This window comes from Streptomyces sp. NPDC002754, from assembly GCF_053592315.1.
This window is the reverse complement of record NZ_JBSFVM010000004.1, coordinates 282,150-396,735: the sequence shown is the minus strand read 5'-3', so window position 1 is coordinate 396,735 and position 114,586 is coordinate 282,150. Positions and strand designations below refer to the sequence as shown.

At 71.0% G+C, this 114,586-nt stretch carries 103 protein-coding genes and 1 riboswitch (1 of these 104 running past the window's edge); of the genes, 64 read left to right on the top strand and 39 right to left on the bottom strand.

The window, feature by feature from the left end; translation table 11 throughout:
- Both ACWD2L_RS13925 and ACWD2L_RS13920 read right to left on the bottom strand, forming a co-directional pair.
- Positions 1-1,402, bottom strand: partial view of an anthranilate synthase family protein gene (locus ACWD2L_RS13925; protein WP_351338803.1) — the 5' portion only. The gene continues 476 nt to the left of window position 1, outside the view; only the first 1,402 of its 1,878 coding nucleotides appear in the window; the start codon lies at positions 1,400-1,402; its stop codon lies off the left edge, out of view.
- A gap of 122 nt (positions 1,403-1,524) precedes the next feature.
- Positions 1,525-1,584, bottom strand: coding sequence for a trp operon leader peptide (locus ACWD2L_RS13920; RefSeq protein WP_351338815.1), 60 nt, complete (start codon positions 1,582-1,584; stop codon positions 1,525-1,527).
- 109 nt (positions 1,585-1,693) lie between these two features.
- On the opposite strand from ACWD2L_RS13920, the gene ACWD2L_RS13915 reads away from it, so the two are divergent.
- Together ACWD2L_RS13915 and ACWD2L_RS13910 are read left to right on the top strand one after the other, a co-directional pair.
- Complete coding sequence (locus ACWD2L_RS13915; RefSeq protein WP_351338801.1) at positions 1,694-3,046, top strand: class II 3-deoxy-7-phosphoheptulonate synthase; 1,353 nt, start codon at positions 1,694-1,696, stop codon at positions 3,044-3,046.
- 158 nt (positions 3,047-3,204) lie between these two features.
- Positions 3,205-3,453 carry a (2Fe-2S)-binding protein gene (locus ACWD2L_RS13910; RefSeq protein WP_351338798.1) on the top strand — a complete coding sequence of 83 codons (249 nt, stop codon included), beginning with the start codon at positions 3,205-3,207 and terminating at the stop codon, positions 3,451-3,453.
- A gap of 11 nt (positions 3,454-3,464) precedes the next feature.
- On the opposite strand, the gene bfr is transcribed toward ACWD2L_RS13910, so the two are convergent.
- Positions 3,465-3,944 (bottom strand): bacterioferritin, encoded by a 480-nt coding sequence (gene bfr / locus ACWD2L_RS13905; RefSeq protein ID WP_351338795.1) that lies wholly within the window; start codon positions 3,942-3,944, stop codon positions 3,465-3,467.
- Positions 3,945-4,120: 176 nt separating this feature from the next.
- Here bfr and ACWD2L_RS13900 point away from each other — a divergent pair, with 176 nt between their 5' ends.
- Positions 4,121-4,753, top strand: a complete 633-nt coding sequence (locus ACWD2L_RS13900) for a sulfite oxidase-like oxidoreductase (protein ID WP_266720524.1) — start codon at positions 4,121-4,123, stop codon at positions 4,751-4,753.
- Positions 4,754-4,777: 24 nt separating this feature from the next.
- Here ACWD2L_RS13900 and ACWD2L_RS13895 read toward each other — a convergent pair whose 3' ends face one another.
- The 6 genes from ACWD2L_RS13895 to thiO all read right to left on the bottom strand — a co-directional run bounded on the left by ACWD2L_RS13895 (position 4,778) and on the right by thiO (position 10,746).
- Positions 4,778-5,284 carry a DUF4396 domain-containing protein gene (locus ACWD2L_RS13895; protein WP_351338814.1) on the bottom strand — a complete coding sequence of 169 codons (507 nt, stop codon included), beginning with the start codon at positions 5,282-5,284 and terminating at the stop codon, positions 4,778-4,780.
- Between the two features lie 77 nt (positions 5,285-5,361).
- Positions 5,362-6,213, bottom strand: a complete 852-nt coding sequence (locus ACWD2L_RS13890) for a deoxyribonuclease IV (RefSeq protein WP_351338812.1) — start codon at positions 6,211-6,213, stop codon at positions 5,362-5,364.
- A gap of 219 nt (positions 6,214-6,432) precedes the next feature.
- A complete protein-coding gene (gene pknB, locus ACWD2L_RS13885) occupies positions 6,433-8,394 on the bottom strand; it encodes a Stk1 family PASTA domain-containing Ser/Thr kinase (RefSeq protein ID WP_351338792.1) in 1,962 nt (653 codons plus the stop codon).
- 171 nt (positions 8,395-8,565) lie between these two features.
- Positions 8,566-9,363: a thiazole synthase gene (locus ACWD2L_RS13880; protein ID WP_351338789.1), complete on the bottom strand. Its 798-nt coding sequence runs from the start codon at positions 9,361-9,363 to the stop codon at positions 8,566-8,568.
- 7 nt (positions 9,364-9,370) lie between these two features.
- On the bottom strand, positions 9,371-9,571 hold the full coding sequence (thiS, locus tag ACWD2L_RS13875; protein WP_351338786.1) for a sulfur carrier protein ThiS: 201 nt from the start codon (positions 9,569-9,571) through the stop codon (positions 9,371-9,373).
- Positions 9,568-10,746, bottom strand: a complete 1,179-nt coding sequence (gene thiO / locus ACWD2L_RS13870; RefSeq protein WP_351338783.1) for a glycine oxidase ThiO — start codon at positions 10,744-10,746, stop codon at positions 9,568-9,570. The genes thiS and thiO overlap by 4 nt, the downstream gene beginning before the upstream one ends.
- 15 nt (positions 10,747-10,761) lie before the next feature.
- Positions 10,762-10,875: riboswitch (TPP riboswitch) on the bottom strand.
- A 53-nt stretch (positions 10,876-10,928) separates the two neighbouring features.
- On the opposite strand from thiO, the gene ACWD2L_RS13865 reads away from it, so the two are divergent.
- The 6 genes from ACWD2L_RS13865 (at position 10,929) to ACWD2L_RS13840 (ending at position 15,786) form a co-directional block, all read left to right on the top strand.
- Positions 10,929-11,270 carry a hypothetical protein gene (locus ACWD2L_RS13865; RefSeq protein ID WP_351338780.1) on the top strand — a complete coding sequence of 114 codons (342 nt, stop codon included), beginning with the start codon at positions 10,929-10,931 and terminating at the stop codon, positions 11,268-11,270.
- Positions 11,271-11,356: 86 nt separating this feature from the next.
- Positions 11,357-12,589, top strand: a complete 1,233-nt coding sequence (locus ACWD2L_RS13860) for an NAD(P)/FAD-dependent oxidoreductase (protein ID WP_451189588.1) — start codon at positions 11,357-11,359, stop codon at positions 12,587-12,589.
- Between the two features lie 116 nt (positions 12,590-12,705).
- Positions 12,706-13,071, top strand: a complete 366-nt coding sequence (locus ACWD2L_RS13855; protein WP_351338777.1) for an Rv2175c family DNA-binding protein — start codon at positions 12,706-12,708, stop codon at positions 13,069-13,071.
- 78 nt (positions 13,072-13,149) lie between these two features.
- Entirely contained in the window at positions 13,150-13,797 is a 648-nt protein-coding gene (thiE, locus tag ACWD2L_RS13850) for a thiamine phosphate synthase (protein WP_351338774.1), read from the top strand.
- Positions 13,798-13,902: 105 nt separating this feature from the next.
- On the top strand, positions 13,903-14,823 hold the full coding sequence (gene metF / locus ACWD2L_RS13845) for a methylenetetrahydrofolate reductase [NAD(P)H] (RefSeq protein WP_351338772.1): 921 nt from the start codon (positions 13,903-13,905) through the stop codon (positions 14,821-14,823).
- A gap of 45 nt (positions 14,824-14,868) precedes the next feature.
- A complete protein-coding gene (locus ACWD2L_RS13840; protein WP_351338769.1) occupies positions 14,869-15,786 on the top strand; it encodes a hypothetical protein in 918 nt (305 codons plus the stop codon).
- Positions 15,787-15,826: 40 nt separating this feature from the next.
- Here ACWD2L_RS13840 and ACWD2L_RS13835 read toward each other — a convergent pair whose 3' ends face one another.
- From ACWD2L_RS13835 to ACWD2L_RS13820, 4 genes are all read right to left on the bottom strand, one after another.
- On the bottom strand, positions 15,827-17,323 hold the full coding sequence (locus ACWD2L_RS13835) for a phytoene desaturase family protein (RefSeq protein ID WP_351338766.1): 1,497 nt from the start codon (positions 17,321-17,323) through the stop codon (positions 15,827-15,829).
- Between the two features lie 497 nt (positions 17,324-17,820).
- Complete coding sequence (locus tag ACWD2L_RS13830; protein ID WP_351338763.1) at positions 17,821-18,447, bottom strand: TetR/AcrR family transcriptional regulator; 627 nt, start codon at positions 18,445-18,447, stop codon at positions 17,821-17,823.
- A gap of 35 nt (positions 18,448-18,482) precedes the next feature.
- Entirely contained in the window at positions 18,483-20,567 is a 2,085-nt protein-coding gene (locus ACWD2L_RS13825) for a YhgE/Pip domain-containing protein (RefSeq protein WP_351338760.1), read from the bottom strand.
- On the bottom strand, positions 20,539-21,360 hold the full coding sequence (locus tag ACWD2L_RS13820; protein WP_351338758.1) for an ATP-binding cassette domain-containing protein: 822 nt from the start codon (positions 21,358-21,360) through the stop codon (positions 20,539-20,541). The genes ACWD2L_RS13825 and ACWD2L_RS13820 overlap by 29 nt, the downstream gene beginning before the upstream one ends.
- A 162-nt stretch (positions 21,361-21,522) precedes the next feature.
- Here ACWD2L_RS13820 and ACWD2L_RS13815 point away from each other — a divergent pair, with 162 nt between their 5' ends.
- From ACWD2L_RS13815 to ACWD2L_RS13805, 3 genes are all read left to right on the top strand, one after another.
- Positions 21,523-22,083: an SAV_6107 family HEPN domain-containing protein gene (locus tag ACWD2L_RS13815; protein ID WP_451189581.1), complete on the top strand. Its 561-nt coding sequence runs from the start codon at positions 21,523-21,525 to the stop codon at positions 22,081-22,083.
- A gap of 117 nt (positions 22,084-22,200) precedes the next feature.
- Positions 22,201-23,004: a class I SAM-dependent methyltransferase gene (locus ACWD2L_RS13810; protein ID WP_351338753.1), complete on the top strand. Its 804-nt coding sequence runs from the start codon at positions 22,201-22,203 to the stop codon at positions 23,002-23,004.
- 283 nt (positions 23,005-23,287) lie between these two features.
- Positions 23,288-23,710 carry a DUF3040 domain-containing protein gene (locus ACWD2L_RS13805; protein ID WP_351338750.1) on the top strand — a complete coding sequence of 141 codons (423 nt, stop codon included), beginning with the start codon at positions 23,288-23,290 and terminating at the stop codon, positions 23,708-23,710.
- A 98-nt stretch (positions 23,711-23,808) separates the two neighbouring features.
- On the opposite strand, the gene ACWD2L_RS13800 is transcribed toward ACWD2L_RS13805, so the two are convergent.
- From ACWD2L_RS13800 to ACWD2L_RS13785, 4 genes are all read right to left on the bottom strand, one after another.
- Positions 23,809-26,214: a transglutaminase TgpA family protein gene (locus tag ACWD2L_RS13800; protein WP_351338748.1), complete on the bottom strand. Its 2,406-nt coding sequence runs from the start codon at positions 26,212-26,214 to the stop codon at positions 23,809-23,811.
- Complete coding sequence (locus tag ACWD2L_RS13795) at positions 26,211-27,632, bottom strand: DUF58 domain-containing protein (protein WP_351338745.1); 1,422 nt, start codon at positions 27,630-27,632, stop codon at positions 26,211-26,213. The genes ACWD2L_RS13800 and ACWD2L_RS13795 overlap by 4 nt, the downstream gene beginning before the upstream one ends.
- A complete protein-coding gene (locus ACWD2L_RS13790) occupies positions 27,632-28,675 on the bottom strand; it encodes an AAA family ATPase (RefSeq protein WP_351338743.1) in 1,044 nt (347 codons plus the stop codon). The genes ACWD2L_RS13795 and ACWD2L_RS13790 overlap by 1 nt, the downstream gene beginning before the upstream one ends.
- Positions 28,676-28,899: 224 nt before the next feature.
- Entirely contained in the window at positions 28,900-29,517 is a 618-nt protein-coding gene (locus ACWD2L_RS13785) for a beta-class carbonic anhydrase (protein WP_351338740.1), read from the bottom strand.
- Between the two features lie 383 nt (positions 29,518-29,900).
- Here ACWD2L_RS13785 and rsmH point away from each other — a divergent pair, with 383 nt between their 5' ends.
- From rsmH to ACWD2L_RS13705, 16 genes are all read left to right on the top strand, one after another.
- Positions 29,901-30,905: a 16S rRNA (cytosine(1402)-N(4))-methyltransferase RsmH gene (gene rsmH, locus ACWD2L_RS13780; protein ID WP_351338737.1), complete on the top strand. Its 1,005-nt coding sequence runs from the start codon at positions 29,901-29,903 to the stop codon at positions 30,903-30,905.
- A gap of 36 nt (positions 30,906-30,941) precedes the next feature.
- Positions 30,942-31,514: a septum formation initiator family protein gene (locus ACWD2L_RS13775; RefSeq protein WP_351338734.1), complete on the top strand. Its 573-nt coding sequence runs from the start codon at positions 30,942-30,944 to the stop codon at positions 31,512-31,514.
- Between the two features lie 4 nt (positions 31,515-31,518).
- The gene (locus ACWD2L_RS13770) at positions 31,519-33,543 is read left to right on the top strand and encodes a peptidoglycan D,D-transpeptidase FtsI family protein (protein ID WP_351338731.1); all 2,025 of its coding nucleotides are present in this window, start codon (positions 31,519-31,521) and stop codon (positions 33,541-33,543) included.
- Between the two features lie 130 nt (positions 33,544-33,673).
- Positions 33,674-35,221, top strand: a complete 1,548-nt coding sequence (locus ACWD2L_RS13765; protein WP_351338728.1) for a UDP-N-acetylmuramoyl-L-alanyl-D-glutamate--2,6-diaminopimelate ligase — start codon at positions 33,674-33,676, stop codon at positions 35,219-35,221.
- A gap of 4 nt (positions 35,222-35,225) precedes the next feature.
- Positions 35,226-36,626 (top strand): UDP-N-acetylmuramoyl-tripeptide--D-alanyl-D-alanine ligase, encoded by a 1,401-nt coding sequence (locus tag ACWD2L_RS13760; RefSeq protein WP_351338726.1) that lies wholly within the window; start codon positions 35,226-35,228, stop codon positions 36,624-36,626.
- The gene (gene mraY, locus ACWD2L_RS13755; RefSeq protein ID WP_351338723.1) at positions 36,626-37,699 is read left to right on the top strand and encodes a phospho-N-acetylmuramoyl-pentapeptide-transferase; all 1,074 of its coding nucleotides are present in this window, start codon (positions 36,626-36,628) and stop codon (positions 37,697-37,699) included. Before ACWD2L_RS13760 ends, mraY begins: the two co-directional genes overlap by 1 nt.
- Complete coding sequence (gene murD, locus ACWD2L_RS13750; protein ID WP_351338721.1) at positions 37,681-39,123, top strand: UDP-N-acetylmuramoyl-L-alanine--D-glutamate ligase; 1,443 nt, start codon at positions 37,681-37,683, stop codon at positions 39,121-39,123. Before mraY ends, murD begins: the two co-directional genes overlap by 19 nt.
- 87 nt (positions 39,124-39,210) lie before the next feature.
- Positions 39,211-40,542, top strand: coding sequence for a putative lipid II flippase FtsW (gene ftsW / locus ACWD2L_RS13745; protein WP_351338718.1), 1,332 nt, complete (start codon positions 39,211-39,213; stop codon positions 40,540-40,542).
- Between the two features lie 6 nt (positions 40,543-40,548).
- On the top strand, positions 40,549-41,637 hold the full coding sequence (gene murG, locus ACWD2L_RS13740; RefSeq protein ID WP_351338715.1) for an undecaprenyldiphospho-muramoylpentapeptide beta-N-acetylglucosaminyltransferase: 1,089 nt from the start codon (positions 40,549-40,551) through the stop codon (positions 41,635-41,637).
- A gap of 28 nt (positions 41,638-41,665) precedes the next feature.
- Entirely contained in the window at positions 41,666-42,469 is an 804-nt protein-coding gene (locus ACWD2L_RS13735; protein ID WP_351338712.1) for a cell division protein FtsQ/DivIB, read from the top strand.
- Positions 42,470-42,767: 298 nt separating this feature from the next.
- On the top strand, positions 42,768-44,000 hold the full coding sequence (gene ftsZ / locus ACWD2L_RS13730; RefSeq protein ID WP_351338710.1) for a cell division protein FtsZ: 1,233 nt from the start codon (positions 42,768-42,770) through the stop codon (positions 43,998-44,000).
- 57 nt (positions 44,001-44,057) lie between these two features.
- Complete coding sequence (gene pgeF / locus ACWD2L_RS13725) at positions 44,058-44,798, top strand: peptidoglycan editing factor PgeF (RefSeq protein WP_451189572.1); 741 nt, start codon at positions 44,058-44,060, stop codon at positions 44,796-44,798.
- 6 nt (positions 44,799-44,804) lie between these two features.
- On the top strand, positions 44,805-45,542 hold the full coding sequence (locus ACWD2L_RS13720; protein WP_351338704.1) for a YggS family pyridoxal phosphate-dependent enzyme: 738 nt from the start codon (positions 44,805-44,807) through the stop codon (positions 45,540-45,542).
- A 126-nt stretch (positions 45,543-45,668) separates the two neighbouring features.
- Positions 45,669-46,313 carry a cell division protein SepF gene (locus ACWD2L_RS13715; protein WP_351338701.1) on the top strand — a complete coding sequence of 215 codons (645 nt, stop codon included), beginning with the start codon at positions 45,669-45,671 and terminating at the stop codon, positions 46,311-46,313.
- Positions 46,314-46,386: 73 nt separating this feature from the next.
- Positions 46,387-46,668 (top strand): YggT family protein, encoded by a 282-nt coding sequence (locus ACWD2L_RS13710; protein ID WP_351338698.1) that lies wholly within the window; start codon positions 46,387-46,389, stop codon positions 46,666-46,668.
- 55 nt (positions 46,669-46,723) lie between these two features.
- On the top strand, positions 46,724-47,896 hold the full coding sequence (locus ACWD2L_RS13705) for a DivIVA domain-containing protein (RefSeq protein ID WP_451189569.1): 1,173 nt from the start codon (positions 46,724-46,726) through the stop codon (positions 47,894-47,896).
- Between the two features lie 387 nt (positions 47,897-48,283).
- Here ACWD2L_RS13705 and ileS read toward each other — a convergent pair whose 3' ends face one another.
- Positions 48,284-51,430 carry an isoleucine--tRNA ligase gene (gene ileS / locus ACWD2L_RS13700; protein WP_351335267.1) on the bottom strand — a complete coding sequence of 1,049 codons (3,147 nt, stop codon included), beginning with the start codon at positions 51,428-51,430 and terminating at the stop codon, positions 48,284-48,286.
- Between the two features lie 626 nt (positions 51,431-52,056).
- Between ileS and ACWD2L_RS13695 the strand changes: the two genes are divergently transcribed.
- The 6 genes from ACWD2L_RS13695 to ACWD2L_RS13670 all read left to right on the top strand — a co-directional run bounded on the left by ACWD2L_RS13695 (position 52,057) and on the right by ACWD2L_RS13670 (position 58,076).
- Positions 52,057-53,367 (top strand): TraR/DksA C4-type zinc finger protein, encoded by a 1,311-nt coding sequence (locus tag ACWD2L_RS13695; protein ID WP_351335264.1) that lies wholly within the window; start codon positions 52,057-52,059, stop codon positions 53,365-53,367.
- Between the two features lie 115 nt (positions 53,368-53,482).
- Complete coding sequence (lspA, locus tag ACWD2L_RS13690; protein ID WP_351335263.1) at positions 53,483-54,076, top strand: signal peptidase II; 594 nt, start codon at positions 53,483-53,485, stop codon at positions 54,074-54,076.
- 81 nt (positions 54,077-54,157) lie between these two features.
- Complete coding sequence (locus ACWD2L_RS13685) at positions 54,158-55,099, top strand: RluA family pseudouridine synthase (RefSeq protein ID WP_351335261.1); 942 nt, start codon at positions 54,158-54,160, stop codon at positions 55,097-55,099.
- A complete protein-coding gene (locus ACWD2L_RS13680) occupies positions 55,096-55,590 on the top strand; it encodes a GNAT family N-acetyltransferase (protein WP_351335259.1) in 495 nt (164 codons plus the stop codon). The genes ACWD2L_RS13685 and ACWD2L_RS13680 overlap by 4 nt, the downstream gene beginning before the upstream one ends.
- A gap of 111 nt (positions 55,591-55,701) precedes the next feature.
- Positions 55,702-57,288 (top strand): Na+/H+ antiporter, encoded by a 1,587-nt coding sequence (locus tag ACWD2L_RS13675; protein WP_351335256.1) that lies wholly within the window; start codon positions 55,702-55,704, stop codon positions 57,286-57,288.
- A 41-nt stretch (positions 57,289-57,329) separates the two neighbouring features.
- Complete coding sequence (locus ACWD2L_RS13670; RefSeq protein ID WP_351335254.1) at positions 57,330-58,076, top strand: SDR family NAD(P)-dependent oxidoreductase; 747 nt, start codon at positions 57,330-57,332, stop codon at positions 58,074-58,076.
- 11 nt (positions 58,077-58,087) lie between these two features.
- Here ACWD2L_RS13670 and ACWD2L_RS13665 read toward each other — a convergent pair whose 3' ends face one another.
- Positions 58,088-59,194: a mechanosensitive ion channel family protein gene (locus ACWD2L_RS13665; RefSeq protein WP_351335251.1), complete on the bottom strand. Its 1,107-nt coding sequence runs from the start codon at positions 59,192-59,194 to the stop codon at positions 58,088-58,090.
- 62 nt (positions 59,195-59,256) lie between these two features.
- Here ACWD2L_RS13665 and ACWD2L_RS13660 point away from each other — a divergent pair, with 62 nt between their 5' ends.
- Complete coding sequence (locus tag ACWD2L_RS13660) at positions 59,257-59,826, top strand: dienelactone hydrolase family protein (protein ID WP_351335248.1); 570 nt, start codon at positions 59,257-59,259, stop codon at positions 59,824-59,826.
- Between the two features lie 3 nt (positions 59,827-59,829).
- Here the strand turns inward: ACWD2L_RS13660 and ACWD2L_RS13655 are convergent, their stop codons facing one another.
- The 3 genes from ACWD2L_RS13655 to ACWD2L_RS13645 all read right to left on the bottom strand — a co-directional run bounded on the left by ACWD2L_RS13655 (position 59,830) and on the right by ACWD2L_RS13645 (position 62,812).
- Positions 59,830-60,681, bottom strand: coding sequence for a thioredoxin domain-containing protein (locus ACWD2L_RS13655; protein WP_351335245.1), 852 nt, complete (start codon positions 60,679-60,681; stop codon positions 59,830-59,832).
- Positions 60,682-60,750: 69 nt separating this feature from the next.
- Positions 60,751-61,431: a hypothetical protein gene (locus ACWD2L_RS13650; RefSeq protein WP_351335243.1), complete on the bottom strand. Its 681-nt coding sequence runs from the start codon at positions 61,429-61,431 to the stop codon at positions 60,751-60,753.
- Between the two features lie 55 nt (positions 61,432-61,486).
- A complete protein-coding gene (locus tag ACWD2L_RS13645) occupies positions 61,487-62,812 on the bottom strand; it encodes a DUF2252 domain-containing protein (RefSeq protein ID WP_351335240.1) in 1,326 nt (441 codons plus the stop codon).
- 238 nt (positions 62,813-63,050) lie between these two features.
- On the opposite strand from ACWD2L_RS13645, the gene dnaE reads away from it, so the two are divergent.
- Positions 63,051-66,590: a DNA polymerase III subunit alpha gene (dnaE, locus tag ACWD2L_RS13640; protein ID WP_351335237.1), complete on the top strand. Its 3,540-nt coding sequence runs from the start codon at positions 63,051-63,053 to the stop codon at positions 66,588-66,590.
- An 81-nt stretch (positions 66,591-66,671) separates the two neighbouring features.
- Here dnaE and ACWD2L_RS13635 read toward each other — a convergent pair whose 3' ends face one another.
- Positions 66,672-66,848, bottom strand: a complete 177-nt coding sequence (locus ACWD2L_RS13635; RefSeq protein WP_351335234.1) for a hypothetical protein — start codon at positions 66,846-66,848, stop codon at positions 66,672-66,674.
- Positions 66,849-67,127: 279 nt separating this feature from the next.
- Between ACWD2L_RS13635 and ACWD2L_RS13630 the strand changes: the two genes are divergently transcribed.
- The 4 genes from ACWD2L_RS13630 (at position 67,128) to ACWD2L_RS13615 (ending at position 71,207) form a co-directional block, all read left to right on the top strand.
- A complete protein-coding gene (locus tag ACWD2L_RS13630) occupies positions 67,128-68,384 on the top strand; it encodes an NYN domain-containing protein (protein ID WP_351335232.1) in 1,257 nt (418 codons plus the stop codon).
- Between the two features lie 242 nt (positions 68,385-68,626).
- Complete coding sequence (locus ACWD2L_RS13625) at positions 68,627-69,607, top strand: ABC transporter ATP-binding protein (protein WP_351335279.1); 981 nt, start codon at positions 68,627-68,629, stop codon at positions 69,605-69,607.
- A complete protein-coding gene (locus ACWD2L_RS13620; protein WP_351335229.1) occupies positions 69,604-70,440 on the top strand; it encodes an ABC transporter permease in 837 nt (278 codons plus the stop codon). The genes ACWD2L_RS13625 and ACWD2L_RS13620 overlap by 4 nt, the downstream gene beginning before the upstream one ends.
- 77 nt (positions 70,441-70,517) lie before the next feature.
- A complete protein-coding gene (locus ACWD2L_RS13615) occupies positions 70,518-71,207 on the top strand; it encodes a DUF2567 domain-containing protein (protein ID WP_351335227.1) in 690 nt (229 codons plus the stop codon).
- A 140-nt stretch (positions 71,208-71,347) separates the two neighbouring features.
- Here the strand turns inward: ACWD2L_RS13615 and ybaK are convergent, their stop codons facing one another.
- The 4 genes from ybaK to ACWD2L_RS13595 form a co-directional block, all read right to left on the bottom strand.
- Positions 71,348-71,851 carry a Cys-tRNA(Pro) deacylase gene (gene ybaK / locus ACWD2L_RS13610; RefSeq protein WP_351335225.1) on the bottom strand — a complete coding sequence of 168 codons (504 nt, stop codon included), beginning with the start codon at positions 71,849-71,851 and terminating at the stop codon, positions 71,348-71,350.
- Positions 71,852-71,883: 32 nt separating this feature from the next.
- Positions 71,884-72,669, bottom strand: coding sequence for an LON peptidase substrate-binding domain-containing protein (locus tag ACWD2L_RS13605; protein WP_351335222.1), 786 nt, complete (start codon positions 72,667-72,669; stop codon positions 71,884-71,886).
- Between the two features lie 5 nt (positions 72,670-72,674).
- On the bottom strand, positions 72,675-73,652 hold the full coding sequence (locus ACWD2L_RS13600) for a hypothetical protein (RefSeq protein ID WP_451189617.1): 978 nt from the start codon (positions 73,650-73,652) through the stop codon (positions 72,675-72,677).
- Between the two features lie 312 nt (positions 73,653-73,964).
- Entirely contained in the window at positions 73,965-75,548 is a 1,584-nt protein-coding gene (locus tag ACWD2L_RS13595; RefSeq protein WP_351335218.1) for an oxidoreductase, read from the bottom strand.
- Between the two features lie 153 nt (positions 75,549-75,701).
- Here ACWD2L_RS13595 and hisD point away from each other — a divergent pair, with 153 nt between their 5' ends.
- The 10 genes from hisD to ACWD2L_RS13545 all read left to right on the top strand — a co-directional run bounded on the left by hisD (position 75,702) and on the right by ACWD2L_RS13545 (position 85,807).
- On the top strand, positions 75,702-77,027 hold the full coding sequence (gene hisD, locus ACWD2L_RS13590; protein ID WP_351335216.1) for a histidinol dehydrogenase: 1,326 nt from the start codon (positions 75,702-75,704) through the stop codon (positions 77,025-77,027).
- Between the two features lie 8 nt (positions 77,028-77,035).
- Positions 77,036-78,154, top strand: a complete 1,119-nt coding sequence (locus tag ACWD2L_RS13585) for a histidinol-phosphate transaminase (protein WP_451189614.1) — start codon at positions 77,036-77,038, stop codon at positions 78,152-78,154.
- Positions 78,151-78,750 carry an imidazoleglycerol-phosphate dehydratase HisB gene (gene hisB, locus ACWD2L_RS13580; protein ID WP_351335212.1) on the top strand — a complete coding sequence of 200 codons (600 nt, stop codon included), beginning with the start codon at positions 78,151-78,153 and terminating at the stop codon, positions 78,748-78,750. The genes ACWD2L_RS13585 and hisB overlap by 4 nt, the downstream gene beginning before the upstream one ends.
- The gene (locus ACWD2L_RS13575) at positions 78,747-78,911 is read left to right on the top strand and encodes a hypothetical protein (RefSeq protein ID WP_351335210.1); all 165 of its coding nucleotides are present in this window, start codon (positions 78,747-78,749) and stop codon (positions 78,909-78,911) included. The genes hisB and ACWD2L_RS13575 overlap by 4 nt, the downstream gene beginning before the upstream one ends.
- Complete coding sequence (gene hisH, locus ACWD2L_RS13570) at positions 78,911-79,558, top strand: imidazole glycerol phosphate synthase subunit HisH (RefSeq protein WP_351335207.1); 648 nt, start codon at positions 78,911-78,913, stop codon at positions 79,556-79,558. Before ACWD2L_RS13575 ends, hisH begins: the two co-directional genes overlap by 1 nt.
- Complete coding sequence (gene priA / locus ACWD2L_RS13565) at positions 79,555-80,307, top strand: bifunctional 1-(5-phosphoribosyl)-5-((5-phosphoribosylamino)methylideneamino)imidazole-4-carboxamide isomerase/phosphoribosylanthranilate isomerase PriA (RefSeq protein ID WP_351335204.1); 753 nt, start codon at positions 79,555-79,557, stop codon at positions 80,305-80,307. The genes hisH and priA overlap by 4 nt, the downstream gene beginning before the upstream one ends.
- Positions 80,304-81,059 carry an imidazole glycerol phosphate synthase subunit HisF gene (gene hisF / locus ACWD2L_RS13560; protein ID WP_351335202.1) on the top strand — a complete coding sequence of 252 codons (756 nt, stop codon included), beginning with the start codon at positions 80,304-80,306 and terminating at the stop codon, positions 81,057-81,059. Before priA ends, hisF begins: the two co-directional genes overlap by 4 nt.
- 188 nt (positions 81,060-81,247) lie before the next feature.
- Positions 81,248-82,132, top strand: a complete 885-nt coding sequence (gene bdeA / locus ACWD2L_RS13555) for a bis(hydroxyethyl) terephthalate hydrolase (RefSeq protein WP_451189555.1) — start codon at positions 81,248-81,250, stop codon at positions 82,130-82,132.
- Between the two features lie 101 nt (positions 82,133-82,233).
- Positions 82,234-84,354, top strand: a complete 2,121-nt coding sequence (locus ACWD2L_RS13550; RefSeq protein WP_351335199.1) for a helix-turn-helix transcriptional regulator — start codon at positions 82,234-82,236, stop codon at positions 84,352-84,354.
- A 187-nt stretch (positions 84,355-84,541) separates the two neighbouring features.
- Positions 84,542-85,807, top strand: a complete 1,266-nt coding sequence (locus ACWD2L_RS13545) for a PucR family transcriptional regulator (protein ID WP_351335196.1) — start codon at positions 84,542-84,544, stop codon at positions 85,805-85,807.
- Here the strand turns inward: ACWD2L_RS13545 and ACWD2L_RS13540 are convergent.
- On the bottom strand, positions 85,779-86,414 hold the full coding sequence (locus ACWD2L_RS13540) for a TIGR03085 family metal-binding protein (RefSeq protein WP_351335193.1): 636 nt from the start codon (positions 86,412-86,414) through the stop codon (positions 85,779-85,781). The genes ACWD2L_RS13545 and ACWD2L_RS13540 overlap by 29 nt on opposite strands.
- Positions 86,415-86,485: 71 nt before the next feature.
- On the opposite strand from ACWD2L_RS13540, the gene hisI reads away from it, so the two are divergent.
- Positions 86,486-86,863, top strand: a complete 378-nt coding sequence (gene hisI, locus ACWD2L_RS13535; RefSeq protein WP_351335190.1) for a phosphoribosyl-AMP cyclohydrolase — start codon at positions 86,486-86,488, stop codon at positions 86,861-86,863.
- On the opposite strand, the gene ACWD2L_RS13530 is transcribed toward hisI, so the two are convergent.
- Entirely contained in the window at positions 86,844-87,350 is a 507-nt protein-coding gene (locus ACWD2L_RS13530) for a hypothetical protein (protein WP_351335187.1), read from the bottom strand. The genes hisI and ACWD2L_RS13530 overlap by 20 nt on opposite strands.
- Positions 87,351-87,428: 78 nt before the next feature.
- On the opposite strand from ACWD2L_RS13530, the gene ACWD2L_RS13525 reads away from it, so the two are divergent.
- The 10 genes from ACWD2L_RS13525 to lgt all read left to right on the top strand — a co-directional run bounded on the left by ACWD2L_RS13525 (position 87,429) and on the right by lgt (position 95,728).
- Positions 87,429-88,901, top strand: coding sequence for an anthranilate synthase component I (locus tag ACWD2L_RS13525; RefSeq protein WP_351335185.1), 1,473 nt, complete (start codon positions 87,429-87,431; stop codon positions 88,899-88,901).
- Between the two features lie 71 nt (positions 88,902-88,972).
- Positions 88,973-89,629: a TIGR02234 family membrane protein gene (locus tag ACWD2L_RS13520; RefSeq protein ID WP_351335182.1), complete on the top strand. Its 657-nt coding sequence runs from the start codon at positions 88,973-88,975 to the stop codon at positions 89,627-89,629.
- A 129-nt stretch (positions 89,630-89,758) separates the two neighbouring features.
- Positions 89,759-90,010, top strand: coding sequence for an HGxxPAAW family protein (locus ACWD2L_RS13515; RefSeq protein ID WP_351335179.1), 252 nt, complete (start codon positions 89,759-89,761; stop codon positions 90,008-90,010).
- Between the two features lie 109 nt (positions 90,011-90,119).
- Positions 90,120-90,578 (top strand): DUF2752 domain-containing protein, encoded by a 459-nt coding sequence (locus tag ACWD2L_RS13510; protein ID WP_451189550.1) that lies wholly within the window; start codon positions 90,120-90,122, stop codon positions 90,576-90,578.
- A 125-nt stretch (positions 90,579-90,703) separates the two neighbouring features.
- Positions 90,704-91,510, top strand: a complete 807-nt coding sequence (trpC, locus tag ACWD2L_RS13505) for an indole-3-glycerol phosphate synthase TrpC (protein ID WP_351335176.1) — start codon at positions 90,704-90,706, stop codon at positions 91,508-91,510.
- Positions 91,511-91,520: 10 nt separating this feature from the next.
- Positions 91,521-91,700: a tryptophan biosynthesis modulator TrpM gene (trpM, locus tag ACWD2L_RS13500; protein WP_426904125.1), complete on the top strand. Its 180-nt coding sequence runs from the start codon at positions 91,521-91,523 to the stop codon at positions 91,698-91,700.
- Positions 91,701-91,766: 66 nt separating this feature from the next.
- Complete coding sequence (gene trpB / locus ACWD2L_RS13495) at positions 91,767-93,053, top strand: tryptophan synthase subunit beta (protein ID WP_351335174.1); 1,287 nt, start codon at positions 91,767-91,769, stop codon at positions 93,051-93,053.
- Positions 93,050-93,880, top strand: coding sequence for a tryptophan synthase subunit alpha (gene trpA, locus ACWD2L_RS13490; protein ID WP_351335171.1), 831 nt, complete (start codon positions 93,050-93,052; stop codon positions 93,878-93,880). The genes trpB and trpA overlap by 4 nt, the downstream gene beginning before the upstream one ends.
- Positions 93,881-93,975: 95 nt before the next feature.
- On the top strand, positions 93,976-94,752 hold the full coding sequence (locus ACWD2L_RS13485; RefSeq protein ID WP_351335168.1) for a thioredoxin domain-containing protein: 777 nt from the start codon (positions 93,976-93,978) through the stop codon (positions 94,750-94,752).
- Positions 94,753-94,825: 73 nt separating this feature from the next.
- Entirely contained in the window at positions 94,826-95,728 is a 903-nt protein-coding gene (gene lgt, locus ACWD2L_RS13480; RefSeq protein ID WP_451189546.1) for a prolipoprotein diacylglyceryl transferase, read from the top strand.
- 86 nt (positions 95,729-95,814) lie between these two features.
- On the opposite strand, the gene ACWD2L_RS13475 is transcribed toward lgt, so the two are convergent.
- From ACWD2L_RS13475 to ACWD2L_RS13430, 10 genes are read right to left on the bottom strand one after another with little or no spacing between them, the layout of a single operon-like run.
- Positions 95,815-96,663, bottom strand: coding sequence for an HpcH/HpaI aldolase/citrate lyase family protein (locus tag ACWD2L_RS13475; protein ID WP_351335166.1), 849 nt, complete (start codon positions 96,661-96,663; stop codon positions 95,815-95,817).
- Positions 96,660-97,871, bottom strand: coding sequence for a CaiB/BaiF CoA transferase family protein (locus ACWD2L_RS13470; protein ID WP_351335164.1), 1,212 nt, complete (start codon positions 97,869-97,871; stop codon positions 96,660-96,662). Before ACWD2L_RS13470 ends, ACWD2L_RS13475 begins: the two co-directional genes overlap by 4 nt.
- The gene (locus tag ACWD2L_RS13465) at positions 97,868-99,394 is read right to left on the bottom strand and encodes an ADP-ribosylglycohydrolase family protein (protein ID WP_351335161.1); all 1,527 of its coding nucleotides are present in this window, start codon (positions 99,392-99,394) and stop codon (positions 97,868-97,870) included. Before ACWD2L_RS13465 ends, ACWD2L_RS13470 begins: the two co-directional genes overlap by 4 nt.
- Positions 99,394-100,542 (bottom strand): ADP-ribosylglycohydrolase family protein, encoded by a 1,149-nt coding sequence (locus ACWD2L_RS13460; protein ID WP_351335158.1) that lies wholly within the window; start codon positions 100,540-100,542, stop codon positions 99,394-99,396. The genes ACWD2L_RS13465 and ACWD2L_RS13460 overlap by 1 nt, the downstream gene beginning before the upstream one ends.
- A complete protein-coding gene (locus tag ACWD2L_RS13455; protein ID WP_351335156.1) occupies positions 100,539-101,846 on the bottom strand; it encodes an ADP-ribosylglycohydrolase family protein in 1,308 nt (435 codons plus the stop codon). The genes ACWD2L_RS13460 and ACWD2L_RS13455 overlap by 4 nt, the downstream gene beginning before the upstream one ends.
- The gene (locus tag ACWD2L_RS13450; protein ID WP_351335153.1) at positions 101,843-102,943 is read right to left on the bottom strand and encodes an ADP-ribosylglycohydrolase family protein; all 1,101 of its coding nucleotides are present in this window, start codon (positions 102,941-102,943) and stop codon (positions 101,843-101,845) included. Before ACWD2L_RS13450 ends, ACWD2L_RS13455 begins: the two co-directional genes overlap by 4 nt.
- Positions 102,944-103,003: 60 nt before the next feature.
- Positions 103,004-104,320, bottom strand: coding sequence for an ABC transporter substrate-binding protein (locus ACWD2L_RS13445; RefSeq protein WP_351335150.1), 1,317 nt, complete (start codon positions 104,318-104,320; stop codon positions 103,004-103,006).
- Complete coding sequence (locus ACWD2L_RS13440) at positions 104,320-105,168, bottom strand: carbohydrate ABC transporter permease (RefSeq protein ID WP_351335148.1); 849 nt, start codon at positions 105,166-105,168, stop codon at positions 104,320-104,322. The genes ACWD2L_RS13445 and ACWD2L_RS13440 overlap by 1 nt, the downstream gene beginning before the upstream one ends.
- Positions 105,165-106,136: a carbohydrate ABC transporter permease gene (locus ACWD2L_RS13435; protein WP_351335145.1), complete on the bottom strand. Its 972-nt coding sequence runs from the start codon at positions 106,134-106,136 to the stop codon at positions 105,165-105,167. The genes ACWD2L_RS13440 and ACWD2L_RS13435 overlap by 4 nt, the downstream gene beginning before the upstream one ends.
- A gap of 16 nt (positions 106,137-106,152) precedes the next feature.
- The gene (locus ACWD2L_RS13430) at positions 106,153-107,172 is read right to left on the bottom strand and encodes a LacI family DNA-binding transcriptional regulator (protein WP_351335143.1); all 1,020 of its coding nucleotides are present in this window, start codon (positions 107,170-107,172) and stop codon (positions 106,153-106,155) included.
- Between the two features lie 256 nt (positions 107,173-107,428).
- On the opposite strand from ACWD2L_RS13430, the gene ACWD2L_RS13425 reads away from it, so the two are divergent.
- The 3 genes from ACWD2L_RS13425 (at position 107,429) to ACWD2L_RS13415 (ending at position 114,583) form a co-directional block, all read left to right on the top strand.
- Positions 107,429-108,160, top strand: coding sequence for a VIT1/CCC1 transporter family protein (locus tag ACWD2L_RS13425; protein ID WP_351335140.1), 732 nt, complete (start codon positions 107,429-107,431; stop codon positions 108,158-108,160).
- A gap of 359 nt (positions 108,161-108,519) precedes the next feature.
- Positions 108,520-113,127 (top strand): glutamate synthase large subunit, encoded by a 4,608-nt coding sequence (gltB, locus tag ACWD2L_RS13420; RefSeq protein WP_351335138.1) that lies wholly within the window; start codon positions 108,520-108,522, stop codon positions 113,125-113,127.
- Positions 113,120-114,583 (top strand): glutamate synthase subunit beta, encoded by a 1,464-nt coding sequence (locus tag ACWD2L_RS13415; protein WP_351335135.1) that lies wholly within the window; start codon positions 113,120-113,122, stop codon positions 114,581-114,583. The genes gltB and ACWD2L_RS13415 overlap by 8 nt, the downstream gene beginning before the upstream one ends.
- Positions 114,584-114,586 lie beyond the last annotated feature (3 nt).

The following is a 114,586-nucleotide window of genomic DNA, read 5'->3' as shown; positions in this document are numbered from 1 at the left end:
CCGGGCCCTCGTGCGCGAGCACCGCCTCCCGCAGCCCCTCCTCGTCGTAGCGCCGCACCGTCACGTCGAGCCCCGTCGAGCGCAGCACGTGCGCGAGCATCGCGGTGAACGTGTCCTCGCCGTCGACGACGAGCGCGTGACCGGAGAGGTCGCTCTCGCGCTTCTGCATCCGCAGCCAGAACGGCGCCAGGGACGCCCGCCGCCCGTCGAGCGCGGCCCGCACCCGCGGGTCGTCGGCGAGCGGCGCCCGCGCGCCCTCCCCGCGCGGGCGCGCCGGACGCACGCCGAGCGCGGCGAGCACACCGGCGGCCTTGGCGTGCGTCTCCGCGACCTCGCTCGCCGGGTCGGAGCCGCGCACGAGCGTCGCGCCGACCGGGACGCGGAGCCGCCCGGAGGCGTCGATGTCGGCGGTGCGGATCAGGATGGGGGAGTCGAGCGTCTGCGCCCCGCCCGCGTCGCGGCCGACGAGCGCGAGCGCGCCCGCGTAGTAGCCGCGGCCGCCGACCTCATACCGCTCGATGACCCGGCACGCGTTCTGCACGGGCGAGCCGGTGACGGTCGCCGCGAACATCGTCTCCTTGAGGACGTCCCGCACGTCGAGCGTCGACTTGCCGCGCAGCTCGTACTCGGTGTGCGCGAGGTGCGCCATCTCCTTGAGCCGCGGACCGACGACGACACCGCCCATGTCGCCGACGGTGCACATCATCTTGAGCTCCTCGTCGACGACCATCGACAGCTCCTCGATCTCCTTGCCGTCGGCGAGGAAGTCCAGCAGGTGCTCGGGCGTCGGGCCCTCGGCCGGGTAGCGGTACGTGCCGCTGATCGGGTTCATGACGACGGTGCCGCCGGACATCCGCACATGCACCTCGGGGCTCGCGCCCACCAGCGTGCGCTCCCCGGTGTGCACGACGAACGTCCAGTACGCGCCCCGCTCCCCGTCGAGCAGCCGCCGGAACAACGCCAGGGCGTCGGCCCGCGAGAATCCCGCGATCTCACCCTCGTACGTACGGCGGATCACGAAGTTGGCGCCCTCGCCCCGGCCGATCTCCTCGCGCAGCACCCGGCCGACGATGTCCGCGTAACGGTCGTCGTCGACGTCGAAGCCGCCGTCACGGACCCGGACGTCGTGGCGCGGAAGCTGTTCCAGGGCCTCGGCGAGCGGGATCTCGTACGACTCCTCGGGGGTGAGGACCGTGAGCGGGGTGCCGTCGTCGCGGACGTCGAAGCCGCGTTCGCGGATCTGCCGGAAGGGGACGAGCGCGAGCCCTTCGGGGATGTCGGCCAGGCGTTCGTACGCGCCGACCTGGCCGACAAGCACCTCGACCGTGTCGTGCTCGCGGCCGGGGGTGCGGCGGCGCAGCAGGGCGAAGGGGCGGTCGTCGGCGAGCAGTGCGTCCAGCATGAGGAGTGTTCCTTCCAGTGACTTCGTGAGTCGTCGACTTGGGGAGTCGTCAGGGAGGAACAGCCTCTGAAAACACTGAAGGCCGCCCCTCGGGCGGCCTTCGCGGTTTCAGGTACGCGCAGTCAGTGGGCCGCCGGATGTGCGGTCCACCACCAGGTGCGGTGCAGTTGCTGCGCGAACATGAGCGTCACCGTACCCGATGCCCGGGCGGTACGGCTCAGACGTGTCGCGTCCGTCTCAAAAGATGAGCGGGGGAATGGACCGGCGACCCGACCCCGTAGTGTTTACGAGGTGACCGTGAACGCTAAGACCAGCGCCAGCGCTGGCAACACCTGGCGAGACCTGCCCGCGGCGCAGCAGCCCGAGTACCCCGATGCCGAGGCTCTGCGCGATGTGATCGCGGACCTCGAGTCGTATCCGCCGCTCGTCTTCGCCGGCGAGTGCGACCAGCTGCGCGACCGTATGGCCGCCGTCGCCAAGGGAGAGGCGTTCCTGCTCCAGGGCGGCGACTGCGCCGAGGCCTTCGACGCCGTTTCCGCGGACCATATCCGCGCGAAGCTGAAGACGCTGCTCCAGATGAGCGCCGTCCTCACGTACGCGGCCTCCGTGCCGGTCGTGAAGATCGGCCGCATCGCGGGCCAGTACTCCAAGCCGCGCTCCAAGAACACCGAGACCCGCGACGGCGTGACCCTGCCGACCTACCGCGGCGACTCCGTCAACGGCTTCGAGTTCACCGAGGCCGCGCGCGTCCCGGACCCCGAGCGCCTGAAGCAGATGTACAACGCCTCTGCCTCCACGCTCAACCTGGTGCGTGCCTTCACCACCGGTGGCTACGCCGACCTGCGCCAGGTGCACGCCTGGAACCAGGACTTCGTGAAGGCGTCCGCCTCCGGGCAGCGCTACGAGCAGCTGGCCCGCGAGATCGACAACGCGCTGAACTTCATGAAGGCCTGCGGCACCGACCCGGCCGAGTTCAAGGCCGTCGAGTTCTACGCCTCCCACGAGGCGCTGCTCCTCGACTACGAGTCGGCGCTGACCCGCGTGGACTCGCGTACGGGCAACCTGTACGACGTCTCGGCCCACATGGTCTGGATCGGCGAGCGCACGCGTCAGCTCGACCACGCGCACGTCGAGTTCGCCTCGAAGATCCGCAACCCGATCGGGATCAAGCTCGGCCCGACGACGACGGCCGAGGACGCGCTGCAGTACATCGAGCGCCTCGACCCCGACCGCGAGCCCGGCCGGCTGACCTTCATCGTCCGCATGGGCGCCGACAAGGTCCGCGACAAGCTGCCCGAGCTGGTGGAGAAGGTCACGGCGTCCGGTGCGCAGGTCGCCTGGATCACCGACCCGATGCACGGCAACACGTACGAGGCGGCCTCCGGTCACAAGACCCGGCGCTTCGACGACGTGCTCGACGAGGTCAAGGGCTTCTTCGAGGTCCACAAGGCGCTCGGCACGCACCCGGGCGGCATCCACGTCGAGCTCACCGGTGACGATGTCACCGAGTGCGTGGGCGGCGGCGACGAGATCTTCGTCGACGATCTGCACCAGCGCTACGAGACGGCCTGCGACCCGCGCCTGAACCGCAGCCAGTCGCTCGACCTGGCGTTCCTGGTGGCGGAGATGTACCGCGACCAGTGAGCCCGGTTCACTGTAGGTAACGCCGTGGGGCGCGGATCACAAGGATCCGCGCCCCACGGCACTTTTGTGCTTCTGGTCGGCCGGGTAAGGTTAGGTTAGCCTCACCGACCAATCGGGACGGCGTTTGCTATGAGTCCCGACGACAGTCCGACCGGGAGGTGAACCGCGTGTTCGTCTGCAACTGCTTCGGTGTCACCGAGGCGCAGGTCAAGAAGCACGCGGAGGACGGTGCCTGCACTCCCCGCCAGATAGCGTCGGCCTGCAAGGCCGGCACCGACTGCGGCTCCTGCGTCCGCCGGATCCAGGCACTGCTCGGCCGCAGCGCGTGCCCCCGCCGGGACCTCGTGGAACAGGGCGAGACGGCCGCGGCGCTCGAACCGTCGACGGAGTTGCCGAAGGCGGCCTAGCTCTCGGGCTACTAGCTCTCCGGCTGCTCGATGAGCTGCGCGATGTAGAGCGCCTCACCCAGCTTCTCCACCAGTTCAAGCTGCGTGTCCAGGTAGTCGATGTGGTGCTCCTCGTCCTCGAGGATCGACTCAAAAAGGTTCGCGGACGTGATGTCGCCCTTGCCGCGCATCACCTCGATGCCCCGCTTGAGGCGGTCGATCGCCTCGACCTCGATCTGCCGGTCCGCATGGAACATCTCGGTGACCGTCTGGCCGACCCGGACGTGGAAGAGCCGCTGATAGTTCGGCAGGCCGTCCAGGAACAGGATCCGGTCGGTCAGCAGCTCCGCGTGCTTCATCTCGTCGAACGACTCGGAGCGTGTGTACTTCGCGAGCTTCGTCCAGCCGAAGTTGTCCTGCATCTTCGCGTGCAGAAAGTACTGATTGATGGCCGTGAGCTCGGCCGTCAGCTGTTCGTTGAGAAACTCGATGACCTCGGGGTCGCCCTGCATCGCAGAGGCTCCTTCCAAGCGGTTACTGGGCAGGTTTCGCGCATCCTTGCACCGGCACAGGAGTGCGTCCAGTAAGTGCATGCTTAGTAGGAGTTGCCCGAATCGACGTTCGTGGCAGGTCCGGGCGGGGTGGGCGTGGTCACGTCCACTGCTCAAGGTCTGTCAGGATGGAGGGCATGGGTCATCCGGTGGGTCGCGAGTCTGGGGGAGCAGTGCAGCCGGAGCTTCCACCGGGGCAGCGTCTGCAGCGCGGCTGGCCCGTCACGCACTACGGCCCGGTGCCCAAGTTCCGCCCCGAGCGCTGGGAGTTCAGGGTCTTCGGGGCGACCGCCGACGGCGACAAGCACTGCTGGAACCACGAGGAGTTCGCGGCGCTGCCGTACGGGACCGTGGTCGGTGACCTGCACTGCGTCACGAAGTTCAGCATGCTCGCCGCCGAATGGGGCGGCGTCCGCGCCTCCACGATCCTGGAACTCGCCCCTCCCGGGCCCGATGTCACCCATGTGATGGTGTGGGCCGAGTACGGATTCTCGTCCAATCTGCGGCTGTCCGACTTCGCCTCCGAGCGGGCCATCTTCGCCACGCACAAGGACGGCGAACTGCTCACCGCGGAGCACGGTTTCCCGCTGCGTCTCGTGGTGCCCCATCTGTACGCCTGGAAGGGCCCGAAGTGGGTGCGCGGCGTCGAGTACATGACGGCGGACCGGCGCGGTTTCTGGGAGGAGCGCGGGTACCACAACGTGGGCGACCCGTGGCGCGAGCAGCGGTACTCGTACCAGGAGGGGCCCGGCGAAGGGCCCGAGTTCTAGGGGTTCCGGAGCCTTCTGTACTCCTCAGTGGTGGTACTTGTGGACCACCGCGTGGCCCTTGCCGCGGCCGATCATCCAGCGGTTGACCGGGGTCGTGACGACGAAGGCGATCGCCAGTGACACCGCGAGCGCGCCCCAGAAGAGGGCGTCGTCGAGGTGGGCGTCCATCGCGTTCGGCCACAGCGCGATGACGCCGTTGTCGATCAGTTCCATGACCGCGATGGAGAGGGTGTCCGCGGCGAGCGCGACCCGGAACGCCGTCTTGAAGTCGACGCCCGCGCGCAGGACGCCGCGCAAGGTGAGCGAGTAGCCGAAGACGAAGGCGAGCGCGATCGCCAGGATCATCGTCGGTACGTTGCCCCAGCCGAGCGCGGTGCCGATCACCATGCCGAGGACCTCGCCGATGGCGCAGCCGGTGAGGCAGTGCAGGGTGGCCTGCGCGGCCATGGACCAGTTGACCCTGCCGCTGGTGCCGGGTGCGCCATGGTGTTCGTGTTCGTGTTCGTGTCCGGTGTGCGTCTCGTGCCGCATGGTTCCCCCAGTGATCGTGGTGGGTGCTGCCACTGAGGGAACCGTATACCCCCATGGGGTATTCCGTCCGAGGGTTCTCAGCTCCGAAGTTCCTTGAGGCGCGCGACGTCGGCCGCGTGGCCCTCCTTGCCGCCGGGCGTCTCGATGACCAGGGGAACGTTCTCGGTCGCGGGGTGGGTGAGCAGCTCGCGGAACGGCTCCTCGCCGATGTGACCGGAGCCGATGTTCTCGTGCCGGTCCTTGTGGGCGCCCACGACGTCCTTGGAGTCGTTGGCGTGGATCAGCTTGAGGCGGCCCTCGCCGACCGTGTCCACGAGGAGGTCGAGGGTCTGCTTCATGCCGGCCGGGCCCGTGAGGTCGTGGCCCGCCGCGAAGATGTGGCAGGTGTCGAGGCAGACGCCCAGCTTGGGGTGGCGGTCGAGGACGTCGAAGTACGGGCCGAAGTCCCAGGTGCGCGAGCACAGCGAGGCGCCCTGGCCCGCGGTCGACTCCAGGAGCAGGAACGGGTCGTCGTCGTGGGTCAGCTCGTCGAGCAGCGGCAGCATCCGCTCGCGAACCTGCGCGAGGGCGACCTCGCGCTCCCGGCCACCGGTCGCGGAGCCGGTGTGCACGACGACGCCGAGGGCGCCGATCGCGCGGGCTCGGCGCAGCGAGTGCCGCAGGGAGTCCACGGACCTGTCGACGGTCGCCTCGGTGTGCGAGCCGAAGTTGATCAGGTAGGGCGCGTGGACGTACGCCGGGATGTTCTCGGCGGCGCACTGGGTGCGGAAGTCCTCGTCCTGCTGAGGGTTTCCGGGCGGGGTGGCCCAGCCGCGGGGGTTGGCCACGAAGACCTGGACGGTTTCGGCCTTGAGGTCACGAGCGTAGGAGAGCCCTGTCTTCGCGAGGCCACCGGCCACGGGAACGTGACCGCCAATGGGATTACGGATGCTGCTGTTCACTCGGCCAAGGGTGCCATGGGCAACCAATCCCCTGCGGCGATTGAGCAGACGGCCCACCGTGCCCGACGCCTCGGGGCTCCGCCCCGGCCCCCGCGCCTCAAACGCCGGCGGGGCTTGATCTATCAAGCCCCTGCGGCGATTGAGTAGCGGGGGCCGGGACAGAGCCCCGAGAGCCCAGCCCCGGTGCCGGTGCACACGCCCGGCCGACTACCGGATGGTGATCGTCACGGTCGACCCCTTGGGCGCTTCGTCGCCGCCCTCCACCGACTGGCTCCTCACGGTGTCGCCGAACAGCCCGAGCAGCCCCCGGTCCTCCTCCACCTCGAAACCCGCCGCACTGAGCCGCGACTTCGCGTCGTCGACCTTCTGCCCCGTGACATCGGGGACCTCGACCATGACGGGCCCCTTGGAGATCGTCAGGGTCACCGTGTCGCCCTTGGCGAGCTGCTTGCCCTCGGCGGGGGACTGCTTGGCGATGTCGCCCTTGTCCTCCTCGGAGTGGACCCGCTTCGTGGAGATCTCGGCCTTCAGGCCCTCGTCCTCGAGATCGGCGATGGCATCCTGCTCGGACTCGCCCGTGACATCGGGGACGTCGACGGGGGAGCCCTTGGAGACGACCAGGGCGACGGCGGAACCGGCCCTGCGGGTCTCGCCCGCTCCGGGATCCGTGCGGATCACCGAGCCCTTGGCGATCTGGTCGCTGAACTCCCTGGTGGTCATGCCCGGTTCGAGGTCCCGCTTCTTGAGGTCGCTCTTCGCCGTGTCCAGAGGGGTGTCGCTGAGGTCGGGGACCTTCACGGTCTTCGACCCCCTGGACACCGTCAGGTCCACCGTGCCGCCGCCGCGGATTCGGTCGCCGGATCCCGGGTCGCTGTCCATGACGGTGCCGCGCTTGTACGTGTCGCTGTACGCGCGCGTGACCGTGCCCCGCTCCAGGCCCGCGTCGGCAAGCCGCTTCTCGGCCTGCCCCTGCGTCTGGTTGAGGACGGACGGGACCTGCGTGAACTGGCCGGAGTTGATGTACCAGACGCCGGTGCCGACACCGAGGACCAGCAGGATCGCCGCGAGGATCGCGATGGTGCGGCGCTGCGGGCCGCGACCACGACCGCGACCGCCGCCGTGAGCCGGCCCGGGGACCGTGGGCGGCGGAGCCGGCGGCATCTCCAGGCGGCTCGTCCGGTTGAGCCGCGCCTGGTCCTCGGAGTCCGTGGGCAGCGGCAGCTGTACGGGTGTGCCCACCGCGCGCGGGATCACGCTCGTACGGTCGTCGGCCCCCACGTACTCCGTATCGCGCGCCTGCGGCGGCACCGCGTCCAACTGGGCGTCCGTGAGCGCCGACCGGGCGCCCCTGGCCTGCGCGAGGAGGGCCACCGCGTCGTGCGGGCGCACCTCGGGGGTGCGGGCCGTCGCCGACGCGACCAGTTCGTCGAGCTCGTAGGGGAGGCCGGGGACCGCGGCCGAGGGCGGGGGCACGTCCTCGTGGAGGTGCTTGTAGAGGATCTGGGCGGGGGACTCGCCCGCGTGCGGCTTGCCTCCCGTGAGCATCTCGTAGAACACGACACCGCACGCGTAGACGTCCACGCTCGCCGTCGCCGTGCCGTTCTCGATCTGCTCGGGCGCCAGGTACGAGACCGTGCCGAGGACCGCGCCGGTGGTGTTCGTGACCGTGTCCACGGCCCGTACGAGACCGAAGTCCGCCACCTTCACCCGGCCGTCGTCCCCAATCAGGACGTTCTCCGGCTTCATGTCGCGGTGCACGAAGCCCGCCCGGTGGGCCGCTCCCAGCGCGGCGAGGACCGGCTCCAGGATGTCGAGGGCGGCGCGGGGCCGCAGCGCGCCCCGGTCGCGCAGCACGTCGCGCAGGGTGCAGCCGGCCACGTACTCCATCGCCAGATACACGTACGCGCCGTCGGTGCCCTGGTCGAAGACCCCCACGACGTTCGGGTGCGAGAGGCGGGCCACCGACTTGGCCTCGCGGATGAAGCGGTCCACGAACGAGGCGTCGGCGGCCAGCGAGGGGTGCATCACCTTGAGCGCGAGCACGCGGTCGAGGCGGGTGTCCACGGCCCGGTAGACCGTGGCCATCCCGCCGACCGCGATGCGTGCGTCGACGCGGTACCGGCCGTCGAGCACGTGCCCGAGCAACGGGTCCTGAAGGGTCGTGTCCACGCAGGCGAGTCTACGAGGAGCGACCGACACCCAGCTTCCGTGCCGCAGGACCGGGCCAGTACTGCAGCACAGCTGTGACCACCCTCAAGCCCGCGGGGTCCTTTTAAGCCCCGCCGGCGATTGAGGCGCGGGGTCCGGGGCAGAGCCCCGCGACCGCCACCCCGGTGCGGCTTACCGGAACGCCGGCCGCTCCGGATCAAGCCGCGCCCGCCCCTCCGCAGACGAGGACGCCTCCGCGAAGTGACGCTTAGGGATGCGCCCGGCCCGGTATGCGAAGCGTCCCGCCTCCACCGCGTGCCGCATCCCGTCGGCCATGAGGACCGGCTCCTGCGCGCGGGTCACCGCGGAGGCGAGCATCACACCCGCGCAGCCCAGCTCCATGGCGAGCGTCACATCGGACGCCGTGCCCGCCCCCGCGTCCAGGATCACCGGCACGCGCGCGTGCTCGGTGATCAGCTGGAAGTTGTGCGGGTTGCGGATACCGAGCCCCGAACCGATGGGGGAGCCGAGCGGCATGATCGCCGCGCAGCCGACGTCCTCCAGCTTGCGGGCCAGGACCGGGTCGTCGTTCGTGTAGGGAAGGACCGTGAAGCCGTCGTCCACCAGGGCCTCCGCCGCGTCGAGCAGCTCGATCGGGTCTGGCAGCAGGGTGCGCTCGTCGGCGATGACCTCGAGCTTCACCAGGTCCGTGTCGAGCGCCTCGCGCGCGAGGCGGGCCGTCAGGATCGCCTCTCCCGCGGTGTAGCAGCCGGCCGTGTTCGGCAGCACCCGGATGTTCAGCTTCTCCAGGACGGAGAGCACCGAGCCGTGCACGCTCGCGTCCACGCGGCGCATCGCCACGGTGGTGAGTTCGGTTCCGGAGGCCACCAGGGCGCGCTCCAGGACGTCGAGGCTGGGTGCCCCGCCCGTGCCCATGATCAGGCGCGAGGAGTACGTGTCGCCCCCGAGGTCGAAAGTGTCGTCGGCCATGGACGGTTCAGCCTCCTTGTACGGCCGTGAGGACCTCGACGCGGTCTCCTTCGGAGAGCGCCGTGGCGGGCCATTGGGTGCGGGGGACGACGGTTTCGTTGAGGGCGGCGGCGACGCCCTTGGGTGCGGTGGTGAGCGTGGTGACCAGGAGGGCGAGCGTGGTGCCCGCGGTCACCGTGCGCGGCTCGCCGTTGACGTGGACGTTCATACGGGCTGCTCCACGAGGGCTGTGCCGAAGCGTTTCGGCGTGAACGGGCGGGCCTCTTCCGGAAGTTCACCGGTGGTCAGGGCGTGCGCCATGGCGTCGCCGGTGATCGGCGTCAGGAGCACGCCGTTGCGGTAGTGGCCGGTCGCCAGGAGGAGGCCGGGCAGGGTGGTCGGGCCGAGGAGCGGGGCGTTGTCGGGGGAGCCGGGGCGCAGGCCCGCGCGGGTCTCGGTGAGCGGGAGTTCGGTGATGCCGGGGACGAGTTCGTGGGCGTCCCGCAGGAGTTCGTAGACGCCTCCCGCGGTGACCGTGGTGTCCCAGCCGAGTTCCTCGCTGGTCGCGCCCACCACGAGTTCGCCGTTGACGCGCGGCACCAGGTAGAGGTTGCCGCCGCGGACGACCGCCCGGACCGTGCGGCTGAGGAAGGGCACGTACCGCTTCGGCACCGTCAGGCGCAGCACCTGGCCCTTGACGGGGCGCACCGGCGGCAGTACCGCGTCGGGCACCCCCGCGAGCTGTCCGCCGCGGCTGCCCGCCGCCAGCACCACCTGGCCGGCGGCGAGTTCGGTGCCGTCGGCGAGGACCGCGCCGCGCGCCCGGTCGCGGACGACACAGAGCCTTTCGGCCCACGATCTGTGGAAGGTCACGCCGGAGCGCTCGCAGGCCGTCACGAGGGCGCTCGCGAGCCTTCTCGGGTCGATCTGGTGGTCGCCGTCGACGCGCAGTCCGCCGCGTACGCCCGGCGCGAGCATTGGTTCGAGGCGGCGGCAGTCGCGGCCCGAGAGCCACTCGGACTCGAGCCCCGACTTCGTTTGCAGCGCGTGCAGTTCGCGAAGGTGGGCGCGGTCGTCGGCGTCGAGCGCGACCGCGAGCGTGCCGCACGCGCGGTAGCCGAGGTCCTGCCCGGTGGCCTCGGACAGCTCGGCCGCGAAGTCCGGGTAGCGGCGCGCCGAGGCGAGGTTCAGGCCGAGCAACGTCTGCTCGCCGTGGTGGAGTTCGGTGACCGCGGCCAGCATTCCGGCCGCCACCTGGGCGGCCCCGCCGCCGGGTTCGGGGTCCGCGACCGCCACGGTCAGGCCGCGCTGCGCGGCCCGCCATGCGGTGACCAGACCGATGATGCCGCCACCGACGACGAGGACGTCGTGGGTGTGCGGGGGGACGGGATGCGTTGAAGGCATGGACGACATGGGTGACATGGGCGTCAAGCCCCTCCCTTCGCCGGTATGACCCGGATCAGGTTCGTACGGTCGAAGGCCGCTCCAGCCTCCCTCTCAGCCCGCTGCGTACGGGCTCCCGCGAGTGCTCTACGTTGGCCACCCTAGCCGTTCACCGCGACCCCCAGTAAGGGAGCCTCGAACCAGTGCCCCGATCTCTCGACGGTCTCGTGATGTCCCCCGTTGCCGACCAGGCTCCCGGTCAGGTGGGCACGCGCACCCGCTTCACGTACCGGGAGAGTGACGGCCGCATTTCGGCCGACTACGTAGGCGGCGATGTCGTCCAGGGGAACCTTGTGGGCACGCGCTCCGGGGACGAGATCGACTTCCGCTACGTCCAGCTGAAGACCGACGGGACCACCTCCTCGGGACACTGCGTCTCGACCGTGTCCGAGCTCCCGGACGGCCGGGTGCGCCTCGACGAGACCTGGGAGTGGGAGTCGCAGGAGGGTCGCGGCACCAGCGTGGTCGAGGAGCTCGCGCGCTAAACCGGCGGCATGTGTGGAGGACGTCACGGTGTCGGAGTGGTCCGCATCGCTGACTGCCGAATGATCAGGTGCCTAAGGTTGCTTCCGTGAGCGAGCAGCGGAGCGGGAGCGGAGCGCCTTCGGGGCAGCGGAACGTCGTCATCGTGGGCGCGGGCATGGCCGGTGTGCAGACCGCGGTCGCGCTGCGCGAACACGGCTTCACCGGCGCGATCACGCTGCTCGGTGCCGAACCCCACCAGCCGTACGACCGGCCTCCGCTGTCCAAGGCGGTGCTGCTCGGCAAGGCCGAGGGCTCGGCCTTCGACGTGGACTTCGAGGCGCTCGGCGTCTCCCTCGAGCTGGGCCGCGAGGTGACCGGGCTGCGCCCCGGCGACCACGAGCTCGACACCGCCGAAGGCCCGGTCCCGTACGACGTGCTGGTCGTCGCGACCGGCGCCGAACCCGTCCAGCTGCCGGGCGCGCGATCCGCCCCCGGAGTGCACCTGCTGCGCACGCTCGACGACGCCGAGCGGCTCCGGCCCGTCCTCGCTGAGCAGCACGACGTGGTGGTCGTGGGCGCCGGCTGGATCGGTGCCGAGTTCGCCACCGCGGCCCGCGAGGCGGGCTGCCGGGTCACGGTGGTGGAGGCCGCCGAGCGGCCGCTGGCCGGGGCGCTGCCCGCCGAGATCGCCGCGCCCATGGCGACCTGGTACGCCGATGCGGGAGCCCGCCTGCGTACCAACGCGCGCGTGGAGCGCATCGAGCCGGACGCCGTCGTCCTCGACGACGGCACGCGGCTGCCCGCGGGAGCCGTCGTCGTCGGCATCGGCGCCCGCCCCGCCACCCGCTGGCTGGCCGGCTCCGGCATCGAGCTGGGCGCCCACCGCGAGGTCCTCGCGGACGACGGGCTGCGTACATCCGTGCCCGACGTGTACGCGGTGGGGGACTGCTCCTCGTTCCCCTCGGGGCGCTACGGAGAGCGCCTCATGGTCCACCACTGGGACAACGCGCTGCAGGGGCCGCGCACGGTGGCGGCGAACATCGTCGGGCAGACCCCGGCGGTGTACGACCCGGTGCCCTATTTCTGGTCCGAGCAGTTCGGCCGGTTCGTGCAGTACGCCGGGCACCACAAGGGCGCCGATGCGACGGTGTGGCGCGGCGACCCCGCCGGCGCCGCCTGGTCGGTGTGCTGGCTGCGTGACGGCGCCCTCGTGGCGGTCCTCGCCGTCGGCAAGCCGCGTGACCTGGCCCAGGGGCGCAAGCTCATCCAGTCCCGGACCGCGCTCGACCCGGAGCTCCTCGCGGATCCGGCCCGCCCGCTGAAGTCCGCGGTGGCGTGAGTCCGTCTCCTTGAGGGCCCCGCAAAGCGTGCCAGAAGGGGTGAAACGGGAGGATCCGTGGTCCATCCGCACCGGCCCGGCTTCCGAGTGTCAGTCCGGGATGGCACGCTTGTCCTGTGACCGAGATTGACGCAAACATCGATGCTCTCGTCCCCGCCTGGCTCAACCTCCCCGACATCGCGGAAATGCTCGATGTCGAGGTGACGCGTGTGCGGCAGCTGGTCAAGGAAGGCCAGCTGATCGCCGTGCGCCGCGGAGAGAACAGGGCACTGCACGTGCCCGCCGCCTTCATCGACGGCGACAAGATCGTCAAGGGGCTCGTCGGCCTCCTGACAGTCCTGCGGGACGACGGCTTCAGTGACGAAGAGATGCTGGAATGGCTCTTCACCCCCGACCCGAGCCTGCCGGGCACGCCCGCGCAGGCCTTGAGTGAGAATCGCGGCACGGAGGTGAAGCGTCGCGCCCAGGCGCTCGCCGTCTGACCCGACAACCGTCCGGCGTGCGCACCGCGGCTCGTGGTGCGCACGCCACCGATATCGCACGACCCACGGGGGGACTTCATGGCGGACTCCAAGCGCGCACTGCTCGCCGATGCGCGGCTCTACCTGTGCACCGACGCGCGCAGGCGCCAGGGTGATCTGCCGGAGTTCCTCGACGCCGTGCTGGCCGGCGGCGTCGACATCGTGCAGCTGCGCGACAAGGGCATGGAGGCCGGCGAGGAGCTGGAACACCTCCAGGTGTTTGCCGATGCGGCCCGCCGCCACGGCAAGCTGTTCGCGGTGAACGACCGCGCGGACGTCGCCCACGCGACCCGCTCGGACGTGCTGCACCTCGGCCAGGGTGACCTGCCGGTGCCCGCGGCCCGCGCCGTCCTCGGCGATGACGTGCTCATCGGCCGCTCCACGCACGCGCGGGACGAGGCCGCCGCGGCGGCCGTCCAGGAGGGCGTGGACTACTTCTGCACGGGCCCCTGCTGGCCGACTCCGACCAAGCCCGGACGGTACGCCCCCGGCCTGGACCTCGTGCGCTACACAGCGGGTCTGGACACGGACCGCCCCTGGTTCGCGATCGGCGGCATCGACCTGGCGAACCTGGACGAGGTCCTGGAGGCCGGAGCCCGCAGAGCCGTCGTCGTCCGGGCCATCACGGAGGCCGACGATCCGGCCAACGCGGCGGCCGAGTTCGCGAAGCGCCTGCGCGCCGTGTGACCTGCGCGGTCCTGGAAAATCCCGCCGGTGAAGGCCGTCCCGCCGGCCTGTCCGCAAGGTGGACGGGGATTAGGGGCTTTGGATATCGGTCAGTAACCTGCCCGTATGGCCCTAGGTACCGCTTCCACCAGGACTGATCGCGCCCGCCGGGTGAGCGACATGCTCGCGCCCGGCAAAACTGTTTTCTCGTTCGAGTTCTCCGCACCGAAGACCCCGAAGGGCGAGCGCAACCTGTGGAACGCCCTGCGCAGGGTCGAGGCGGTCTCACCCGACTTCGTCTCCGTGACGTACGGCGCGGGCGGCTCCACGCGCGCGGGAACCGTCAAGGAGACGCAGCAGATCGTCGCCGACACGACGCTGACGCCGGTGGCCCACATCACCGCCGTCGAACACTCGGTCGCCGAACTGCGCAACATCATCGGTCAGTACGCCGACGCCGGGATCCGGAACATGCTCGCGGTCCGCGGCGACCCGCCCGGCGACCCCATGGGCGACTGGATCTCGCACCCCGAAGGCCTCACGTACGCGGCCGAACTCGTTGAATTGATCAAGGAGTCCGGGGACTTCTGCGTCGGCGTCGCCGCATTCCCCGCGATGCACCCGCGCTCGGCCGACTGGGACTCCGACGTGCGGCACTTCGTCGACAAGTGCCGCGCGGGCGCCGATTACGCGATCACGCAGATGTTCTTCTACCCGGAGGAGTATCTGCGGCTGCGCGACAAGGTCGCCGCGGCCGGCTGCGAGACGCCGATCATCCCGGAATGCATGCCGGTGACGAGCGTGCGCATGCTCGAACGCCTGCCCAAGTTGAGCAACGCGGACTTCCCTCCCGAGTTGAAAGAGCGAATCCTCACAGCAAAAGACGATCCGGCCGCTGTACGCTCCATTGGCATCGAGTTCGCTACGGAGTTTTGCGCCAAGCTGCTTGACGAGGGAGTGCCGGGTCTGCACTTCATTACGCTCAACAACTCCACGGCAACGTTGGAGATCTACGAGAACCTGGGCCTGCACCACGAGCGGGGCTGATTCCGCCGTACCCACAAGGGCTACGGCCGTACGAGAGGGGCGTACATGGGCTGGGCGGTCCTCTATGTCGCGTTCGGACTGGTGGCACTGTGGCTCCTCGGTGAGGTCCTGCTGCAGTACAAGGCACGGCTGCGCTGGCGGCTCCTCGCCTTCGGCGGCTTCCTCGGAGTCGTGATCGGCGTCCTGATTCCTTCCGTGTACGTCATCGGGGCAGGGGCGATCGCGTTCGCGATCGGGCAGACGTACGTCACGCTGTCGTTCCGCCGCGGGTTCGCCGCGGGCTGGTCGCTCAAGGGCGTTCCGGGTGTTCCCGGCACCGACCGGGGGCGGCGCTCCGAGAAGGAGCTGCACCAGGACCCGACGCTCCAGGTCTCGGACCTGGAGTACGAGCCGGCTCCGCAGGAGTACGCGCCGGTCCCGGAGCCGGCCGCCGAGAGCACGGCGGTGTACGCCACCGAGCCGATGCCCGACGACACCAGCCAGTACGGCGTCTACCAGGACTCGGCGTACGCCCAGGCGGCGCACGGGACGCAGGACGCGGCGTACGCCCAGACCGCCCAGGCGGCGCACGGGATGCAGGACTACGGCTATGACGCCGGGTCCTACGGCTACGACCAGCAGAGCTACGGCTACGACCCGGCTCAGCAGCCGTACGCCGCCCCGTACTCGGACCCGTACATCGGGACGCAGACGTACCCGGCGCAGCCCCAGTACGGCGACCCGTACCCGACCGGGCAGGGCTATGCCGACCCGTACGCGACGGCCGCGGGCTACGGCGGGGAGACGCCTCCCGGCGGTGTCTGGGTGCCGCAGCAGCGGGAGGGCGACGGGCAGCAGCAGAACTACGGCGGTGAACTGCCGCCCGAGCAGCAGTACCCGACGTACCCGCAGCACGACCCGAACGCCGGGTACGACAACACCGGGTACGACAACGGGTACAACGAGCAGCAGTACAGGTACTGAGGCCGGCACCGAACCAGGTACCGAACGCGGAGTCCGGGGCTCACTGCGAGCCCTGGAAGTCCGGGCCCTCCACGATCAGGCCCGCCACCAGCGCGCCGGACATGGTCGCGTGCGGCAGACCGCCGCCCGGGTGGGACCAGCCGCCGACGGTCGTCAGGCCGGGCAGGGCCGTGGTGTTCGACGCGTGCAGCAGCTCGCCGCCCGCCGCCGCGAGCGCGGGGGCGGGCACGGCGCCGCCCTCGGCCCCGGTGGCCTCGGCGATGTCCCGCGGGGTGCGCACCTCGTGCCACAGCAGCCGCTCGCGCAGCGCGGGCACCGCCCGCTCGGCCGCCGCGAGGACCCGCTCCACGTCGGCTTCTTCCACGCGCGCGTGCGCCGGGACGGTCACCGTGAGGGTCACCGCCTCGTGCTCGGCGTCCGGCACCGCCGAAGCGTCACCGGTGCGCAGCACCGCCACCGTCGGTCTCTGCGGCGCCGCGCCGCCCTCGAAGAGCCATGCCAACTCGGCGTCTCTGTCCGCCGCGTGCACCACCGTGCGGTGCGGGGTGTCCTGCGGCCGGGCACCGCGCAGCGCGAGGTGCACGGTCAGCCGGCTCGGCCACGCCGACTCGCGCTGGGCAGGACCCTCGGCGCGCACGGGCCGCCCCGGAAGCAGCCCGCTCAGGACGCCCGGAGCGACACCCGCCACCACGAACTCGGCTTCCTCCACTGTGCCGTCGGCCAACTCCACGCCGGCCGCGCGCCCGTCCTTCTCCACGATCCGGGTGACCGCCGAGCCGAATCTGAACTCGACCTTCCGCTTCAGGCAGCGCGCGTGCACCGCGTCCGCGAGGGCCCGCATTCCGCCGGTCACCGCCCATGTCCCGAACGTCTGCTCCATGTAGGGCAGCACGGCCGCGCTTGCGGGGGCCGTACGGGGATCGAGACCGTACGCCAGCGCGTACTGCTCAAGAAGCGCCACGAGCCGCGGCTCCCCGCCCAGTTCGAGCGCTCCGATCTCGGTGAGCGTCGCCGCCGCGCGGTCCTTGCGCAGGACCCTCTTGTGCACGACCGCGGGGTACGGCTCGCGGTCGGCGAGCACCCGCCAGTTCGGCCACAGCGGCTCTTCGAGCAGCGGGCGCCGCGAGCGGTCCCAGGCCTCCCGCGCGCGGTTCAGATACGCCGACCAGCGCTCGCCCGCGCCCGAACCGACCGCCGCGTCCAACGCCTCGGCGACGCCCGCCCGCCGCGCGTTCGGCAGGTCCGTCGTCGTGCCGTCCGCGAAGACGTGCCGCACGGCGGGCTCGATCTGGGTGAGGCCGACGAGGTCCTCCAGCGACTCCTTGCCGGTCTTGATGAACAAGTCCCGGTGGGCCGCGGGCAGTTGGAGCAGCCCCGGGCCCGTGTCGAACGCGAAGCCGTCGCGCTCGATGCGGCCCAGCGATCCGCCGTACGTCGACGCGCGCTCGAAGACCACCGGTCGGTGGCCCGCGACGGCCAGCCGAGCGGCGGCCGCCATGGCGCCCATCCCCGCGCCGATCACCGCAATTCGTGCCATGTCAGGGACCTTATCCGCCACCACTGACAACGCGGCTGCCAGGTCGTGCCGGTGGTCCGCTGAGTGCGGGCACGGAGTTCTCCTGGGCTTGAGCGCGCACGCCTGAGTATCCGTACCTAGCCGAGGAGATGAGTAGGTACGCGGATGGGGCGCGACCTGCGCAGACGGGAGAGTGGGGAACACGGAGAGGGGCACGGATGCGACACCGCCGACACGGGGCGGCGGAACGGATCGAGTGCCTCTTGCCGCTCCTCTCGCCCGCAAGGGCGGGAGCGAGGACGGGGGACCCTGGGGGAGACCGAACGGGGGTCCAACGGGGGACCAATGGGGGACCCACGGGGGGAAACGGGGGATGCGCCGGTCCGGTGAGGCCTGAGAACGACCACAGGCCCTGCCGGACCGGCGCTTCATTTGTGCCGACCGCCGACCGCCGACCGCCGACCGCCGACCGCCGACCGCCGCCGGGCGCCGCAAGGCGAATGCCCGGCCGCCGTGCCTCAGGCCTTCCCCGTCAGCGGCTGCCCGCCGCCCACCCGTCCCTGGAGCAGCAGCGAGAGCGCGCCGTGCACATCGTCCAGCGAGCGCTCGGGCTGGAACGCCTGCCAGTCCAGGGCGGCCACGAGGACCATGCCCACGAGGGCCGCCGCAGTGAGCGACACATCGATCTCCTCGCTCAGCTCACCGCTCTCCACCGCGGTCCGCAGAACGTCCTCCACCACGGCCACCGTCTCGTTGCGGACCACGGCGAGCGTGGACTGCCAGGCACGGTTGGTGCGCCACAGTTCGGCGACGTAGAGCTGGGTGAAGGCCGGGTACTGGTCGATGAACTCGAGACCCGCACGGGTCATCGCGTCCAGGGCGTCGACCTTGCTGCCGCCGTTCTCGTCCGTCTTCTGTGCCGCCTCCCGGAGGGAGGCGGAGAGGAGCCCGACGCCGTGCCGCAGCAACTCCTCGAAGAGGACCGACTTGCTGGCGAAGTTGTAGTAGACCGTGCCCTTCGCGACCCCGGCCCGCTCGGCGATCTCGTCGACCGTGGTCGCGGAGAAGCCCTGTTCCGCGATGAGTGTGACCGCGGCCTCGTAGAGCTTCTGCCGGGTGGCCTGACGCCGTGTGCTGCTTTCCATGCCCCTGATTCTCACAGGAGCCGATGTGGGCGCGCTCACAGGCTCAGCTCCGGGTGCAGCCGGTCCAGTGTCCACACCTGCTTGCGCCGGGCCGTCCACGCGGTGAGGGCGAGTGCGCCCACCGTGAACGCCGTGAGCACCACGCAGGCCTGCCACACCGGCCCGAGCCCGCCGCCGGAGATCAGTCGCCGCAGGGCCTCCACGACGTAACTCATCGGCAGGAACGGGTGGAGCGCGTTGAAGAAGCCGGGGCTCGTCTGCACGGGGTACGTGCCGCCCGCCGACGTCAGCTGAAGCATCAGGAAGGCGAGCACGAGGATGCGGCCCGCCGCACCGAAGCGCGCGTTCAGCCACTGCACGATCGCCGCGAAGCACGCCGTGACGAGCCCCAGGAAGCCGACCGTGCCCGCCGCGTGCAGCATTTCGAGGCCGAGGGCCCAGTGCAGTACGGACATCAGGGCAGCCACCTGTAGACACCCGAGCGCCGCCACGGGCAGCCAGCCCGCGAACGCCACCCGCCAGGACGAGGCGCCTGCCGCGAGGGCGCGCCGGTTCATCGGCTGGATCAACATGTAGGCGACCATCGCGCCCACCCACAGGGAGAGCGGAATGAAGTACGGGGCGAAGCCTGTCCCGTAGTTGGGCGCCTTGTGCAGCGACTGCGAGGCCAGCTTGACGGGGTCGGACATCACCCCGGTGCGCTGATCGCGGTCCTTCTTGTCGTAGTCGGGGATCTTCTGTACGCCGTCGTGCAGACCGCCCGCGAGCTCGCCCGAGCCGTCGGCCAGCTTGAACATGCCGCCGTCCAGGTCGTTCGCGCCGGTCTCCAACTTGCCGACCCCGGCGTCGAGTTCCGTCGACCCGGTGTGTGCCGTCCCGAGCCCGGTGTGCAGCTTCTCGGCGCCCGCGGCGACCTGGCCGGCCCCGTCGTTGAGCTTGTTGATCTGGGCGACCGCGCTCTCGACGTCCTGGTCGAGGGTCGGGGCGTGCGCGGCCAGGTTCTCGGACTGCTTCTGGAGCATCGCCAGGTGGCTGTCCATCTGGCCGAGGTTCCCGTGCTCGTCCTGGATGAGCGTGTTGAGGTCGTCGGAGATCGTGGCGACGTCGTTCGCCGCCGTCTTCGCTTTCTTCAGGTCCGGGCAGGCCGGGTCGTCGAGCACCGCCTTCTCGCAGCGCCTTTCGTAGACGGCGTCCAGGGCGTCGGACCCCGCGTGCGCGCCCGTACGCGCGGTGGGGGCGATCCTCACCAGGTCGTCCAGGTTGTGCCGGACGCCCTGTGCGGAGTCGGCGACCAGGCGTGCCGTGTCGGCGATCGCCTTCTTGTTGCCCTTCAGGAAGGGACGTACCTGGTCGGCGGCGCCGTTGACCTTGTCGGCGAGCAACTGCGTGCCGTCGGACACCTGTCGGGAGCCCGACTCCAGGTCACCGGCTCCGGTGGTGAGCTTCGTCAGGCCGCTCTCCAGGTCGCCGCTGCCCTTCTTGGCGTCCTGGAGGCCGTCGGCCAGGTCCTTCGAGCCCTTCTTGGCCTTACCGATGCCGCCTTCGAGCTGGTCGGCGCCCTTGGCCGCCTTCTTCGTCGCGTCATGGATGTCCGAGAAGGACACGAAGATCTTGTCGAGGAACGAGCGTGACGCGTTGGTGGACGCCGCGGAGCGCACCTCGGAGAAGACCGTCCGGGAGATCTGCCCGACGATGTAGTTGTTCGCGTCGTTCGTGCGCACCTGGAGGGCGCCGGTCTCCGGCGAGTCGCCCGAACTCGACGCGATGCGCTTGCTGAAGTCCTTCGGCATGGTGAGCGACAGGTAGTACGTGCCGTCCTCCAGGCCCTTCTTCGCCTGCGCGGAGCCGACTTCGTGCCACTGGAAGGTGTCGCTGTCGTACAGGCCTTTGGTGATGTCGTCGCCCGCGCTGATCTTCTGCCCGGCGGCCGACGCACCCTTGTCGTCGTTGACGAGCGCCACGGGAATCTTGTCGAGCTTTCCGTACGGGTCCCAGAAGGACCACAGGTACAGCGCTCCGTAGAGCAGCGGCAGTAGCAGGAGCGCGACGAGTGCGGCGCGCGGCAGCTTCCCCCTGCCGAAGCGCCTGAGTTCAAGCGCGGCGAGCTTCGGCGAGTGCATCGGCCGTCTCCTTCGCGGTGTCGTTCGCGGTGTCGTTCGCGGTGTCGTTCGTGGTGTTCACCGGGGCGGTCGACACGACGACCGCCCCTTCGGGGGCCTCGCTGCACACGGCGACGACCGTCGTGCCCGCGTCGGCCACGGCCCGCAGCTGGGCCCAGATCTCGGCCCGCTCGGCGTCCGCGAGCTTGAGGTCGGTGTCGTCGACGCCGATCAGGCGCGGCCGGGCGACGAGCGCGAGCGCCAGGGACAGGCGCAGCGCTTCGAGGCGCTCCAGGTCGCGCACGGAGGTGCGGGAGCCCTTCGGCAGCGTCTCGGTGTCGAGCCCGGCGGCGGCGAGCGCGGCGTCGATGCGCAGGCTCGCCTCCGCCCTCCGCTCGGCAGGTGTGCGCAGCAGCCCGCGGAGCGTTCCGTCGAACCTCCGCTGCAGCAGCGCCTGTTCCCGCAGGTGCTCGGCCACGGTCAGGGCGGGGTCGAGCTCCGTCACGCCGGGCACGTGCGCGAGCGCGCTCATCCTGCGTACGGCGGTCAGCTGCTTCGGCAACCGCATCCCGCCGACCCGCGCCGTCCCCTCGCTCGGCTTCATCCGCCCGGTCAGCGCGAGCAGCAGGCAGGTGCGCCCGCTGCCGGAGGGGCCCTCGATCGCGACGAGCGAGCCCGCCGCCGCGTCGACGCCGATGCCCCGGAAGGCCCAGCCGCGCGGCCCCTTCAGGCCGAACTCCGTGGCGGCCACCGAGGCTCCGGCCGCCGCCCCGTGCTCGTCCGCGCTCGTCGCCCCGCTTGCCGGGCCGTCCATGGGTCCCCCCTGGGAACTTCTTTGAACTGACTGGTCAGTGCAAAAGTTAGCCCGAACTTCCGATCGAAGCAAAATGCCTGGTCAGGGCCGATTGTCAGTGGCGTACCCCACGATGGGCACATACGGCCACAGTGCCGTCACACAGACGACAGGAGGTTCGTCATGGCTGGACACAAGGCACCCACCACAGCTGCCACCCGCCGCGGCGCCACCGGCCCTGCCCCCTCACCCACCGGACCGGCGAGCGACGTCCACCCGGTCCTCCGCCGGGCCGGCGCCCCGCCCGCCGCCCTCGACCTGCTCGCCCAGGCCCGCGCCGGACTCGACGAGGCGTCCGTGCTCGAGACGGCGAACGAGCGGTACGCCACGGCCCACCTCGCCGCGCTGCGCACCGCCGCCGCCGTGCTCGCGGCCCGCGGCAGGCCCGAGTCCACGCCCAGGCGCCGCGCGAAGATACGCAGCGCGTGGGAAGTGCTCCCCGAGATAGCTCCCGAACTGGCGGAGTGGGGCGCCCTGTTCGCCGCGGGCGCCACCAAGCGGGCCCGCGCGGAGGCGGGCATCCGCGACGCGGCCACGGCCCGCGACGCCGACGACCTGCTGCGCGACGTGGCGATGTTCCTGCGCCTGGTCGAGCGCACGCTCGTGCTGCAGCCGGTGCTGCCCCAGCCCCGGCAGGAGGGGGACGAGCGCACGCGCCGGCGGAAGGTGCAGGACGCCGGGTAGCGCACGGGAGCGCGCGCACGCATGGCGTGGTCGCCGGGCCGCGCCCATTAGGGTGGAGGCGCCCGAACCTGTACTTGCTCCGCCGCCGGTCGGAGCCGCCCCGAGGAGTCACCTGCCGTGTCGGATCACCGCCCTCGAACCACGTCACCGCGCTCCGACTCCTCGCGGCCCCGCGCCTCCCTCCGTACCGCCGTGGTCTGGGACGTCCTCAAGGACGCCCTCGACCGGCGCGCCAAGTCGGCGGGGAGCGAGGTCCTTGACGTCCTCGACACCGGGGGTGGCAGCGGCAACTTCGCGGTGCCGGTCGCCCAGCTGGGCCACCGCGTCACCGTCGTCGACCCGAGCCCGAACGCGCTGTTCGCCCTGGAGCGCAGGGCGGCGGAGGCCGGCGTCGCCGACCGGGTGCGCGGCGTCCAGGGTGATGTCTCGGGCCTCTTCGACGTCGTCGAGCGCGACGGATACGACGCGGTCCTGTGCCACGGCGTCCTCGAGTACGTGGAGGAGCCGGCGGAGGGCGTGCGCAACGCCGTGGGCGCGCTGCGCTCCGGCGGCGTGCTCAGCCTGCTCGCCGCGGGCCTCGGCGGCGCCGTCATCGCGCGGGCCCTCGCGGGGCACTTCAAGGAGGCCCGGCAGGCACTCGACGACCCGGCGGGTCGCTGGGGCGAGGGCGACCCGGTGCCGCGCCGCTTCACGGCCGAGCAGCTCACGGAGCTCCTCGGCGGGGCCGGAGTGGACGTCGGCGCGGTGCACGGTGTGCGGGTCTTCGCGGACCTCGTCCCGGGCGTCCTCGTGGACACGGAGCCGAGCGCGCAGCGGGAGCTGCTGAAGCTCGAGGCGGCCGCCGCCGAGCTGCCCGCCTTCCATGCCGTGGCCACGCAACTGCACGTGCTCGGTGAGAAGCGAGTGGCCGATGAGGCCTGATCGGGCCGTCCGATGGCCGTCGGCCGCCGCTGATCAGCGGCGCAGCGATTGATGGAGTACGCCACAGGCCACCCGATCGGACGCTCGGCGCCGTATGATCTGAGGTGACCGCCCGGCATGACGGGTCGGCCGCTGGGGCATGTCGCTCTGTGAGCCGGGACGCCGTGTCGCGGTGGACAATGGCGAAGTTGGCGTAGAGGGGCGGGTTTCACGGGGGCGATTCCCTGCCTATCCTGAAGGGGACCCCCGGTCGCCCCGGCGACTGCACGATGAGGAGGACTCCGTGCCGCTCTCGGAGCACGAGCAGCGCATGCTCGAGCAGATGGAGCGAGCGCTGTACGCCGAAGATCCCAAGTTCGCGACAGCGCTTGAGGGAAGCGGGCTGCGTACATACACCCGACGTCGGGTCTACCAGGCAGTCGTGGGCTTCCTGGTGGGTATCGCGCTCCTCATGGCAGGAATGGTCGCGCAGCAGATCTGGATCAGCGTGGTGGGGTTCCTCGTCATGCTGGGATGTGCGGTGCTCGCCGTCACCGGCTGGCGCAAGGCCCCCAAACCAGGGGAGCAGCCGGAGGCCGGAGCCGCAGGAGCCGTGCCGGGTGCACCGGCGACCCGACGGCAGGGCAAGCAGAAGCGCTCCATGATGAACCGCATCGAGCAGCGCTGGCAGCGCCGCCGGGACGAGCAGGGCGGCCAGGGCCGCTGAGCGGCGAGCAGGCAGCCGCCGACAGACATGCGTAAAGGGTGACCGCGTCGCGCGGTCACCCTTTACGCGTAGTCGGCCCGTTCCGTCGGCCGGCCCGCTCAGCCTTCCTGGCGATTCGGCCGCGTCGGCCGGGTGAGCCGGGCGCGCACGCTCAGCGTGAACGCCTCCCAGCGCCGCGCCGCCGCCCACACCACCCGGACGGCCGAGCGGGGCGCGAACGTCGCCCGGAGCCGTGTCGACCGGCTCGATTTCGCGTGCAGATCGTCGTGCAGGCGACGTACGTCCTCGCCGAGACCCGACACCGGCCGGGGCCTGGGCGCGTACAGCACCTGCTCCACCGCCGCGGCCACCCGGTGCACGCTGTCGGCCGCGTCCGGATCGAGTTCGCCGATCCGGACGATGCGGGCCGCCGCCGTCCGCGGAGTCTGCGAGTCGTCCGGCCCGATGCCGTGGTCCCACGCCGTGTCCGTGACCTCGCGCCAGGCGGCCAGGGTGCGCCCGGTGGCATCGGCGTCCGTGCGCCCCGCCGAGCCGAGCCGCACCGCCCGGGCCCGCCTGCGCCACAGCATCGGCAGCAGCGGCACCGCGACGACCAGCAGCGCGATCAGCGACACCACGGCGATCGTGCCGACCGGCGGCCCGTCGTCCGGTGATCCGCCGACGACCGCGGGCGCGGCGCCGGCGCAGCCGCCCTCCTTGCGCTCTGCCAGCGAGCAGCTCTGCGACGTCGAGGGCTCCGGGGCCGAGGGCGCGACGGAGGCGGACTCGCTGGGCGCCGCCGGATTGCTGGGGCTGCCCGCGGGGTCGTTCTCGACCGTGTAGTCCGGGGCCGTGCCGCGGTTGGGCGTGGGCTCGAAGCGGGTCCAGCCGACGCCCTCGAAGTACAGCTCGGGCCACGCGTGCGCGTCGCGCAGGCCCACCGAGTACGTCCCTTCGCCCGATGGCACACCCGGCGTGAAGCCGACCGCGACGCGGGCCGGGATGCCCAGCGTGCGGGCCATGGCGGCCATCGAGAAGGAGAAGTGGACGCAGAAGCCCTCCTTCTGGTCCAGGAACCGGGCGATCGCCGCGGAACCGCTGCCGGCCCGCACCTCCGTGTTGTACGTGAAGCCGCCGCTGACCGCGAAGTAGTCCTGCAGCTTCACCGCACGCTCGTAGTTGTTCGACGCGCCCTCGGTGACCTTGAGCGCTGTCGTGCGTACGACGTCCGGCAGCGAGGCGGGCACCTTGGTGAACTCGCGGATCAGGCCGTCCGACGGCGCTCCCGCGTCGGCGAGCTGCTGGGGCGTCGGCCGGACGACCAGGCTGTCGACGGTGTACGTCTTCCCGCGCGTGGTCTGCCCGTGGTCGCCCACCAGCGTCCGGCCGACCCGCTCGAACCGCCAGCGCCCGTCGATCCCGACCTGCGTCGCCGGGTAGGGCATCGGCAGCCAGTCCTGCGCGTACCAGTCGGCCGCCGAGATCTTCGTCCGCACCTGGGTCCTGCGCACGTCGGCGCCCAGGCCGGGCGGGTCCGGCAGGGTGGACGGCACGTCGTCGATGCTGCGCACCGAGGGGCGCCAGGTCGTGCCGTCGAACTCGTCGAGCGCCACGATCCGCAGATACATGTCGGACGTCTGTTCCGTATTCGTCCGGTACGACAGCACCTGCCGGTCCTCCGGCTGGTTCAGGCTGTTCTGCAGCGAGACCAGCGGGTTGACCGCGGAGATCGTGCCGCCGCCCCCGGCCCCGCCGCGCACACCGCTGCCGGACGGGCCGAGGAGCCCGCCGTCCAGGGCAGGCAGGACGAGCGGCACCACCAGGGCGAGCCCCAGGGCGACAGCGCCGATCCGGCGGCCGGTGCGGACCGGGGCGAGGGCGCCCTGCCCGCCCTCCTGCACGGGCGTGGACGCGCCGGGTGGCCGCCCGGCGCCGCCGAACACCCGGCCCCACTGGGAGAGCCGGTCGCGCCCCTCCGCGAGCAGCAGCAGGAGGTAGCCGCCGGCCGCGAGCACGAACCACAGCCAGTCGGTGCCGCCCTCGGAGAGCCCGGCGGCGACCGAGTACAGGGCGAGCAGCGGCAGCCCCGCCGGGGCCGCGCTGCGGAACGTCACCGCGAGGGCGTCCACGAAGAGACCGATCACCAGCGCGCCGCCCACCAGCATCAGCCGGATGCCGTCGGTCAGCGGCGCCGGTATCGCGTACCGGCCCACGTCCTCGCCGCCCACCTGGAGCAGCCGGCCGAAGTGCCGGAAGGCATCGGGGCCCGGCAGGAACGCGGCGATCGCCTGGTCGCGGGCGAAGAGAACCGTGAGCAGCAGCAGCGACACCAGGGCCTGCGCCGCCACCGTCAGCGCGCGGGCGAGCGGCACCCGCCGGGCGAGCACGCCCACCGCGGCCTGGATGACGAGCAGGATCGCGGTCTGTATCAGCCAGGTGGACCGGTCTACCAGCGGGAGCAGCGCGCACGAGGCCAGGAACGTGGCCAGCGTGGCGCAGATCGACAGGCGGGCGCCGCCGCTCATGACCAACCCCCTGAGGTGTCCGGGGAACGCGGGGCGCCGGTCGGCGCGGACAGCCCCGTACGCTCCCGGTCCGCCTGCCGCCAGAGCTCCTCCAGGGACGCGCCGTGCGGCACGGCCACGGCGGTCCACCCCGCTTCCTGGAGCATCCGCAGCCGCTCGGTGCAGCGCTTCGAGACCGGCGTCCCGGGGCCCTGGGTCCAGGAGCCGCTGTCCAGGAGGAAGGCGAGCGCGCCACCGCTGCGGCGGCGCATCTTGGCGACGACGGAGGCCTGCTCCTCGTCCAGATCGCCGAAGAAGGCCACCAGAAGTCCTTCGTTGCCGCCGCGCAGCACGTCGTACGCGGCGGAGAGCGTGCCGCTGTCGGAGTGGTCGACGACGGCGAGAGTGTCCATCATCAGGCCCGCCGCGTCGGCCGACTCCTGGCTGGCGCCCGCGAAGCCGTCGGTGCCCTCGCCCGGCACCGCGCTGCCCGTGTCGGTCAACAGCCGGACGGAGAAGCCGCGTTCGAGCATGTGCACCAGAGCGGAGGCCGTGGCGGACACCGCCCACTCGAAGGCCGAGTCGGGCCCCGCGCCCTGGAAGGCGGGCGCGCGGGTGTCGAGCAGCACGGTGCAGCGGGCGCGCTGCGGCTGCTCCTCGCGGCGCACCATCAGCTCGCCGTAGCGCGCGGTGGAGCGCCAGTGGACGCGGCGCAGATCGTCCCCGTACCGGTAGCCGCGCGGGATCACGTCGTCCTCGCCGGCCAGGGCGAGCGAGCGGTGCCGCCCGTCCCCGTACCCCTTGGCCTCACCGGTGAGCCGCACCGGAGGCAGCGCCGTCACGCGCGGGATCACCGTCAGGCTGTCGTACGTGGAGAAGGACCGGGTCAGTTCGCACATGCCGAAGGGGTCCGTGAGGCGCAGTTGCAGCGGGCCGAGCGGATAGCGGCCGCGCAGGTCGGAGCGGACCCGGTAGGAGACCTCGCGGCGGCCGCCGGCCTCGACCCGGTCGAGGACGAACCGGGGCCGCGGCCCGAGCACGTACGGCACCTGGTCCTGGAGCATCAGCAGGCCGGTCGGCAGCCGGGAGATGTTGTCCATGCGCAGGTGCACGCGCGCCTCGGAACCCGCGGGTACGCGCGCGGGGGAGAGCTTGCGGCTGCCCGCGACCCGGTAGCGGGTGCGGTACAGGACGCCCGCGCACACCAGTGGCAGCGCCGAGAGCAGCAGGCCGACCCGGAGCAGATCGCTCTGCCCCAGCACGTACGCGCAGATCCCCGCCGCGATGCCGGCGGCCAGGAACGAGCGGCCGCGCGTGGTGAGTCCGGCGAGGGCGGTACGCAGGCCGCTCTTGTCGCCGACGTTCTTGCCCGCGCCACCGTCCGTGATTCCGCCCCCCGGATCCGGCGCGTAGGGCCCGACGTGTCCCCCCGACGTCATCAGAGCCTCCGCGGACCGGGCGGCTGCTGGCCGTACAGCGGGGGCGTTGTCGAGTCATAGGCCTGCGCGGCCCGGGGTTCGGCGGCCGGGACCGGTGTGCGCTGCAGGATGTCGAGGACGACCTGCTCGGCGGTGCGCCTGTTCAACTGGGCCTGGGCGGTGGGCAGCAGACGGTGCGCCAGGACCGCCACCGCCAGCGTCTGCACGTCGTCGGGCAGCGCGTACTCACGGCCGCTGAGGGCCGCGGCCGCCTTGGCCGCGCGCAGCAGGTGCAGCGTCGCGCGCGGGGACGCACCGAGTCTGAGGTCGGGGTGCGTGCGCGTGGCGGCGACCAGGTCCACCGCGTAGCGCCGTACGGCGTCCGCGACATGGACCGTGCGCACGGCGTCGATGAGCTTCACGATCTCGTGCGCGTGCGCCACCGGCTGCAGGTCGTCCAGCGGGTTCACGCCGCCGTGCACGTCCAGCATCTGCAGCTCGGCCTCCGCGCTCGGATAACCGATGGAGACGCGGGCCATGAAGCGGTCGCGCTGGGCCTCGGGCAGCGGGTAGGTGCCCTCCATCTCGACCGGGTTCTGCGTGGCCACCACCATGAAGGGGCTGGGCAGTTCGTACGTCTGGCCGTCGATGGTGACCTGGCGCTCCTCCAGGGACTCCAGGAGCGCGGACTGCGTCTTCGGGGACGCGCGGTTGATCTCGTCCCCGATTACGATCTGCGCGAAGATCGCACCCGGCTTGAACTCGAAGTCCCGCCGCTGCTGGTCCCAGATCGACACCCCGGTGATGTCCGATGGCAGCAGGTCGGGCGTGAACTGGATGCGGCGCACCGAGCAGTCGATGGACCGTGCGAGCGCCTTGGCCAGCATCGTCTTGCCGACACCCGGCACATCCTCGATGAGCAGGTGCCCCTCGGCGAGCAGCACGGTCAGCGAGAGCCGTACGACCTCCGGCTTGCCCTCGATCACACCCTCCACCGACCCGCGCACACGCTCCGCGGTGGTGGTCAGGTCAGTGAGGCTCGCTCGATCGTCATAGGTCGTCACCCAGCCCTCCTCGGCCCGTACTTTCCGGGCCGACGCGCTACGACGCGAACCGGCCCACCCCGATACACGGACAGCGCGCACGAGATGTTCGCCGCTCGTGCGGATGTCACACACGCATTCTTGTTGGCGTTACCGGTTCGTGTCACTCGCCTGTGGACAACTGGCCGCGATATGTCAGGGCTTGGGGCCTTTTGAGAGAAAGGTCGAGCGCGATCGGACGGGTGTCAGGCCGACTCGATCTCCCGCAGCAGACCCGTCTTCACGTCGAAGACAAAGCCGCGCACGTCGTCGGTGTGCAACAGGAACGGGGAGGTCCGCACCTTCTGAATGGACTGGCGCACGTCCTGGTCGACGTCGCGGAAGCCCTCGACCGCCCAGGTGGGGCGCTGGCCGACCTCCATCTCCAAGTCCGTCCTGAAGTCCTCGGTCAGGCCTTCGAGGCCGCAGTTGCTGTGGTGGATGAGGACCACGCTGCGGGTGCCGAGCGCGCGCTGGCTGACGGTCAGCGAGCGGATCACGTCGTCGGTGACGACGCCGCCAGCGTTGCGGATCGTGTGGCAGTCGCCGAGTTCGAGGCCGAGGGCGGCGTGCAGGTCGAGGCGGGCGTCCATGCACGCGACGACCGCGACCTGGAGTACGGGGCGCGCGTCCATGCCGGGGTCGGTGAACGCCGCGGCGTAGCGCCCGTTCGCGTCGACGAGGCGGTCGGTCACGCTGGCGTCGGCGGCTATGGCGCCTTCGGAGGGGGCTCCAGAGGGGCGGTGAGCAGAAGTCGTCATGGCTATGACGGTAGCCGTCACCCCTGGTCCGAGCCCGCTGTGAGAGCGGACAAAGAACATCATTGAGCCTTGTTGTGAGCGAACCCACAGGGGGACACGGGCTCGGCCGCTCGGGTGAATTCACCCGATTCGCGGCTCCGGGTCGTGCCGGCCGCGACGCGCAGTCGGCTTGGTCGGCCGGTTGATTGACCGGGGGGCGCCGTGGACTAAAGTGACGCCGACCCCAGACAACCACGCAACGATGCAACACGGAGATCCCGGCACTGCCGCCCCGGCACGCGTCGGAACGCTCCCCGCGTGCGCGGCGCGTACGTACGGCTCGGCCTCCTCCCGCTCCGGTCGGTCGGCGTCACTTCCCCGGCGCCGACGGACCACCTTCCCCTTCACGAGCGGGCGGGGACCCGGCAGTACGTGCGTCCCTCACGCCGACCTGAGAGGGACCAGGAATGACAGGGCGCGAAGCGCTTCCTCAGAAGGGCGGTGGCGGGCGACGGGAGGGACAGCGACACGTTCCGGTCATGCTCCAACGCTGCTTGGACGTGTTGGCTCCGGCGCTCGCCCAGCCGGGAGCGGTCGTCGTCGACTGCACGCTCGGCCTCGGTGGGCACAGTGAGGCGCTGCTCTCCACGTTCCCCTCGTGCCGCCTGGTCGCGCTCGACCGCGACAAGGAAGCGCTGCGCCTCTCCGGCGAGCGGCTCGCGCCCTTCGGCGACCGCGCCACCCTCGTGCACGCCGTCTACGACGAACTGCCCGAGGTCCTCGACCGGTTGGACATCCCGAAGGTGCAGGGCGTCCTGTTCGACCTCGGCGTCTCCTCCATGCAGCTCGACGAGGCCGACCGCGGCTTCGCGTACGCGCAGGACGCACCGCTCGACATGCGCATGGACCAGTCGGCGGGGATGAGCGCCGCAGAGGTCCTCAACACGTACCCGCCGGGTGAACTGGTCCGGATCCTGCGCCAGTACGGCGAGGAGAAGCAGGCCAAGCGCATCGTTTCGGCCATCGTGCGCGAGCGCGAGAAGGAGCCGTTCAGCAACAGCGCCCGGCTCGTCGAGCTGATCCGTGACTCCCTGCCGCAGGCCGCCAAGCGCACCGGCGGCAACCCGGCCAAACGCACCTTCCAGGCCCTGCGCATCGAGGTCAACGGCGAACTGAGCGTCCTCGAGCGGGCGATCCCGGGAGCCGTGAAGTCGCTCGCCGTCGGCGGCCGGATCGCCGTCCTGTCCTACCACTCGCTCGAGGACCGCCTGGTCAAGCAGGTGTTCGCGGCCGGAGCGACCAATACGGCGCCGCCCGGACTGCCCGTCGTCCCCGAGCAGTACCAGCCCCGGCTGAAGCTGCTCACGCGCGGCGCCGAACTCCCCACGGAGGAAGAGGTCGCGGAGAACCGCCGGGCCGCCCCGGCACGGCTGCGGGGTGCGCAGCGCATCCGCGAGGATGTCGAGAGGTGACGACCGAGTGACGTACGCGCGCGTGGAGGGGTGGTCATGAGTGCCGGCAGTGGCTCGAAAGGTGCGCTACGGAACAGGGCCGCCCGCCTCGCGCGCCTGCTCCCGCTCGGCCCGTCCGGCGGTCCGCAGGCCGCACGCACCCCGTTCGTCCTCCTCGTCGTGCTGCTCCTCGGCGGCGGGCTGATCACGCTCCTGATGCTGAACTCCTCGCTCAACGAAGGTTCGTTCCAGCTCACCAAGCTCAAGAAGCAGACCACCGAGCTCACCGACGACGAGCAGGAACTCCAGCGCGACGTCGACTCCTACTCGGCACCCGACGCGCTCCTGCGGCGCGCCCGCGGGCTCGGCATGGTGCCCGGCGGCGACCCGGCGTTCCTGGAGCCGAACGGCACCGTCAAGGGCAGGCCGAGCCCTGCGGCCGGCCCGCCCGCCCCGCCCCGGCCCGAGCCGACGAAGACGCCGGAGGCCGCGCACGCCACCCCGAGCGGGAGCGCGTCGCCCTCCACGAGCCCGTCCCCGTCGGCCAGTACATCCCCCACCACCGAACCGTCCGCGCCGGCGAGTCCGAACTCCTCGGTCGAGCCTTCCCCTTCGAGCACCGGCAGGTGACGCCATGACCGACAGGGAGCCCCCGCGCCGCCGCGTGCCAGGCCCCGCGCGCCCGCCGCGTACCGGACGGCCCGCGCCGAAGGGGGCGGCCAGGCGCACCGCCAGGCCCGCGCCGAAGGCCGGGCCCAAGGCCGCGCAGCAGGGCCGCCCCGCCCCGCGCCAGGCCACCCGCCGCCCCCGCCCCGCCCCGCCGAAGCCGAAGGCGCCCTCCCGACTGCGCCTGGGCAGCCCGCGACCGCGCCTGCGCATGGTGAGCCTGGGCCTCACGCTGGTCCTGATGGTCTTCGTCGTCCGCCTCTTCCAGGTGCAGGGCGTCGACGCCAGCGCGTACGCGGCGAAGGCCTCGCTGAACCGATACGTCAGCCACTCCATCGCCGCCGAGCGCGGCGGTATCACGGACCGCAGTGGCGTCGAGCTCGCCGCGAGCGTGGACGCGTACGACATCACCGCCGACCCGACGCTGTTCACGAAGAAGGCCACCAAGGTCGACGACGCGCCGGAGCAGGCGGCGGCGCTCCTCTCGCCGATCATCGGGGTGGACGCCGCCGAGCTGACCAAGAAGCTGAAGACGAAGAAGACGCGGTACGTGCGGCTCGCCCCGCGGCAGACGCCGCAGGTCTGGAAGCAGATCAAGGACCTCAGGACCACACTGAACGAGAAGGCGAACGCCGCGGGCCGCACGGCGAGCGTGCTCTCCGGCGTGGTCGCCGACCCCAGCAGCAAGCGCGTCTACCCGAACGGCGATCTCGCCGCGGGCGTCCTCGGCTGGGTCAACGCCGACGGCAAGGGCGGCGGCGGCGTCGAGCAGCAGCTCGACAAGGAGCTCGCGGGCAAGGCCGGAAAGATCCGCTATGCCCAGTCCGGCGGCCAGCAGGTGCCGACCGCGGGCACCACCGAACAGCCCGCGGTCCCCGGCTCGGACGTCGAGCTGACCATCGACCGCGACATCCAGTGGGCCGCGCAGAACGCGATCGACGAGCAGGTCAAGAAGTCACAGGCCGACCGCGGCTACGTGATAGTGCAGGACACCAAGACCGGCGAGGTCCTCGCCATGGCGAACGCGCCCGGCTTCGACCCGAACGACCTGGCCGACGCCAAGGCCTCCGCCCTCGGCAACGCCGCGCTCCAGGACGCGTACGAGCCGGGCTCCACCGCCAAGGTCATGTCGATGGCGGCCATCCTCGAGGAGGAGGCGGCGACGCCGGGGACCCACGTCACCGTGCCCAACCGGCTGCACCGCGGCGACCGGCTCTTCCAGGACGACATCGACCACCCGACCTGGCACCTCACGCTCAACGGTGTGCTCGCCAAGTCCAGCAACATCGGCACCATCCTGGCGACGGGCCAGCTCGGCAAGACGCAGCCGGCGGCCAACACCTCGCTCTACTCCTACCTGCACAAGTTCGGCATCGGCCAGGAGAGCGGCCTGGGCTTCCCCGGCGAGACCTCCGGCATCCTCGCGCCCGCCGCCAAGTGGTCCACGTCGCAGCAGTACACGATCCCGTTCGGCCAGGGCTTCTCCATCAACGCGATGCAGGCCGCATCCGTGTACTCGACCATCGCCAACGACGGCGTACGCGTACAGCCCACCCTCGTACGCGGCACCAAGGGGCCCGACGGGCGGTTCAGGCCCGCGCCGAAGCCCAAGGAGAACCGCGTCGTCAGTAAGAAGACCGCCAAGACCGTCGCGCAGATGCTGGAGTCCGTGGTCGACGACGAGGAGGGCACGGGAGCGAAGGCCCGCATCCCGGGCTACCGCGTCGCGGGCAAGACGGGCACGGCCAACCGTGTGGATCCGGCCACCGGCCGCTACAAGGGCTACACGTCGTCGTTCGCCGGCTTCGCGCCCGCCGACAAGCCGCGCGTCACGGTCTACTGCGCGATCCAGAACGCCACCAAAGGCGGCTACTTCGGCGGCCAGATCTGTGGCCCGATCTACAAGAAGGTCATGGAGTTCGCACTGAAGACGCTGCAGACCCCGCCCACGGGCGACAAGCCGGCCCGGCTGCCCGTGACGTTCGAGCCGTGACGGCCGTCACCTCCGATCCGGCGAACCGCCCCGCGCCACGCCCCTCGCTTCGCCCGGCGGGGGGTGCGCCCGGTACGCTCACGCCGTGCCACACGCTGATCAGTCCCAAATCACCCAGAAGGGCGCACCCGTGACATACCCCGGGCCGCCGCGACCGGTCGAGGTCTCCGCCACACCCCTCGCGGAACTCGCCGATCAACTGGGTGTCCCCGCACCCCAGGCCGCGGCGCAGGTCACTGGCATCACCCACGACTCCCGTGCGGTGCGCCCCGGCGACCTGTACGCGGCCCTGCCCGGAGCCCGCGCGCACGGCGCCGACTTCGCCGCGCAGGCCGCCTCGCTCGGCGCCGTCGCGGCGCTCACCGACCCGGCGGGCTGGGAGCGCGTCTCCGACGCCGGGCTCGTGCCGCTCGTCGTGCAGAACCCGCGCGGCCGGATGGGCGAGCTGGCCGCCACGATCTACGGCCACCCCGGCGACGACCTGCTCCAGCTCGGCATCACCGGCACCTCGGGCAAGACCACCACCGCGTACCTCATCGAGGGCGGGCTCAAGACGGTCCGCAGCACCGGCCTCATCGGCACGGTCGAGATGCGGATCGGCGACGAGCGGATCAAGTCCGAGCGCACCACTCCGGAAGCCACGGATCTCCAGGCGCTGTTCGCGGTCATGCGCGAGCGCGGCACCGACGCCGTCGCCATGGAGGTCTCCAGCCACGCCCTCGTGCTGGGCCGGGTCGACGGCTGCGTCTTCGACGTAGGGGTCTTCAACAACTTGAGCCCGGAGCACATGGAGTTCCACTCCGACATGGAGGACTACTTCCAGGCGAAGGCGCGGCTGTTCACGCGGGCCCGCAGCAAACAGGGCGTCGTGAACTTCGACGACGAGTACGGGCGCCGGCTCATCGACGAGTCCGAAGTCCCGGTCGTCTCCTTCTCCGCCGAGGGCCACCCGGACGCCGACTGGCGCGCCGAGGACGTCGAAGTGGGGCCTTTCGACTCGACGTTGACCGTCGTCGGCCCCAAGGGCGAGCGGATCAGCGCCAAGGCGCCGCTGCCGGGCGCCTTCAACGTCGCGAACACCCTCGCCGCGATCGTCACCCTCGCCGTCGCCGGGATCGACCCGCAGACCGCGGCCGATGGTGTCGCCGCCGTACCCGGCGTGCCCGGCCGCCTGGAGCGGGTGGACGCCGGCCAGAAGTACCTCGCCGTCGTCGACTACGCGCACAAGACCGACGCCGTCGAGTCCGTCCTGCGGGCGCTGCGCAAGGTCACCGAGAACAAGCTGCACATCGTGCTCGGCTGCGGCGGCGACCGGGACAAGACCAAGCGGATGCCGATGGGCGCGGCCGCCGCCCGGTTCGCCGACACGGCCATCCTCACCGCCGACAACCCGCGGGGCGAGGACCCCCTCGCGATCCTCGCCACGATGCTCGCGGGCGCCGCCGACGTGCCGGCCCACGAGCGGGGCGACGTCGCCGTGTTCGAGGACCGGGCCGCGGCCATCGCCGCCGCCGTGGCGCGCGCCGAGCCCGGCGACACTGTGCTCGTCGCGGGCAAGGGGCACGAGCAGGGCCAGGACATCGCCGGTGTGGTCCGCCCGTTCGACGACCGCCAGGTGCTCCGCGCGTCCATCGAGGCGGCCGCGGCCACCGCCGACCAACAGAAAACCCAGGGATGAAGTTGTGATCGCCCTCTCCCTCGCCGAGATCGCCTCAGCCGTCGGCGGGCAGACGTACGACATACCGGACCAGCAGGTCCTGGTGACCGGGCCGGTCGTCATCGACTCGCGCAAGGTCGAGCCGGGGAGCCTGTTCGCCGCCTTCGTGGGCGAGCGGGTCGACGGCCACGACTACGCGCGCGAGGTCGTCGACAAGGGAGCCGTCGCCGTACTGGCGTCGCACCCGGTCGGCGTGCCCGCCATCGTCGTCGACGATGTCCAGGCGGCGCTCGGCGCACTCGCCCGGCACGTGGTCGCACGACTCGGCGCCACCCTCGTCGCGTTGACCGGATCGGCCGGCAAGACCAGCACCAAGGATCTGATCGCGCAGGTGCTGCGCAGCAAGGCCGACACGGTCTTCACGCCCGGCTCGTTCAACAACGAGATCGGCCTGCCGCTGACCGCGCTCACCGCCACCGACGAGACCCAGTTCCTCGTCCTGGAGATGGGCGCCCGCGGCATCGGCCACATCACGTACCTGACGGGCCTCACGCCCCCGAAGGTCGGAGTCGTCCTGAACGTCGGGACCGCGCACATCGGCGAGTTCGGCGGCCGCGAGCAGATCGCCGTCGCGAAGGGCGAGCTGGTGGAGGCCCTTCCCGCCGAGGGCACCGCGATCCTCAACGCGGACGACCCGCTGGTGCGCGCCATGGCCTCGCGTACGAAGGCGAAGGTGCTCTTCTTCGGAGAGGCCGCGAGCGCCGACGTACGTGCCGAGAATGTCCGGCTCACGGAGGCCGGACAGCCCGCATTTAGCCTGCACACACCCTCCGGGTGCAGCGAAGTGACCTTGCGCCTGTACGGTGAGCACCACGTGTCGAACGCGCTCGCCGCGGCCGCCGTCGCCCATGACCTTGGCATGTCCGTGGAGGAGATCGCCCTCGCGCTCTCCGAGGCGGGCAACCTGTCCCGCTGGCGGATGGAGGTCACCGAGCGCTCGGACGGCGTCACGATCGTCAACGACGCCTACAACGCGAACCCCGAGTCCATGCGAGCCGCGCTGCGCGCGCTGGTGGCCATGGGCAGGGGGCGCCGTACGTGGGCGGTGCTCGGGCAGATGGCCGAGCTCGGCGACGAGTCGCTGACCGAGCACGACGCCGTCGGACGGCTCGCCGTCCGGCTCAACGTCAGCAAGCTCGTTGCAGTCGGGGGCAGGGAAGCGTCCTGGATGCAACTGGGCGCCTATAACGAGGGTTCGTGGGGTGAGGAGTCGGTGCACGTGTCCGACGCACAGGCGGCGATCGACCTGCTGCGCAGCGAGCTGCGCCCGGGAGACGTCGTGCTCGTGAAGGCATCCAGGTCGGTTGGACTGGAGAGCGTGGCACAGGCGCTGCTCGCGGACGTTCAGGGTGGGGTTGATGCCTGATGATGAAGCAGATCCTGTTCGCGGGCGTCATCGGTCTCTTCTTGACGCTCGCCGGAACACCGCTGCTGATCAAGCTCCTTGCGCGCAAGGGGTACGGCCAGTTCATCCGTGACGACGGCCCGCGCGAGCACCACGCCAAGCGCGGCACGCCGACCATGGGTGGTATCGCCTTCATCCTGGCGACCCTCATCGCGTACTTCCTCAGCAAGCTGATCACCGGCGCGGCGCCGACCCTGTCGGGTCTGCTCGTCCTCGGCCTGATGGCGGGCATGGGCCTGGTCGGCTTCCTCGACGACTACATCAAGATCGTCAAGCGGCGTTCGCTCGGCCTCAGAGCCAAGGCGAAGATGGCCGGCCAGCTGATCGTCGGCATCACCTTCGCGGTGGTCTCACTGCAGTTCGCGGATGTGCGCGGCAATACGCCCGCATCCACCAAGCTCTCCTTCGTGGAGGACTTCGGCTGGTCGATCGGCCCGGTCCTGTTCGTGGTCTGGGCGCTGTTCATGATCCTCGCGATGTCGAACGGCGTGAACCTGACGGACGGCCTCGACGGACTCGCCACCGGCGCCTCCGTGATGGTCTTCGGTGCGTACACCTTCATCGGTGTCTGGCAGTTCCAGGAGTCCTGCGCCAACGCGCAGACCCTGACCAACCCAGGGGCGTGCTTCGAGGTCAGAGACCCACTCGACCTGGCGGTGGTCGCATCGGCCTTGATGGGCGCCTGTTTCGGCTTCCTGTGGTGGAACACCTCGCCCGCCAAGATCTTCATGGGTGACACGGGCTCGCTGGCTCTCGGCGGCGCCCTCGCGGGTCTCGCGATCTGCTCGCGCACGGAACTCCTTCTCGCGCTCCTGGGCGGCCTGTTCGTCCTCATCACGATGTCCGTCGTCATCCAGGTCGGCTCGTTCCGGATGACCGGCAAGCGGGTCTTCCGGATGGCGCCACTCCAGCACCACTTCGAACTCAAGGGGTGGTCCGAAGTCCTTGTCGTGGTCCGGTTCTGGATCATCCAGGGCATGTGCGTGATCGTCGGACTCGGCCTCTTCTACGCAGGATGGGCAGCCAAGAAGTGACTTCTGTTCAGGGCTCCTGGCAGGGCATGAACATCACCGTCGCCGGTCTCGGCGTGAGCGGCATCAGTGCCGCCCGCGCCCTGGCCGGCGTCGGCGCGTCGGTGACCGTCGTGGACGGCGGCGACAGCGAGGCCCACCGCGAAAAGGCGGCTCTTCTTAAAGAAGCGGGGATTTCCGTACAGCTCGGTGACTCCTCCACGCTGCCCGAAGGCACCGAACTCGTCGTCACCTCGCCCGGCTGGAAGCCCTCCTCGCCGCTGTTCGCGGAGGCCGCCGCGGCCGGCGTCGACGTCGTCGGAGACGTGGAGATCGCCTGGCGCCTCCGCGGCCCGAACGCCGCGCCCTGGCTCGCGATCACCGGCACCAACGGCAAGACCACGACGACGCAGATGCTCGCGTCGATCCTGGCCGCGGCGGGCCTGCGCACGGCCGCCGTCGGCAACATCGGCACGCCGATCATCGACGTCGTACTCGAAGGCGACGAGGCGTACGACGTGTTCGCCGTCGAGCTGTCCTCGTACCAGCTGCACTGGGCGCCCTCGCTGCGCGCCCACTCCGGTGCCGTCCTGAACCTCGCGCCCGACCACCTCGACTGGCACGGCTCCATGGAGGCGTACGCGGCCGACAAGGGCCGCATCTACGAGGGCAACCAGGTCGCCTGCGTCTACAACGTGGCCGACAAGGCGACCGAGGACCTGGTCGTCGAGGCCGACGTCGAGGAGGGCTGCCGCGCCATCGGCTTCACCCTCGGCACCCCGGGCCCCTCCGAACTCGGCGTCGTGGAGGGCATCCTCGTGGACCGCGCCTTCGTCGACAACCGGCAGAAGAACGCGCAGGAGCTCGCCGAGGTCACCGACGTCCACCCGCCGGCCCCGCACAACATCGCCAACGCCCTCGCCGCCGCCGCCCTCGCCCGCGCCTACGGCGTCGAGCCCCAGGCCGTACGGGACGGGCTGCGGAGCTTCCGCCCGGACGCGCACCGCATCGAGCACGTCGCCGACGTGGACGGCGTCGCGTACGTGGACGACTCCAAGGCGACCAACACCCATGCCACCCAGGCGTCGTTGGCCAGTTACGAGTCCATCGTGTGGATCGCGGGCGGGCTCGCCAAGGGCGCGACCTTCGACGAGCTGGTGACGGGCGCGGCGAAGCGGCTGCGCGGCGTCGTCCTGATCGGCGCGGACCGCGCCCTGATCCGGGAAGCGCTGCAGCGACACGCCCCGGAAGTACCGGTCGTCGACCTCGACCGGACCGACACTGGGGCGATGTCGGCGGCGGTCCAGGAGGCCGCGCGGCTCGCCCGCCCGGGGGACACCGTGCTGATGGCCCCGGCCTGCGCGTCGATGGACATGTTCACCAACTACAACAAGCGTGGCGAGGCGTTCGCGGAAGCGGTCCGCGAACTCGGCGCCACCGGCGTCTGACGGGACCTCGGTGCCCGGTGACGCCGGGCACCCTTCGGGAGGGGAACGTGGCAGCGCAGACGTACGGCTCATCGGCGGGGGACGGTCATGGCCGGTAGCAGCCCTCCCCGCACGACCGGGCGCCCCGCCGCGGCACCGCCCCGGAAGACCAGCAAGGTCTACCGGGCGCGGGTCAATCCGGTGCGCCGCCTGTACGCCCAGGCCAAGCGGGCCTGGGACCGGCCGCTCACGGCGTACTACCTCATCATCGGGGCCGCGCTGCTGCTCACGGTCCTCGGCCTGGTGATGGTCTACTCCGCCTCGATGATCACGGCCCTCCAGATGGGGCTGTCCAGCTCGTACTTCTTTAAGAAACAGTTCGTCGCGGCCGTCATCGGTGGCGTCCTGCTGCTGATCGCGATGCGGATGCCGGTGAAACTGCACCGGGCGCTCGCCTACCCGATCCTCGCCGCGAGCGTCTTCCTCATGGTCCTCGTGCAGGTGCCGGGGATAGGGGTGTCGATCAACGGCAACCAGAACTGGATCACGCTCGGCGGCCCCTTCATGCTGCAGCCCAGCGAGTTCGGGAAGCTGGCGCTGATCCTGTGGGGCGCCGATCTGCTGGCGCGCAAGCACGACAAGCGGCTGCTGACCCAGTGGAAGCACATGCTGGTGCCGCTCGTTCCGGTGGCCTTCATGCTGCTCGGGCTGATCATGCTCGGTGGCGACATGGGAACCGCGATTCTTCTCACGGCCATCCTTTTCGGCCTGCTGTGGACGGCAGGGGCGCCCACGCGGCTCTTCGTGGGCGTACTGTCGGTGGCCGCCGTGATCGGCCTGCTCCTGATCAAGACCAGCCCGAACCGTATGGCGCGCCTGGCCTGTCTGGGCAGCGCCGACGCGGGCCCCGGAGACATGTGCTGGCAGGGACTGCACGGGATCTACGCCCTGGCCTCCGGCGGACTCTTCGGTTCCGGCCTCGGGGCAAGTGTGGAAAAGTGGGGACAACTTCCCGAAGCGCACACCGACTTCATCTTCGCCATCACCGGTGAGGAACTGGGTCTGGCGGGGACGCTGTCGGTGCTCGCCCTGTTCGCGGCTCTAGGCTATGCGGGTATCCGCGTGGCCGGACGCACGGAGGACCCCTTCGTTCGCTATGCCGCGGGAGGCGTGACGACGTGGATCACGGCACAGGCCGTGGTCAACATCGGCGCGGTGCTCGGCCTGCTGCCGATCGCCGGGGTCCCGCTCCCGCTGTTCTCGTACGGGGGGTCCGCGCTGCTTCCGACCATGTTCGCCGTAGGGCTGCTGATCGCGTTCGCGCGGGACGAGCCGGCGGCGCGGGCTGCGCTCGCCATGCGGCGGAGCCCGGGAGGCCGGGGGATGAGATGGAACACGATGCGACGGCGCGCCTCGGCGCGCCCGTCCAGAGAGCGGTGAATTTCGGTGCATGTCGTACTCGCCGGTGGGGGGACCGCCGGCCACATCGAGCCGGCGCTCGCCCTCGCGGACGCCCTGCGCAGGCAGGACCCGACCGTGGGCATCACGGCCCTGGGCACGGAACGCGGCCTTGAGACCCGCCTCGTGCCGGAGCGCGGCTACGACCTGGCGCTGATCCCCGCCGTACCGCTGCCGCGCAAGCCCACGCCCGAACTGATCACGGTTCCCGGCCGGCTGCGCGGCACCATCAAGGCGGCCGAGCAGGTCATGGAGCGCACCAAGGCGGACGCGGTCGTCGGCTTCGGCGGATACGTGGCGCTGCCCGGCTATCTCGCCGCCAAGCGGCTCGGCGTGCCGATCGTGGTGCACGAGGCCAACGCGCGGCCGGGCCTGGCCAACAAGATCGGTTCGCGGTACGCGGCGCAGGTCGCGGTCTCCTCGCCCGACAGCAAGCTGCGCAACTCGCGCTACATCGGCATCCCGCTGCGCCGCACCATCGCGACGCTCGACCGGGCGCGGGTACGCCCGGAGGCCCGCGCCGCGTTCGGCCTCGACCCGAACCTGCCGACGCTGCTCGTCTCCGGCGGCTCCCAGGGTGCCCGCCACCTCAACGAGGTCGTCACGCGCGTCGCACCGCTCCTCCAGCGGTCCGGCATCCAGGTGCTGCACGTGGTCGGCCCCAAGAACGAACTGCCGCAGGTCCAGCAGATGCCGGGGATGCCCCCGTACATCCCGGTACCGTACGTGGACCGGATGGACCTCGCGTACGCCGCGGCCGACATGATGCTCTGCCGCGCGGGCGCGATGACCGTCGCCGAACTCTCCGCCGTCGGGCTCCCGGCCGCGTACGTCCCGCTGCCCATCGGCAACGGCGAACAGCGGCTCAACGCCCAGCCGGTGGTCAAGTCCGGCGGCGGCCTGCTGGTCGACGACGCGGAGCTGACCCCCGAGTGGGTCCAGGCCAATGTCCTGCCCGTGCTCGCCGATCCGCACCGGCTGTACGAGATGTCCCGCGCGGCTGCCGAGTTCGGCCGCAGGGACGCCGACGACCTGCTCGTCGGGATGGTGTACGAGGCGATCAACTCGCGTCGTTAGCGAGTGGACGAACGTAAGGCAGGGGACAGTGGCCGGACCCACTACTACGGATCGCGAACAAGAGTCGTCCGAGGCGTCCGAGCCGCCCCCCGCCGCGCGATGGGTGCGCATGCCGAGCGTGCGCACCCTTGTCGTGACCGGAGTGCTGCTCGTGCTGCTCGGCGCGGGCGGCACCTGGCTGCTGTACGGCTCGCCGTGGCTGCGCGTGGAGCGCGTCAAGCCCTCCGGCACCCGGGTTCTGACGCCGTCTCAGGTTCGCGACGCGGCCGCTGTGCCGGTCGGCGCCCCGCTTGTCTCTGTCGATACGGACGCCATTGAGGACCGGCTGCGCCGGAAATTGCCCCGAATTGACTCGGTTGATGTGGTCCGTTCATGGCCGCACGGAATCGGGTTGAAAGTGACGGAGCGCAAGCCGGTTCTGATTGTCGAAGACGGCCGAAATTCAGACAAGTTCGTCGAAGTCGACCGTGAAGGCGTTCGTTTCGCGACGGTCGACGGCCCCCTGAAGCACGTTCCTCTCCTCGAATTGACGCCGGATCAGGGGGGCGCGGAAGCGAGTCTGCGGCGATTCGGTCCCGACCGACTCGTGCGCGAAGCCGTGCGGGTCGCCGGGCGGCTTCCGAAGCCGGTCGCGCGTGACACGCGGACCGTCAAGGTCCGTTCGTACGACGACATCTCGCTTGAGCTGACCGGAGGGCGGACCGTCGACTGGGGGAGCGCCGAGCAGGGTGACACGAAAGCGCGCACTCTCACCGCTCTCATGAAAGCCGCTCCGAAGGCCAGGCACTTGGACGTGAGTGTTCCCACGGCCCCTTCCGCGTCCGGGAGTTGACGCACATTGATGCAGGCCAGCACCCTGGGTGGGCATCGACACGGCTGATCACATAGGGTGAAAAGAAAAACGGGAGGTTCGGCGTGTTCGTTGAACGGGCGCCACTTGTCGACTTAGTGTCAGGTTCGGAAGAGTCCAGGAAACAGACACACTGGTAACCCTAAACTTCAGCGTTAGGGTTCGGGTCGGCAGCCGACTAGTAGTCAACTAGTAGTCCGGACCGCCCCAATTCGGCATCAGTCGTCGCACCGCAGGACGCGAGGCGGCGACACGTAACTCGAGGCGAGAGGCCTTCGACGTGGCAGCACCGCAGAACTACCTCGCAGTCATCAAAGTCATCGGTGTCGGCGGCGGTGGTGTCAATGCCATCAACCGGATGATCGAGGTCGGTCTCAAGGGCGTCGAGTTCATCGCCATCAACACCGATGCGCAAGCCCTGTTGATGAGCGACGCGGACGTCAAGCTCGACGTCGGCCGTGAACTCACCCGCGGACTCGGCGCCGGAGCCAATCCGGGCGTCGGCCGCAAGGCGGCCGAGGACCACCGCGAGGAGATCGAGGAGGTCCTCAAGGGGGCCGACATGGTCTTCGTCACCGCCGGTGAAGGTGGCGGCACCGGCACCGGCGGCGCACCCGTCGTGGCCAACATCGCGCGCTCGCTGGGCGCCCTCACGATCGGTGTGGTCACACGGCCGTTCACCTTCGAGGGCCGGCGCCGGGCGAACCAGGCGGAGGACGGCATCGCCGAGCTCCGCGAAGAGGTCGACACCCTCATCGTCATTCCGAACGACCGGCTCCTGTCCATCTCGGACCGGCAGGTATCCGTCCTCGACGCCTTCAAGTCGGCGGACCAGGTCCTGCTCTCCGGTGTCCAGGGCATCACCGACCTCATCACCACCCCGGGGCTCATCAACCTCGACTTCGCGGACGTGAAGTCCGTGATGTCCGAGGCGGGTTCGGCCCTGATGGGCATCGGCTCCGCCCGTGGCGACGACCGCGCGGTGGCCGCCGCCGAGATGGCGATCTCCTCGCCACTCCTCGAGGCGTCCATCGACGGCGCCCGCGGCGTGCTGCTGTCCATCTCCGGTGGCTCGGATCTCGGTCTCTTCGAGATCAACGAGGCGGCGCAGCTGGTCAGCGAGGCGGCCCACCCCGAGGCGAACATCATCTTCGGTGCCGTCATCGACGACGCGCTCGGCGACGAGGTGCGGGTCACCGTCATCGCCGCGGGCTTCGACGGCGGGCAGCCCCCGGCCAAGCGGGACAACGTGGTGGGTTCGTCGACCGCCAAGCGTGAGGAGCCGGCGACGCCGGCGCGGCCTTCGACGCCGGCCCCCGAGCCCGCGCGTCCGTCCTTCGGCAACCTCGGCAGCGTCACCCAGCGCGAGGAGTCCCAGCCGCAGACCCCGGCGCCGCCCACCGAGGCACCCGCCCCGGTGAACGAGGCGCCGGTGGCCCCGCCGCAGGTTCCCCGGCCGTCCTACCCGGACAGCCAGGCCGAGGAGCTCGACGTGCCCGACTTCCTCAAGTGATCACGTGCCCCGGAATGTGATCGGGATCGTGATCGTGGAGCAGGTCGGACCACCGCAGTGACAGGACAACACCACACAGTGTCTTCCAAGAGTGGCGCGCACTTCGCCTTCACCGACCGGTGGGGCGGGGTGAGCGCCGCTCCGTACGAGGAGCTGAATCTCGGCGGCGCGGTCGGCGACGACTCCGAAGCCGTGCTGCGCAACCGGGAGCTGGCCGCGCAGGCGCTCGGTCTCGACGCCTCCCGTGTCGTGTGGATGAACCAGGTGCACGGCCCCGACGTCGCGGTGGTGGACGGGCCCTGGCCCACCGAAGCCGACATCCCGCGTGTCGACGCCCTCGTCACCACGCGGCGCGGACTCGCGCTCGCCGTGCTCACGGCGGACTGCACCCCCGTTCTGCTCGCCGACCCGGTCACCGGGGTCGTCGCTGCCGCGCACGCGGGGCGCCCCGGCATGGTCGCCGGGGTGGTGTCGGCCGCGGTCGGGGCGATGGTGGAGCGGGGCGCCGAACCGGGCCGGATCATCGCCCGTACGGGGCCCGCGGTCTGCGGGCGCTGCTACGAGGTGCCGGCCGGGATGCGGGCCGAGGTCGCGGCGGTGGAACCGGCGGCGTACGCCGAGACGAGCTGGGGCACTCCGGCCGTCGATGTGACCGCCGGGGTGCACGCCCAGCTGGAGCGGCTCGGGGTGCGTGACCGGGAGCGGTCGCCGGTGTGCACACTTGAGTCGCACGATCACTTCTCGTACCGCCGCGACAAGGCCACCGGCCGGCTCGCAGGCTATGTCTGGCTGGACTGAGACGACATGACGAACCTTCAGGAACGTACGGCAGAGCTCGCCGCGAACCTGGCCACGGTGGAGGAACGTATCTCCGCGGCCTGCGCGGCGGCCGGGCGCAAGCGGGACGATGTGACGCTCATCGTGGTCACCAAGACCTACCCCGCGAGCGATGTGCGGATCCTGTCCGGCCTCGGGGTGCGGCACGTCGCGGAGAACCGGGACCAGGACGCGGCGCCCAAGGCGGCGGAATGCTCGGATCTGCCGCTTACTTGGCACTTTGTCGGTCAGCTCCAGACCAACAAGGTCCGGTCCGTGGCGAGTTATGCCGATCTGGTGCAGTCCATCGACCGGGGCAAGCTCGTCACGGCGCTCTCCAAGGAGGCGGTGCGGGCCGAGCGCGAACTGGGTTGTCTGATCCAGGTCGCGCTCGACGCGGACAGCCGGGAGGGCGACGGCCGGGGGGAGCGCGGGGGGATCAACCCCGGCGGAGTAGAGGAGTTGGCCGCGCGCGTGGCCGAGGCTCCGGGGCTGCGGCTCGACGGACTGATGACCGTCGCGCCGCTCACCGGGGACTACGCGGGGCGGCAACAGGCGGCGTTCGAGCGGCTCATGGATTTGTCGACTGCCCTGCGCGCGGCCCATCCGGCTGCGAACATGGTCTCGGCAGGGATGAGTTCGGACCTCGAGCAGGCTGTGGCGGCCGGAGCGACACATGTGCGCGTCGGTACCGCGGTCCTCGGTGTCCGACCCCGGCTCGGGTAACGTCGCGAAGAAGTCGGACCACAGCAGAAAATATGGTCATTCTCGCTGATGGGCGGGGAGGCCACGTGGATCGCGGGCACTTTGGTTGACGTCAGCCGATCCACCACAGAGCGGAGGACTCAGAGAATGGCCGGCGCGATGCGCAAGATGGCGGTCTACCTCGGCCTCGTGGAGGACGATGGGTACGACGGCCGGGGGTTCGACCCCGATGACGACTTCGAGCCCGAACTCGACCCGGAGCCCGAGCGTGACCGTCGACGGCACGAGCCGTCGCACCAGTCACACAACTCCCATTCGGCGACGGATGTGGAGGAATCGGTCAGAGTAGTGCAGCCGCCCGCTCAGCGTGAACCGGTGCGCCAACCCGCTTCGCTCGCCGCTGAATCCGGACGTCCCGCACGAATCGCCCCCGTGGCATCCATCACACCTGAACGTCAGAGCCTGGAGAAGAACGCACCGGTGATCATGCCCAAGGTCGTGTCCGAGCGGGAGCCCTACCGCATCACCACATTGCACCCCCGGACCTACAACGAGGCCCGTACCATCGGGGAACACTTCCGTGAGGGCACTCCGGTGATCATGAATCTGACGGAGATGGACGACACCGACGCGAAGCGACTTGTCGACTTTGCGGCCGGTCTTGTGTTCGGTCTTCACGGGAGCATCGAGCGAGTGACACAGAAGGTGTTCCTGTTGTCGCCTGCTAACGTCGATGTCACGGCGGAGGACAAGGCCCGTATCGCAGAGGGCGGGTTCTTCAACCAGAGCTGAGACGCAGCAAAGTACGACGGCTAGCTACCAACTAGTCACAGGCACGAGAAACAGGGGAGAGGGAACCGCCGACATGGGCGTGGTTTTGGATGTGGTCCACATCGCGCTGATGTGTTTCCTCATCGTGCTGATCTTCCGGCTGGTCATGGACTACGTCTTCCAGTTCGCCCGCTCGTGGCAACCCGGCAAGGCGATGGTGGTCGTTCTGGAGGCCACCTACACTGTCACTGATCCACCGCTCAAGCTTCTGCGGCGGTTCATTCCGCCGCTGCGTCTCGGGGGCGTGGCGCTCGACCTGTCCTTCTTCGTACTGATGATCATCGTCTACATCCTGATCGCTGTGGTCCCGGTGTGAGCGCGATGTCAACTACGGTCTTGCCGAATGCCGACGACAACGTTGAGGTGAAGAGATGCCGTTGACCCCCGAGGACGTGCGGAACAAGCAGTTCACGACCGTCCGCCTCCGAGAAGGCTATGACGAGGACGAGGTCGATGCCTTCCTCGATGAGGTCGAAGCCGAACTGACCCGTCTCCTACGTGAGAACGAGGATCTGCGCGCGAAACTTGCCGCAGCCACCCGCGCCGCTGCGCAGAACCAGCAGCAGGGTGGCATGCGCAAGGGACCCGGTGGACCTGGTGGCCCCGGTGGGCCTGGCGGTCCCGGTGGACCCGACGGTCCGCAGGACCAGCAGCAGGGCCCCCCGCAGGGCATGCGCGGTCCGGGCGCTCCGGTGCCCGCGGGTATATCGGGCCCGCCGCAGCAGCAGATGGGCGGCCCCATGGGTGGCCCGCCCCAGCTGCCGAGCGGTGCCCCGCAGCTGCCGGCCGGTCCTGGTGGACACGGTCCGCAGGGTGGCCCGCAGGGTCCCGGCCCGATGGGCCAGGGGCCGATGGGCCAGCAGCCGCAGCTTGGTGGCCCGATGGGCGGCCCCATGGGCGGTCACGGTGGCCCGCAGCTGCCGCAGCCCGGTCAGGGCCCCGGCGGCGACAGCGCCGCCCGTGTCCTCTCGCTGGCCCAGCAGACCGCCGACCAGGCGATCGCCGAGGCCCGCTCCGAGGCGAACAAGATCGTCGGCGAGGCGCGCAGCCGTGCCGAGGGTCTTGAGCGTGACGCCCGTGCCAAGGCGGATGCCCTGGAGCGGGACGCGCAGGAGAAGCACCGCGTAGCGATGGGCTCCCTGGAGTCCGCCCGCGCCACGCTGGAGCGCAAGGTCGAGGACCTGCGCGGCTTCGAGCGCGAGTACCGCACGCGTCTGAAGTCGTACCTGGAGTCGCAGCTGCGCCAGCTGGAGACCCAGGCCGACGACTCGCTGGCCCCGCCGCGTACTCCGGCCACCGCCTCGCTGCCGCCGTCGCCGGCGCCTTCGATGGCTCCGGCCGGTGCGGGTGCGCCGTCCTACGGTGGCAACCAGTCGATGGGTGGCAACCAGCAGAACGGCGGACCGTCGTACGGCGGCGGCCAGCAGCAGATGTCGCCCGCGATGACGCAGCCGATGGCTCCGGTGCGGCCGCAGGGGCCGTCGCCGATGGGGCAGGCTCCGTCGCCGATGCGAGGGTTCCTCATCGACGAGGATGACAACTGAGCGGCACGTTTGCTCGTAGTGCCTGGTAGTAGCTAGGCGTCGGCATTCATTCAGGCCTTGGCCCGGATCGTTTCTGCGATCCGGGCCAAGGCCTTTTTGCGGTCCGCCGGGGTGGGCGTTCTGGTGTACGTAGGGGGTACGAAACGCCGAAGGGGCGGTTGGCCAGAAAAACGTTTCTGGCCAACCGCCCCTTGGGGGTGTGGACTGTTCCGGTCGCCCGTCCTCCGGCCTCGGGGCTCTGCCCCGGACCCCGCGCCTCAATCGCCGGCGGGGCTTCATTTGCCCAGCCGGACTTGAGATGGCGGGCGAGCTTGTCAATCAAGCCCGTCCGGCGATTGAGGACCGGGTGTCCGGGGGCGGAGCCCCCGGGGTGCGACGCCGGTGGGGCTACGCCTTGCGGAGGCTGAAGGTCAGGCTCAGGCCCTCGTCGGTGAACGGGTCACCGTAGGAGGCATCAGGCTCGGACTGGGCGAAGCCCGTCGCCAGGACCTCGTCGGCGATCAGACCCGCGTGCTCGGACAGCGCCGAGATCACCGCCGGATCCGTGGACGTCCAGCACAGGGCGATCCGGTCCGCGACGTCCAGGCCGCTGTTCTTGCGGGCCTCCTGGATCAGGCGGATCGCGTCACGGGCCAGGCCCGCCTGCCGCAGCTCCTCCGTGAGCTCCAGGTCGAGCGCCACCGTGGCGCCGGAGTCCGAGGCCACGGACCAGCCCTCGCGCGGCGTCTCCGTGATGATGACCTCATCCGGGGCGAGGTCGATCTTCTCGCCGTCGACCTCCACCGAGGCATTGCCCTCGCGCAGCGCCAGGGACAGCGCCGCGGCGTCCGCGTTCGCGACCGCCTTCGCCACCTCCTGGACGCGCTTGCCGAACCGCTTGCCGAGCGCCCGGAAGTTCGCCTTGGCGGTCGTGTCCACCAGGCTGCCGCCGACGTCCGAGAGCGAGGCCAGCGAGGAGACGTTCAGCTCCTCCGTGATCTGGGCCTGGAGCTCGGGGGAGAGACCGGCGAAGCCCGCCGCGGCGACCAGCGCGCGCGAGAGCGGCTGGCGGGTCTTGACCCCCGACTCCGCGCGCGTGGCGCGACCGAGCTCCACGAGCCGGCGGACCAGCGCCATCTGCGTGGACAGGGTCGGGTCGATCGCCGACGTGTCGGCCTCCGGCCACGAGGACAGGTGGACCGACTCCGGGGCGTCCGGGGTGACCGGCACGACCAGGTCCTGCCACACACGCTCCGCGATGAACGGCGTGAGCGGCGCCATCAGCTGAGTGATCGTCACCACGACGTCGTGCAGGGTGCGCAGCGCGGCCTTGTCGCCCTGCCAGAAGCGGCGGCGCGAGCGACGCACGTACCAGTTGGACAGGTCGTCGACGAACGCCGAGAGCAGCTTGCCGGCGCGCTGGGTGTCGTACGCCTCCAAGGACGTGGTGACCTCGGCCGTGAGCTGGTGCAGCTCGGACAGCAGCCAGCGGTCGAGCACCGTGCGGTCGGCCGGAGCCGGGTCCGCCTCGCTCGGCGCCCATCCCGACGTACGCGCGTACAGGGCCTGGAAGGCGACCGTGTTCCAGTACGTGAGGAGCGTCTTGCGGACGACCTCCTGGATGGTGCCGTGGCCGACGCGCCGGGCCGCCCACGGGGAGCCGCCGGCCGCCATGAACCAGCGCACCGCGTCCGCGCCGTGCCGGTCCATCAGCGGGATCGGGTCCAGCGTGTTGCCCAGGTGCTTGGACATCTTGCGGCCGTCCTCGGCGAGGATGTGGCCGAGGCACACCACGTTCTCGTACGACGACTTGTCGAAGACCAGGGTGCCGATCGCCATCAGCGTGTAGAACCAGCCGCGCGTCTGGTCGATGGCCTCGGAGATGAACTGCGCCGGGTAGCGGGACTCGAACAGTTCCTTGTTCTTGTACGGGTAGCCCCACTGCGCGAACGGCATGGAGCCCGAGTCGTACCAGGCGTCGATGACCTCGGGCACGCGCACCGCTTCGAGGGAGCAGCCCTCGTGGGTGCAGGTGAACGTGACGTCGTCGATGTACGGGCGGTGCGGGTCGAGCTCCGACTGGTCCGTGCCGGTCAGCCGCGTGAGCTCCTCGCGCGAGCCGACGCAGGTGAGGTGGTTCTCCTCACAGCGCCAGATCGGCAGCGGGGTGCCCCAGTAGCGGTTGCGGGACAGCGCCCAGTCGATGTTGTTGTTCAGCCAGTCGCCGAAGCGGCCGTGCTTGACGGTGTCCGGGAACCAGTTGGTCTTCTCGTTCTCCTGGAGGAGACGGTCCTTGACGGCCGTGGTGCGGATGTACCAGGACGGCTGCGCGTAGTAGAGCAGCGCCGTGTGGCAGCGCCAGCAGTGCGGGTAGCTGTGCTCGTACGGGATGTGCTTGAAGAGCAGACCGCGGTTCTGAAGGTCCTCGGTCAGCTGTTCGTCGGCCTTCTTAAAGAAGACGCCGCCTACGAGGTCCAGGTCCTCCTCGAAGGTGCCGTCGGGGCGGACCGGGTTGACGACCGGCATGCCGTACGAGCGGCAGACCTTGAGGTCGTCCTCACCGAAGGCGGGGGACTGGTGGACCAGACCCGTACCGTCCTCGGTCGTCACGTACTCGGCGTTGACGACGTAGTGCGCCTCGCCCGCGTCGGCCGGGAACTCCACCAGGTCGAACGGGCGTTGGTACTTCCAACGCTCCATCTCGGCGCCGGTGAAGGACTCGCCGGTCGTCTCCCAGCCCTCGCCGAGCGACTTCTCGACGAGCGGCTCGGCGACGACCAGGTTCTCCTCGCCATTGGTGACGACGACGTACGTCACGTCGGGGTGGGCGGCGACCGCCGTGTTGGACACCAGGGTCCACGGGGTCGTCGTCCAGATCAGGAGCGCGGCCCGGCCCGCCAGCGGACCGGAGGTGAGGGGGAAGCGGACATAGACCGAGGGGTCCACGACCGTCTCGTAGCCCTGGGCCAGCTCGTGGTCCGACAGACCGGTGCCGCAGCGCGGGCACCAGGGGGCGACGCGGTGGTCCTGGACCAGGAGGCCCTTGTCGAAGATCTCCTTCAGCGACCACCAGACCGAGTCGACGTACTCCGGGTTCATCGTCCGGTACGCGTCGTCGAGGTCCACCCAGTAACCCATGCGGGTCGTCAGGTCGGAGAAGGCGTCGGTGTGCCGGGTCACGGACTCGCGGCACTTGGCGTTGAACTCGGCGATGCCGTACGCCTCGATGTCCTTCTTGCCGCTGAAGCCGAGCTCCTTCTCGACCGCCAGCTCCACCGGGAGGCCGTGGCAGTCCCAGCCCGCCTTGCGGGCCACGTGGTAGCCGCGCATCGTGCGGAACCGGGGGAACACGTCCTTGAAGACGCGGGCCTCGATGTGGTGGGCGCCCGGCATGCCGTTGGCCGTGGGCGGGCCCTCGTAGAACACCCACTCGGGGCGTCCCTCGGACTGCTCCAGGGTCTTGGCGAAGATCTTCTGCTCGTCCCAGAAGTCGAGCACGGCGTGCTCGAGGGCGGGCAGGTCGACCTGGGCGGGCACCTGGCGGTACTGCGTCATCAGTCTTCCTCCGGCGGATCTGCCTTCTTCCGTCGGAGGGACGAGAGGCTGCTGCGCCGTGTGCGGCGCGCTCCCGCGGTACCACCCTCCTTGGCCCGCCGGGGCGTGGTGCGCTCCGGTGAGCCCCCTCATTGGGGTCGCGATGCCGGGTCTACCAGCCGCTGGCTGTGCGCTGCGGCGTTCTTCCGGCGGCTCCGGGGTGATCTTCGCGTCGCGCTCGCCACCGGGCTTCCACCGTCCCCGGTTCGCTCTTGGCTGCGTACGCCGCTACTCGGCCCCATCCACGCTTTTCGCTCCGCCCAGTGTACGGCGCCGGGGAGGTCGCGGCCGACCGGTTTTAGCGGGGGGCCGGCGGGTGGGGTGCGGGTGCGTCCGGTGACCCGAATGGCCATACGCCGGCTGTCCGATCCCGGCCGGTCACCGGGCGGGCCGGAGGTGGACGGGGGACCGGCGGATTACCAAGCGGGGAGCTGGGCACAACGCTTGCAGGTTCGTCGCGGGTCGGTCACGAGACCGTCGCACGGGGCCGGGTTCTGTGGTGCGCCCCGTTGCCGCGGGCCTGGAGTCGATTTATCGTCCCAGCACGATTCGCGAGCAAGATCACAAATTGTGAAGGGGCCGCGACCATGGTGGCGAAGAAGACCGCCGTTCAGCAGTCGGAGTCCGGGAGAAGAACGGGCGCGGCGGCCTCGGGTGGCGTCAGCGCCTCCGGCGGGGCCAAGGGTTCGGCGGCGGCTGGAGCGAAGGCTTCGGCTCGCGCGAAGGAGACGCCGACCGGCAAGAAGAAGGCCGCGCCCAAGAGCGCGACCGGCGAGAAGGAGCCTACGAAGAAGGCCGGGTCCACGAAGGCGGACCCCAAGAAGGGCGCGGCTGCGAAGGCGACCTCCGAGGAGGGCGCTGCCGGGAAGGTGGCGCCCGAGAAGGGCCCTGCTGGGAAGGCGGCGTCCGAGGAGGGTCCTGCTGGGAAGGCGGGGCCCGTGAAGGGCCCTGCTGGGAAGGCGGCGCACGGTGAGGACGCTGCCGGGAAGACGGCGGCAAAGAAGGTCGTTGCCAAAAAGGCGTCGGCTTCGAAGGCGGTGCCCGAGAAGGGCGCGGCTTCGAAGGCGGTACGGGCGAAGGCCGCGGCTACGAAGGCTGGGTCCACGGAGGGCGCGGCTTCGAAGGCGGAGTCCACGAAGGGTGGGGCCGCGAAGGCGGTGCCGGAGAAGGTCGTCGCTACGAAAGCGGCGGCCAAGAAGGCAGGCGTGGGGGAAGCGGTGGCCGGGGGAGTCAAGAAGGCGGGGGCCGGGAAGAAGGTCGCGGCCAAGGCGGAGGGGAAAGCGGCGGAGCCCTCTGCCGAGGGCGCGGGGACCGTTGCGGAAGAGAAGAACGGCGTCAGGCGCAAGGGCGCGAAGAAGACGGTCGCCTCCGCGGCCGAGGACGCGGCCGAGGCCGCGAAGACGACGGGAGCCACGACAGTGGTTGCGAAGAAGACTCAGGGCACGGCCACGGCGACCAAGAAGTCGGGCGCGGTTCCCAAGGCGCGCGGCACCGCCGAACCCGGTGAGCTGGCCGTCCGTCCGGGCGAGGATCCCTGGACCCCGGAGGAGGCAGAGGAGGCGCGCACCGAGCTGCAGACCGAGGTGCTGCGGCTCGGGAGCGAGATCGCCACCGCCGAGGAGGGCCTCGCGGGGCTGATGCGCGACTCCGGTGACGGGGCCGGCGACGACGACGCCGACACCGGCACCAAGAACATCACCCGCGAGCACGAGATGTCGCTCGCGGCCAACGCGCGGGAGATGCTGGAGCAGACCGAGCGGGCGCTGGAGCGTCTCGACGCGGGGACTTACGGGGTCTGCGAGAACTGCGGGAACCCGATCGGCAAGGCGCGCATGCAGGCGTTCCCGCGCGCGACCCTCTGCGTCGAGTGCAAGCAGAAGCAGGAGCGCCGGTACTGAGCGCCAGTACTGATCGACCGCCGCGCCCGCGCCGAACAGGGGCCCCGGCCCATGGGGGCGCGGGCCCGCGTGACGTACTCTCGTCCTCAGTCAGGTACTAGGTTGAGGGACTCACGTGGCAGAGGCGGAGCGCATCATCGGTACGCCGGATTCCCCGGAGGCGGGGGCAGCCGAGCCCGAGCGGCCCGCTGAGGTCGACGAGCAGGTCCAGGACCGGCCCAAGGGCAGGCGGCGGATCGCCGTGCTGTTCGCCGTGGCCGTACTCGCGTACATCCTGGACCTGGGCAGCAAGCTGATCGTGGTGGCGGAGCTCGAGCACCGCGACGCCGTCCACATCATCGGTGACTGGTTGCAGCTCGAGGTGATCAGGAACCCGGGTGCGGCCTGGGGCATCGGCGAGGCGTTCACGATCGTCTTCACGCTGATCGCGGCCGCGGTGATCGTGGTCATCGCGCGGCTGGCGAAGAAGCTCTACAGCACGCCCTGGGCGATCGCCCTCGGCCTGCTGCTCGGCGGGGCACTCGGCAACCTCACGGACCGGATCTTCCGCGCGCCGGGTGTCTTCGAGGGCGCCGTGGTCGACTTCATCGCGCCGGCGCACTACCCGGTCTTCAACCTCGCCGACTCGGCGATCGTGTGCGGCGGCATCCTGATCGTGGTGCTGTCCTTCCGCGGGATCGACCCCGACGGCTCCGTGCACAAAGACTGAGGCCTCCTCGGAGGTCCGGCAAACGCCCAGGTCACGGGGCTCGTGTGCGGGAGTGTCGGTGGGCTCCTGCATACTCGATGCGTGAGCACGATTCCCGAGGTCCGCACCCTGCCCGTACCCGAAGGCCTGGAGGGCGAGCGCGTAGACGCCGCCATCTCCCGCATGTTCGGTTTCTCCCGCACCAAGGCCGCCGAGCTCGCCGCCGCCGGGAAGGTCGCGGTGGACGGCTCGGTCGTGGGCAAGTCCGAGCGGGTGCACGGCGGCGCCTGGATGGAAGTGGAGATGCCGCAGGCACCCGCTCCCGTGCAGATCGTCGCCGAGCCCGTCGAGGGCATGGAGATCGTGCACGACGACGACGACATTGTCGTGATCATGAAGCCCGTGGGGGTCGCCGCCCACCCCAGCCCCGGCTGGACGGGGACGACGGTGATCGGTGGCCTCGCCGCCGCCGGGTACCGGATCTCGACGTCAGGCGCCGCCGAGCGCCAGGGCATCGTGCACCGGCTCGACGTGGGCACGTCGGGGCTGATGGCCGTCGCCAAGTCGGAGCGGGCGTACACCTCGCTGAAGCGCCAGTTCAAGGAGCGCGTCCCGGACAAGCGCTACCACGCGCTGGTGCAGGGCCACCCCGACCCCATGAGTGGCACCATCGACGCCCCGATCGGGCGCCACCCGAACCACGACTACAAGTGGGCCGTGACCGCCGAGGGCAAGCCCTCCGTCACGCACTACGACCTCATCGAGGCCTTCCGTGCCGCCTCGCTCCTGGACATCAAGCTGGAGACGGGGCGCACCCACCAGATCCGCGTCCACATGTCGGCGCACCGGCACCCGTGCGTCGGCGACCTGACGTACGGCGCGGACCCCACGATCGCCAAGCGGCTCGGTCTCACGCGGCAGTGGCTGCACGCGGTGCGGCTCGGCTTCGAGCACCCGGCGGACGGCCGGTGGGTCGAGTTCGAGAGCTCCTACCCGGAAGATCTGCAGACGGCCCTGGACCGCGTCAGGGCCGAGAGCGCATGAGCGCCGCCCTTCCCGCGTACGTGACGCGCGTCGCCGAGGACGAGGCGGACCGGCAGGCCTGTTTCGCCGTCCGCAAGGAGGTCTTCGTCGTCGAGCAGCGCGTGCCCGAGGACATCGAGTACGACGCGTACGACGCCGGGGCCGTGCACGTCCTGGCCGTCCGGCAGGACGGGGAGCCGCTCGGCACCGGCCGGCTGCTGACGGGCGAGGCCGCCGCCGTGAAGAACGGCGGGGCGAAGGACGTCGGCGCTCTCGGGCGCCTCGCCGTGACGAAGGCGGCGCGCGGCCTCGGTGTCGGCGCCGCGCTGGTGCGGGCCATCGAGGACGCGGCCCGCGCGCGCGGGCTCGCCGCCGTGGACCTGCACGCGCAGACGCACGCGCTGGGGTTCTACGAGCGCCTGGGCTACGTCGCGTACGGGCCAGAGTTCCTCGACGCCGGGATCGACCACCGCGCGATGCGGAAGGCGATCGGCAGGGCAGCGGCACCGTAAGGCCGTCGCGGCATCGCGGTCCCGGGACCCGATAAGACCGGTTTGATCTGAGGTGCGTGGCACTCTTGAGGCCGGAACGCACATGATCGTCGAGTCTGGTCGGAGTCCCCGGTGGATCAATTGGCCCTGCTGTTCGTGCTGTTGCTCGGGGCCGTGCTGACCGTCCCCCTCGGTGACCGGCTCGGCCTGCCGTCCCCGGTCCTGATGACCCTGCTCGGCATCGCCCTGGCGCTGATCCAGGCGGTGCCGAATGTCGATATCAACCCGGACCTCATCCTCCCGCTCGTGCTGCCACCGCTGCTCTACGCGGCCGTGCACCGCACGTCCTGGCGCCAGTTCGCGGCCAATAAACGGCCGATCTTCCTGCTCGCCGTCGCCCTGGTCTTCGTCACCACGGCCGCGGTCGCCTACGTCGCCGATGCCATCGTGCCGGGCCTGCCGGTCGCCGCGGCCGTCGCGCTCGGCGCCCTGGTGGCGCCGCCCGACCCGGTCGCCGCGACCGCCGTCGCGGGCCAACTCGGCCTGCCCCGGCGCATGGTGTCGATCCTGGAGGGCGAGGGCCTGTTCAACGACGTGACCGCGATCGTGCTCTACCACGTCGCGATCGCCGCAGCCGTCAGCGGCAGCTTCTCGCTGCCGCGCGCGGCGCTGGAACTCGTCCTGTCGGCGGTCGTGGCCATCGCGGTCGGCTGGGCGCTCGGCTGGATCGCCAACAAGCTCATCGGCTATCTCGGCGACGCCACCCTCCAGATCGGCCTCACGCTCCTGATCCCCTACGCCTCGTACGTACTCGCCGAGGAGCTCAAGGGTTCGGGCGTGCTCGCGGTCCTGACCACGGCCATGTTCCTGGCCGAGCACGCCTTCGACGCCGACGACGTGCTCACAAGGCTCACCGGGCGGGCCTTCTGGGACGTCGTGGACACCCTCGTCACGGGCGTCGCGTTCGGCCTCATCGGCCTGGAGGTGCACAACGTCGTCAGGACCGCGGAGGGGCGCTGGGGCGAGATGTTCGGCTGGGCGGCCGCGGTCGTCGGGGTCGTCATCGTCGTACGGCTGTTGTGGCTGTTGCCGATGACGTGGGTGACACGGCGGATGCACATGCGGCGCGATGTCGACGAGGACATCCCGGTGAGCTGGCGCGAGACGGTCGTCATGTGGTGGGCCGGAATGCGCGGCGTGGCCTCGGTGGCCCTGGCCCTCGCCATTCCGTTCACGATGGACGACGGTTCCCCCTTCCCGCACCGGGACGAGCTCGTCTTCCTCGCGTTCGGGGTGATCATGGCGACCCTGGTGCTGCAGGGCCTGAGCCTGCCGTGGCTGGTGCGCAAGCTCGGGGTGCGCAGCGACGACACCGCCGAGCGGGAGTTCGAGCGGCAGCTCGCGGTGCGGGCCGCGAAGGCCGCGAAGCGGCGGTTCAAGGAGATTGAGGAGGTCGAGGAGCTGCCGGACGAGGTGCAGGAGCAAATGCTGCGCCGCGCGTTCGACATCGGCCTGCGCATCAACCCGGAGATCGGCGCGGACGAACGGCGCGAGAAGCAGACCAAGCGGATGGACCGGATCAAGCGGGTCCGCCGGATCCAGGCGGAGATGATGTCGGCGGCCCGGCACGAGGTCCTCGCGGCCCGCAGCGAGGCGGGCGCCGACCCGGAGGTGGTCGACCGGGTGCTCAGGAAACTGGATGTGCGCAGTTTGCGTTAGGGACAGGCCCGGGGACCGGCTGGCGTTCTAGGCTCGTGTGCATGGCACGCAATGTGATGATCACCGGAGGCGGTACGGGAATCGGACTCGCGGCGGCGAAGGCCTTCGCCGCGGAGGGGGACCGGGTGCTGCTGGTCGGGCGGCGGATCGAGGTCCTGGAGAAGGCCGGGGTATCCGGCGCCCTGAGGTACCCGGCCGACCTGAGTACGGTCGAAGGGGCGCGCGGCGCCGCCGACTTCGCGCTCGAGGCCTTCGGCGGGAGCGTCGACGTCATCGTGCACAGCGCCGGCGGGATCGGCGGCCGGTCGCTCCCGGCGCCGGAGGGCTCCGATCCGCTCGACGCCGTCGCCCACGACTGGAACGCCAACTTCCGTATCAATACGCTCACGTCGGTCCTGCTCACCGAGGCGCTGCGCGAGCACCTGACCTCACCGGGCGGGCGCATCGTGTTCCTGTCCTCCATCGCCGCCCTGCGCGGCTCGGGCTCCGGCGCGTACGGCGGCGCCAAGGCGGCCCTGCACCCGTACACGTACGACCTCGCCAAGGCCCTCGGTCCGCGCGGCATCACCGTGAACACCGTCGCGCCCGGCTACATCGAGGACACCGAGTTCTTCGGGCCGTCGATGCCCGAGGCGGATTACCGGCGCCGGGTCGACGCCATCCCGACCGGCCGCGCCGGGACGCCCGAGGACATCGCGGCCACCGTGCTGTGGCTGGCGTCGCCGGGCGGCGGCCATGTCAGCGGACAGATCGTCCAGGTCAACGGCGGGGAGTTCCTTGGGCGTTAGCCCGACAGGCCCTAGCCCCGCCCTGTGCGGGGAGCGCGGCCGTTGCGGCTGAGTACGTGTTCCGGGAGCGAGTCCATCTCGTCCGGGGCGACCAGGGCCGTCGCCGTGTTGATCCGCGGGAGCGCGTACGGGTGCTGGTCGGTCAGCCAGCGCACGAGCTGCTCGCGGACCGTGACCCGCACCGTCCAGATGTCGTCCGCGTCCTTGGCGGTGACCAGGGCGCGGACCTGCAGCGTGCTGGGCGTCGTGTCGGTGACGGCGAGGCCCCAGTCGCGGCCGTCCCAGGCGGCGCACTCGCGCAGGATGTCGTGCAACTTCTCGCGCATCTCGGGCACGGGCGCGCTGTGGTCGAGGTGGAGGAAGACGGTGCCGGTCATCTGGACGCCGCCGCGCGACCAGTTCTCGAACGGCTTCGACGTGAAGTACGAGACCGGCATGGTGATGCGGCGCTCGTCCCAGGTGCGCACGGCGAGGAAGGTGAGGGTGATCTCCTCGACCGTGCCCCACTCGCCGTCCACGACCACGGTGTCCCCGATCCGCACCATGTCGCCGAACGCGATCTGCAGGCCCGCGAAGAGGTTGCCGAGCGTGGACTGTGCGGCGACACCGGCGACGATGCCGAGGACGCCCGCCGAGGCCAGCAGCGAGGCCCCGGCCGCCCTGAAGGAGGGGAACGTCAGGAGCATCGCGGACACCGCGACCACGCCGACGACCGCGATGACGACGCGCTGGATCAGGGTGACCTGGGTGCGCACGCGGCGGACCCGGGCCGGATCGCGCTGGGCGGTGGCGTACCGGGCGTAGGACGACTCGACTATGGCCGAGGAGATCCGGACGGCGAGCCAGGCGGTGGCGCCGATCAGGACCAGGTTGAGCGTTTCCCCAATGGTGCCGTCGTGCTCCGCCGTGAGGCCCGCCCTGTCGTACGAGCCCCTCAGCAGCGCCGCGCAGAGCACGAGCTGGAGCGGCAGCCGGCAGCGGCGCAGCAGACCCCACAACGGCGTCTCGTGGTGGCGCTGGTCGGTGCGGAGCAGCAGCCGGTCGACGGCCCACCCCACCAACAGCGTGAGCACGACCGAGCCACCAATGACGATCAGTGGGCGCAGTACGTTCTCCATGCCACGACGGTAACCGGGATCGGGCGCGCCACACCTGTGGAGGCCCTGGCACCATGGAGCGCATGAACATCATGCTTTTCCATTCGGCGTTCGGTCTGCGTCCCGCCGTCGAGGCCGCGGCCGAGCGGCTGCGGGCCGCCGGGCACGAGGTGTGGACCCCTGATCTGTTCGAGGGCCGCACCTTCGACACCGTCGAGGAGGGCATGGCCTTCATGGCAGAGATCGGCAAGGACGAGCTGCTCAAGCGCGCTGTGCTGGCGGCCGCGCCGTACTCCGACCGCGGTCTCGTCTACGCCGGGTTCTCGTTCGGCGCCGCGACCGCGCAGACCCTCGCCCTCGGCGACGACAAGGCGAAGGGGCTGCTGCTCCTGCACGGCACGTCCGACATCGCGGAGGGCGTCACCGTGGACGAGCTCCCGGTCCAGCTGCACGTCGCGGAGCCCGACCCCTTCGAGACGGACGACTGGCTGACCGCCTGGTACCTGCAGATGGGGCGCGCGGGAGCCGACGTGGAGGTCTACCGGTACGCCGGGGCCGGCCACCTCTACACCGACCCCGAGCTGCCGGACTACGACGAGGAGGCCGCCGAGGCCACCTGGCGGGTGGCGCTCGGCTTCCTCGAAACGCTCTAGTCGTCAGCCCTTGAGGGCCTTCTCCGTCGCGGTCTTGTACTCGGCCACGGTCATGGGGGCGTTCTGGCCGTCCGAACCGGTCAGCTTCTTGCCGTCCATGACCAGGCTCGGGGTGCCGGTGACCTCGTCCTTGTTCGCGTCGAACGACTTGGACATCTTCATGGCCCAGTTGTCGTACGTACCGTCCTGGACGGCCTTCTGGAACGCCTTGTTGCCCTTGAGGGAGTCCACGGTGTCGGCGACCTTGATCAGGTAGTCGTCGTCCTTGAACTTGTCGTCGTTCTCCTCGGGGTGGAACTTCGCCGAGTAGAGCGCCGTCTTGTAGTCGAGGAAGGCGTCCTGGCTCACGTTGAGGGCCGCGCCGAGCGCGCTCAGCGCGTTCTTCGAGCCCTCGCCGTTGGTGCCGACGTCGCCCTTGGCCGCGCTGTCGCCGTCGAGGAACGTGCCGCCGATGTACTGGATCTTGAACTTGCCGGCCTCGACGTCCTTGTGGAGCGTCTCGCCGACCGTCTGCTCGAACGTGGCGCAGACCGGGCAGCGCGAGTCCTCGTAGACCTTCAGGGTCTTCTTCGCGTCGGCCTTGCCGATGACGACGGTCGTGCCGTCCTTGCCCGAGGTGTTCTTGGGCGCCTTCACGGCGGAGGACTTGGCGTCCATCGCCGTCTCCCACTCGGAGGGCTTGTTGGCCTGCATCACCGCGTAACCGACACCGCCGGCGATCGCGAGGACCGCGACGATGGAGACGCCTACGATCGCCTGCCGCTTCGTCTTGTCCCGCTTGGCCTGGCGCTCGCGTTCGGCGCGCAGCCGCTCACGGGCCGCGTTCTTCGCCTGCTGGGTGTTGCGCTTGCTCATGGTCGTGCTCCGTAGCTGAGTGACATGCGGATGGGGACTGCCGTGCCGGAGCCCGAGCCGGAAGGTGGCTCAGGCGGCGAGGCACGGCGGTCCGCGCCGTCCTACGGAGTGCACCCAGAGCCGGGTGCGGGAGGCCGGTACGCGCGTGGCGGTGCGCGCGAGGCGCACGGCCGGCTCGCGCCGGACGGTGACCGCGGCGAACGCGATGAGCAGCGGCCGGAACGTGAAGGCGGCCACCGCGCGCAGCAGTTGGGCCAGGGCCTGCTCACCGCGGCGCAGCCAGGCGGCCGCGAGCAGGCCGACGGCGACGTGCGCGCCGAGGAGCAGCCAGGAGGCCGCCGGGTCGGTGTGTGCGAAGAGCGCGGCCGCCCGCTCCGTGCTGCCGCCCGTCATCCGGGCCAGCGGCGTGCCCACGTTCCCCGCGCACAGCACGTCGAAGCCGAACTGGCGCAGCGGGCCCGCGACGGGGCCGCCGGCCTGGCCGTAACAGACGTGCTGGCCGGTCGTGAAGACCGTGTCGGCGGCCAGTTCCAGCGGGACGAGCAGGGCCGCGATCCGGCCGAAGCCGCGCTCCCGTCCCGCCAGCGCGTACGCGATCACGAAGACGGCCGCCGCGATCGCGGCGACCGTCGTGAGCGGCAGCGGAGCCCTGGACAGCAGCACGTGCGACGCGGCGGACAGCGTCACGGCGCATGCCGTGAACAGCGCCGCGCGCGTCACTCGTAGCTGGGTCCCGGATATGTCGTCCATCGCGGAGGAGTGTGCCATGCCTTCCGGTAAGCGATGCCTAAAAGGTTCCTGTGAGTCAGAGGCCCGGGATCCGGCCGTTGCGGAACAGGTCCACGAAGATCTGGTGGTCCGCACGCGCGCGTGCCCCGTAGGAGTGCGCGAAGTCGACCAGTAGCGGCGCGAAGCCCTCCTCGTCGGCCGCGATCGCCGCGTCGATGGCGCGCTCCGTGGAGAACGGCACCAGCGACTCGCCGGACTGGTCGTCCGCCGCCGCGTGCATCGTCGCCGTGGCCCGGCCGAGGTCGGCGACGACCGCCGCGATCTCCTCCGGGTCGTCGATGTCGCCCCAGTCCAGGTCCACCGCGTACGGCGAGATCTCGGCGACCAGTTGCCCGGCGCCGTCGAGCTCCGTCCAGCCCAGCCACGGGTCGGCGTGCGCCTGCAGGGCACGCTGCGAGATGACCGTGCGGTGGCCCTCGTGCTGGAAGTACCCGCGGACCGCCGGGTCGGTGATGTGCCGCGAGACGGCCGGGGTCTGGGCCTGCTTCATGTAGATCACGACATCGTTCTCGAGGGCGTCGCTGTTGCCCTCCAGCAGGATGTTGTACGAGGGGAGGCCCGCGGAGCCGATACCGATGCCGCGGCGCCCGACCACGTCCTTCACCCGGTACGAGTCGGGGCGGGACAGGGAGGCCTCCGGCAGCGTCTCCAGGTACCCGTCGAACGCCGCGAGCACCTTGTAGCGCGTCGCCGCGTCCAGCTCGATGGAGCCGCCGCCCTCCGCGAAGCGGCGCTCGAAGTCGCGGATCTCCGTCATGGAATCGAGCAGGGAGAAACGGGTCAGCGAGCGGGCGTCGCGCAGCGCCTCCAGGAGCGGTCCTTCGGCCGTGTCCAGCGTGAAGGGCGGCACCTCGTCGCTCTTGGCGCCCGTCGCCAGCGCGTGGATGCGCTCGCGGTACGCCGCCGCGTACGTGCGTACGAGGTCCGTGATCTGCTCGTCGCTCAGCGCCTTGGAGTAGCCGACCAGTGCCACGGAGGCGGCGAAGCGCTTGAGGTCCCAGGTGAAGGGGCCCACGTACGCCTCGTCGAAGTCGTTCACGTTGAAGATCAGGCGGCCCGTGGAGTCCATGTACGTGCCGAAGTTCTCCGCGTGCAGGTCGCCGTGGATCCACACCCGGCTGGTGCGCTCGTCCAGGTAGGGCCCGCCGTGCTGCTCGCGCTCCACGTCCCCGTAGAACAGGCAGGCCGTGCCCCGGTAGAACGCGAAGGCCGAGGCCGCCATCTTGCGGAACTTGACCCGGAAGGCCGCGGGGTCGGCGGCGAGGAGCTCGCCGAACGCGGTGTCGAAGACGGAGAGGATCTGCTCGCCGCGCTGCTCAGCGGTGGGCTGCGGTTCCGACATCGCTGGGTGCCTCCTGGTGCGGGATGGTCCGGTGCGCCGTACTGACGCGTGGGACAGATGTTCTGATCTGTCCAACGCACGACCGTACTCCCGAGTGCCCGCCCGCCCGTCACCCGACCACCGCCCCTCATCGAGACGCTTCGCGTCGCTGTATCCATCTTCGATGTCAGTGACCGGTCGTAGACTTCCAAGCTGTCCCCCAGACGTCCGCCGGTGTTTTCCATTGGAGGCCCCCACCGTGACCAAGCCGCCCTTCACGCACCTGCATGTGCACACCCAGTACTCGCTGCTGGACGGTGCGGCGCGGCTCAACGACATGTTCAAGGCCGCCGGCGACATGGGCATGACGCACATCGCGATGTCCGACCACGGCAACCTGCACGGGGCGTACGACTTCTTCCACACCGCGGAGAAGGCGGGCATCACGCCGATCATCGGCATCGAGGCGTACGTCGCCCCGGAGTCCCGGCGCAACAAGCGGAAGGTCCAGTGGGGCCAGCCGCACCAGAAGCGCGACGACGTCTCCGGTTCCGGTGGCTACACCCACAAGACGATGTGGGCGGCGAACAGCACGGGGCTGCACAACCTGTTCAAGCTGTCCTCGGACGCGTACGCGGAGGGCTGGCTGACGAAGTGGCCGCGCATGGACAAGGAGACGCTCTCCCAGTGGAGCGAGGGCATCATCGCGTCCACCGGCTGCCCCTCCGGTGAGCTGCAGACCCGCCTGCGCCTCGGCCAGTTCGACGAGGCGGTCAAGGCGGCCGCCGAGTACCAGGACATCTTCGGCAAGGACCGGTACTTCCTGGAGCTGATGGACCACGGCATCGACATCGAGCACCGGGTCCGCGAGGACCTCCTGCGGGTCGGCAAGAAGGTCGGCATCCCGCCTCTGGTGACGAACGACTCGCACTACACGTACGCGAACGAGGCGACCGCGCACGACGCGCTGCTGTGCATCCAGACCGGCAAGAACCTCTCCGACCCGGACCGCTTCCGGTTCAACGGCACGGGCTACTACCTGAAGTCGACGGACGAGATGTACGCCATCGACTCCTCGGACGCCTGGCAGGAGGGCTGCCGCAACACGCTGCTGGTGGCCGAGCAGATCGACACGACCGGTATGTTCGAGAAGCGCGACCTCATGCCGAAGTTCGACATCCCCGAGGGCTTCACGGAGATCACCTGGTTCCAGGAGGAGGTCCGGGTCGGCATGAACCGCCGCTACCCGGGCGGCGTCCCCGATGACCGCCAGAAGCAGGTCGAGTACGAGATGGACATCATCATCCAGATGGGGTTCCCGGGGTACTTCCTGGTCGTCGCCGACTTCATCATGTGGGCCAAGAACAACGGCATCGCGGTGGGCCCCGGCCGTGGTTCCGCGGCCGGTTCGATCGTCGCGTACGCCATGGGCATCACCGACCTCGACCCGATCACGCACGGCCTGATCTTCGAGCGGTTCCTCAACCCCGAGCGCGTCTCCATGCCCGACGTCGACATCGACTTCGACGAGCGCAGGCGCGTCGAAGTGATCAGGTACGTGACGGAGAAGTACGGCGCCGACAAGGTCGCCATGATCGGCACCTACGGCAAGATCAAGGCCAAGAACGCGATCAAGGACTCCGCGCGCGTGCTCGGTTACCCGTACGCGATGGGCGACCGCCTCACCAAGGCGATGCCCGCCGACGTCCTCGGCAAGGGCATCGACCTCTCCGGCATCACCGACTCCGCGCACCCGCGCTACAGCGAGGCCGGCGAGATCCGGGGGATGTACGAGAACGAGCCGGACGTCAAGAAGGTCATCGACACCGCCAAGGGCGTCGAGGGCCTGGTCCGGCAGATGGGTGTGCACGCGGCCGGCGTCATCATGTCCAGCGAGCCGATCGTCGACCACGCCCCGCTGTGGACCCGGCACACCGACGGCGTGACGATCACGCAGTGGGACTACCCGCAGTGCGAGTCGCTCGGCCTCCTGAAGATGGACTTCCTGGGCCTCAGGAACCTGACCATCATGGACGACGCCGTCAAGATGGTGCGGTCCAACAAGGGCATCGACCTGGAGATGCTCGAGCTCCCGCTCGACGACCCGAAGACGTACGAACTGCTCTGCCGCGGCGACACGCTGGGTGTGTTCCAGTTCGACGGCGGGCCGATGCGCTCGCTGCTCCGCCAGATGCAGCCCGACAACTTCGAGGACATTTCCGCCGTCTCGGCCCTGTACCGGCCGGGCCCGATGGGCATGAACTCGCACATCAACTACGCGGAGCGCAAGAACGGCCGCCAGGAGATCACGCCGATCCACCCGGAGCTCGAAGAGCCCCTGAAGGAGACGCTCGGCCTGACCCACGGCCTCATCGTGTACCAGGAGCAGGTGCAGAAGGCCGCGCAGATCATCGCGGGCTACTCGCTCGGCGAGGCCGACGTGCTGCGCCGCGTGATGGGCAAGAAGAAGCCCGAGGAGCTGGCGAAGAACTTCGTCCTCTTCCAGGAGGGCGCGAAGAAGAAGGGCTTCTCCGACGCGGCGATCCAGGCCCTGTGGGACGTGCTGGTCCCGTTCGCCGGCTACGCGTTCAACAAGGCGCACTCCTCCGCGTACGGCCTGGTCACCTACTGGACCGCGTATCTGAAGGCGAACTATCCGGCCGAGTACATGGCCGCGCTGCTCACCTCGGTCAAGGACGACAAGGACAAGTCGGCCGTCTACCTCAACGAGTGCCGGCGGATGAAGATCAAGGTCCTCCCGCCGGACGTGAACGAGTCGGTGCACAACTTCGCCGCCCAGGGCGACGACGTGATCCTCTTCGGCCTGGAGGCGGTCCGCAACGTCGGGTCGAACGTGGTGGAGTCGATCGTCCGGGCCCGCAAGGCGAAGGGGAAGTTCACCTCGTTCCCCGACTACCTGGACAAGATCGAGGCCGCCGCCTGCAACAAGCGGACGACGGAATCGCTGATCAAGGCGGGCGCCTTCGATCAGATGAAGCACACCCGCAAGGGCCTCACCGCCCAGTACGAGCCGATGATCGACAACGTCGTGGCGGTGAAGCGCAAGGAGGCCGAGGGACAGTTCGACCTCTTCGGCGGCATGGGCGAGGGGGAGAGCGACGAGCCGGGCTTCGGCCTCGACGTCGAGTTCTCCACCGACGAGTGGGACAAGACGTATCTGCTCGCCCAGGAGCGCGAGATGCTCGGCCTGTACGTCTCCGACCACCCGCTCTTCGGCCTGGAGCACGTGCTCTCCGACAAGGCGGACGCGGGCATCGGGCAGCTGACGGGCGGCGACTTCGGGGACGGCGCGGTCGTCACGGTCGGCGGCATCATCTCGGGCCTCCAGCGCAAGATGACCAAGCAGGGCAACGCCTGGGCGATCGCGACCGTCGAGGACCTCGCCGGTTCCATCGAGTGCATGTTCTTCCCGGCGACGTACCAGCTGGTGTCCACGCAGCTCGTCGAGGACGCCGTGGTGTTCGTGAAGGGCCGCCTCGACAAGCGGGAGGACGTGCCGCGTCTGGTCGCCATGGAGATGCAGGTCCCCGACCTGTCGAACGCGGGGACCAACGCGCCCGTGATCCTCACGATCCCGGCCCTGCGGGTGACCCCGCCGATGATCAGCCGGCTCGGCGAGATCCTCACCAACCACCGGGGCGACAGCGAGGTGCGGATCAAGCTCCAGGGGCCGCGCAAGACCACGGTGCTGCGGCTCGACCGGCACCGAGTGAAGCCCGACCCGGCGCTGTACGGAGACCTGAAGGTGCTGCTCGGGCCGGCCTGCCTGGCGGGCTGACCGCACCGAGACGCGCGCGAGGGGCGTACCCGGAAATCCGGGTACGCCCCTCGCTGTGTGCCAACTGCCCTGCGCGGCGCCTCAGTTGTGACCGAAGCGACGCTCGCGGTGCTTGCGGGCCACGTCACTCGGCGTGGCTTCCACAGCCGACTTGGCCTGGGCCTCCATGGCCGAGGAGCGGGCCTGCTCCTGAGGCTCGGCGGCCTCCTGGGCCGCCGCCTTCTGCTGATGGCGATTCTGCTTACGGTTCTTGGCCATGGTGATCTGCCTCCTGCGGGGGATCTAGGGGCCAGGGCCGGCTTCAGATTCACACAGTCGGACGAAGAACGCATTTCGGCGTATTACCGTTCGTAACGGTCTTCGGTTGCGGGGCGCCCAACCCGCGTTCACGGCTTCCGCCACGCCGAAGATCGAGTTCGGGCCGTTAACCCCCGTGCCGTCGGGCAGACTCGAAGGGAACCCGAAGCGAAGCCGCGGGAGCCGCCTCGTGGAGCGTGTCCGGACTGCTGGCAAGTCGGCGGAAAGAGGGTGGATCGCGTGGACCGTTGCATCGTTCTGGTGGACGCCGGGTATCTGCTGGGGGCCGCGGCGAGTTTGCTCGCGGGCGAGCCCTCACGCTCCCGGATTCATGTCGACCACGCCGCCCTCATCCAGGGCCTGCGCGAGCGCGCCGAGGCCGAGACCGGGCGGGAGCTGCTGCGCATCTACTGGTTCGACGGGGCGCCCGACCGCGTGCCGCAGCCCGAGCACCGTCGGTTGCGGGTGATGCCGCGGGTCACGGTGCGCCTCGGCGCGCTGACGCGCTCCGACGGGCGGTGGGCGCAGAAGGGCGTCGACGCGGCGATGCACGCCGAGCTGACCGAGCTGGCCCGCAACCGTGCCTGCTCGGACATCGTGCTCGTGACCGGGGACGGGGACCTGCTGCCCGGCATGATGGCCGCCAAGGAGCACGGCGTCGCCGTCCACCTGTGGGCGGTGCAGGCCGCCGACGGGGACTACAACCAGTCCGAGGACCTGGTCGCGGAGGCCGACGAGCGGCGGGTGCTCGACCGGACGTGGATCACCAAGGCCGTACGCGCCAAGGAGCTCGGCGGGAACGGGATCTGTGCCCCGCCGCCCGTGCCGCGCCCCGAGATCGCCGCGATCCTGTCCGCGCCGCTGCCCGAGTCGGCGCACTCCCCTGCGGGGCGTCCCGTGGCGGAGGCCGGGGGTGCGGCGCCCGTGCAGCACGAGCCGGCCGCGCACGGCGAGAACGGGACGGCGGACGCGCCGGCGCCGGACGAGGACCGGGCCGGCGGCGGCAAGGGTGTGCCCACGCCCAAGGACCTCGCCGCGCTGCGCGGGCCGGGGGCGCAGGCCGCGCAGCATCCGGCGAACGCGACGTTGCGGTGGTCGTCCGACAAGGGCTGGGTCGAGCGGCCCGGGGGTGGCGGGGAGCCCGCCGACGTGGCGTCCTTGCCGACGCTGGCGCAGCTCACCACGGCGGAGCAGCGGTGGGCCGACCGCGAGGAGGACATCACCGCGATCGGCGGGGATCCGTACGAGGTCGGGCAGGTGTTCGCGCGGCGGTGGCGGGAGCGTCTCGGGGACCAGACGCAGTTGCAGAAGCTGGCGACCATGTATCCGCGGGTACCGCACCGGATCGACGGGGAGCTGCTGCGGTACGCGGCGAGGTTCGGGCTGCTCGCCCACAAGGACGACCAGATCGACGAACACGACCGGTATGCGATCCGGGCGGGTTTCTGGCGCGACATCGACATCCGCACGGCGGAACACGCGGCGGCGGCCGAGTAGGCGGGGCGTGGGTGGGGCCGTCGTCCTCGTTGCGCCGGGGCCGCGCATTTAAGCCCCTGCGGCGATTGGGCAGCGGGGTCCGGGGCGGAGCCCCGTGACGTAGGCGCGGGTGAGCAGGGTGTACGGCAGGCGTGGTAAATGTCCCGCCCCGCGTGCAATCGTGAACGCCGGACCCCGTAGTCTCGTTCCTCGTGAGTATGCGCACCGATGACGTCGCCCCGAAGCGTAACGCGGGCGCTGTCGTGTGCGCGGTGCGGGGGCTCCGCAAGACCTACCCGGCCTCACGCGGACGCCGCGGCGCCCCCGGCGCGCCGGAACTGCGGGCCACCGACGACGTATGGCTCGACATCAGGCGCGGCGAGATCTTCGGGCTCCTCGGGCCGAACGGCGCGGGCAAGTCCACCCTCGTACGGCAACTGACCGGGCTGATGCGCCCCGACGCGGGAAGCGTCGAGATCCATGGGCACGACATCGTGCGGCACCCCGAGCGCGCCTCCCGGATCCTCGCCTACCTCGGTCAGGAGTCGACCGCACTCGACGAGCTGACCGTCGCGCTGGCCGCCGAGACCACGGGCCGGCTGCGCGGGCTCTCCCTCAAGGACGCGCGGGCCGCCCGCGACGACGTGCTGGAGGAGCTGGGGCTCACCCCGCTCGCCTCCCGGCCGATCAAGAAGCTGTCCGGCGGCCAGCGGCGGCTCGCCTGCTTCGCCGCCGCACTCGTCGGGGAGCGGCCGCTGCTCGTGCTCGACGAGCCGACCACCGGGATGGACCCCGTCGCGCGCCGCGCCGTCTGGGCCGCGGTCGACCGCCGGCGGGCCGAGCGCGGCACGACCGTACTGCTCGTCACCCACAACGTGATCGAGGCCGAGACCGTGCTCGACCGGGTCGCCGTGCTCGACCAGGGACGCGTCATCGCCTGCGACACCCCGACGGGCCTCAAGGAACGCGTCGCCGGCGAGGTGCGCGTGGAACTCGTGTGGCGCCAGGAGGCTCCGGTGGAGCTCGACGAGGTGGCGCGGCTGCGCCCGCACGCCGTGGAATCAGGGCGGCGCTGGTCGCTGCGGCTCGAACCGGAGGCGGCCCGCTCCGCCGTCGCCGCCGTCACCGGCGGCCCGGCCTTCGACTTCCTGGACGACTTCACGCTCGCGACGCCGAGCCTGGAGGACGTGTACTTGGCGCTCGGCGGAAGTCGCAGCGGTGTGAAGGGCCTGGTGAAGGCATGAGTGTCGTCCCCACCGCTCCCGCGGTCGCCTCCGAGCGCGCGTCCGCGCGCCCGGCGCCCGCGCCGGGCCCCGTCGAGGAGACGCTCGCGCCCCGCGCCCGCTTCCTGCCCTCGCTCGCCGCCGTCTACCGGGCGCAGCTCAGCCGGGCCCGCGTGGCCCGGATCCCGCTGCTGTTCGTCGCGACGTTCCAGAGCATCGGCATCATGATCCTCATGCGCGGCGTCGTCGAACAGGGCGGCCGTGAGGCGCAGGCAGTCGTGGCGGGGTCCGCGGTGCTCGTCGTCGCCTTCGTCGCGCTGAACCTGCTCGCCCAGTACTTCGGGCAGCTGCGGGCGGCCGGCGGCCTCGACCACTACGCGACGCTGCCGGTGCCACCCGCCTCCGTGGTGCTCGGCGCCGCGGGCGCGTACGCCTCGTTCACCGTGCCGGGGACCGTCGTCACCGCGGTCGTCGGCTGCGCGATGTTCCAGCTGCCGCTCGCCCACCTGTGGGTGCTCGCCGCGGTGATCCCGCTGGCGGGGGCCGCCCTCGCCGGCCTCGGCGCCGCGCTCGGGCTGCTCGCGCCCCGGCCCGAACTGGCCACGCTGCTCGGCCAGTTGGGCATGTCCGCGGCGCTGCTGCTCGGTGTGCTGCCGGCCGACCGGATGCCGGGGTTCGTGCAGTGGGCGAGGGACCTGCTCCCGTCCACGTACGGGGTCGAGGCGTTCGCGCGTACCTTCGCTGAGCACCCCGACTGGGGTGTGGTCCTGCTCGACCTGGGCGTCTGCGCGGCCGTCGGCGTCGCCTCCCTGGCCGTGGCGACGTGGGCCTACCGGCGGGCCGCCGTCCGCTAGGGCCTGTCCGGAGTTCCCCCGCGGGGAACCAGACAGGCCCTGACGCGCCGCACAGCGACGCCTGGCACGATGGCAGGGTGACCGCACCGCTGACACCGCCACCCCATCAGCCCCCGCACAACAACGGGCACAGCAACCCTTGGCAGGCCCCCGACCCCATGACCGGACATCTGCCCCCCGCGCCCGCCGCCCCGCAGGAGCACGAGGAGGACGGCCCCGGGCTGCGCGCCGAGCTCAAAGAGGCCGTGGCCGTGACGGTCGCCGTCGCCGTGGTGGGGCTCGCGCTCGGCGCGCTGTGGTTGTGGCTCGCGCCCCGGGTGCCGCTGGTCTCGGACGCGTCGGCGGTCTACCTCAAGGACACCGAGGGCGAGCAGGCGATCGGCATCGACGGAACGTTTGCCCTGCTCGGGCTCGTGTTCGGCGCCGTCACCGGCGCCGCCGTGTTCCTGTGGCGCAGGCGCGGGGGCGTTCCACTGGTTGTCGGGTTGGCGCTGGGCAGTCTGCTCGGCGGGGTGCTCGCCTGGCGGTTCGGCGTCTGGCTCGGGCCCGCGCAGAACGTCGCCGCGCACGCCAAGGCGGTCGGCAAGGGCGTGGTGTTCGACGCCCCCCTGGAGCTGAACGCCAAGGGGGCGCTGCTCGCGTGGCCGCTCGCCGCGTTGGTGGTGCACCTGGGCCTCACCGGACTCTTCGGGCCGCGCGACCCTGACCCGTATTTCGCGACGCCGTACGGGACGCAGCACGACGGCGGACCCACGCCCACGGCATAGCGGCCGGTTGAGCGCGCGCCGACTGTCAGGCGGGCCGGCGCCCGTGGTTGGCCTTGCCCTTTTTGATCCGCCACTTCCGCTTGCGCGTCTTCTTCGACATGTTCAGGTGCTTAGTCGAAGAAGCGGGGTGCGTCGAGGGGTCACGCACGACCGACGGGTGCGAGGACCGCGTCCGTGAGCGCCGCGAGGTCCCCCGGCGCCAGCTCGACCTCAAGGCCGCGGCGCCCCGCCGAGACGCAGATCGTGGCGTGCTCGCCGGCGGAGGAGTCGATGACCGTACGCAGCTTCTTGCGCTGCCCGAGCGGCGAGATGCCACCGCGTACGTACCCGGTCGTGCGCTCCGCGAGCGCCGGATCGGCCATGGTGGCGCGCTTGCCGCCGACCGCCGCCGCGAGCGCCTTCAGGTCGAGCTGCCCCGCCACCGGCACGACGCCGACGACGAGCGCGCCGTCCACGTCCGCGACGAGCGTCTTGAACACCCGGTCCGGGGAGACACCCATCGCCTCCGCGGCCTCCTCGCCGTAACTGGCGCGCGCGGGGTCGTGCTCGTAGGAGTGGACCGTGAAATCGGTGCCGGCGGCGGTGAGCGCGACGGTCGCGGGCGTACCTCCGGACTGGCTCTGCTTCTTGGCCTTCTTCGCCAACGTGCCGTTTCCCTACGTGAATTGAGTGGACGTCAGTTGAGGCTGGTGGAATTCCGGGTGAGCTCCGTCGCCGGCAGCGAGGGCAGATGGCGGATGATCGCCGTCTCCGCGCGCAGCAGCGTCAGCTCCTCGCGCAGCCGGGACGCCACGTCGCCGGCCTCCAGCAGCCGCTGCTTCGTCGGTACGTCGAGGACCGCGGCCGCCGCGACCAGGTACGACACCACCGACGGCTCGTCCGGCAGCTCCGCGCCCGTCGTCAGCGAGCGCTCACGGGCGCCCGCGAGACGCTTCTGGTACGAGCGGAACGCGCGCAGCACGCCCTCCGCGAGGGCGCCCGCCTCCTCGCCGTCCTCCTCGGGCAGCTCCTCCACCTCGGCCGTCAGATACGGGCCCGAGGCGTCGACCGAGTGCAGCTTCACCCGGCGCGTGCCGGTGGCGAGCACCTCGAAGCTGCCGTCCGCGCGCTCCCTGATCGTCGCGGCGTCCGCGATGCAGCCGACGGCGTGGAAGGACGCGATCGGGTCGTCGCCGAAGCCCGCGGCCGGGCCCGCGCCCGCCTCCTTCGTGGTCACCTCGTTCGGCATGCCGGACGAGGTGGGCGCCACCTCGTGGCCGTCGCGGATCGCGACGACCACGAACTGGCGGGGCTCCTCCGAGGTGGACGGTTCGGTGTCGGGCTCCGACGGATCGTCGGGCGACGCCTTCAACAGATCGCGCATCATGGCGCGATAGCGCTCCTCGAATACGTTCAGCGGGAGCACGAGTCCCGGGAACAGCACCGAGTTGAGCGGGAACAGCGGAAGTCGGACGGTGGTCACGTCGGTCAAGCGTAATGGTCGTCGGAGCGGACCGGTCCGCCGCGCAGCGGCATCGCCGCCGCGACTTCAAGGCGGACCTGTCCGCGCAGCTCCATGAAATGGCCCAGCGGGTCGTCCGTGAGCCGGTCCCAGGGGAACGATGTCGCGTACGGGCCGATGAGCCGCAGCTGGTCGAGAGCGTCCTCCCAGCGTCCGAGTTCGACCAGTACGCAGGTCAGCAGGTTGCGCACCTCGGCGGGCCAGGGATCCGCGGGCTCGTACGAGCGGGAGAGCTTCGCGGCGAGGTCGGCGGCGGCGTCGAGGCGGGCGTGGGGGATGCCGGTGTGCGGGGCGCCGGAGGTCAGATAGGCGAGGGCCGCGCGGGCCGGGAGCGCCTGGAGGAGCGAGCCCGGCAGGGCGTCCTGCGCGGCGCGCTCCGCGAAGTCGAAGCACTCCTTGTGCGAGCCGTACCAGGCGGCCGACAGATAGCGCAGGGCCGCGACGTGGCAGCCGTAGTGGTGCGGGGAGCGGCGCACCGCCCGCGCCCACAGCTGCTCGAACTCGGTGTGCGGGGCGTTGGTGCCGCGGGCGTGGTCGAGGGCGATGCGCCAGGGGACCGGGTCGCGGGGGTCGGACTCGGCCGCGGCGAGGATCAGCGGGGTGACCTCGCGCAGCAGCTCGGCGTGGGCGGGCGCGGCGAGGGCGCGGGTGACGGCGAGTTCGGCCTTGACCAGGAGCAGGTCGGGGTCGTGCGGCGAGGCCTCCTGCCAGGCCTCGAACCACTCCGGGCGGGCGGCGGCGAACGCGGCGAGGCGTTGCACTGCGCGGTCCCGGTTCTCCCACTCGGCGGCGTCGCGGGTCAGGGCGAGGGCCTTCGCGGCGGGGCCGTGGTCGCCGCGGCCCGCGGCCACGAGGGCGGGGGCGAGGCGGTCGTCCGGGGCGTCGAGCAGCAGCTCCTCGTCCGGGGGGAGGCCGAGGCCCAGGGCGGAGGTGTGGCGGAGCATGCGGGTGGTGCGGATCAGAGCGCGCAGGAATGGCACGGTGGGATGACGGTCGGGGCGGCCGGAAGGTTGCACGGGCTGCGCCGCTCTTTGCCGTGTCGTGGCCTGAGCCGCCGTGATCGGTGCGCGGCACCGGGGCTTCGGGGCTCTGCCCCGGACCCCGCGCCTCAAACGCCGGCGGGGCTGGAAATACCAATCGCCGGTGGGGCTTGATCTATCAAGCCTCGCCGGCGATTGAGGCGATCTTTCAAGCCCCTGCGGCGTTTGAGCAGCGGGGTCCGGGGCGGAGCCCCGTGGCCGGGGGACGGTCGACCGTTAGTTCCTGCGGAGCAGGCGTGTTGCGCCCGCCGCCACCGTCGTGGCCAGGGTCCAGCCCAGGAGGACCAGGATCGCGGAGGCCCACTGCCAGGTTCCGCTGAGTTGCCAGCTCGCGGCCTGGCCGAGGTCGATGACGGGGAGGAGCAGGTCCAGGGTGAAGAGGGCCGGGTCCCAGACCGGGCCCTCGCCGGGCTTGATGCGCGGGTGCGGGGCCTGGGAGAAGACGACCGCGCTGAGCGCCCAGAGGACCGCCATCCACAGCGCGGCCCGCCCCGGCCGGTACCCGTACGCCACCGTCCAGTCCTGGACGTAGCCCCACACCTTCGCCGCGATCGGCAGCGTCTCGCGCCGCCTGCGCTGCTTGGCGAGCAGCACCTCGCGCGCGTCGGAGTCCTCGCCGCTGCCCCGCAGCACCGTCGCCAGACACTCGTACGGCTCCGGGCTGTACTCGGGTGTCGCGGCGGCGAGCCAGTCGAGGCGGCGGGCGAGGGGGAAGGAGCCGGACGGGATGAGGTTCTCGTACTGGAAACCGCCGAGGCGGAGCTGGCCGGGACCCGGCCAGCTGGTCGACCTGTCGACCAGGTTCGTCGTCCGCGCGCCCGACAGCACGATCCGCCCGCGCTCCGGCTTGTCGCAGAGGAAGCGCAGCTCCGGGGTCTGGATGCGGCGCATCGAGACCTCCTGCTCGTTCTCCATCGTGAAGTGCGCCGAGTCCAGGTCGACCGCGTCGCCGAACCGGCCGTCGTCGAGCCGCACCCCGCCCACGCATTCGAAGCGCTGCACGCGGGTGCCGCGGGCGGGCGTCCCGCCGCCGTTCTGGAGCGGGCCGCCGAGCGCGGCCGGGCCGAGGTACAGCGTCCGCTCGACCGACATCTGCGGAGCGTTCAGGGCGCGGCGGCCCTGCGTATGGCTCAGCCGGGCGCCCCGCAGCGACAGCGAGACGCCCACCGTCGCGCCGCGCAGGCTCAGCTCGCCGTGCGTCTCCAGCAGTTCGGCCTGGAGGTCCTGGCCGACCGTGAGCCCGTCCGCCATGATCGACTTTCCGCGCCGGTCGCTGAACACGACGGCCTGGTTGAGCAGCAGGTCCGTGCCGATGTGCGCGTCCGTGAGCCGGACCCCGTTGTGGAAGCGGCAGCGGGCGAGGTGCAGATCGCCCTCCGTGTGGATGCGCGCGCCCTCCAGGCGGGGCACCGAGCAGTCGATGAGCCGCACCGTCGTGAAGTGCGCCTCCGGGAGGAGCACCTCCTTCTCGAAGCGGCAGCCCTTCATCTCCACGTACGGGACGACGTTGCCGCCCGCGAGATCGAACACATCCGTGATCTGTACGCCCTGGAGCTTGAGCGAGGAGACCCGGCCGTCGAGGGCCGGCGGGCCCGCCAGCAGCAGCCACGCCACGATGCGCGCCCGCACGCTGCGCTCCGGCCCCCAGGGGTGGCCGCCGTGCGGATCGTCCCGCGCGCCGTCCCCTGAGCGCAGGTCGTAGACGCTTCCGTTGCGGAACGCCTGCCACATCCCGACCTCAGTGGCGGTCAGCTCGTCCGGCACGTCCCCGTTGCCGTTGCCGGTCGTACCCTCGACCACGCCTGCTCTGCCTCCCCCGTGCGACCGCTGGTTCGTACAACCGGTCATGCCCGCTGTGTGACCGTCTGAACGCCGGTGGTCAGGTCGCCTGCCGCGATATCAGCCACTGATACGGGGCGCCGAGCGTAAACCCGCATCTGAGAGAATTGTTCTGTGATCTCTCGAATCGATCTGCGCGGCGCCGCCCTCCCCGAGGGCCAGGCCCTGCGCTCGCTGCTGCCCCGAGCCGACTTCGACGTTTCGGCCGCCCTGGAGAAGGTGCGTCCGATCTGCGAGGACGTGCATCATCGTGGCGACGCGGCGCTGATCGAGTACGGGGAGAAATTCGACGGAGTGAAGCTGGAAGCCGTACGGGTTCCTGCCGAGGCCATCGACAAGGCGCTCGCCGATCTCGACCCTGCCGTGCGCGCCGCCCTGGAGGAGTCCATCCGCCGGGCCCGCACCGTCCACCGCGAGCAGCGCCGGAGCAGCCACACGACGCAGGTCGCGCCGGGCGGTTCCGTCACCGAGAAGTGGGTGCCGGTCGAGCGCGTCGGCCTGTACGCGCCGGGGGGCCGGTCCGTCTACCCCTCGTCCGTGATCATGAACGCGGTGCCGGCGCAGGAGGCGGGCGTCGAGTCCGTCGCGCTGGCCTCGCCTCCGCAGAAGGACTTCGGCGGCCTGCCGCACCCCACGATCCTCGCCGCGTGCGCGCTGCTCGGCGTCGACGAGGTGTACGCGGTCGGCGGCGCCCAGGCCGTCGCCATGTACGCGTACGGCACCGAGTCCTGCGCCGCGGCGAACATGGTGACCGGACCCGGCAACGTCTGGGTGGCCGCCGCCAAGCGCTACTTCACGGGCCGCATCGGCATCGACGCCGAGGCGGGCCCCACCGAGATCGCGGTCCTGGCCGACGCGACGGCCGACCCGGTGCACGTCGCCTCCGACCTGATCAGCCAGGCCGAGCACGACCCGCTGGCCGCGGCTGTGCTCGTCACCGACTCCGAGGAGCTGGCCGCCGCCGTCGAGCGGGAGCTGGAGCCGCAGGTCGCCGCCTCCAAGCACGTCGAGGACCGGATCGTGCCCGCCCTCAAGGGGCAGCAGTCCGCGATCGTCCTCGTCGACTCGCTGGACGACGGCCTCAAGGTCGTCGACGCGTACGGGGCCGAGCACCTGGAGATCCAGACCGCAGACGCCTCCGCCGTGGCCCAGCGCGTCAAGAACGCGGGCGCGATCTTCGTCGGCCCGTGGGCGCCCGTCTCCCTCGGTGACTACGCGGCCGGGTCCAACCACGTGCTGCCGACGGGCGGCTGTGCCTGCCACTCGTCCGGCCTGTCCGTCCAGTCGTTCCTGCGCGGCATCCACATCGTCGACTACACGAAGGACGCCCTCGCCGAGGTCGCGTCCACCGTGGTGACGCTCGCCGACGCAGAGGACCTGCCGGCGCACGGCGCAGCGATCAAGGCCCGTTTCGGGTGGAAGGTGCCGCAGAGCAAGTGAGCGAGCGAGTGACCAGGATCGACGACCTTCCCGTACGCGAGGAACTGCGCGGCAAGTCCCCTTACGGGGCGCCCCAGTTGGACGTCGCCGTACGCCTCAACACGAACGAGAACCCGTACCCGCTGCCCGAGCCCCTCGTGCGGCGGATCGCCGAGCGCGTCGCCGACGAGGCCCGGCACCTCAACCGCTACCCGGACCGGGACGCGGTCGAGTTGCGCACGGAGCTCGCCGCGTACCTGACCCGTACGACCGGCCACGAGGTCACGTACGAGCAGGTGTGGGCGGCCAACGGGTCGAACGAGGTGCTCCAGCAGCTCCTCCAGGCCTTCGGCGGCCCCGGCCGGCTCGCGCTCGGCTTCGAGCCCTCGTACTCGATGCACCCGCTGCTCGCCCGCGGCACCAACACCGGCTGGGTGAGCGCCCCGCGGTGCGAGGACTACTCCCTCGATGTACCGGCCGCCGTCGAGGCGATCCGGACGCACAAGCCGCACGTCGTTTTCATCACCAGCCCCAACAACCCCACCGGCAACGCGGTCGCGGCCGAGGACGTCCTCGCGCTGTACGAGGCCGCCGGGCGGGACGCGATGGTGATCGTCGACGAGGCGTACACCGAGTTCAGCCACGGCACCTCGCTGCTGTCGCTCATCGAGGGCCGCCCGAACCTCGTCGTCTCGCGGACGATGTCCAAGGCCTTCGGCGCGGCCGGGCTGCGGCTCGGCTACCTCGCCGCCGACCCGGCCGTGGTCGACGCCGTCCAACTGGTGCGGCTGCCCTACCACTTGTCGGCCGTGAACCAGGCGACGGCGCTCGCCGCCCTGGAGTACACCGACACACTGCTCCAGTATGTGGAGCAGCTGAAGGCCGAACGCGACCGTGTCGTCGGCGAGTTGGAGGGGCTCGGCTTCGATGTCACCGTCGCCGACGCCAACTTCATCCAGTTCGGCGTCTTCGCGGACCCGCACGCCGTGTGGCAGTTCATCCTCGACCGCGGCGTCCTCATCCGTGACAACGGAGTCCCGGGGCGCCTGCGGGTGACCGTCGGCACCCCCGAAGAGAACGACGCGTTCCTGGACGCGGCACGCGAAGTGAAAAAGGACCGAATGAACAGTCAGGAGCGGGGCGCATGAGCCGCGTAGGACGCGTAGAGCGCACGACCAAGGAGACCTCGGTCCTCGTCGAGATCGACCTCGACGGCACCGGAAAGGTCGATGTGGCGACCGGGGTCGGCTTCTACGACCACATGCTCGACCAGCTCGGCAAGCACGGCCTTTTCGACCTCACGGTGAAGACCGAGGGCGATCTGCACATCGACTCGCACCACACCATCGAGGACTCCGCCCTCGCGCTCGGCGCCGCCTTCAAGCAGGCGCTCGGCGACAAGATCGGCATCTACCGGTTCGGCAACTGCACGGTCCCGCTGGACGAGTCCCTTGCACAGGTGACCGTCGACCTGTCGGGCCGCCCGTACCTCGTGCACACCGAGCCCGAGAAGATGGCGCCGATGATCGGCGAGTACGACACGACGATGACCCGGCACATCCTGGAGTCCTTCGTCGCGCAGGCCCAGATCGCGCTGCACGTCCACGTCCCGTACGGGCGCAACGCGCACCACATCGTGGAGTGCCAGTTCAAGGCCCTCGCGCGCGCCCTGCGCTACGCGAGCGAGATCGACCCGCGCGCGGCCGCCGCCGGCATCCTCCCGTCCACGAAGGGCGCGCTGTGAGCGGCCTGTCGGCAGTACTGATCTTCGTCGGCCTCTTCCTCGCCGGCGGTGCCTGGTCCTTCTGGAAGCAGAAGCTGCCCAAGGGGCTCGTGGTGCTGATGGGGATCGGTGCCGCGATGTGCCTCGTCGCCGGAGTCCTGCGGTTGGAGTGGCTCTACTGATGTCGGCCGACAAGAGCAAGAGTGTCGTCGTCTTCGACTACGGCTTCGGCAACGTGCGCTCCGCCGAGCGCGCCCTCGCCCGCGCGGGCGCCGACGTCGAGATCACCCGCGACTTCGACAGGGCCATGAACGCGGACGGGCTGCTCGTGCCCGGCGTCGGCGCGTTCGCCTCCTGCATGCAGGGCCTCAAGGACGCGCGCGGCGACTGGATCGTCGGCCGCCGTCTCGCCGGGGGCCGTCCCGTGATGGGCATCTGCGTCGGCATGCAGATCCTGTTCGCGCGCGGCATCGAGCACGGTGTGGAGGCCGAGGGCCTCGACGAGTGGCCCGGCGTCGTCGAGCCGCTCAAGGCCGATGTCGTCCCGCACATGGGCTGGAACACCGTGGACGCCCCGCAGGGCTCCCAGCTGTTCGCGGGCGTCGACACCGACGAGCGGTACTACTTCGTGCACTCGTACGCCGTGCAGAACTGGGAGCTCGAAGTCCACAACCCTTCCATGCGTGCGCCCAAGGTCACCTGGTCCACGCACGGCGGCCCGTTCGTCGCCGCCGTCGAGAACGGCGCGCTGTGGGCGACGCAGTTCCACCCCGAGAAGTCCGGCGACGCCGGAGCGCAGCTGCTGAAGAACTGGATCTCCGTACTGTGACCGTTTCCCCGAGTGCCCAGAGCAACAAGCTCGAACTCCTCCCCGCCGTCGACGTCCGCGACGGCCAGGCCGTCCGTCTCGTGCACGGCGAGTCCGGCAGCGAGACCTCCTACGGCTCCCCGCTGGAGGCTGCCCTCGCCTGGCAGCGCTCCGGCGCCGAGTGGCTGCACCTGGTCGACCTCGACGCCGCGTTCGGCACCGGCGACAACCGCGACCTGATCTCCGAGGTCGCGAGGGCCATGGACATCAAGGTGGAGCTGTCCGGCGGCATCCGCGACGACGACTCGCTCGCCGCCGCCCTCGCCACCGGCGCCACCCGCGTCAACATCGGCACCGCCGCCCTGGAGGACCCCGAGTGGGTCGCCAAGATCATCGCCGAGCACGGCGACAAGATCGCGGTCGGCCTCGACGTCCGCGGCACGACGCTGCGCGGCCGCGGCTGGACCCGCGACGGCGGCGACCTGTACGAGACCCTGGAGCGCCTCAACTCCGAGGGCTGCTCCCGGTACGTCGTCACGGACATCGCCAAGGACGGCACGCTCCAGGGCCCGAACCTGGAGCTGCTGCGCAACGTCTGCTCGGCGACGGACCGCCCCGTCGTGGCCTCCGGCGGCGTCTCGTCCCTCGACGATCTGCGCGAGATCGCGGCGCTCGTCCCGCTCGGCGTTGAGGGCTCCATCGTCGGCAAGGCGCTGTACGCCAAGGCGTTCACGCTGGAAGAGGCGCTGGAGGCGGTGTCCGCGACATGAGCCTCGCGGTACGCGTCATCCCCTGCCTCGACGTGGACAACGGCCGCGTCGTCAAGGGCGTCAACTTCCAGAACCTGCGCGACGCGGGCGACCCCGTCGAGATGGCGAAGGTCTACGACGCCGAGGGCGCCGACGAGTTGACCTTCCTGGACATCACCGCGTCCTCCGGCAACCGCGAGACCACGTACGACGTGGTGCGCCGCACCGCCGAGCAGGTCTTCATCCCGCTCACGGTCGGCGGCGGCGTGCGCACCGCCGAGGACGTGGACAAGCTGCTGCGCGCCGGTGCGGACAAGGTGGGGGTCAACACCGCCGCGATCGCCCGCCCGGACCTGATCCGCGAGATCGCCGAGCGCTTCGGCCGCCAGGTGCTCGTCCTGTCCGTGGACGCGCGCCGCACCCAGTCCGGCTCCTTCGAGGTCACGACGCACGGCGGGCGCAAGTCCGCGGGCATAGACGCCGTCGAATGGGCGCACCAGGCCGCCGAGTTGGGCGCGGGCGAGATCCTGCTCAACTCGATGGACGCCGACGGCACCAAGGACGGCTACGACATCGAGATGATCGAGGCCGTCCGCAAGCACGTGTCGGTGCCGGTGATCGCGTCGGGCGGCGCGGGCCGCCTCGACCACTTCCCGCCGGCCGTCGCCGCGGGCGCGGACGCGGTGCTCGCCGCCTCCGTCTTCCACTTCGGCGATCTGCGCATCGGCGAGGTCAAGGACACGCTGCGCGCGGCGGGGCACCCCGTCCGCTGAGGCGGAGTGCTCAACTGCCTTACGAGACCGGTGATTTCGCCGATGCGGACGCGGCGGTACCGGCGCCACCGTGGTCGCTGTCAGTGACCACGGCGGCGCCCTCGGGACGGGCTCCGCCCTTCCGAGAGGAACCCGTCATCGTGCAGCAGCACAGAAGTGCGGCGCCCCCCGTGCACGCCGGGCGAGCCGTGAGCACGTTCCGAACCCGCCTCATCCGTACGGGACTTGCCACCCTGCTGGCCCTCGGCGGCCTCGCCACCCAGCAGGCCCTGACCGCAGAGGCGGCCGAGAACCCCTACGAGCGCGGCCCCGCCCCGACCGTCTCCAGCATCGAGGCCTCGCGCGGCTCCTACGCCGTCTCGCAGGCCAACGTGTCCTCGCTGAGCGTGAGCGGCTTCGGCGGCGGCACCATCTACTATCCGACGTCGACGGCGGACGGCACGTTCGGCGCGGTCGCGATCTCGCCGGGCTACACGGCGTACCAGTCGTCCATCGCCTGGCTGGGCCCGCGGCTCGCCTCGCAGGGCTTCGTCGTCTTCACCATCGACACCAACACCACGCTCGACCAGCCGGACAGTCGCGGCAAGCAACTCCTTTCCGCGCTCGACTACTTGACGGAGAAGAGCTCGGTGCGCAGCCGCATCGACACGAGCCGGCTCGGCGTCATGGGCCACTCCATGGGCGGCGGCGGAACGCTGGAGGCGGCCAAGAGCCGGCCCTCGCTCCAGGCGGCGATCCCGCTCACCGGCTGGAACCTCGACAAGACCTGGCCCGAGGTCAAGACCCCGACGCTCGTCGTGGGCGCCGACGGTGACACGATCGCGCCGGTGGCCTCGCACTCCGAGCCGTTCTACCAGAGCCTTTCGGGCTCGCTGGACAAGGCGTACCTGGAGCTGCGCGGAGCCACGCACTTCACGCCGAACACGTCCAACACCACGATCGCGAAGTACAGCATTTCGTGGCTCAAGCGCTTCGTGGACAACGACACCCGGTACGAGCAGTTCCTCTGCCCGCTGCCGAGTTCGAGCCTGACGATCGCGGAGTACCGGGGCAACTGCCCGCACACGTCGTGACGTTCTGAGATCTGTGCGCCGCGACAGCGTACGCACGCGCCGGTTGGGTTCCTGCCCAACCGGCGCTGTGCGTGCGACGGTTCGCGACTAGCGTGCGGCAAGTGAGCGGAAGAACCGTCCTGTTGCTTGCCGCCGCCGCGTACGAGGCCGACCCCGAGGGGCCCGGTGTCGACGCGGGGCTCGTGCTGCGGGCGGCCGAGGCCGCCGGGCTCGGCGCGGACGCCCTGGACGCGGCCGAACGGGCGGGCCTGCGCCGCGGGCCCGACGGCCGTCTCCACCTCCCCGGCCGGCGTCGCCTGTACGGGGCCGTGCGGCCGGAACGGCGCAGAGCCGCACACCAGTTGCTCGCCGCCGCGGCGACGGGCTCGGCGGCGCTGCTGCACCGGCTGCTCGGCGCGGCCTACCCGGACCCGGAGCTCGGCGCGGAACTCGCCGCGGCGGAAGGCGCCTCGCACGGCGAACGCACCACGGCGCTCACCCACGCGGCACGGCTCGCGGACGACCCGATGGACCGCGCCGAGCGCCTGGTCGCGGCAGCGGACCACGCCCGCCTCGCGGGCCGCCCGCACCGGGCACGTGAACTCCTCGACGAGGTGGGCGACTTGGCGGGGCGGGGCGTCGTGTGGAGCTGCGCCGCGCCTGCCTCGGGTGCCGCGCGGGGGTGTGCCGCGCTGGTCCCGGATGCCGTGCGGGGCGGCGGCGCGCTGGTCACGGATTCCGTACGGAGTTGCGGCGCGCTTGAGGTGGGTGGTCTGCGAGGGCGGGTCGCTCTGGTTCGTGGTCTCCTCGCGTTGCGCGACGGGCCGGTGGCGGACGCCCGTGAGTCGCTGCTGCTGGCGGCTCACCTCTGTCCCGAACCGGTCTCCCTCGAAGCCCGCCTCGGCGCGGCGGAGGCCTCATGGGCCGTGGGCGACGCCGACGGGTATCTGCAGGCGGCAGGGCCGACCGGGGGCCCGTGGCGTGCCGGAGCCCTGGGCGGCGGCCGGGGGGTTGCGGAGGACGCCGCCCGCTCCGCCCGCGACTACCGGGACGGCATGGCCGCGTCGCTGGGGGAGCGGGCCGGGGTGGGGCGGGTCGCGTTGCGGCGGGTCGTGGCGCGGTCGGCAGGGGAGCGGGAGCCGGGTGCGCTGCTGCTGGCCGGGGCCGCCGCCCTGGTCGCCGGGGACGTCGACGCGGCGTGCCGCCTGGGCAGCCGTGCGCTCGCCGCCGCGCGGGACCGGGACGCGGGGGTCGAACTGCCGCGCGCCCTGGAGCTGTTGGCCTACGGTGAGCTGCGCTCCGGGCGGCACGCCCGCGCTCGCGTCCATGCCGAGGAGGGGGTGCGGGCCGCGCTCGTCGCGGGGCAGCGCAACGTGCTCGCGCACCAGCATGCCGTCCTTGCCCTCGTCGCCTCGCTCGACCGCGACATCGGCACCGTCGCCCGCCATGCCGCCGCCGCGCAGGACATCGCGGGCCTGCACGGTCTCGTACAGGCCGCGACCCTCGCGCAATGGGCCCTGGCCCGCGCCGATCTGGCGCGCGGCGACGCGGCGCGGGCCGCCGCCCGGCTCGGCCCGCTCGTCGGACCCGGGCCCCGTCGCGGTCACTTCGCCGTGCGGATGCTCGCCGTCCCGTGCCTGGTGGAAGCCGCCGTCCTCGCGGGGGAGCCGGACGGGGCGCGGGTCGCGGTCGAGGAGTTCTCGGTGTGGGCCGAGCGCGGCTACGACCCGCTCGGTCCGGCCCAACTGGCGCGCTGCCAAGCCCTGTTGGCGTGGAGAGACCCTGCCACCGCCGAGCCCCGCTTCGACGAGGCCCTCGACCGCCACGAGCACGCGGGCGGCGACTTCGAACGGGCCCGCACCCTCGCCCTCTACGGCAAGTGGCTGCGCCGCACCCGACGCCCGGCGCGTGCCCGTACGTTGCTGCGCGATGCCCTCGTGGCCTTCGAGCGGTGCGGGGCCTCGGTCTGGGTCGGGCAGGTGGCGGCCGAGCTGCGGGCCACGGGCGAGTCGCCGGATGACGTCGAACCTCCGGGCAGACTTGCGGAGTTGACGCCGCAGCAGTTGCGGATCGCCCGCTGCGTCGCGACGGGTGACACCAACCGCGAGGTCGCCCGCCGGCTCTCGGTGAGCCCCCGCACGGTGGACCACCACCTGCGCAACGTCTTCGACCGGCTGGGTGTCCGCTCCCGCGTCGAACTGACCCGACTGGTGGACCGCACGGAGGCGGCGGGACGCCCCTGAATGCCCCACCCCACCCCTTCCCGAAAGTCCTGCCGGACGGGCCTGCTCAATCGCCGCAGGGGCTTGATGGATCAAGCGGAGCCCCGTGGCGTGAGGGGGTACACCTGCACGTTTGTCGCTAGGGCTGGAGACCGACCAGACGGTATGTCATTCTGCGGACTCGTGAGCCGAGCCGTGGAGGACCGCCATGCCCGCGCATCTCGTACGTCCCCGACCCCCCGCACGGGCCGGCGCCGGTTCGGACGCGGTCGCCGTCCTGCGCCGCGCCGCACGACCGCTCCTCGGCCAACTGCCCACGCTCACCGACCGGTTGGCGGCGCAGCTGTACGAGCAGGAGCCGGTCTACCGCGCCGTCCTCGACACCGACCCCGGCGACGTACGCGCGGAGATCCAGCGTTCGCTGCGGCACAGCGTCGCCTCGCTGCTCGACCCCGCGCGCAACCGGGACGCCGCCCGCGTCTGCTCCGCCCGGATCGGCGCCGCCCGCGCCGCCCGCGGGTTTCCGCTCGACGCCGTGTCGCACGCCTTCCGGCTCGGCGGCGCCCTGGTCTGGCAGGCGCTCGTCGACGAGGTGACCCTGCGTCATCCCGAGGACGCGCACCTGCTCGTCCATCTCGCCGTCGACGTGTGGAATTACGTCGACGAGCACTGTGCGCACGTCGCCGCGTCCTACCGCCGCGCCGAGCGCGAACTCACCTGGCGGCGCGAGAACCGGCGCAGAATCATGGCCGCGGCCCTCCTCGACGGCGCGATCCGCATCGCCGACCTGCCGGACGCCGCCACCGCGCTCGACCTGCCGGAAAGCGGCCGGTACGCGGTGCTCACCGCCGCCGGCGGCAGCCGGGGCGCGCCGCGGCCCACCCTGCCGGGTGCCGTACGGGCCGTGTGGCACACCGCCGCCGAGGCCGACCGCGCCATCGTCGACCTCGGGGGCCTTGACGCGCCTGACATGCCTCAACTCGCCGCCGTGCTACGGGAGTTCTGTCACCGCAGACCCGGCCTGCGCGTCGGCATCAGCCCCGCCGTCGAAGGGCTCGCCGCCGTGGGCGGCGCCCGGCGGCTCGCCGAGACCGCGCTGCGCATCTGCCCGGAGGGCGGCGGCACCGTACTCCTGGACGAGCAACTGCCCGCCGCGCTCGTCGCCGCCGCGCCCGCGCTCGGCCGGATCCTCGCCGACCGTGTGCTCGGCCCACTGCTCGCCCTGCCGCCGGCCGACCGGACCCTGCTGCTCGACACCCTGACGGCCTGGCTGGACTGCGACGGCTCGGCGCAGCGCGCCGCCACCCGCCTCTACTGCCACCGCAACACCGTCCTGAACCGGCTGCGCCGCTGCGAACAGCTCACGGGCCGCAGCCTCGCCCGCCCCGCCGACCTGGTGGAACTGGGCCTCGCCCTCAGCGCGCACCGGCTTCAGGCGCAGGCGGTCAGAGCCCCAGCGCCTTCGTCTCGGTGAGCCGGTCGACCGCCGACTTCTCGCCGTCCATCTCCACGTCCGCCGCCTCCTGCCGGCCGAACACGAACATCACCAGCTCCGAGGGCGCACCCGTCACCGTGACCACGGGAGCGCCGCGGTGGGCCACCGCCGTCTGGCCGTCGGGGCGGCGCAGCACCAGGCCGACGGGCGCCTTGCGGCCCATCACCCGCGCCATCCGCTCCAGGCGCGACCACAGGACGTCGGCGAAGACCGGATCGAGCTCGCGCGGCGTCCAGTCGGGCTGCGCACGGCGTACGTCCTCGGTGTGGACGTAGAACTCGATCGCGTTCGACGCCTCGTCGATCTGCTTCAGCGAGAACGGCGAGAAGCGCGGCGGCCCGGTGCGGATCAGCTGGATCAGCTCTTCGTACGGCTTCTCCGCGAACTCGGCCTGCACCCGTTCCAGGCGCGACGCGAGCTGTTTGACGAGGAGGCCGCCCGCGGCGTCCGGGCGGCGCTCGCGCACCACCACGTGCGCCGCGAGGTCCCGGGCGTTCCAGCCCTCACACAGGGTGGGGGCGTCGGGGCCCGACGCCTCCAACAGATCGGCTAGCAGAAGTCGTTCACGCTTGGCATGGGTCGACATGCCGCCAGCCTACGACCGGCCGTGCCACACCGGACAGTGGACGTCCGGCTCGGCGCGGCACAATGGTCCGTATGACCAGCGCGCCGGAACCCATCAGCAGCCTCGACCCGGCCATCGCCGCCCGCCTCAAGCGCAGCGCCGACGGCCTGATCCCCGCCATCGCCCAGCAGTACGACACCGGCGAGGTGCTCATGCTCGGCTGGATGGACGACGAGGCGCTGCACCGCACCCTGACCACGGGACGCTGCACGTACTGGTCGCGCAGCCGCCAGGAGTACTGGGTCAAGGGCGACACCTCCGGTCACTTCCAGCACGTGAAGTCGGTCGCCCTCGACTGCGACGCCGACACCGTGCTCGTGAAGGTCGACCAGGTGGGCGCCGCCTGCCACACCGGAGCCCGCACCTGCTTCGACCGCGACGAACTGCCGATCAGCGACAGCGCAGCGTGATCTCCTGACCGTCCCGGAAGACGATCCGGGCCGGGTCCCCGGCCACCGGGGCGCCGTCGACCTCGGCGCGGCACGTGGGACGCACGCCCCACTCCGTGAGGAACTGGCCGAGCGTGAAGTCCCGCCACTGGGCCGACTCCACGTGCACGGTGCCGCTGGTGTCGTGCGTGTGCAGCGGGCTGTACCGGGGCTTCGCGCCGGAGCGGTCGATGCCGATGTCGGCGGGCACGGTCACCTGGCGACCGCCCGCGTACACGGTCAGGTGCGGGTGGATGTGCATGGTCAGCTTCTCGGAGTCGAGCATCTTCAGGCCCGCGGCCTCGACCCGCGCCTCGACGTCTCGGGGAGCGGGCGCGGCCCAGTCACCGGAGGCGGAAGCAGGGACGGGCGCGGCGCCGGTCAGCGCGGTCACGGCGACGGCGGCGAGGGCGATCCCGGACAGGGCGCTCGCGATGCGGGGGTTTCGGTGGCTCTTGTTCTTCGTCACCGCTCCCTTCTAGCGGGACGCCGTCCACCCCTCGACCAGGCGCGCGGGGCGTCCCCCCGACGGAAGTAGGCTCCTGCCATGGACCTCGAGACCTTCCGCAAGCTCGCGACCGACCGCCGAGTGATCCCCGTCAGCCGCAAGCTCCTCGCGGACGGTGACACGCCCGTCGGTCTGTACCGCAAGCTGGCCGCCGAGCGGCCCGGCACGTTCCTCCTGGAGTCCGCGGAGAACGGCCGCTCCTGGTCCCGGTACTCGTTCGTCGGCGTACGCTCCGCCGGGACGCTCACCGAGCGCGACGGACAGGCGCACTGGCTGGGTACACCGCCCGTCGGTGTCCCCGTCGACGGCGACCCCCTCGCCGCCCTGCGCGCCACCGTCCAGACACTGCACACGCCCCGCTACGAGGGCCTGCCCCCGTTCACCGGCGGCATGGTCGGCTACCTCGGCTACGACATCGTGCGCCGCCTCGAGAAGGTCGGCCCGGGGGAGCGCGACGACCTCAAGCTCCCCGAGCTGACGATGCTGCTCACCAGCGACCTCGCCGTGCTCGACCACTGGGACGGGTCGGTCCTGCTGATCGCCAACGCGATCAACCACAACGACCTGGAGACCGGCGTCGACGAGGCGTACGCCGACGCCGTCGCCCGCCTCGACGCCATGGAGGCCGACCTCGCGAAGCCGGTCGAGAGCGCGCCCGTGGCCCTCCCGCCGTCCGAGGTCCCCGAATTCAGCGCGCTCTGGGGCGGCAAGCAGTACCAGGACGCCGTCGAGGACATCAAGGAGCGGATCAGGGCGGGCGAGGCCTTCCAGGTCGTACCGTCCCAGCGCTTCGAAACCCCTTGCACCGCAAGCGCGTTGGACGTGTACCGGGTCCTGCGGGCGACCAACCCCTCCCCGTACATGTACCTGTTCCGCTTCGACGGGTTCGACGTCGTCGGCTCCTCGCCCGAGGCGCTCGTCAAGGTCGAGGACGGGCGCGCCATGGTGCACCCGATCGCCGGGACCCGGCCGCGCGGCGCGACCCCGCAGGAGGACCACGACCTCGCCGAGGAACTGCTCGGCGACCCCAAGGAGCGGGCCGAGCACCTGATGCTCGTCGACCTCGGGCGCAACGACCTGGGGCGGGTCTGCGAGCCCGGCTCCGTCGAGGTCGTCGACTTCATGTCCATCGAGAAGTACAGCCACGTCATGCACATCGTGTCGACGGTGACGGGGCAGGTCCGCGAGGAGCACACCGCCTTCGACGTGCTGACCTCCTGCTTCCCCGCCGGCACCCTGTCCGGCGCCCCCAAGCCGCGCGCGCTCCAGATCATCGACGAGCTGGAGCCGTCACGCCGCGGCGTCTACGGCGGCTGCGTCGGCTACCTCGACTTCGCGGGCGACTCCGACACGGCCATCGCCATCCGCACCGCGCTGCTGCGCGAGGGCACCGCGTACGTGCAGGCGGGCGCGGGTGTCGTCGCCGACTCCGACCCGGTCGCCGAGGACACCGAGTGCCGCAACAAGGCGGCGGCGGTGCTGCGCGCCGTGCACACCGCGAACCGGATGTGAGGCACAACGCCCTGTGACGTGACGCACGACTCCGCGCCCCGGCTCACCTAAACCCGTACAGACAGGCGATAGTGGAGTACGTGACTGCTGTACCGCACCCCCGAACCGATGCCGCCGAGCCGGCCGAGTCGGCCGCTTCCTCGTCGAACGGCCGGCGCAGCCTTGCCGTCGCCCTGCTCTGCGGAGCCGCGGGAGCCGCGATCGCGCTGCTCGCCTCCCGGCAGGAGTGGTGCTCGGGCGTCGCCGCCGTCGCCGGCGGCAAGCTGCCGCTGACGGCCAAGGGCAGCGACGTCACGGGCGTCCCCGCTGCCCTCGCCATCGTGGGCCTCGCGGCGCTCGTCGCCGTGTTCGCGGTCCGCAAGGTCGGCCGCGTCCTGGTCGCCCTGCTGCTCGCGCTCAGCGGCGCGGGAGCCGTCGCCGCCGCCGTGCTCGGGGCGCGCGACAGCGCCGCGCTCGACGAGAAGGCGGCGCAGGCCGCGGGGGACGCCTCCGCCACCATCCACGCGCTGAGCAGCACCGCGTGGCCGTACGTCTCGGCGGTCGGCGGCGCACTCATCCTGATCGCCGGGATCCTCGCCGTGATCTACGGCGCGGCCTGGCCCTCGATGGGCGGCCGCTACGAGCGCTCCGGCGCTCCGCGTTCGCGCCGCGCCAAGGCCGTGGACCCGGAGCGCCCCGAGGAGCTCTGGAAGGCCCTCGACCGCGGCGAGGACCCGACCGGCGCCTAGGGCCCTGTCGTTTGGATCAGGACGGGCGTCCCGACCCCGCGTGCCGAGCATGCGTGCGAGTACGGGACAATAGATAGGAACGTCGTACGTCATGCGTACGCATAGGCCATAAGCAACGAGGAGCAAGCCATGGCGGACAGCAGCCACGGACACACCCCGGCCGCCTGGACCGGTGTCATCATCGCCTTCATCGGTTTCTGTGTCGCTGGCACCTTCATGGTGATGAGCAACGTCGCCGGTTTCTGGGTCGGCATGGCCCTGCTGGCGCTCGCCGCGGTCGTCGGCGGCGTGATGAGCGCCATGGGCATGGGCAAGCCGAAGCGTGCCGAGCTGCAGCTCAAGTCCGCCGGCGCGGCGCAGCCCGCGGGCTCAGGAGCCTGAGTTCTCCCACATACCCGCGGAAGGGGTGGAGCGGCCGACCGACCGGCCGCCCTGCCCCTTTCGCGTTTCCCGGGGAGCGGTCGCCGCCCCGCGGATGCAGAATTCACGGGTGACCGTGGAGACGACCGACACCGACACCGATCCCGACCTCGACGCCGCCCCCGCCCGCTTCGGCGCCCTGCGCCGGCTGGCCGTCCCGCTCGGTGTGCTCGGCGGTGTCGCCCTCGCCTTCGCCTATGTGGGCGCCGTCGACCCCAATGAGCCCGGCCACTACCCGGCCTGCCCGCTCCTCCGGCTCACCGGCGTCTACTGCCCCGGCTGCGGCGGACTGCGCAGCGCGCACGCGATCGCGCACGGGGACCTCACGGGCGCGCTCGGCGCCAATGCCCTCGCCGTCGTCGGCTACGCGCTGTTCGCCGTGGTGTGGACGGTGTGGGCGGTACGGGCGGCCCGCGGCAGGCCCGTGAGCCTCGCGCTCGGCCGCGTACAGCTGTGGGTCGTCGGCGGGATCGTGCTCGCCTTCACCGTTGTCCGGAACCTGCCGTTCGGTGGCTTCCTAAGCCCTTGATCAATAGTGTTTGTCCAGGTAGTGGGACCGGTGTCAACCGGATGCGGGACCTTCGCCCTTCGACGGATACCATTCACAAAGACCAGATGAACGCCCAGGGGATGCCCGGAAAGGAGTCCGCTCGCGTGAGTGTGCTCGACGAGATCATCGACGGAGTCCGTGCCGACCTTGCGGAGCGGCAGGCGCGCGTCAGCCTCGACGAGCTCAAGGAGCGCGCGGAGCAGGCTCGCCCGGCCAAGGACGGGGTTGCCGCGCTCAAGGGCGACGGCGTCAAGGTGATCTGCGAGGTCAAGCGGTCCAGCCCCTCCAAGGGTGCGCTCGCCGCGATCGCCGACCCGGCCGCCCTCGCCGCCGACTACGAGGCGGGCGGCGCGGCCGTCATCTCCGTCCTCACCGAGCAGCGCCGCTTCGGCGGCTCGCTCGCCGACCTCGAGGCCGTCCGCGCCAAGGTCGACATCCCGATCCTGCGCAAGGACTTCATCGTCACGTCGTACCAGCTGTGGGAGGCCCGCGCGTACGGCGCCGACCTCGCGCTGCTGATCGTCGCGGCCCTGGAGCAGCCCGCTCTGGAGTCCCTCATCGAGCGCGCCGTGTCCATCGGCCTCACGCCGCTCGTCGAGGCGCACGACGAGGACGAGGTGGAGCGGGCGATCGACGCCGGGGCGAAGATCATCGGCATCAACACCCGCAACCTCAAGGACCTTTCGGTCGACCGCGGCACCTTCGAGCGCGTAGCCCCGGACATCCCGGACCACATCGTCAAGGTGGCCGAGTCCGGTGTGCGCGGCCCGCACGACCTGATCGCGTACGCCAACGCGGGCGCGGACGCCGTCCTCGTCGGCGAGTCCCTGGTGACCGGCCGCGACCCGAAGTCCGCTGTCGCCGACCTCGTCGCGGCAGGTGCCCACCCGGCCCTGCGCCACGGACGCTAAACTCACCGCCATGCCCATCGCCTCCCGCCTCGCCCCCGGCTGCCGCCCTCGCGGCTGCCGCGCGCCGGCGAGGCGTGTGCGCGGGCGCCGGGTCCGCTACCACATCGGTGCGGAACCGGGCCAGATCAACGGAATGCGATGGCAGGGCGCCCCTATAAGGGGCGCGGGGAACTGCGCAAAAAACGGGTAACCGCAAGGCGCGATTCCGCACGCCCCACGGCCTTTAGTGATCACACACCTACCGTGAGGCACACGCATGTCCAGCGACTACTTCATCCCTGACCCGGAGGGTCAAGTCCCCACCGCCGAGGGGTACTTCGGCGCGTTCGGCGGCAAGTTCATCCCGGAGGCCCTCGTCGCCGCCGTGGACGAGGTCGCCGTCGAGTACGACAAGGCCAAGAACGACCCGGCCTTCGCCGCCGAGCTCGACGACCTCCTGGTCAACTACACGGGCCGCCCGAGCGCCCTCACCGAGGTGCCCCGGTTCGCCGAGCACGCAGGTGGCGCCCGCGTCTTCCTCAAGCGCGAGGACCTGAACCACACCGGCTCGCACAAGATCAACAACGTGCTCGGCCAGGCCCTGCTCACCAAGCGCATGGGCAAGACCCGCGTCATCGCCGAGACCGGCGCGGGCCAGCACGGCGTCGCGACCGCCACCGCCTGCGCGCTGCTCGGCCTCGAGTGCAAGATCTACATGGGCGAGATCGACACCGAGCGCCAGGCCCTCAATGTGGCCCGGATGCGCATGCTGGGTGCCGAGGTCGAGGCCGTGAAGTCCGGCTCGCGCACCCTCAAGGACGCCATCAACGAGGCGTTCCGCGACTGGGTCGCCAACGTCGACGACACGCACTACCTGTTCGGCACGGTCGCGGGCCCGCACCCGTTCCCGGCGATGGTCCGCGACTTCCACCGGGTCATCGGCGTCGAGGCGCGCCGCCAGATCCTGGAGCGCGCAGGCCGGCTCCCGGACGCCGCGATCGCCTGCGTCGGCGGCGGCTCGAACGCCATCGGCCTGTTCCACGCGTTCATCCCGGACGCCGGCGTCCGCCTGATCGGCTGCGAGCCGGCCGGGCACGGCATCGAGACCGGCGAGCACGCGGCGACGCTCAGCGCGGGCGAGCCCGGCATCCTGCACGGCTCCCGCTCCTACGTCCTCCAGGACGAGGAGGGCCAGATCACCGAGCCGTACTCGATCTCGGCGGGCCTGGACTACCCGGGCATCGGCCCCGAGCACGCCTACCTCAAGGACTCGGGCCGCGGCGAGTACCGCGCGGTCACGGACGACGCCGCGATGCAGTCCCTGCGCCTGCTGTCGCAGACCGAGGGCATCATCCCGGCCATCGAGTCCGCGCACGCGCTCGCGGGCGCGCTGGAGGTCGGCAAGGAGCTGGGCAGGGACGGGCTGATCGTCATCAACCTGTCCGGGCGCGGCGACAAGGACATGGACACGGCCGCGCGCTACTTCGGCCTGTACGGCACGGACGGCGCCGTGGCGGCGAACGCCGACACCGCGGTGGCCGAGATCGAGGGAGACGCCAAGTGAGTGCCACTGAAAATCGTCGCGGCGTACAGCTGCTGGACGACACCCTCGTCGGCGCGAAGGCCGAGGGCCGCTCCGCCCTCATCGCCTACCTGCCCGCCGGTTTCCCGACCGTCGACGGCGGCATCGAGGCGATCAAGGCCGCCTTCGACGGCGGCGCCGACGTGGTCGAGGTGGGCCTGCCGCACTCCGACCCGGTGCTCGACGGCCCGGTCATCCAGACCGCCGACGACATCGCGCTGCGCGGCGGCCTGAAGGTCAAGGACGTCATGCGCACCGTGCGCGAGGCGCACGAGGCCACCGGCAAGCCGGTCCTCGTCATGACGTACTGGAACCCCATCGACCGCTACGGCATCGAGCGGTTCACCACCGAGCTCGCGGAGGCGGGCGGCGCGGGCTGCATCCTGCCGGACCTGCCGGTGCAGGAGTCGGCGGTGTGGCGCGAGCACGCGGACAAGCACGGTCTCGCGACCGTCTTCGTCGTTGCGCCCAGCAGCAAGGACGAGCGCCTGGCCACCATCACGGCGGCCGGTTCGGGCTTCGTGTACGCGGCGTCCCTGATGGGCGTCACCGGCACCCGCGAGTCCGTCGGCAACCAGGCCAAGGAGCTCGTCGAGCGCACCAAGGCCACGACCGACCTTCCGGTGTGCGTGGGCCTCGGCGTCTCCAACGCGAAGCAGGCCAAGGAGGTCGCCGGTTTCGCGGACGGGGTCATCGTCGGCTCGGCGTTCGTGAAGCGGATGCTGGACGCCCCGGACGAGAAGGCCGGATTCGAAGCGGTGCGCGCCCTCGCCGGTGAACTCGCCGCGGGCGTAAGGGAAAAGGGCTAGAAACCACCCGTAGTAACAGGGAGTCACGTCACCCATACGGATGGAAACCGGACCGGGGAGGCACGCTCGTGCCTTCCCGGTTCGTTGGCGCTGATGTGAGCGAGAAGAACCGAGACGGAAAGCGCGCGGCCCGCGAACGCCTTGCCGCAGAGCGCCAGAAGCAGAAGTCCGCCGAGAAGCGGCGCAGGACGTTGATCGTGGGCGCGTCCGTGGTGTGTGTGCTCGCCCTGGCCGCGGTGATCGGGGTGGTCGCCGCGAATTCGGGTGACGACAGTTCTGGTGACGCGGCGGCGGGGCCCGTGGTCGCGCCGAAGGGCGCCGACGGCAAGGACGAGCTGGCGATCCCCGTCGGCAAGGCCGGTGCGAAGTCGACGCTGGAGGTCTGGGAGGACTTCCGCTGTCCCGCCTGCAAGACCTTCGAGGACACCTACCGCTCGACGATCCACGAACTCGCCGACGCGGGTGAGCTGAGGGTGCAGTACCACCTGGTCACGCTGATCGACTCGAACATGCAGGGCACGGGCTCGCTCCGCGCGGCCAACGCGGCGGCGTGCTCGCAGGACGCCGGGAAGTTCCGCGACTACCATGACGTGCTGTTCGAGAACCAGCCGGAGGAAACCGACGACGCCTTCGCGAAGAACGACAAGCTGATCGAGCTCGCCGGAAAGGTCGGTGGCCTCGACACGGGCACGTTCAAGTCGTGTGTGAACAAGGGCACGCACGACAGCTGGGTGAACAAGACGTACAAGGCCTTCCAGGACGCGAAGCACACCGGCACGCCGACGGTCCGGCTCAACGGCAAGGACATCCTGAGCGACCAGAGCCTGACCCCGGCCAAGTTCAAGAAGATGGTCGAGGAGGCGAACAAGTAGTCGGAGCCGTTACTCAGCCGTTGCCGGGCTGCCCGTCGTGGCAGCGGCCCGGCACGGTAGCGTCGGACCTGCCATGGAACTTGCCTTCATTCCCAGCCCCGAGCAAGGAGTGGTCCATCTCGGACCCATTCCGCTGCGCGGCTACGCGTTCTGCATCATCATCGGCGTCTTCGTGGCCGTCTGGCTCGGCAACAGACGCTGGATCGCCCGCGGCGGGCGGACCGGCACGGTTGCCGACATCGCCGTGTGGGCGGTGCCCTTCGGCCTGGTCGGCGGTCGCCTCTACCACGTGATCACGGACTACGAGCTGTACTTCAGCGAGGGCCGTGACTGGGTGGACGCCTTCAAGGTCTGGGAGGGCGGCCTCGGTATCTGGGGCGCCATCGCCCTCGGCGCGGTCGGCGCCTGGATCGGCTGCCGCCGCCGCGGCATCCCGCTCCCGGCCTACGCCGACGCCCTCGCACCCGGCATCGTCCTCGCCCAGGCCATCGGCCGCTGGGGCAACTGGTTCAACCAGGAGCTGTACGGCCGGGCCACCGATGTGCCGTGGGCCCTCAAGATCACCTCGGACACGGACGGGCGGGTGCCGGGCACGTACCACCCGACGTTCCTGTACGAGTCGCTGTGGTGCATCGGCGTCGCGCTGCTCGTCATCTGGGCCGACCGGAAGTTCAAGCTCGGGCACGGGCGGGCGTTCGCGCTGTACGTCGCGTCGTACTGCGTGGGCCGGTTCTGGATCGAGTACATGCGCGTGGACGACGCGCACCACATCCTCGGCCTGCGCCTCAACTGCTGGACGGCGCTGGGCGTCTTCCTGCTCGCCGTGATCTACATGGTGGTGTCCGCGCGGAAGCGGCCGGGCCGCGAGGAGATCGTCGAACCGGAGGTCTCCGACGGGGCGGCGGACGAGGGTGACGGTGACGTCGAGGACGACGTCGACCTCTCGAAGAGTGGGGCCTCCGACAAAAAGACGTGAGGTTTTGGCTGTACGTGGGTGAGGGCGCCGGGCCGGTGGGTTCGGCGCCCTTTGCCGTTGCGGTGTGCCGCCTGAACGGCGTGTCCTCAATCGCCGGACGGGCTGGGAGTGGTGGAGCCGGCCAAGGTGAGGGTTCTGCGGGCGGAAGCGACGACCGCCGCGTCGACGAACCGGCCGTCCGGGAGGGCCAGCGCGCCCGCCTCCGTGGCCGCCGCGCACACGATCTCCTGGGCCGCCGCCACCTCCGCCGCCGTGGGGCGGAAGGCCTCCTCGATCACCGGGAGCTGGCGGGGGTGGATCGCCGTACGGCCGAGGAAGCCCAGCGCACGGCCCTCGGCGCAGGAGCGGGCCAGGCCCTCCGTGTCGCGGACGTCCGGGTAGACCGACTGAGGCGGAGGTGGCAGCCGGGCCGCACGCGCCGCCACGACCGCCCGGCCGCGCACCCACGCGAGGCCCGCCGCGTCCGTGACGCCGAGGTCGGCGCGCAGGTCCGCCTCGCCGAGCGCGATGCCGTGCACGCCGTGGTGCGCGGCGATGTCGTAGGCGTGCTCGACGCCCGTCGCCGACTCCAGCAGGGCGTACAGCGGCGGGACTTCGACCGCCCAGTCCTGTACGCGGGTCAGGTCCGCGGGGCCGCCCACCTTCGGCAGGCGCAGTGCGTCGAGGCCGGGGAGCGGGGTGAGGCGGCGTACCTCCTGCTCGGCGAGCGGCCCGTCGAGCGCGTTGACGCGGACGTGCACCGGCGTCTTGTGCTTGTCGGCGAGGAGTTCGGCGGTGGCGTCGAGCGCGTACGCCTTGCGGTCGGGAGCGACCGCGTCCTCCAGGTCGACCAGGACGACATCGGCGCCGGAGCCGAGCGCCTTGGCGACGACTTCGGGGCGGTCCCCGGGCACGTACAGCCAGGTCAGGTACGTCTTTTCCAGCGGCTCGCTCATACCGCACCAGCCTCCCGCAGGGACGCGACGGCCGCCTCCGACAGGCCGAGCCCTGCCAGGATCTCGTCGGTGTCCGAGCCGTGCGGGCGGCCCGTCCACTGGATGGCGCCGGGGGTCTCGGAGAGGCGGAAGAGGACGTTCTGCATCTTGACCGTGCCGAGGTCCGGGTCGGGGAGTTCGGTGATCGTGTCGAGGGCCTGGTACTGCTCGTCGGCCAGGACGTCGCGGATGTCGTAGACCGGGGCGATGGCGGCCTCCGCCTTCTCGAAGGCCGCGACCACCTCGTCGCGGGTGTGCGCCGCGATCCAGCCGCCGACCGCCGCGTCGAGCTCGTCGGCGTGGAGCGCGCGGCCCGAGCCCGTCGCGAACCACTCCTCGTCGATGAACTCGGGCCGCCCGACCAGATGCATCACGCGCTCCGCGATCGACTGCGCGGACGTCGACACCGCGACCCACTTCTCGTCGCGGGTGCGGTACGTGTTTCGCGGGGCGTTGTTCGTCGAGCGGTTGCCGGTGCGCGGCTGGACGTAGCCGAGCTGGTCGTACCAGGTGGCCTGCGGGCCGAGGATCGACAGCATCGGCTCGATGATCGCCATGTCGACGACCTGGCCACGCCCCGTCGTGTCCCGGCCGCGCAGCGCCGCCATGATCGCGTACGAGGTGGCGAGCGCGGCGATGGAGTCGGCGAGGCCGAACGGCGGGAGCGTCGGCGGCCCGTCGGGCTGCCCGGTGATCGCGGCGAAGCCGGACATGGCCTCCGCGAGCGTGCCGAATCCGGGGCGGCGCGCGTACGGGCCGAACTGGCCGAAGCCGGTGACGCGGGCGAGGACGAGGCGCGGGTTGGCGGCGCTCAGCTCGTCCCAGCCGAGGTGCCACTTCTCCAGGGTGCCGGGGCGGAAGTTCTCGACGACGACGTCCGAGTCCGCCACCAGCTTGAGGAGGACCTCGCGGCCGCCGGGGGAGGAGAGGTCGAGGGTGAGGTTCTTCTTGTTGCGGCCGAGGGTCTTCCACCAGAGGCCGACGCCGTCCTTGGAGGGGCCGTGGCCGCGGGAGGGGTCGGGCCTGCGGGGGTGTTCCACCTTGATGACCTCGGCGCCGAAGTCGCCGAGCATCGTGGCGCAGATCGGCCCGGCGAAGAGGGTGGCGAGATCGAGGACGCGCAGGCCGGTCAGAGGGCCCGGCTGGGTGGGTTCTTGCGGGTGCGTCATGCGCGGGCCTCCAGGGTGAGCCGGGCCAGTTCGTCGAAGCCGATGCCGTCGAATCCGGCGACTGTTGTCGCGAGGCGGTTCTTGAGCGGGGCCGTCCAGCGGTCGCCGAGCGCGTCCGGGTGGCCGGCGAGCAGACCGGCGATCGAGCCGGCGGTCGCGCCGTTGGAATCGGTGTCCCAGCCGCCGGACACCGCGCGGCAGATGGAGCCCTCGAAGTCGCCGTCGGCGTGGGTGAGGGCGGCGGCGAGCAGGGCGGCGTTGGGGAGGACGTGGACCCAGTGGTGGTCGGCGTAGGTGGCGTGCAGCTCGTCGACGGCGGAGTCGAAGTCCGTGTGTTTCACGGCCAGTTCGATGCCCAGGTGGACGGCCTGGGCGTAGCGGGATTGCGGTGGTACGACGGCGAGGCCGGATCGGAGAGCGGTGTGTACGTCCGCCGTGCCCGTAGCGGCGGTGGCGATGGCGGCGGCCGTGAACATCGCGCCGTACACGCCGTTCGCGGTGTGCGTGAGAACGGCGTCCCGGTGGGCGAGACGGGCGGCGTGGGTCGGGTCGCCGGGGGTGATCCAGCCGAAGACGTCGGCGCGGATCTGGGCGCCGATCCATTCGCGGCAGGGGTTGCGGTAGGTGGCGGTGTGCGGGGGTTCGAGGCCGGTGAGGAGGTTGCGGTAGGCGATGCGTTCGGCGGTGAAGGTGCGGCCGGCGGGGAGTTCGTCGAGCCAGAGTTTGGCGACGTCGGTCGTGGTGAAGGCGGGGCCGTGGCGTTGGATCAGGAGCAGGGCGAGGAGGGGGTAGTTGAGGTCGTCGTCCTCCGGCATGCCGTTGATGTTTTCGGCGAGGGAGGTGGGGGCGCTGCGGCGGTTCCAGGGGTATGTCGCCGCTACCGCGGGGTCCAGGCCGGTCTGCGTGAACCAGGTGTGCAGGGGCCAGTTCCCGGTTGAGCGGGCGATGGCGCGGATCCCTTCGAGCGGCAGCTTCTCGACGGGCTTGCCCAACAGACACCCGACGGCCCGCCCGAGCCACGCGGCGTGCAGCCGGTCGAGCAGAGCGTCCTCATCCCCCACCCCGCCCCTCCCCGAAACCGGGGCTCCGCCCCGGACCCCGTTCCTCAAGCGCCGGAGGGGCTGATCTTTCCGCCTCTCCGGCCCCGGGCTCCCGGTGCCTCCCGCGCCAAGGCGGGGCTTGATTTCAAGCCCCGCCGGCGATTGAGGCGGCCCGTCCGGCAGGACTTTCGGGAAGGGGTGGGGTGGGGGAGAGGTCTTTGTTGCGGACTCGATCGCGGACAGGGCTGTCGGTTCCGGCAAAGGTGAGGGGAGTGCGGCGAGGTCGTCGAGGAGCTGCTCGGCGAGCTGCCGAAGGGCGGGGCTCGCCGGGGTGGCGGACGCACCCGCTCGGTCCGGTGCGAGGTGGCCGCCCGCTGACAACCAGCGGGACGCGATCGCGGACGCGTCGCGGCCGTCCTGCGCCGCCTGGCGCAGCTCGTGGCCGATCAGATCCTCCGGCTGGACCCACGTCAGACGGAGCATCACGACCCCGCCACCGCCGCGAACGCGGCATCGTGGGCCCGGCGCCGGTCCACATCCTTCGCGTACACCTCACGCGTGACCCGCGCGAGCGAGGCCGCCGGACCGTGCAGGTCCAGCTTGCTGGCCCGCGCGATCTCGGCGCTCCACTCCTTGGGCACGGCCCCCTCCCCGTACAGCGCCCCGACGATCGCCCCGCTCATCGTGGCGATCGAGTCGCAGTCGCGGCCGTAGTTGACCGAGCCGAGGACGGTGTGGCGGAAGTCGCCGTGGCCGACGAGCAACATCCCCAGAGCGACTGGGAGTTCCTCGATGGCGTGCAGGCGGGAGGGGCGGCGGGCGCCGAGTGAGGGCTTGCGGTAGTCGGGGCCGACCGTGTCGAAGGGGGTGACCGCTTCTCGCAGCGGCTTCAGTGCGTTCTCGAAGTCGTCGTGGCGGGAGGCCACTTCGCAGACCGCCTCGATCGCCGACCGCGTGCCGTCCTTCGCGAGAGCCAGGGCGTCCTCGACGACGGACTCGGGCGTCGCGCCCGGCTTGTACGCGGCCGCGACCGCCGCCGCGAAGACGCCCGCCGCCTCCCGGCCGTACGAGGACTGGTGCGCGCCGGCGACGTCGAGGGCTTCCTCGTAGGCCTTCAGCGGGTTGCCCGCGTTGACCGCGCCGACCGGGGCCATGTACATCGCCGCGCCGCAGTTCACGATGTTGCCGACGCCCGCCTCGCGCGGGTCCACATGCCCGTAGTGGATGCGCGCGACGATCCACTTCTCGGCGAGGAACAGGCGCTGGAGGGGGAGGGCCTCCGCCTCGAGTTCCGGGATCCAGCGGGGGGTGGTGATCAGGTCGGGGACGAGGTGGTCGGCGACCGCGTACGCGTCGAGGTGGTCCCGGACCTTCTCGTAGACCCGGACGAGCGCGTGCGTCATCAAGGTGTCGTCGGTGACGTGGCCGTCGCCCTTGTGGTACGGGGCGATGGGGCGGGCCGTCTTCCAGTCGTCCTTGTAGAAGGGTTCGACGATGCCGCGCACCCGGCCGCCGTGCCGCTCAGCGATGGCCTCCGGCGTCCAGCCCTCGACCGGGCCGCCGAGCGCGTCGCCCACGGCCGCGCCGACCAGGGCGCCGGTTGTGCGGTCCTCCAGGGAAACGGTAGTCATGCCGAAGTTCCTTCCGCTGCAAGGGAGTTGGTGGTGGCGCGGGCGAGCCGTTCGGCCAGGGTCGTCAGCTCGGTTCCCGCGAGTTGGGGCAGTGCGCAGCCCGCGAGGATGTCGCAGGCGTCCCGCCAGGTGTGCGGCAGCGCCTGTGCGCCGCCGATCGCGCCGGTGAGGGCGCCGGTCAGGGCGGGCGCCGAGTCGGCGACGCGGGACAGGCAGGCGGCGGTGGGCACGGCCTCGGTGACCGATCCCGCGGCCGCCGTCGCCATCGCGAGCGCTACGGGGACGGTTTCCGCTGCCGCGATGCCGTAGCTGTAGACGTGGTCGACGATCTCGTGTTCCAGGACGGGGACCAGCGCGAACGCGTTGCCGGGCTGACCCGGGCGGTCCGCTGCCGCGGCGCGGCCGAGTTCCACGGCGCGGTGGGCGTTGCGGTGGATCTCGGTGCCGGCCGGGAGCTGGGCGAGTGCGGCGTCCACGCAGGCGTCGACGTCCGCGCCGCCGAGTGCGGCCGCGACGGCTGCCGCCATGGCGCGGGCGCCGTGCACGCCGTCGCCGTCCTGGGTGTAGCGGGCGTCGAACTCGGCGAGGTCCGCGGCGAGTTCGGGTTTGCCCGGGTGGACGACGGCGAGGACCGCGGCGCGGACGCAGGCCGCGTCGTCGAAGTAGTGCGGGTTGTCGTGGCCGGTGGCGGGTGGGCGCAGGCCCGCGGCGAGGTTGCCGAGTCCTGCGCGGACGGAGATGCGGGCGCGCAGGGGGATGTCGGCGGATTCGATCTCGTCGGCGCGGGCCGCTGCGGCGGAGATTTCGTCGGCGAGGGTGTTCCAGGCGAGGGAGAGGGAGGAGCGGACGCGGTGGTCGGGTGGGAGGTCGCCGAGGCCTTCGGCGTGGGCGGAGAGGATGGCGAAGGCGGTGAACGCGGCCCATTCGGCGTCGTCGGAGGGGCCGAGGCGGAGGGGTTCCGGGGGTTGGTTCAGGGCGATGGGGACGGGGAGGGTGGTGGTGGCGTTCTGCTCGGCGAAGGTGTCGAGTTCGCGGGTGAGGCGTCTCGTCCAGTCGGGGAGGCGTGCGGCGCGGTGGCGTCCCGACGGCCAGCCGGCGGCGTCGCCTGCGGCGATTCCCAGGAGGAGGCCTTGGATGCGGTCCGCCGTTGCTGTTGCGGCGGATGTCGTTGCGGCCGCGGGGCTCTGCCCCGGACCCCGCTGCTCAGTCGCCGCAGGGGCTTGATTTGGGTGGGCAATATCAGCCCCGCCGGCGTTTGAGGCGCGGGGGCCGGGGCGGAGCCCCGAGGCGTGGTCGGGGTTCATGCCACGGCCCCCGTCCGGTCCGGCGGCGGAGGCACTAGGCGATCCGCGACGTCGAGGACGTGGCGGCCTGCCATTGACGGGAGGCAGCTGCCGCGGACCGGGCCGATCGCCGCCGCCCAGTCGGCCGGGATCGACGACTCGCCGCACAGCGCACCGGCCAGCGCCCCGGCCACGGCCGCCGTCGTATCCGCGTCGCGCCCCATGTTGACCGCCGTGAGGACCGATTCGCGGAAGTCGCCGCGGGCCACCGCGAACGCGCCGAAGGCCAGGCCGACCGCCTCGGGGGCGAGATCCGTCCACGGGTAGCCGCCGATGACCACCGCCTTGCGGACCGCCCGTTCCATGGAGAGCTGCGTGCCGTCCGGATCACGGCGGGCCCGCCGCGCCGCCGAGACCGCGCGGTGCAGGGAGCGTGCCGTCCACGAGTCGTCGGGGACGACCGAGAGCGCCGCCTGCACCACCGCGTCGGGGTTGTGGCTGACCATCGCCGCCGCGACGCCCGCCGCGACCGCCCGGCCGCCGTGGATGCCCTCCCCGTCGTGCGACACCGTGCCGTCGATCGACACCAGGCGGGCCGCCTCGGCCGGGCGGCTCGCCGCGTACACCCCGAAGGGCGCCGCACGCATCGCGAGGCCGTCGCTCCAGGCGTGCCGGTGCTGGGCGGAGATGGGGGCGACGAGGCCCCGGCGGAGGTTCTCGAGCGTGCCGCGTTCGCTGAAACCGGCGCCCTTGAAGGGGCCCTCGTCGCGGTCCGCGATCCACGTGTGCCAGGCCCGCTCGACGTGCTCGATGGTGAGGCCCGCGCCGTGCTCGGCGAGGAGGAGGCCCGAGAAGATCGCGTACTCGGTGTCGTCCGTGCCCGCCGGGTCGGCGGAGACGAAGCCCTCGATGCGGCCCCAGCGTTCGCGGATCTGGGACGGCTTCATGTTCTCCGCGGGCGCGCCGAGCGCGTCACCGACGGCGAGGCCGAGGAGCGCCCCGCGGGCGCGGTCCCGCAGGGAGATCGGGGCCTCGGGGGGAGGTGGCGGGACCGTGCGGAGTCTGCGCGGTCCCGCCGTGTCGTCCGCCGGAGGATCCGGTTCGACGCTGACGCTCATGGTGTGTTCGTGCTCATCTCTGGGGTTGTGCTGGTCGTACCGATGGAGCGATGGGGCGGCTCAGCGTTGGTAGCGGTTCAGAATCAGATTGCCGTCGTCTGCCAGGCGCTTGCGCAGCTCTGTTACGCCGAACGCGCCGTTGTAGTACTCCTGGAAGGCCGGCGTGGCGATCTTGTCCTTCCATTCGGCGTAGCCCCGCACCCCGAGCACCGGGGACGGGCGCAGCGAGGCGGCCAGCTCCGAGCCGGTCCTCCAGCCGTACTTCTCGGTGGTCAGGGACGGGTCCTTGAGAGCGGCCCGGCTGGTGGGCAACAGCCAGTCGCCGCGCGCCAGTTGGACCTGGTGGTCGGCCTCGGTGAGGTAGGCGATGAACCGGGCCGCCGCCTCCTTGTGCTTGCTGTCCTCGGAGACGGACAGGGTCTGCGGGGCGACGCCCTGGGCCAGGCCGTCCGAGCCCGCGGGCATCGGCAGGACGGTCCAGTCGAAGCCCTTGGGCGCCTGCTGCTGGACCTGCTGCCGGAACGAGAAGTTCAGCGGCAGCATCGCGTACTTGCCCGCGAAGAAGCCGGGCAGCGTGTCCGAGCCGGCCATGCCGAGCGCGGATTTGGGTGCGGTCTGCGCCTTGTTGACCTGCCGGTCGATCAGCCGGGCGACGGCCGAGTCGGCGGCGCCGTAGCGGATCTCGTTCTTGCCCTCCGCGTCCTTGTAGAAGATCTTGCCGCCGGTGGACTGCGCGAGGTTCACGGACTGGGTGACGGGCTCCTTCATCGACCAGGCGACGCCGTACTGTTCGGGCTTGCCGTCGCCGTTCCTGTCGCGCGTGAGCTTCTTGCTCGCCTGCTCGAACTCGGCCCAGGACCAAGGGTGTTGCGCTGTCGGCACACGCACCCCCGAACGCTTCAGGAGCTTCTTGTTCACGACGAGTACGCGCGGCTCCTGGAGGAACGGGATGCCGTAGATCTTCTTCCCGTACGTCGTCGTGGCCCAGGACGCCTTCGGGATGTCGGCGCGCAGCGACTTCGGCAGATAGGGGCTCAGGTCGGCGAGGTAGCCGCCGTGTCCGAAGTCGGTGAGGTCGGAGGCGTCGTCGTGGAAGATGTCCGGCGCCTTGCCGCCCTCGAAGGAGGTCAGCATCTGGTCGTGGATGCTGTCCCAGACGCCCTGGACGTACTTGACCTTGACCTTGTCGTGGGTGTCGTTCCACTGCTCGACCAGCGCCTTGTTGGCCTCGATCGACTCCTTCTGCCAGGCGAGGCTGAGGAAATCGAGGGTGACCGTGCCGTTCGCCGACTCGGAGTCCGAGGACCCGGAGCAGCCGGCGACCAGGGCGAGCGAGAGCGCGGCCGCGGCCGCCGCGGTGAACTTCCGTACGCGCATCAGCCCTTCACCGCCCCGCTGAGCATGCCGCCCACGAGCCGCCGCTGGAGCAGCGCGAAGAACACGAGGCTGGGGATCGTGGCGAGGACCGAGGCCGCGGCGAGCGGCCCGAGGTCGGCGACGCCCTCGGCGCCGAGGAAGCGGGTGAGGATGACCGACATCGTCTGGTTCTCCGGAGACTTGAGGAGGACGAGGGCGAAGAAGAACTCGTTCCAGGCGGTCACGAAGCTGAACATCAGCGTCGCCACCAGGCCGGGAGTGAGCAGCGGGAGCACCACGCTCGTGAGGGTGCGCAGGCGGCCCGCGCCGTCCACCGCCGCGGCCTCCTCCAGGGAGCGCGGCACCGACTTCACGTAGCCCTGGAGCATCCAGAGCGAGAAGGGCAGGTTCCAGACGACGTAGACGATGATCAGGCCGAAGAGGCTGTCGATCATCTGCAGGTTCTTCAGGACCAGGAACAGCGGGATGATGATCAGCACGAACGGGAACATCTGGCTGACCAGGATCCAGCCCGTGCCCGCCTGGCTGACGCGGGTCTTGTACCGGACCATGACGTACGAGGCCGGGACCGCGATCGCCACCGAGATCACGGAGGCGCTGACCGCGACGACCAAACTGTTGAGCGCGGAGCGGAGCAGTGGCTGCGCGTCGAACGCGGCGCGGTAGTTGTCCAGGCTCGGATGCTTCGGAATCCAGCTCGGGTCGATCGATCCCAGCTCCTGCGGGGACTTGAACGACGTCGAGATCAGCCACAGGAACGGGAAGGCGAGGAAGACCATGTAGCAGAGCAGGGCCACGTACTGGCCTGCTCGGCCCGCGACCCGGGGGAGTGTCGTACTCGTGCTCATGCCGCTGCCTCCACATCTTCCTTGAGCTTCTTACGGAGGAACAGCGTCAGCAGCACCGCGATCACCGCGACCATCGCCAGGCCCATCGCCGCGGCGTATCCGAACTGCCCGTACTTGAAGGCCTCTTCGTACGCGAACAGCATCGGGAGCCGGGTCTGGCCGCCGGGCCCGCCCTGCGTCAGCACGTAGACCAGGCCGAAGGAGTTGAAGTTCCAGATGAAGTTGAGCGCCGTGATGGCGATGACCACCGGCTTCAGGGCCGGCCAGGTCACGGCCGAGAAGCGGCGCCACAGGCCCGCGCCGTCCAGCTGCGCGGCCTCCCGCAGCTCCACCGGCACGTTCTGCAGCCCGGCGAGGAGCACCACCGTCGTCTGCGGCATGCCCGCCCACACGCCCACCACGATCACGGCGGGCAGCGCGTACGACAGGTCGGCGAGCCAGTCGACGTTCTCGTGGATGAGGCCGAGCTGGGTCAGCGTCTTGTTCAGGACGCCCGCGTCCGAGTGGTAGACGAGCCGCCACATGATGCCGACGACGACCTCGGGCATCGCCCACGGGACGAGCGCCAGGGTGCGGGCCAGCCAGCGGAACCGCAGATTCTGGTTGAGCAGCAGCGCGAGGCCGAGCGCGAGCACGAACTGCAGGGCCGTCACGGATACCGCCCAGACCAGGCCGATCCGGAACGACTCCCAGAACAGCGAGTCGTGGCGCAGGTCGAGGAAGTTGTCCAGGCCGATGAACTGCGTCGGGGAGGTCCGCCCCGCCTGCGAGTCGGTGAACGCCAACGACAGGCCGTACAGGAGCGGGCCCACGCTGAGTATCAGAATCGGGATCAGCGCGGGCATCAGCAGGAACCACGCGCCCCGGTCCAGACCCAGCGCTCGCTTGCGCTGACCCGGCGTACGGGGTGGCGGTGTGCCGCGGCTGCCGCCAGGGACGGCACTGTCCCGGGGCGCGGTGAGACTCATGGGAATCCTCGGTGTCTCAACTGTCGGACGCCGCCCGGCCCGTGGAGGCGCGGACGACGAGGCGGGGACGGGCGGTGGTGCTGTGGGGGGCGGGGTTCTCGGGGCTTTCGGCACTGGTGAGGCGGTGCAGCAGAAGTTCGGCGGCGCGCCGTCCGCGCTCGGTGGAGCCGAGGTCGACGCTGGTCAGCGGGGGCCAGCCGGCCTGCGCGAGCTCGCTGTCGTCCATCCCCGCGACGGCGACGTCCTCGGGGATCCGCAGCCCGCGGGCGTGCAGGGCGCGGGCCGCGCCGAGCGCCAGCTGGTCGTTGGCGCCGAAGACCGCGTCGGGCCTCAGGTCCAGGAGCGCCTCGGTGGCCGCGGCCCCGGACTCGATGCCGAAGTCCGTGTGCACGATGAGCTCCGGTTCGTAGGCGAGGCCGCAGTCCGCGAGGGCCTTGCGGAAGCCCTCGCCGCGCTTGCGCCCGGGAACCGTGTCCGCGGGGCCGTTGACGAAGGCGATGCGGCGCCGGCCCGTCTCGTACAGATGGCGCACGGCGAGCGCGACGCCCTCGACGGAGTCGGCGCGCACGCTGTCGACCGGGACGCCGCCGGGCAGCGAACCGATGACGACGACCGGCCCCGAGGCCGAGCGCAGCGCGGCCACATGGGCGTCCGTGATGCGGATGGGGCACAGGATGAGGCCGTCGCTGGTGCGGTCGCCGAGGCTGTGGAGCACGGCCAGTTCGTCCTCGGCGACGGCGTCCGTGGAGTGCAGGAGGAGGCGGTACCCGGCGGCCTTCGCGACGGACTGGATGGCGCGGACCATCGCCACGTACACGGGGTTGCCGATGTCGGGCATCGCGAAGGTGAGCTGGCGGGTGCGGCCGTCCTTGAGGGAGCGGGCCACCGCGTTGGGCACATAGCCGAGTTCGGCGGCGGCGCGCTCGACCTTCTCGACGGTCGCGGGGCGGGCCCCGATCCCGTTGAGCACGCGGGAGACGGACGCGATGGAGACCCCGGCGCGCTCGGCGATGGAGATGATCGTCGGCTTCGACACCGCGTTCCCCCTCCACTTCTGTAAACGTTTTCCGCTACTGGAAACGTTTACGGATGTTGCTCCCTCGTTTCCCGCCCGTCAACGCGCATTTCCTGTGATCCAGGTCACCGGCCGGTTCGGGAAGGTGGAGGTCAGCGTGTTGCGCAGGGTGCAAAACCGCAGGTAAGTACGGCCTTCCTTGCTGGCAGGGCCGATTTTTCGCGCGTACTTTCGGACTCGTAGAAACAGCAGTCACAGGGGAGCGGAGTTCACGAGCATGACCATCATCGAGACCGGGGCAGCACTGCACGACGCCCACCGGGACAACCACACGCACCGTGATGTCAACGGTGGCTGGCTGCGCCCCGCGGTCTTCGGCGCGATGGACGGGCTCGTCTCCAACTTCGCGCTCATGACCGGCGTCGCGGGCGGCGCCGCCTCGCACCAGACGATCGTCATCACCGGCCTGTCGGGCCTCGCTGCCGGAGCCTTCTCCATGGCCGCGGGCGAGTACACCTCCGTCGCCTCCCAGCGTGAGCTGGTCGAGGCCGAACTCGACGTCGAGCGCCGCGAGTTGAGGAAGCATCCGGCCGACGAGGAGAAGGAGCTCGCCGAGCTGTACGTCTCCCGCGGCGTCGAGCCGGAGCTCGCGCACGAGGTGGCCAGGCAGCTGTCGCGGGACCCCGAGCAGGCCCTGGAGATACACGCACGCGAGGAGTTGGGCATCGACCCCGGCGAGCTTCCCTCGCCGATGGTCGCCGCCGTCTCGTCCTTCGGATCGTTCGCGCTCGGCGCCCTGATCCCGCTGCTGCCGTATCTGCTCGGGGCGAGCGCGCTGTGGCCCGCTGTGATCCTCGCGCTCGTCGGACTCTTCGCGTGCGGGGCGGTCGTGGCCAAGGTGACGGCGCGATCCTGGTGGTTCAGCGGGCTGCGGCAGCTGGCCCTCGGTGGCGCCGCGGCGGGTGTGACGTATCTCCTGGGGAGCGTCTTCGGCACTTTTGCTGGTTGACGGGTCGCGGCCGTGGCCTGAAGATGCCTATACAGCGTCTTGCATAAGTAGTCGTTACCGCGCGGTTTCGATTACTTGACCACGGGGCATGAGCCGTAAGCGCTGGGGGCAATGAGGCCCGCGGCGCACGCCGGCACCACCCGGCCTCCGGTCATCGATCTGCCCGGTGAGGCCTCTTCCGCCGCCACCCGCGGTGTCCGCATGTTGGAACGCAGTATCCGGTTCCCGAGAACCGACCCATCATGTAATCTGCACGAAATTTTTTGAGCTGCACTTCTCAGCAGTGAGCTGCACTTCTCAGCAGAGGGCCAACGTCGTCCCTCGGCACGTTCCTTGCCACGACGACGACGGGAGAGCCGATGCGTACCTCGCGCCAGCCGTCCCAGCATTCCAACAGCGGCCAGACCTGGTCGCACATGGATGCTCGCCCTGCTGCCCAGGGCATGTACGACCCGCGTAACGAGCACGACGCCTGCGGCGTCGGGTTCGTGGCCACCCTCACCGGCGAGGCGAGCCACACGCTGGTCGAGCAGGCCCTGACCGTTCTGCGAAATCTGGAACACCGCGGTGCCACCGGCTCCGAGCCCGACTCGGGCGACGGTGCGGGCATCCTGTCCCAGGTTCCGGACGCCTTCCTGCGCGAGGTGGTCGACTTCGACCTCCCCGAGGCCGGTGCGTATGCCGTCGGTATCGCCTTCCTGCCCGAGGAGGGCACGGAGGACTTCGTCTCGAAGATCGAGACAATCGCGTCCGAAGAGGGCCTGAACGTCCTCGGCTGGCGCGAGGTCCCGGTCGCCCCGCAGCTCCTCGGCGCCACCGCCCGCTCGACGATGCCGGCGTTCCGCCAGATCTTCGTCGCGGACGGTTCCTCGAAGGACATCGCGCTCGACCGCAAGGCCTTCGTGCTGCGCAAGCGCGCCGAGCGCGAGGTCGACGTGTACTTCCCGTCGCTGTCCGCGCGCACGATCGTATACAAGGGCATGCTGACCACCGGCCAGCTGGAGCCCTTCTTCCCGGACCTGTCCGACCGCCGCTTCGCATCCGCGATCGCGCTCGTGCACTCCCGGTTCTCCACGAACACGTTCCCGTCGTGGCCGCTCGCGCACCCGTACCGCTTCGTCGCGCACAACGGTGAGATCAACACCGTCAAGGGCAACCGCAACTGGATGCGCGCCCGTGAGTCGCAGCTCGGCTCCGAGCTCTTCGGCGGTTCGGACAATCTGGAGCGGACCTTCCCGGTCTGTACGCCGGACGCCTCCGACTCCGCCTCCTTCGACGAGGTCCTGGAGCTGCTGCACCTCGGTGGCCGTTCGCTTCCGCACAGCGTCCTGATGATGATCCCGGAGGCCTGGGAGAACCACGCCTCCATGGACCCGGCCCGGCGCGCCTTCTACCAGTACCACTCCAACCTGATGGAGCCCTGGGACGGCCCGGCCTGTGTCACCTTCACCGACGGCACCCAGGTCGGCGCCGTTCTCGACCGCAACGGTCTGCGCCCCGGCCGCTACTGGGTGACCGACGAGGGCCTCGTCGTCCTCGGCTCCGAGGTCGGCGTCCTCGACATCGACCCGGCCAAGGTCGTCAAGAAGGGCCGCCTGCAGCCCGGCCGGATGTTCCTCGTGGACACCGCCGAGCACCGCATCATCGAGGACGACGAGATCAAGAACGCTCTCGCCTCCGAGCACCCCTACGAGGAGTGGCTCGAGGCCGGCGAGATCGAGCTCTCCGACCTCCCCGAGCGCGAGCACATCGTGCACACGCACGCCTCCGTCACGCGCCGCCAGCAGACCTTCGGCTACACCGAGGAAGAGCTCCGCATCCTCGTCGCGCCGATGGCCAAGGCCGGCGCCGAGCCGATCGGCTCGATGGGCACGGACACCCCGATCGCGGCGCTCTCCGCCCGCCCGCGGCTGCTCTTCGACTACTTCACGCAGCTGTTCGCGCAGGTCACCAACCCGCCGCTGGACGCCATCCGCGAGGAGCTCGTCACCTCGCTGCGCTCCCCGCTGGGCCCCGGCAACAATCTCCTGGAGCCCACGGCCGCCACGTGCCGCGCGGTCACGTTGCCCTTCCCGGTGATCGACAACGACGAGCTCGCCAAGCTCATCCACATCAACGCCGACGGCGACATGCCCGGCATGAAGGCCGTGACCCTGTCCGGCCTGTACCGGGTGCACGGCGCGGGCGACTCGCTCGCCGCCCGGATCGACGAGATCTGCGCAGAGGCCGACGCCGCCCTCGAGGCCGGCGCCCGCCTCATCGTGCTCTCCGACCGGCACTCGGACGCCGAGCACGCGCCGATCCCCTCGCTGCTGCTCACCGCGGCCGTACACCACCACCTCATCCGTACGAAGAAGCGCACCCAGGTGGGCCTCCTCGTCGAGGCCGGTGACGTGCGCGAGGTCCACCACGTCGCGCTGCTCATCGGTTTCGGTGCCGCGGCCGTCAACCCGTACCTCGCCATGGAGTCCGTCGAGGACCTGGTCCGCGCCGGTACCTTCCTCAAGGCCGACGAGGTGGGATCGGCCGAGGACGCGATCCGGAACCTGATCTACGCGCTCGGCAAGGGCGTCCTCAAGGTCATGTCCAAGATGGGCATCTCGACCGTCGCCTCCTACCGCGGCGCCCAGGTCTTCGAGGCCGTCGGCCTCGACGAGGCCTTCGTCGAGAAGTACTTCAACGGCACCACCACCAAGATCGGCGGCGCCGACCTGCGCGTCATCGCCGAGGAGGTCGCCGCCCGGCACGCCAAGGCGTACCCCGCCTCCGGCATCGCGCCCGCGCACCGCGCGCTCGACATCGGCGGCGAGTACCAGTGGCGCCGCGAGGGCGAGCCGCACCTGTTCGACCCGGAGACCGTCTTCCGCCTCCAGCACGCCACGCGCTCGGGCAGCTACGACATCTTCAAGAAGTACACGGACCGCGTGAACGAGCAGTCCGAGCGGCTCATGACGCTGCGCGGCCTGTTCAACTTCAAGGCCGAGGGCCGCGAGCCGATCTCCATCGACGAGGTCGAGCCCGCCTCCGAGATCGTCAAGCGGTTCTCGACCGGCGCCATGTCGTACGGCTCGATCTCCCAAGAGGCGCACGAGACGATGGCCATCGCCATGAACCAGTTGGGCGGCAAGTCCAACACCGGTGAGGGCGGCGAGGACCCGGAGCGCCTGTACGACCCGGCGCGCCGGTCCAGCATCAAGCAGGTCGCGTCCGGCCGCTTCGGCGTGACGAGTGAATACCTCGTCAACTCCGACGACATCCAGATCAAGATGGCCCAGGGCGCCAAGCCCGGCGAGGGCGGCCAGCTGCCAGGCCACAAGGTGTACCCGTGGGTCGCCAAGACGCGTCACTCGACGCCGGGCGTGGGCCTGATCTCCCCGCCGCCGCACCACGACATCTACTCCATCGAGGACCTGGCTCAGCTGATCCACGACCTCAAGAACGCCAACCCGCAGGCCCGCATCCACGTGAAGCTGGTCTCCGAGGTCGGCGTGGGTACGGTCGCGGCCGGTGTGTCCAAGGCGCACGCGGACGTCGTCCTGATCTCGGGTCACGACGGCGGCACGGGTGCCTCACCGCTCACCTCGCTCAAGCACGCGGGTGGTCCCTGGGAGCTCGGCCTCGCCGAGACCCAGCAGACGCTGCTGCTCAACGGCCTGCGCGACCGCATCGTCGTGCAGACCGACGGACAGCTCAAGACCGGCCGCGACGTGCTCATCGCCGCGCTGCTCGGCGCCGAGGAGTTCGGTTTCGCGACCGCGCCGCTCGTCGTCTCCGGCTGCGTCATGATGCGCGTCTGCCACCTGGACACCTGCCCGGTCGGCATCGCCACGCAGAACCCGACGCTGCGCGAGCGGTTCTCCGGCAAGGCCGAGTACATCGTCAACTTCTTCCGGTTCATCGCCGAAGAGGTCCGCGAGCTGCTCGCCGAGATGGGCTTCCGCTCCATCGAGGAGGCCGTCGGCCACGCCGAACTCCTCGACACCGAGCGGGCCGTGAACCACTGGAAGGCGCAGGGCCTCGACCTGGAGCCGCTGTTCCACGTGCCGGACCTGCCCGCGGGCGCCGTCCGGCACCGGATCATCGAGCAGGACCACGGCCTGGAGAAGGCGCTCGACAACGAGCTGATCAAGCTCTCCGCCGACGCCCTCGTCACGAACGGCCAGACGGACGCCCAGCCGGTGCGCGCCCAGGTCGCCATCCGCAACATCAACCGCACGGTCGGCACCATGCTCGGCCACGAGGTGACGAAGAAGTTCGGTGGCGCGGGCCTGCCCGACGACACCATCGACATCACCTTCACGGGCTCCGCGGGCCAGTCCTTCGGCGCCTTCGTGCCGCGCGGCGTGACGCTGCGCCTGGAGGGCGACGCCAACGACTACGTCGGCAAGGGCCTCTCCGGCGGCCGCATCATCGTCCGCCCGGACCGCGGCGCCGACCACCTCGCCGAGTACTCGACGATCGCCGGCAACACCATCGCGTACGGCGCGACGGGCGGCGAGCTGTTCCTGCGCGGCCGCACCGGCGAGCGCTTCTGCGTCCGCAACTCCGGTGCCACGGTCGTCTCGGAGGGCGTGGGCGACCACGGCTGCGAGTACATGACCGGCGGCCACGCGGTGATCCTCGGCGAGACGGGCCGCAACTTCGCGGCCGGCATGTCGGGCGGCATCGCGTACGTCATCGACCTCGACGTCGACAACGTGAACGCCGCGCTCCAGCCGGCGGTCGGCGTCCTCGACGACACCGACAAGCAGTGGCTGCACGACGTCGTGCGCCGGCACGCCGAGGAGACCGGCTCGACGGTGGCCGAGAAGCTCCTCGCCGACTGGGATGCCTCGGTGGCCCGGTTCGGCAAGATCATCCCCAGCACGTACCAGGCAGTGCTCGCCGCCAAGGACGCCGCCGAGCGAGCCGGTCTCTCCGAGACCGAGACCACCGAGAAGATGATGGAGGCGGCGACCAATGGCTGATCCCAAGGGCTTTCTCAACCATGGCCGCGAGGTCGCCGAGACCCGCCCGGTCGACGAGCGCGTCAAGGACTGGAACGAGGTCTACGTTCCCGGTTCCCTGCTGCCCATCATCAGCAAGCAGGCGTCCCGCTGCATGGACTGCGGCATCCCGTTCTGTCACAACGGCTGCCCGCTGGGGAACCTGATCCCCGAGTGGAACGACTACGCGTACCGTGAGGACTGGTCGGCCGCGCAGGAGCGCCTGCACGCGACCAACAACTTCCCGGAGTTCACCGGCCGGCTCTGCCCGGCCCCCTGTGAGTCGGCGTGCGTGCTCGGCATCAACCAGCCGGCCGTCACCATCAAGAACGTCGAGGTCTCGATCATCGACCAGGCGTGGGACCGGGGCGATGTCGCCCCGCAGATCCCGGAGCGCCTGTCGGGCAAGACCGTCGCCGTCATCGGCTCGGGCCCGGCCGGTCTGGCCGCCGCCCAGCAGCTGACGCGGGCCGGACACACGGTCGCCGTCTACGAGCGCGCCGACCGCATCGGCGGCCTGCTCCGCTACGGCATCCCCGAGTTCAAGATGGAGAAGCGCCACATCAACCGCCGCATCGAGCAGATGCGCGCGGAGGGCACCAAGTTCCGTACGGGTGTGGAGATCGGCCAGGACATCGACGCGGCGAAGCTGCGCAAGCGCTACGACGCCGTCGTCGTCGCCGCGGGTGCGACCGTGTCGCGTGATCTCCCGGTCCCCGGCCGTGAGTTGAACGGCATCCACTACGCGATGGAGTACCTGCCGCTCTCCAACAAGGTGCAGGAGGGCGACTTCGTCCAGCCGCCCATCACCGCCGAGGGCAAGCACGTCGTCGTGATCGGCGGCGGCGACACCGGCGCCGACTGCGTGGGCACCGCCCACCGTCAGGGCGCCGCCTCGGTGACGCAGCTGGAGATCATGCCGCGCCCGAGCGAGGACCGGAACACGACCACGCAGCCGTGGCCGACGTTCCCGATGCTCTACAAGGTCACCTCGGCCCACGAGGAGGGCGGCGAGCGCATTTACTCGGCGGGCACCACCCACTTCGAGGGCGACGAGGACGGCAACGTCCAGTGGCTGCACCTCAACGAGGTCGAGTTCATCGACGGCAAGCTCACGCCGAAGCCCGGCAGCGAGCGCAAGATCCCGGCGCAGCTGGTCACCCTCGCGATGGGCTTCACGGGCACGGACCAGGAGAACGGTCTGGTCTCGCAGTTCGGCCTCGACCTCGACGCGCGTGGCAACGTCGCCCGCGACGACGAGTTCCAGACCAACGTCCCCGGCGTCTTCGTCGCCGGTGACGCGGGCCGCGGCCAGTCCCTCATCGTGTGGGCCATCGCGGAGGGCCGCTCGGCCGCCCGCGGCGTGGACCGCTTCCTGACGGGGGTGTCGGAGCTGCACGCTCCGATCCGGCCGACGGACCGCTCGCTGACCGTGTGATCC

Coding starts and splice junctions, on each gene's coding strand:
- bfr (WP_351338795.1), bottom strand. CDS start 3,944: ATGCAGGGCGACCCCGAGGTCATCGAGTTTCTCAACGAACAGCTGACG.
- ACWD2L_RS13900 (WP_266720524.1), top strand. CDS start 4,121: ATGGGTCATCCGGTGGGTCGCGAGTCTGGGGGAGCAGTGCAGCCGGAG.
- ACWD2L_RS13895 (WP_351338814.1), bottom strand. CDS start 5,284: ATGCGGCACGAGACGCACACCGGACACGAACACGAACACGAACACCAT.
- ACWD2L_RS13880 (WP_351338789.1), bottom strand. CDS start 9,363: ATGGCCGACGACACTTTCGACCTCGGGGGCGACACGTACTCCTCGCGC.
- thiS (WP_351338786.1), bottom strand. CDS start 9,571: ATGAACGTCCACGTCAACGGCGAGCCGCGCACGGTGACCGCGGGCACC.
- thiO (WP_351338783.1), bottom strand. CDS start 10,746: ATGCCTTCAACGCATCCCGTCCCCCCGCACACCCACGACGTCCTCGTC.
- thiE (WP_351338774.1), top strand. CDS start 13,150: ATGGCGGACTCCAAGCGCGCACTGCTCGCCGATGCGCGGCTCTACCTG.
- metF (WP_351338772.1), top strand. CDS start 13,903: ATGGCCCTAGGTACCGCTTCCACCAGGACTGATCGCGCCCGCCGGGTG.
- ACWD2L_RS13840 (WP_351338769.1), top strand. CDS start 14,869: ATGGGCTGGGCGGTCCTCTATGTCGCGTTCGGACTGGTGGCACTGTGG.
- ACWD2L_RS13835 (WP_351338766.1), bottom strand. CDS start 17,323: ATGGCACGAATTGCGGTGATCGGCGCGGGGATGGGCGCCATGGCGGCC.
- ACWD2L_RS13830 (WP_351338763.1), bottom strand. CDS start 18,447: ATGGAAAGCAGCACACGGCGTCAGGCCACCCGGCAGAAGCTCTACGAG.
- ACWD2L_RS13825 (WP_351338760.1), bottom strand. CDS start 20,567: ATGCACTCGCCGAAGCTCGCCGCGCTTGAACTCAGGCGCTTCGGCAGG.
- ACWD2L_RS13820 (WP_351338758.1), bottom strand. CDS start 21,360: ATGGACGGCCCGGCAAGCGGGGCGACGAGCGCGGACGAGCACGGGGCG.
- ACWD2L_RS13815 (WP_451189581.1), top strand. CDS start 21,523: ATGGCTGGACACAAGGCACCCACCACAGCTGCCACCCGCCGCGGCGCC.
- ACWD2L_RS13800 (WP_351338748.1), bottom strand. CDS start 26,214: ATGAGCGGCGGCGCCCGCCTGTCGATCTGCGCCACGCTGGCCACGTTC.
- ACWD2L_RS13795 (WP_351338745.1), bottom strand. CDS start 27,632: ATGACGTCGGGGGGACACGTCGGGCCCTACGCGCCGGATCCGGGGGGC.
- ACWD2L_RS13785 (WP_351338740.1), bottom strand. CDS start 29,517: ATGATGTTCTTTGTCCGCTCTCACAGCGGGCTCGGACCAGGGGTGACG.
- rsmH (WP_351338737.1), top strand. CDS start 29,901: ATGACAGGGCGCGAAGCGCTTCCTCAGAAGGGCGGTGGCGGGCGACGG.
- ACWD2L_RS13775 (WP_351338734.1), top strand. CDS start 30,942: ATGAGTGCCGGCAGTGGCTCGAAAGGTGCGCTACGGAACAGGGCCGCC.
- ACWD2L_RS13770 (WP_351338731.1), top strand. CDS start 31,519: ATGACCGACAGGGAGCCCCCGCGCCGCCGCGTGCCAGGCCCCGCGCGC.
- mraY (WP_351338723.1), top strand. CDS start 36,626: ATGATGAAGCAGATCCTGTTCGCGGGCGTCATCGGTCTCTTCTTGACG.
- murD (WP_351338721.1), top strand. CDS start 37,681: ATGGGCAGCCAAGAAGTGACTTCTGTTCAGGGCTCCTGGCAGGGCATG.
- ftsW (WP_351338718.1), top strand. CDS start 39,211: ATGGCCGGTAGCAGCCCTCCCCGCACGACCGGGCGCCCCGCCGCGGCA.
- ACWD2L_RS13720 (WP_351338704.1), top strand. CDS start 44,805: ATGACGAACCTTCAGGAACGTACGGCAGAGCTCGCCGCGAACCTGGCC.
- ACWD2L_RS13715 (WP_351338701.1), top strand. CDS start 45,669: ATGGCCGGCGCGATGCGCAAGATGGCGGTCTACCTCGGCCTCGTGGAG.
- ACWD2L_RS13710 (WP_351338698.1), top strand. CDS start 46,387: ATGGGCGTGGTTTTGGATGTGGTCCACATCGCGCTGATGTGTTTCCTC.
- ACWD2L_RS13705 (WP_451189569.1), top strand. CDS start 46,724: ATGCCGTTGACCCCCGAGGACGTGCGGAACAAGCAGTTCACGACCGTC.
- ileS (WP_351335267.1), bottom strand. CDS start 51,430: ATGACGCAGTACCGCCAGGTGCCCGCCCAGGTCGACCTGCCCGCCCTC.
- ACWD2L_RS13695 (WP_351335264.1), top strand. CDS start 52,057: ATGGTGGCGAAGAAGACCGCCGTTCAGCAGTCGGAGTCCGGGAGAAGA.
- ACWD2L_RS13680 (WP_351335259.1), top strand. CDS start 55,096: ATGAGCGCCGCCCTTCCCGCGTACGTGACGCGCGTCGCCGAGGACGAG.
- ACWD2L_RS13670 (WP_351335254.1), top strand. CDS start 57,330: ATGGCACGCAATGTGATGATCACCGGAGGCGGTACGGGAATCGGACTC.
- ACWD2L_RS13665 (WP_351335251.1), bottom strand. CDS start 59,194: ATGGAGAACGTACTGCGCCCACTGATCGTCATTGGTGGCTCGGTCGTG.
- ACWD2L_RS13660 (WP_351335248.1), top strand. CDS start 59,257: ATGAACATCATGCTTTTCCATTCGGCGTTCGGTCTGCGTCCCGCCGTC.
- ACWD2L_RS13655 (WP_351335245.1), bottom strand. CDS start 60,681: ATGAGCAAGCGCAACACCCAGCAGGCGAAGAACGCGGCCCGTGAGCGG.
- ACWD2L_RS13650 (WP_351335243.1), bottom strand. CDS start 61,431: ATGGACGACATATCCGGGACCCAGCTACGAGTGACGCGCGCGGCGCTG.
- ACWD2L_RS13645 (WP_351335240.1), bottom strand. CDS start 62,812: ATGTCGGAACCGCAGCCCACCGCTGAGCAGCGCGGCGAGCAGATCCTC.
- ACWD2L_RS13635 (WP_351335234.1), bottom strand. CDS start 66,848: ATGGCCAAGAACCGTAAGCAGAATCGCCATCAGCAGAAGGCGGCGGCC.
- ACWD2L_RS13620 (WP_351335229.1), top strand. CDS start 69,604: ATGAGTGTCGTCCCCACCGCTCCCGCGGTCGCCTCCGAGCGCGCGTCC.
- ACWD2L_RS13600 (WP_451189617.1), bottom strand. CDS start 73,652: ATGCTCCGCCACACCTCCGCCCTGGGCCTCGGCCTCCCCCCGGACGAG.
- hisB (WP_351335212.1), top strand. CDS start 78,151: ATGAGCCGCGTAGGACGCGTAGAGCGCACGACCAAGGAGACCTCGGTC.
- hisH (WP_351335207.1), top strand. CDS start 78,911: ATGTCGGCCGACAAGAGCAAGAGTGTCGTCGTCTTCGACTACGGCTTC.
- hisF (WP_351335202.1), top strand. CDS start 80,304: ATGAGCCTCGCGGTACGCGTCATCCCCTGCCTCGACGTGGACAACGGC.
- ACWD2L_RS13545 (WP_351335196.1), top strand. CDS start 84,542: ATGCCCGCGCATCTCGTACGTCCCCGACCCCCCGCACGGGCCGGCGCC.
- ACWD2L_RS13540 (WP_351335193.1), bottom strand. CDS start 86,414: ATGTCGACCCATGCCAAGCGTGAACGACTTCTGCTAGCCGATCTGTTG.
- hisI (WP_351335190.1), top strand. CDS start 86,486: ATGACCAGCGCGCCGGAACCCATCAGCAGCCTCGACCCGGCCATCGCC.
- ACWD2L_RS13525 (WP_351335185.1), top strand. CDS start 87,429: ATGGACCTCGAGACCTTCCGCAAGCTCGCGACCGACCGCCGAGTGATC.
- ACWD2L_RS13515 (WP_351335179.1), top strand. CDS start 89,759: ATGGCGGACAGCAGCCACGGACACACCCCGGCCGCCTGGACCGGTGTC.
- trpM (WP_426904125.1), top strand. CDS start 91,521: ATGCCCATCGCCTCCCGCCTCGCCCCCGGCTGCCGCCCTCGCGGCTGC.
- trpB (WP_351335174.1), top strand. CDS start 91,767: ATGTCCAGCGACTACTTCATCCCTGACCCGGAGGGTCAAGTCCCCACC.
- lgt (WP_451189546.1), top strand. CDS start 94,826: ATGGAACTTGCCTTCATTCCCAGCCCCGAGCAAGGAGTGGTCCATCTC.
- ACWD2L_RS13475 (WP_351335166.1), bottom strand. CDS start 96,663: ATGAGCGAGCCGCTGGAAAAGACGTACCTGACCTGGCTGTACGTGCCC.
- ACWD2L_RS13470 (WP_351335164.1), bottom strand. CDS start 97,871: ATGACGCACCCGCAAGAACCCACCCAGCCGGGCCCTCTGACCGGCCTG.
- ACWD2L_RS13465 (WP_351335161.1), bottom strand. CDS start 99,394: ATGCTCCGTCTGACGTGGGTCCAGCCGGAGGATCTGATCGGCCACGAG.
- ACWD2L_RS13460 (WP_351335158.1), bottom strand. CDS start 100,542: ATGACTACCGTTTCCCTGGAGGACCGCACAACCGGCGCCCTGGTCGGC.
- ACWD2L_RS13455 (WP_351335156.1), bottom strand. CDS start 101,846: ATGAACCCCGACCACGCCTCGGGGCTCCGCCCCGGCCCCCGCGCCTCA.
- ACWD2L_RS13450 (WP_351335153.1), bottom strand. CDS start 102,943: ATGAGCGTCAGCGTCGAACCGGATCCTCCGGCGGACGACACGGCGGGA.
- ACWD2L_RS13445 (WP_351335150.1), bottom strand. CDS start 104,320: ATGCGCGTACGGAAGTTCACCGCGGCGGCCGCGGCCGCGCTCTCGCTC.
- ACWD2L_RS13440 (WP_351335148.1), bottom strand. CDS start 105,168: ATGAGCACGAGTACGACACTCCCCCGGGTCGCGGGCCGAGCAGGCCAG.
- ACWD2L_RS13435 (WP_351335145.1), bottom strand. CDS start 106,136: ATGAGTCTCACCGCGCCCCGGGACAGTGCCGTCCCTGGCGGCAGCCGC.
- ACWD2L_RS13425 (WP_351335140.1), top strand. CDS start 107,429: ATGACCATCATCGAGACCGGGGCAGCACTGCACGACGCCCACCGGGAC.
- gltB (WP_351335138.1), top strand. CDS start 108,520: ATGCGTACCTCGCGCCAGCCGTCCCAGCATTCCAACAGCGGCCAGACC.
- ACWD2L_RS13415 (WP_351335135.1), top strand. CDS start 113,120: ATGGCTGATCCCAAGGGCTTTCTCAACCATGGCCGCGAGGTCGCCGAG.